The 115343-nt window shown below is 38.0% G+C and carries 103 protein-coding genes and 4 tRNA genes (2 of these 107 cut by a window edge); 43 read left to right on the forward strand and 64 right to left on the reverse strand.

Features of this window, described 5'->3' with window-relative positions; genetic code table 11:
• The 3 genes from IW16_RS03765 to IW16_RS03775 form a co-directional block, all read left to right on the forward strand.
• On the forward strand, positions 1-202 hold the 3' end of the coding sequence (locus tag IW16_RS03765; RefSeq protein WP_034740553.1) for a Crp/Fnr family transcriptional regulator. 383 nt of this gene lie to the left of the window's left edge; the window shows 202 of its 585 coding nt (coding positions 384-585); its start codon lies off the left edge, out of view; it ends in the stop codon at positions 200-202.
• 69 nt (positions 203-271) lie between these two features.
• Entirely contained in the window at positions 272-1243 is a 972-nt protein-coding gene (locus IW16_RS03770; RefSeq protein WP_034739823.1) for a quinone oxidoreductase family protein, read from the forward strand.
• Positions 1244-1451: 208 nt separating this feature from the next.
• Positions 1452-2834: a tetratricopeptide repeat protein gene (locus IW16_RS03775; RefSeq protein ID WP_034739825.1), complete on the forward strand. Its 1383-nt coding sequence runs from the start codon at positions 1452-1454 to the stop codon at positions 2832-2834.
• A gap of 66 nt (positions 2835-2900) precedes the next feature.
• Here IW16_RS03775 and IW16_RS03780 read toward each other — a convergent pair whose 3' ends face one another.
• Genes IW16_RS03780 through IW16_RS03790 form a run of 3 tightly spaced genes read right to left on the reverse strand, consistent with a single transcriptional unit; the run spans position 2901 to position 4869 of the window.
• Positions 2901-3791 (reverse strand): DMT family transporter, encoded by an 891-nt coding sequence (locus IW16_RS03780; protein WP_034739827.1) that lies wholly within the window; start codon positions 3789-3791, stop codon positions 2901-2903.
• Positions 3778-4431: a leucyl/phenylalanyl-tRNA--protein transferase gene (gene aat, locus IW16_RS03785; RefSeq protein ID WP_034740554.1), complete on the reverse strand. Its 654-nt coding sequence runs from the start codon at positions 4429-4431 to the stop codon at positions 3778-3780. Before aat ends, IW16_RS03780 begins: the two co-directional genes overlap by 14 nt.
• 60 nt (positions 4432-4491) lie before the next feature.
• Positions 4492-4869, reverse strand: a complete 378-nt coding sequence (locus IW16_RS03790) for a DUF3127 domain-containing protein (RefSeq protein WP_034739828.1) — start codon at positions 4867-4869, stop codon at positions 4492-4494.
• Positions 4870-5040: 171 nt separating this feature from the next.
• Between IW16_RS03790 and IW16_RS03795 the strand changes: the two genes are divergently transcribed.
• The 4 genes from IW16_RS03795 (at position 5041) to IW16_RS03810 (ending at position 5554) form a co-directional block, all read left to right on the forward strand.
• Positions 5041-5122: transfer RNA gene (locus IW16_RS03795), tRNA-Leu, on the forward strand.
• A gap of 4 nt (positions 5123-5126) precedes the next feature.
• A tRNA-Gly gene (locus IW16_RS03800) sits at positions 5127-5202 on the forward strand.
• 5 nt (positions 5203-5207) lie between these two features.
• Positions 5208-5291, forward strand: a tRNA-Leu gene (locus IW16_RS03805).
• 181 nt (positions 5292-5472) lie between these two features.
• Positions 5473-5554, forward strand: a tRNA-Leu gene (locus tag IW16_RS03810).
• A gap of 139 nt (positions 5555-5693) precedes the next feature.
• On the opposite strand, the gene IW16_RS03815 is transcribed toward IW16_RS03810, so the two are convergent.
• Positions 5694-6680 carry a helix-turn-helix transcriptional regulator gene (locus tag IW16_RS03815; RefSeq protein ID WP_034739830.1) on the reverse strand — a complete coding sequence of 329 codons (987 nt, stop codon included), beginning with the start codon at positions 6678-6680 and terminating at the stop codon, positions 5694-5696.
• Between the two features lie 98 nt (positions 6681-6778).
• Here IW16_RS03815 and IW16_RS03820 point away from each other — a divergent pair, with 98 nt between their 5' ends.
• Both IW16_RS03820 and IW16_RS03825 read left to right on the forward strand, forming a co-directional pair.
• Entirely contained in the window at positions 6779-9169 is a 2391-nt protein-coding gene (locus tag IW16_RS03820) for a TonB-dependent receptor (RefSeq protein ID WP_034739832.1), read from the forward strand.
• The gene (locus tag IW16_RS03825) at positions 9170-10339 is read left to right on the forward strand and encodes a PepSY-associated TM helix domain-containing protein (RefSeq protein ID WP_034739833.1); all 1170 of its coding nucleotides are present in this window, start codon (positions 9170-9172) and stop codon (positions 10337-10339) included.
• A 19-nt stretch (positions 10340-10358) separates the two neighbouring features.
• Here IW16_RS03825 and IW16_RS25580 read toward each other — a convergent pair whose 3' ends face one another.
• Positions 10359-10979: a helix-turn-helix domain-containing protein gene (locus tag IW16_RS25580; RefSeq protein WP_051889892.1), complete on the reverse strand. Its 621-nt coding sequence runs from the start codon at positions 10977-10979 to the stop codon at positions 10359-10361.
• A 121-nt stretch (positions 10980-11100) separates the two neighbouring features.
• Here IW16_RS25580 and IW16_RS03835 point away from each other — a divergent pair, with 121 nt between their 5' ends.
• The 8 genes from IW16_RS03835 to IW16_RS03870 all read left to right on the forward strand — a co-directional run bounded on the left by IW16_RS03835 (position 11101) and on the right by IW16_RS03870 (position 22406).
• On the forward strand, positions 11101-11496 hold the full coding sequence (locus tag IW16_RS03835; RefSeq protein WP_034739836.1) for a YbjN domain-containing protein: 396 nt from the start codon (positions 11101-11103) through the stop codon (positions 11494-11496).
• A gap of 20 nt (positions 11497-11516) precedes the next feature.
• Entirely contained in the window at positions 11517-12218 is a 702-nt protein-coding gene (locus IW16_RS03840; protein ID WP_034739838.1) for a PspA/IM30 family protein, read from the forward strand.
• Positions 12219-12221: 3 nt separating this feature from the next.
• Entirely contained in the window at positions 12222-12872 is a 651-nt protein-coding gene (locus IW16_RS03845; RefSeq protein WP_034739840.1) for a hypothetical protein, read from the forward strand.
• A gap of 112 nt (positions 12873-12984) precedes the next feature.
• The gene (locus tag IW16_RS03850) at positions 12985-14994 is read left to right on the forward strand and encodes a flotillin family protein (protein ID WP_034739842.1); all 2010 of its coding nucleotides are present in this window, start codon (positions 12985-12987) and stop codon (positions 14992-14994) included.
• Positions 14995-15116: 122 nt separating this feature from the next.
• On the forward strand, positions 15117-19913 hold the full coding sequence (locus IW16_RS03855) for a DNA repair ATPase (protein WP_034739844.1): 4797 nt from the start codon (positions 15117-15119) through the stop codon (positions 19911-19913).
• A 168-nt stretch (positions 19914-20081) separates the two neighbouring features.
• A complete protein-coding gene (locus tag IW16_RS03860) occupies positions 20082-20447 on the forward strand; it encodes a hypothetical protein (RefSeq protein WP_034739845.1) in 366 nt (121 codons plus the stop codon).
• Positions 20448-20489: 42 nt separating this feature from the next.
• Positions 20490-21905 carry an aminotransferase-like domain-containing protein gene (locus IW16_RS03865; RefSeq protein WP_034739847.1) on the forward strand — a complete coding sequence of 472 codons (1416 nt, stop codon included), beginning with the start codon at positions 20490-20492 and terminating at the stop codon, positions 21903-21905.
• Between the two features lie 15 nt (positions 21906-21920).
• A complete protein-coding gene (locus IW16_RS03870; protein ID WP_034739849.1) occupies positions 21921-22406 on the forward strand; it encodes a GNAT family N-acetyltransferase in 486 nt (161 codons plus the stop codon).
• A 77-nt stretch (positions 22407-22483) separates the two neighbouring features.
• Here the strand turns inward: IW16_RS03870 and IW16_RS03875 are convergent, their stop codons facing one another.
• The 6 genes from IW16_RS03875 to IW16_RS03900 all read right to left on the reverse strand — a co-directional run bounded on the left by IW16_RS03875 (position 22484) and on the right by IW16_RS03900 (position 31490).
• Positions 22484-24337 (reverse strand): LamG-like jellyroll fold domain-containing protein, encoded by a 1854-nt coding sequence (locus IW16_RS03875; RefSeq protein WP_034739852.1) that lies wholly within the window; start codon positions 24335-24337, stop codon positions 22484-22486.
• Between the two features lie 248 nt (positions 24338-24585).
• On the reverse strand, positions 24586-25254 hold the full coding sequence (locus IW16_RS03880; protein ID WP_034739854.1) for an HAD-IA family hydrolase: 669 nt from the start codon (positions 25252-25254) through the stop codon (positions 24586-24588).
• A 6-nt stretch (positions 25255-25260) separates the two neighbouring features.
• Positions 25261-26415, reverse strand: a complete 1155-nt coding sequence (locus tag IW16_RS03885; protein WP_034739856.1) for a TIGR03364 family FAD-dependent oxidoreductase — start codon at positions 26413-26415, stop codon at positions 25261-25263.
• Between the two features lie 2 nt (positions 26416-26417).
• On the reverse strand, positions 26418-27725 hold the full coding sequence (locus IW16_RS03890) for a DUF5690 family protein (RefSeq protein WP_051889893.1): 1308 nt from the start codon (positions 27723-27725) through the stop codon (positions 26418-26420).
• A 10-nt stretch (positions 27726-27735) separates the two neighbouring features.
• Complete coding sequence (locus tag IW16_RS03895) at positions 27736-30561, reverse strand: TonB-dependent receptor (RefSeq protein WP_034739858.1); 2826 nt, start codon at positions 30559-30561, stop codon at positions 27736-27738.
• A 359-nt stretch (positions 30562-30920) separates the two neighbouring features.
• Positions 30921-31490 carry a helix-turn-helix domain-containing protein gene (locus IW16_RS03900; RefSeq protein WP_034739860.1) on the reverse strand — a complete coding sequence of 190 codons (570 nt, stop codon included), beginning with the start codon at positions 31488-31490 and terminating at the stop codon, positions 30921-30923.
• A 181-nt stretch (positions 31491-31671) separates the two neighbouring features.
• On the opposite strand from IW16_RS03900, the gene IW16_RS03905 reads away from it, so the two are divergent.
• From IW16_RS03905 to IW16_RS03950, 10 genes are all read left to right on the forward strand, one after another.
• Positions 31672-32379: a response regulator transcription factor gene (locus IW16_RS03905; RefSeq protein WP_034739863.1), complete on the forward strand. Its 708-nt coding sequence runs from the start codon at positions 31672-31674 to the stop codon at positions 32377-32379.
• Between the two features lie 3 nt (positions 32380-32382).
• The gene (locus IW16_RS03910; RefSeq protein WP_034739866.1) at positions 32383-33801 is read left to right on the forward strand and encodes a sensor histidine kinase; all 1419 of its coding nucleotides are present in this window, start codon (positions 32383-32385) and stop codon (positions 33799-33801) included.
• Between the two features lie 320 nt (positions 33802-34121).
• Positions 34122-34643 carry a hypothetical protein gene (locus IW16_RS03915; protein WP_228376901.1) on the forward strand — a complete coding sequence of 174 codons (522 nt, stop codon included), beginning with the start codon at positions 34122-34124 and terminating at the stop codon, positions 34641-34643.
• A 34-nt stretch (positions 34644-34677) separates the two neighbouring features.
• Positions 34678-35505: a YoaK family protein gene (locus IW16_RS03920; RefSeq protein ID WP_034739868.1), complete on the forward strand. Its 828-nt coding sequence runs from the start codon at positions 34678-34680 to the stop codon at positions 35503-35505.
• A gap of 458 nt (positions 35506-35963) precedes the next feature.
• Positions 35964-37760, forward strand: a complete 1797-nt coding sequence (mutL, locus tag IW16_RS03925; protein ID WP_034739870.1) for a DNA mismatch repair endonuclease MutL — start codon at positions 35964-35966, stop codon at positions 37758-37760.
• A 2-nt stretch (positions 37761-37762) separates the two neighbouring features.
• Positions 37763-38491 carry a rhomboid family intramembrane serine protease gene (locus IW16_RS03930; protein WP_034739872.1) on the forward strand — a complete coding sequence of 243 codons (729 nt, stop codon included), beginning with the start codon at positions 37763-37765 and terminating at the stop codon, positions 38489-38491.
• A gap of 233 nt (positions 38492-38724) precedes the next feature.
• Positions 38725-39483: an endonuclease/exonuclease/phosphatase family protein gene (locus IW16_RS03935; protein WP_394332443.1), complete on the forward strand. Its 759-nt coding sequence runs from the start codon at positions 38725-38727 to the stop codon at positions 39481-39483.
• An 85-nt stretch (positions 39484-39568) separates the two neighbouring features.
• The gene (locus IW16_RS03940) at positions 39569-40543 is read left to right on the forward strand and encodes an endonuclease/exonuclease/phosphatase family protein (protein WP_034739874.1); all 975 of its coding nucleotides are present in this window, start codon (positions 39569-39571) and stop codon (positions 40541-40543) included.
• 4 nt (positions 40544-40547) lie between these two features.
• Entirely contained in the window at positions 40548-40910 is a 363-nt protein-coding gene (locus IW16_RS03945; RefSeq protein WP_034739876.1) for a hypothetical protein, read from the forward strand.
• 38 nt (positions 40911-40948) lie between these two features.
• Positions 40949-41329, forward strand: a complete 381-nt coding sequence (locus IW16_RS03950; protein ID WP_034739879.1) for a hypothetical protein — start codon at positions 40949-40951, stop codon at positions 41327-41329.
• 110 nt (positions 41330-41439) lie between these two features.
• Here IW16_RS03950 and IW16_RS03955 read toward each other — a convergent pair whose 3' ends face one another.
• From IW16_RS03955 to mraZ, 16 genes are all read right to left on the reverse strand, one after another.
• Positions 41440-42954, reverse strand: a complete 1515-nt coding sequence (locus tag IW16_RS03955) for a GH3 auxin-responsive promoter family protein (protein WP_034739881.1) — start codon at positions 42952-42954, stop codon at positions 41440-41442.
• Between the two features lie 105 nt (positions 42955-43059).
• On the reverse strand, positions 43060-43470 hold the full coding sequence (locus tag IW16_RS03960; RefSeq protein ID WP_034701172.1) for a BrxA/BrxB family bacilliredoxin: 411 nt from the start codon (positions 43468-43470) through the stop codon (positions 43060-43062).
• A gap of 472 nt (positions 43471-43942) precedes the next feature.
• On the reverse strand, positions 43943-44389 hold the full coding sequence (locus tag IW16_RS03965) for a GatB/YqeY domain-containing protein (RefSeq protein ID WP_034739883.1): 447 nt from the start codon (positions 44387-44389) through the stop codon (positions 43943-43945).
• A 97-nt stretch (positions 44390-44486) separates the two neighbouring features.
• Positions 44487-46400 (reverse strand): cell division protein FtsZ, encoded by a 1914-nt coding sequence (gene ftsZ, locus IW16_RS03970; RefSeq protein ID WP_034739885.1) that lies wholly within the window; start codon positions 46398-46400, stop codon positions 44487-44489.
• A 120-nt stretch (positions 46401-46520) separates the two neighbouring features.
• Positions 46521-47906 (reverse strand): cell division protein FtsA, encoded by a 1386-nt coding sequence (gene ftsA, locus IW16_RS03975; RefSeq protein ID WP_034739888.1) that lies wholly within the window; start codon positions 47904-47906, stop codon positions 46521-46523.
• A gap of 109 nt (positions 47907-48015) precedes the next feature.
• Positions 48016-48975: a cell division protein FtsQ/DivIB gene (locus IW16_RS03980; RefSeq protein ID WP_034739891.1), complete on the reverse strand. Its 960-nt coding sequence runs from the start codon at positions 48973-48975 to the stop codon at positions 48016-48018.
• A gap of 287 nt (positions 48976-49262) precedes the next feature.
• Positions 49263-50621: a UDP-N-acetylmuramate--L-alanine ligase gene (gene murC / locus IW16_RS03985; protein ID WP_034739894.1), complete on the reverse strand. Its 1359-nt coding sequence runs from the start codon at positions 50619-50621 to the stop codon at positions 49263-49265.
• Positions 50622-50672: 51 nt separating this feature from the next.
• Positions 50673-51776 carry an undecaprenyldiphospho-muramoylpentapeptide beta-N-acetylglucosaminyltransferase gene (gene murG / locus IW16_RS03990; protein WP_083536084.1) on the reverse strand — a complete coding sequence of 368 codons (1104 nt, stop codon included), beginning with the start codon at positions 51774-51776 and terminating at the stop codon, positions 50673-50675.
• A 23-nt stretch (positions 51777-51799) separates the two neighbouring features.
• Entirely contained in the window at positions 51800-53038 is a 1239-nt protein-coding gene (locus IW16_RS03995; protein WP_034739897.1) for an FtsW/RodA/SpoVE family cell cycle protein, read from the reverse strand.
• Between the two features lie 71 nt (positions 53039-53109).
• Complete coding sequence (murD, locus tag IW16_RS04000) at positions 53110-54438, reverse strand: UDP-N-acetylmuramoyl-L-alanine--D-glutamate ligase (protein WP_034739900.1); 1329 nt, start codon at positions 54436-54438, stop codon at positions 53110-53112.
• 76 nt (positions 54439-54514) lie between these two features.
• On the reverse strand, positions 54515-55756 hold the full coding sequence (gene mraY / locus IW16_RS04005; RefSeq protein WP_034739902.1) for a phospho-N-acetylmuramoyl-pentapeptide-transferase: 1242 nt from the start codon (positions 55754-55756) through the stop codon (positions 54515-54517).
• 10 nt (positions 55757-55766) lie between these two features.
• The gene (locus IW16_RS04010) at positions 55767-57227 is read right to left on the reverse strand and encodes a UDP-N-acetylmuramoyl-L-alanyl-D-glutamate--2,6-diaminopimelate ligase (protein WP_034739904.1); all 1461 of its coding nucleotides are present in this window, start codon (positions 57225-57227) and stop codon (positions 55767-55769) included.
• Positions 57228-57290: 63 nt separating this feature from the next.
• A complete protein-coding gene (locus IW16_RS04015; protein ID WP_034739906.1) occupies positions 57291-59282 on the reverse strand; it encodes a penicillin-binding transpeptidase domain-containing protein in 1992 nt (663 codons plus the stop codon).
• Positions 59266-59631, reverse strand: a complete 366-nt coding sequence (locus IW16_RS04020; RefSeq protein WP_034701184.1) for an FtsL-like putative cell division protein — start codon at positions 59629-59631, stop codon at positions 59266-59268. The genes IW16_RS04015 and IW16_RS04020 overlap by 17 nt, the downstream gene beginning before the upstream one ends.
• 104 nt (positions 59632-59735) lie before the next feature.
• Entirely contained in the window at positions 59736-60629 is an 894-nt protein-coding gene (rsmH, locus tag IW16_RS04025) for a 16S rRNA (cytosine(1402)-N(4))-methyltransferase RsmH (RefSeq protein ID WP_034739908.1), read from the reverse strand.
• A 43-nt stretch (positions 60630-60672) separates the two neighbouring features.
• Positions 60673-61131 (reverse strand): division/cell wall cluster transcriptional repressor MraZ, encoded by a 459-nt coding sequence (gene mraZ / locus IW16_RS04030; RefSeq protein WP_034739911.1) that lies wholly within the window; start codon positions 61129-61131, stop codon positions 60673-60675.
• A 272-nt stretch (positions 61132-61403) separates the two neighbouring features.
• Between mraZ and IW16_RS04035 the strand changes: the two genes are divergently transcribed.
• From IW16_RS04035 to IW16_RS04045, 3 genes are all read left to right on the forward strand, one after another.
• Entirely contained in the window at positions 61404-62165 is a 762-nt protein-coding gene (locus IW16_RS04035; protein WP_034739913.1) for an alpha/beta fold hydrolase, read from the forward strand.
• A 65-nt stretch (positions 62166-62230) separates the two neighbouring features.
• Positions 62231-62854 carry a ribosome biogenesis GTP-binding protein YihA/YsxC gene (gene yihA, locus IW16_RS04040; RefSeq protein ID WP_034739915.1) on the forward strand — a complete coding sequence of 208 codons (624 nt, stop codon included), beginning with the start codon at positions 62231-62233 and terminating at the stop codon, positions 62852-62854.
• Positions 62847-63296, forward strand: a complete 450-nt coding sequence (locus tag IW16_RS04045; protein ID WP_034739917.1) for a GNAT family N-acetyltransferase — start codon at positions 62847-62849, stop codon at positions 63294-63296. The genes yihA and IW16_RS04045 overlap by 8 nt, the downstream gene beginning before the upstream one ends.
• Positions 63297-63348: 52 nt before the next feature.
• Here IW16_RS04045 and IW16_RS04050 read toward each other — a convergent pair whose 3' ends face one another.
• From IW16_RS04050 to IW16_RS04080, 7 genes are all read right to left on the reverse strand, one after another.
• A complete protein-coding gene (locus IW16_RS04050) occupies positions 63349-63549 on the reverse strand; it encodes a hypothetical protein (RefSeq protein ID WP_034739920.1) in 201 nt (66 codons plus the stop codon).
• 23 nt (positions 63550-63572) lie between these two features.
• On the reverse strand, positions 63573-63782 hold the full coding sequence (locus tag IW16_RS04055; RefSeq protein WP_034739921.1) for a hypothetical protein: 210 nt from the start codon (positions 63780-63782) through the stop codon (positions 63573-63575).
• Between the two features lie 93 nt (positions 63783-63875).
• A complete protein-coding gene (locus IW16_RS04060) occupies positions 63876-64184 on the reverse strand; it encodes a hypothetical protein (protein ID WP_034739923.1) in 309 nt (102 codons plus the stop codon).
• Positions 64185-64234: 50 nt separating this feature from the next.
• Positions 64235-64843, reverse strand: a complete 609-nt coding sequence (locus IW16_RS26860) for a TM2 domain-containing protein (RefSeq protein ID WP_223878102.1) — start codon at positions 64841-64843, stop codon at positions 64235-64237.
• A gap of 1 nt (position 64844) precedes the next feature.
• A complete protein-coding gene (locus IW16_RS04070; protein WP_034739926.1) occupies positions 64845-65909 on the reverse strand; it encodes a type I restriction endonuclease in 1065 nt (354 codons plus the stop codon).
• 129 nt (positions 65910-66038) lie between these two features.
• Positions 66039-66704, reverse strand: a complete 666-nt coding sequence (locus tag IW16_RS04075; RefSeq protein ID WP_034739927.1) for a response regulator — start codon at positions 66702-66704, stop codon at positions 66039-66041.
• 13 nt (positions 66705-66717) lie between these two features.
• On the reverse strand, positions 66718-68379 hold the full coding sequence (locus IW16_RS04080; protein WP_034739930.1) for a tetratricopeptide repeat-containing sensor histidine kinase: 1662 nt from the start codon (positions 68377-68379) through the stop codon (positions 66718-66720).
• A gap of 581 nt (positions 68380-68960) precedes the next feature.
• Between IW16_RS04080 and IW16_RS25585 the strand changes: the two genes are divergently transcribed.
• Positions 68961-69752 (forward strand): hypothetical protein, encoded by a 792-nt coding sequence (locus tag IW16_RS25585; RefSeq protein WP_051889895.1) that lies wholly within the window; start codon positions 68961-68963, stop codon positions 69750-69752.
• Between the two features lie 47 nt (positions 69753-69799).
• Here the strand turns inward: IW16_RS25585 and IW16_RS26420 are convergent, their stop codons facing one another.
• From IW16_RS26420 to IW16_RS04140, 13 genes are all read right to left on the reverse strand, one after another.
• Positions 69800-69988, reverse strand: coding sequence for a hypothetical protein (locus IW16_RS26420; protein ID WP_131327833.1), 189 nt, complete (start codon positions 69986-69988; stop codon positions 69800-69802).
• Positions 69989-70000: 12 nt separating this feature from the next.
• Positions 70001-70153: a hypothetical protein gene (locus IW16_RS26505; RefSeq protein WP_165571950.1), complete on the reverse strand. Its 153-nt coding sequence runs from the start codon at positions 70151-70153 to the stop codon at positions 70001-70003.
• A gap of 221 nt (positions 70154-70374) precedes the next feature.
• Positions 70375-70551: a hypothetical protein gene (locus IW16_RS26510; protein ID WP_165571951.1), complete on the reverse strand. Its 177-nt coding sequence runs from the start codon at positions 70549-70551 to the stop codon at positions 70375-70377.
• A gap of 238 nt (positions 70552-70789) precedes the next feature.
• A complete protein-coding gene (gene msrA, locus IW16_RS04095; RefSeq protein ID WP_034739933.1) occupies positions 70790-71344 on the reverse strand; it encodes a peptide-methionine (S)-S-oxide reductase MsrA in 555 nt (184 codons plus the stop codon).
• A gap of 173 nt (positions 71345-71517) precedes the next feature.
• The gene (locus tag IW16_RS04100) at positions 71518-72486 is read right to left on the reverse strand and encodes an ROK family protein (protein WP_034739934.1); all 969 of its coding nucleotides are present in this window, start codon (positions 72484-72486) and stop codon (positions 71518-71520) included.
• 84 nt (positions 72487-72570) lie between these two features.
• Positions 72571-73782, reverse strand: a complete 1212-nt coding sequence (locus IW16_RS04105) for a PepSY-associated TM helix domain-containing protein (protein WP_034739936.1) — start codon at positions 73780-73782, stop codon at positions 72571-72573.
• Positions 73783-73833: 51 nt separating this feature from the next.
• The gene (locus IW16_RS04110) at positions 73834-75948 is read right to left on the reverse strand and encodes a TonB-dependent receptor (RefSeq protein WP_034740560.1); all 2115 of its coding nucleotides are present in this window, start codon (positions 75946-75948) and stop codon (positions 73834-73836) included.
• Complete coding sequence (locus IW16_RS04115; protein ID WP_034739938.1) at positions 75948-77144, reverse strand: PepSY-associated TM helix domain-containing protein; 1197 nt, start codon at positions 77142-77144, stop codon at positions 75948-75950. Before IW16_RS04115 ends, IW16_RS04110 begins: the two co-directional genes overlap by 1 nt.
• Before the next feature lie 40 nt (positions 77145-77184).
• Positions 77185-79389, reverse strand: coding sequence for a TonB-dependent siderophore receptor (locus tag IW16_RS04120; protein ID WP_051889897.1), 2205 nt, complete (start codon positions 79387-79389; stop codon positions 77185-77187).
• Between the two features lie 32 nt (positions 79390-79421).
• On the reverse strand, positions 79422-81635 hold the full coding sequence (locus IW16_RS04125; protein ID WP_034739940.1) for a TonB-dependent siderophore receptor: 2214 nt from the start codon (positions 81633-81635) through the stop codon (positions 79422-79424).
• Between the two features lie 153 nt (positions 81636-81788).
• Positions 81789-84863 carry a preprotein translocase subunit SecA gene (gene secA / locus IW16_RS04130; RefSeq protein WP_034739941.1) on the reverse strand — a complete coding sequence of 1025 codons (3075 nt, stop codon included), beginning with the start codon at positions 84861-84863 and terminating at the stop codon, positions 81789-81791.
• A 126-nt stretch (positions 84864-84989) separates the two neighbouring features.
• Complete coding sequence (locus IW16_RS04135) at positions 84990-85211, reverse strand: DUF2795 domain-containing protein (protein ID WP_002662059.1); 222 nt, start codon at positions 85209-85211, stop codon at positions 84990-84992.
• A gap of 142 nt (positions 85212-85353) precedes the next feature.
• Positions 85354-86376, reverse strand: a complete 1023-nt coding sequence (locus IW16_RS04140; protein ID WP_034739943.1) for a GDP-mannose 4,6-dehydratase — start codon at positions 86374-86376, stop codon at positions 85354-85356.
• Positions 86377-86462: 86 nt separating this feature from the next.
• Here IW16_RS04140 and IW16_RS04145 point away from each other — a divergent pair, with 86 nt between their 5' ends.
• Together IW16_RS04145 and IW16_RS04150 are read left to right on the forward strand one after the other, a co-directional pair.
• Positions 86463-87260, forward strand: coding sequence for a DUF2797 domain-containing protein (locus tag IW16_RS04145; protein WP_034739945.1), 798 nt, complete (start codon positions 86463-86465; stop codon positions 87258-87260).
• Positions 87261-87296: 36 nt separating this feature from the next.
• Positions 87297-89951 carry a hypothetical protein gene (locus IW16_RS04150; protein WP_034739948.1) on the forward strand — a complete coding sequence of 885 codons (2655 nt, stop codon included), beginning with the start codon at positions 87297-87299 and terminating at the stop codon, positions 89949-89951.
• Positions 89952-90023: 72 nt separating this feature from the next.
• Here the strand turns inward: IW16_RS04150 and IW16_RS04155 are convergent, their stop codons facing one another.
• The gene (locus IW16_RS04155) at positions 90024-90374 is read right to left on the reverse strand and encodes a hypothetical protein (protein WP_034739950.1); all 351 of its coding nucleotides are present in this window, start codon (positions 90372-90374) and stop codon (positions 90024-90026) included.
• 173 nt (positions 90375-90547) lie between these two features.
• Here IW16_RS04155 and IW16_RS04160 point away from each other — a divergent pair, with 173 nt between their 5' ends.
• Positions 90548-90742, forward strand: coding sequence for a hypothetical protein (locus IW16_RS04160; RefSeq protein WP_034739952.1), 195 nt, complete (start codon positions 90548-90550; stop codon positions 90740-90742).
• Between the two features lie 124 nt (positions 90743-90866).
• Positions 90867-91913 carry a PA0069 family radical SAM protein gene (locus IW16_RS04165; RefSeq protein ID WP_034739955.1) on the forward strand — a complete coding sequence of 349 codons (1047 nt, stop codon included), beginning with the start codon at positions 90867-90869 and terminating at the stop codon, positions 91911-91913.
• 88 nt (positions 91914-92001) lie between these two features.
• On the opposite strand, the gene IW16_RS26515 is transcribed toward IW16_RS04165, so the two are convergent.
• Positions 92002-92172 (reverse strand): bacteriocin-like protein, encoded by a 171-nt coding sequence (locus tag IW16_RS26515; RefSeq protein ID WP_165571952.1) that lies wholly within the window; start codon positions 92170-92172, stop codon positions 92002-92004.
• Positions 92173-92291: 119 nt separating this feature from the next.
• Entirely contained in the window at positions 92292-92453 is a 162-nt protein-coding gene (locus IW16_RS26520; protein WP_165571953.1) for a bacteriocin-like protein, read from the reverse strand.
• Positions 92454-92708: 255 nt separating this feature from the next.
• Here IW16_RS26520 and IW16_RS04175 point away from each other — a divergent pair, with 255 nt between their 5' ends.
• Together IW16_RS04175 and IW16_RS26425 are read left to right on the forward strand one after the other, a co-directional pair.
• A complete protein-coding gene (locus tag IW16_RS04175; protein ID WP_034739960.1) occupies positions 92709-92981 on the forward strand; it encodes a hypothetical protein in 273 nt (90 codons plus the stop codon).
• A gap of 23 nt (positions 92982-93004) precedes the next feature.
• Positions 93005-93193 (forward strand): hypothetical protein, encoded by a 189-nt coding sequence (locus tag IW16_RS26425; RefSeq protein WP_131327834.1) that lies wholly within the window; start codon positions 93005-93007, stop codon positions 93191-93193.
• Between the two features lie 97 nt (positions 93194-93290).
• Here the strand turns inward: IW16_RS26425 and IW16_RS04180 are convergent, their stop codons facing one another.
• Complete coding sequence (locus tag IW16_RS04180; protein ID WP_034739962.1) at positions 93291-94241, reverse strand: isopenicillin N synthase family dioxygenase; 951 nt, start codon at positions 94239-94241, stop codon at positions 93291-93293.
• 84 nt (positions 94242-94325) lie between these two features.
• On the opposite strand from IW16_RS04180, the gene menD reads away from it, so the two are divergent.
• Positions 94326-96002: a 2-succinyl-5-enolpyruvyl-6-hydroxy-3-cyclohexene-1-carboxylic-acid synthase gene (gene menD, locus IW16_RS04185; protein ID WP_034739964.1), complete on the forward strand. Its 1677-nt coding sequence runs from the start codon at positions 94326-94328 to the stop codon at positions 96000-96002.
• Here the strand turns inward: menD and IW16_RS04190 are convergent.
• Together IW16_RS04190 and IW16_RS04195 are read right to left on the reverse strand one after the other, a co-directional pair.
• A complete protein-coding gene (locus tag IW16_RS04190; RefSeq protein WP_034739967.1) occupies positions 95999-96625 on the reverse strand; it encodes an aminotransferase class IV in 627 nt (208 codons plus the stop codon). The two genes, menD and IW16_RS04190, sit on opposite strands and share 4 nt — an antisense overlap.
• A complete protein-coding gene (locus IW16_RS04195) occupies positions 96609-97586 on the reverse strand; it encodes an aminodeoxychorismate synthase component I (RefSeq protein ID WP_034739970.1) in 978 nt (325 codons plus the stop codon). Before IW16_RS04195 ends, IW16_RS04190 begins: the two co-directional genes overlap by 17 nt.
• 47 nt (positions 97587-97633) lie before the next feature.
• Between IW16_RS04195 and IW16_RS04200 the strand changes: the two genes are divergently transcribed.
• The 4 genes from IW16_RS04200 to IW16_RS04215 all read left to right on the forward strand — a co-directional run bounded on the left by IW16_RS04200 (position 97634) and on the right by IW16_RS04215 (position 100504).
• Positions 97634-98356, forward strand: coding sequence for a hypothetical protein (locus tag IW16_RS04200; protein ID WP_034739972.1), 723 nt, complete (start codon positions 97634-97636; stop codon positions 98354-98356).
• 72 nt (positions 98357-98428) lie between these two features.
• On the forward strand, positions 98429-99166 hold the full coding sequence (locus IW16_RS04205; RefSeq protein ID WP_034739973.1) for a hypothetical protein: 738 nt from the start codon (positions 98429-98431) through the stop codon (positions 99164-99166).
• Positions 99167-99177: 11 nt separating this feature from the next.
• Positions 99178-100269, forward strand: coding sequence for an AI-2E family transporter (locus IW16_RS04210; RefSeq protein ID WP_034739975.1), 1092 nt, complete (start codon positions 99178-99180; stop codon positions 100267-100269).
• Positions 100270-100276: 7 nt separating this feature from the next.
• Entirely contained in the window at positions 100277-100504 is a 228-nt protein-coding gene (locus tag IW16_RS04215) for a DUF3820 family protein (protein ID WP_034739977.1), read from the forward strand.
• An 88-nt stretch (positions 100505-100592) separates the two neighbouring features.
• Here IW16_RS04215 and uvrB read toward each other — a convergent pair whose 3' ends face one another.
• From uvrB to IW16_RS04230, 3 genes are all read right to left on the reverse strand, one after another.
• A complete protein-coding gene (uvrB, locus tag IW16_RS04220; protein ID WP_034739979.1) occupies positions 100593-102581 on the reverse strand; it encodes an excinuclease ABC subunit UvrB in 1989 nt (662 codons plus the stop codon).
• 151 nt (positions 102582-102732) lie between these two features.
• Positions 102733-104160: a M56 family metallopeptidase gene (locus tag IW16_RS25590; protein ID WP_084694489.1), complete on the reverse strand. Its 1428-nt coding sequence runs from the start codon at positions 104158-104160 to the stop codon at positions 102733-102735.
• Positions 104161-104162: 2 nt separating this feature from the next.
• The gene (locus IW16_RS04230; protein ID WP_034739981.1) at positions 104163-104534 is read right to left on the reverse strand and encodes a BlaI/MecI/CopY family transcriptional regulator; all 372 of its coding nucleotides are present in this window, start codon (positions 104532-104534) and stop codon (positions 104163-104165) included.
• Positions 104535-104641: 107 nt separating this feature from the next.
• Between IW16_RS04230 and IW16_RS04235 the strand changes: the two genes are divergently transcribed.
• Positions 104642-105859, forward strand: a complete 1218-nt coding sequence (locus IW16_RS04235) for a PQQ-dependent sugar dehydrogenase (protein ID WP_034739983.1) — start codon at positions 104642-104644, stop codon at positions 105857-105859.
• A gap of 46 nt (positions 105860-105905) precedes the next feature.
• On the opposite strand, the gene IW16_RS04240 is transcribed toward IW16_RS04235, so the two are convergent.
• From IW16_RS04240 to IW16_RS04275, 8 genes are all read right to left on the reverse strand, one after another.
• On the reverse strand, positions 105906-108350 hold the full coding sequence (locus IW16_RS04240) for a TonB-dependent receptor plug domain-containing protein (protein ID WP_034739986.1): 2445 nt from the start codon (positions 108348-108350) through the stop codon (positions 105906-105908).
• Positions 108351-108512: 162 nt separating this feature from the next.
• Positions 108513-109670 carry a pyridoxal phosphate-dependent aminotransferase gene (locus IW16_RS04245; RefSeq protein WP_034739989.1) on the reverse strand — a complete coding sequence of 386 codons (1158 nt, stop codon included), beginning with the start codon at positions 109668-109670 and terminating at the stop codon, positions 108513-108515.
• 6 nt (positions 109671-109676) lie between these two features.
• On the reverse strand, positions 109677-110756 hold the full coding sequence (locus IW16_RS04250) for an FAD-dependent monooxygenase (protein ID WP_034739991.1): 1080 nt from the start codon (positions 110754-110756) through the stop codon (positions 109677-109679).
• A gap of 241 nt (positions 110757-110997) precedes the next feature.
• Positions 110998-112374 (reverse strand): tryptophanase, encoded by a 1377-nt coding sequence (locus IW16_RS04255; protein ID WP_034739993.1) that lies wholly within the window; start codon positions 112372-112374, stop codon positions 110998-111000.
• A gap of 94 nt (positions 112375-112468) precedes the next feature.
• Entirely contained in the window at positions 112469-113086 is a 618-nt protein-coding gene (locus IW16_RS04260; protein ID WP_034726837.1) for a DUF502 domain-containing protein, read from the reverse strand.
• 23 nt (positions 113087-113109) lie between these two features.
• A complete protein-coding gene (gene miaE / locus IW16_RS04265) occupies positions 113110-113688 on the reverse strand; it encodes a tRNA-(ms[2]io[6]A)-hydroxylase (RefSeq protein WP_034739995.1) in 579 nt (192 codons plus the stop codon).
• A 75-nt stretch (positions 113689-113763) separates the two neighbouring features.
• Positions 113764-114852, reverse strand: a complete 1089-nt coding sequence (locus IW16_RS04270; RefSeq protein ID WP_034739997.1) for an acyltransferase family protein — start codon at positions 114850-114852, stop codon at positions 113764-113766.
• A gap of 114 nt (positions 114853-114966) precedes the next feature.
• Positions 114967-115343, reverse strand: the 3' end of a protein-coding gene (locus IW16_RS04275; RefSeq protein ID WP_034739999.1) for a neutral zinc metallopeptidase. It continues 511 nt past the right edge of the window; the window shows 377 of its 888 coding nt (coding positions 512-888); its start codon lies beyond the right edge, outside the window; the stop codon is at positions 114967-114969.

Below are 115343 nucleotides of genomic sequence, written 5' to 3' on the forward strand. Positions count from 1 at the left end.
TGAAAGGATATTTGATTATATGAAACATTTTTTTTCGTTTATAAAGGACACTCCTAAACAGCGGTACATCAGTCTTGCCAAAGAACGGCCGGAAATCATCAGAAGAATTCCCCAGCATTATATAGCTTCTTACCTCGGAATTACAACCGTACATCTCAGTAGAATCAAAAGCAGTATTCTAAAAGATGATTCTTTAAAATAATTAAAATGATAACAAATGTTATCGCTTCACAGGCAGCTGTCATCCTAATTTTGTGTAAAATCTAAAATAATGAAAGCAGCAGTAGTATTTGAAAAAGGAAGTATTCCTCAATACGCAGATTTCCCCGATCCACAAGCTCCCAAAGAAAATGAAATGCAGGTATCTGTCAAAGCAGCATCGATTAAAAATCTTGACAGAGCCATCGCCGGTGGGAGCCATTATTCCGTAAGCAATGATACCCATCAGCCAAAAATTATAGGAACGGACGGTGCCGGATATCTTGAAAACGGTAAAAAAGTTTATTTTTTCAGTAAAAAAGGAACCGCTGCAGAGAAAGTCAATGCTGAAAAACGATTTATTATTCCTGTGTCAGATGAATTGGACTTTGCCACAGCTTCTGCGTTGCCGAATGCCGTAATGGGATCTGCGATGGGTTTGAAGTTCAAGGCCGGAATGAAACCTGGAGATACTGTTTTGATCAACGGAGCCACCGGAATCACAGGAAGAATAGCGGTTCAGGTCGCAAAATTATATGGGGCGAAGAAGATCATTGCTACAGGCAGGAATGAAGAATCTTTACAGACTCTTCTTACACTGGGGGCAGATGAAATAGTTTCACTGAAACAGCAGGATGAAGATTTTAAAAGTAAAATAATCGATATTCACAGTGAAACACCTGTTGATATTATTTTAGATTATCTCTGGGGACATTCCGTGGAAATGCTGTTATCTGCTCTTAAAGGAAACGGAACTTTTTCCCACAAAACAAAACTGGTTTCAGTAGGAGGTATGAGTGGTGATGCCATCCAGCTGTCTTCACAGATTCTCAGGGGAACGGATATTCAGATCTCCGGATCCGGATTGGGAAGCTGGACAAAAGAAGAGACTCATCTGCTGTTTACGGAAATCATTCCCGAAATGTTTCAGGCGGCTGTAGAAAAGAGAATGATAATAGATGCACAAATTGCCTCGATAAAAGATATAGAATCGTTTTGGAATGCAGAAATTCCGGCTGGAAAAAGACTCGTTATAACTATTTAACCACAATTTGCGTTATTTATCCACAATCCTTTTATCTGTTTTCTTTTTTTACTATCTTTATTATAGAAATTTATGAAAAATTAATTCAAAAAAAAGTTGCAACTTTGCATAAACATTTGAATGTCAGTTTCAGAAGTTATTATTAATTAATAAAGTTTGCCGAGGTTTGTAAGTATATTCAGACATCGGGCCGACAAAGACGACACTATTGGAAGAGTATTTTGGAAATGAACTTGTAAAAAAGTTCGAGGAAATGATGGAAAATAATGATGAATTCTACTTCGATACCGAAGAGTTGGAAGACATTATTGTTTATTATTTGGAGCTGGGAGATTTTAACTACGCAGACAATGCTGTTAATTATGGACTTAAGCTTCACCCGAATTCATTAGATATCAAGATCAAAAGACTTGAGATTCTTTTGGAATGGGAAGAGTATAATACAGCGAAAGAACTTATTGACGAACTTAAAGGTGCATCAATGGAGAACACGGACTTTTTAGTCTGCTACGCAAAGTATTATTCGAGCCTGGGAAACCCTAGAAAATCCATTGATATCTGTAAAAAAGCTTTAGAACTGAAAGAAGAAGAGAACTTCCTTCACAACTTTATTGCAGACGAATATGTGAATTTGGGAGATCCCTTTAACGCTCTTAAACACTACAGAAAAGCTCTGAAAGAAGATCCTACAGATGAGTATTCACTGGAAAACTGTATGATCTGCTTCAGTGACCTGAATAAGAGCGAGGAGGCTATTGCCTTTCTTAATGAATATTTAGATGAATTTGCTTATTCTGAAACCGCATGGTTTGAATATGGGCAGTTTTATTTCAACAGAAAGAATTTTGAAGAAGCCATCAAGGGGTATGATTACCTCCTGGCAATCAATTCCAGTTCGGTGGGAGTATATGCTAACAAAGCAGCCTGCTACGAAGCTTTAGGGCAGTATCAGAAAGCCGTGTCAGTATATGAGGAAATGCTTGAACTTGAATATACCAAAGCATTTACTTTCTATAAGATTGGATTATGCTATAAGGCTCAAAAGCAGTCTATTATGGCGCTTAATGCATTCCAGAAATCATTGAGAGAAGATCCTCAGTTTTATCTGGCAATGATGGAGCAGTCTTATCTTTATGAAGAAATGGGTGGTATGAAAGAAGCACTTCATTTTGCTAAAGAAGCAACCCATCTCAATGACAGCAATCTCGACTATCAGAAAAGACTGGCATTTCTGTTCATTGATTCAGGGAAATTTGAAGAAAGTCTTGCCTGCCTGAAAAAGCTGGTAGAGGCGGAGCCTTCAAGATTCTATAACTGGTATGCCTATTCAGAAGTTTTGATGCTTCTTGGAGAATATGAAGAAGCGGTAACGATTCTGGACAAAGCAATAAAGGTACACGACAGAGCAGAGCTTTATTATCAGCTCAGCAATTGTTATTTCAACCTTAAAAGGCCGGAAAACGGAGCAGAATCTCTTCAGAAAGCCCTAAGCATTGATCCATCACTGGCTACGGATATGCAGAAAAAATATCCATTCATCAAAGATGAGGTTAAGAAAGTCAAAGCAAAAGTGAAAAAGAAGAATTCTTAAAGAGTTAAATTAAAATAATTAAATCCTGCAGCAATGCAGGATTTTTAGTTGATATCAGTAAAACGTTTACTTTTTTATAGCGACAGATTTAGATCTTAAAAAGATCAGTCCGCCAATAATGACTCCTGCTCCCACAAATTGTAAAATACTGAGTTTCTCACCATCCAAAAAGCCCCAGATAATAGCAACGATCGGCATTAGCAATGTTACTGTTGAGGCAAAAAGAGGAGTGGATACTTTCAGAAGGCGGTAATTCAGTGTCATGGCTAGCCCGGTTCCAAACACAGATAACAGGCCTACAAACATCAGTCCCAGCATATTATCTTCGTTAAAACTGAAGGTCGAAAAGAATCCCGTACCTGTTAAAGCAATAAGAGAAGGGAAAAACAGGACAAATGAGAAAACAAATGCTGATAAAATGGTTGAAGAAACATCCATAAGTTTAGATTTCACGGTGGTCGTACTTACAGCATAACATAATGTAGCCAGTAATAAAAGCAATATTGGGATCAGCTTAAAATTCCCACCTTCTCCATCTCCGCCGAAAGCCAGTAAACAGACTCCGGCAAAACTAATCATCGTTCCCACGATCTGCCTTTTGGTCGTTTCAAATTTCCAGATCAGCGCTCCTACAATGATGACAAATATGGGCATCATAGAATTGATAATCCCCGCAATACTGCTGCTCACTTCCGTTTCTGCGATTGGAAAAAGGAACATAGGAATAAAGTTTCCTGTGAATGCTGCCAGAATAAGCCATTTTAAATGTTTTTTTGGAAACAGTTTGTACTTCGAAACAGCAACGGGCATTAAAATAATCCCTGCGATCAAAACTCTGAGGGCTCCAACCTGGTATGGACTGAAATGCTCAAGAGACTTTTTGATCAGAATAAAAGATGATCCCCAGATAACAGTTAATACAATCAGAAGGATCCATTTTTCTTTATCTGCGTTCATTGTTTTTGTGTAATATTTTTAAAAACTCTTTTTTAGGAATCATTTTAGCTCCCAAACTTTCCAGATGCTCAGTATGGGATTGGCAGTCAACAAGATCGATGCTCCCTTTATGGGTTTCTACAAAGTGTATAAAACCTGCTTTGGAGGCATTGCTTACTTTGGCAAACATGCTTTCTCCGCAGAAAACATTGCCAATCTGAAGTCCGTAAAATCCTCCTACCAGTTCTCCGTCCTGCCATACTTCAATGCTTTTGGCCAGTCCGTAATCATGCAGTTTAATAAAAGAGTCCATCAGTTCGTCCGAAAGCCAGGTTCCGGTCTGTCCTTTTCTGTTGGTCTGCTGGCAGTTTTTGATCACGTCCCTGAAATTTTTGTTCTCCGAAAATGTAAAAATACCTCTGTTGAGTATTTTCCGCATTGATTTGGAGACTTTCAGTTCATCAGGAAACAGGACGAATCTCGGATCAGGGCTCCACCAAAGTATTTCCTCGTCGGGATTATACCATGGAAAAATTCCCAGCTGATAAGCAAACCAGATACGTTCTACAGACAGGTCACCACCAAAAGCAATCAGACCTTCATGACCGTCATAAAGTTCAGGATCTGGGAATGAAATCTCGTTTTCGTCTAGTCGGACCATTTTTTTGGAAAAAAAATCCCACTTGAGCAAGCAGGATTTATATTTGGTTTTATTCTTTAATTAAAAAGGTAAATCATCGTCATCGTCACCAGCGAAAGGGTTTTCGTTGGAAACTGGAGATGCAGATTGAGAAGGAGAGGCCTGAGTAGGTTCAGATCCGTTATCCATTACTTTTTCAATTTTCCATCCTGTGATAGAATTGAAGTATTTAGTTTCACCTTGTGGAGAAACCCATTCTCTTCCTCTGATATTGATTCCCACCTTTACATTTTCACCTTCTTTAAGATTATCTAATAAACTAATCTTATCAGACAAAAATTCTATGTTTATCGGCTGTGGATACTGTTCCTGGGTTAAAATAACCATTTCTCTCTTTTGAAAACCGCTTGCAAATGTCTGAGCGTCAAAAAGTTTCTTTACCGTTCCTTGTAATTCCATATTGTAATTATTAACGTTGTAAAAGTAAGAAAATGAAATTTAATAATAGGGCGCACAGAAAAAAAATCTAAGAATTTTAATTTTTTTTTCTGAAAAGTTTGGAGGTAAAGGAAAATGTCCTATATTTGCACTCACAAAAACGAAGCAAGCTCTTTAAAAATAAACAAACCAGCGGATGTGGTGTAATTGGTAGCCACGCCAGACTTAGGATCTGGTGCCGTGAGGCGTGGGGGTTCGAGTCCCTTCATCCGCACTATGCGAAAATAGCTCAGCTGGTAGAGCACAACCTTGCCAAGGTTGGGGTCGCGGGTTCGAATCCCGTTTTTCGCTCCACACCTGCCCTGGTGGTGGAACTGGTAGACACGCAGGACTTAAAATCCTGTGTTCGTAAGAACGTGCGGGTTCAAGTCCCGCCCGGGGTACTAAAACTCTCTGTAGAATTTTTCGACAGAGAGTTTTTTAGTTTTAAGACGGTTTGTGATAAGTAGGCTTACTTATGCAGTGTTTGTGAGGATTTATTTTTTTTAATTCTTATTTTAAGACAAAATGTTTTATATTTGTACTCTCAAAAGAAAACAAGTTCTTTAAACAAAGAAACAATCAGCGGATGTGGTGTAATTGGTAGCCACGCCAGACTTAGGATCTGGTGCTGTGAGGCGTGGGGGTTCGAGTCCCTTCATCCGCACTACACACAAAAACTCTCTGTAATATACTTACAGAGAGTTTTTTGTTTTTATACAGAATATGATGAAGATCTTTCCATTAGAAGGCAAGAAGTGATGGAAACGTTATACTGCATTTAGCGTGGTAAGAAAGTTTTCAAATCAGTTCTTTCTGTAATAGCTGGGCCCAACCCCAACTTCATTCTTAAAAGCCACACTAAAAGATGATGGTGACGCATAGCCCAGATGATACGCAATTTCTTTTATAGAAAAATCCGAGTTTTTAAGCAGATAAAGAGCTTCTTTCATTCTAAGCTTGGAAGCGTAGTGAAATAGACCGTCTCCAAAAAGCTCTTTAAACCCCTTTTTTAATTTAAATTCATTGATTCCAAATTGTAAAGAAAGCTGTTCTATGGTATAAAATGATTTCAGATTCCCCTCGATAAATTCTTTAACCTCCATCAGTTTGTGAATTTCTGGAGTACTTATAGAGGTTTTATTTTTAACCGGTGATTCTTCTTCCTGGCCTTTTGCAAACTCAAAAATAAGCAGAAGCAGGCTTAAGATTTTACTTTTTATAAAATAGTCTCTGTAGAATCCATCCAGCGTACATTTTTTGATCTCCAGCAAGATGCTCATCATCTGTGGGGTGATCGGAAGGCCATGCGGAAACAGGCTTGCCGGTTTTTGCTGATCTACCTTATTGATAAAATTCTGAAGGATGGGACTGTCTTTTGCCAGTTGATGAAAATAATCTTTGGAAACGTAAATATCAAGATTCTTATACCAGATCTCTTTCTGGAAATAAATTTCAATATCAGCATTTTCCGGAGTGAAATAAATATAGTGATGCAGCAGCTTATAGGATCCTGTTTTTCCGTTTACTGAATCCTGAATGACATCCGTTCCACCGAGAAAAAAGGCAAGTTCTATATATTTTACATCCTCCGTACGGAATTTCATGATGTAATCTTCTTTATAAGAATATCTGTATTCTTTTACTAAAAATTCATCTCCATGATAGAGATTCAGAGTTTCAAAGTGTCCCAGATCATTGGTATAAACTTCACATACTCCATGGCCGTTATCTTCACCGAAGAAATCTAAAATCTGTTTCGTTATGGTGCTATCCGGTACTCGTTCTCCCAAAATCTAAAGTATTTATCCCAACCTCAAAAGTTATTACTGCCAGCAAAAACTAATTTTGCCCCTGTAAATTTAATTAAACTAATTCTAAATAACAATGTATGAATAAGAACAAACTCCTTTTTTCAGCATTACTTTTTCCTGCATTGGTTTGGGCGCAGAATACGTCGCAGATTACAGGGAAAGTAGTGAACTCTAAAAACAAACCGGTAGCTACCGCGAAAGTAATCCTGAATAATGGAGAATCAGAAACTTATACCGATGAAAACGGGATTTATCGTTTCAATAATATATCCGCAGGAAGCTATGTGCTAAGAGTTGACGATCCGGAAGTTTCAAAAACCTATTCTTTTACGCTGAAAGAGAATGAAATCCTTTCCTATGATTTTATGCAGTCACTGTCTTCGGATGCCTATCAGATTATGGAAGTCAACGTTACCGCCAGCCGGAAGACTATGCCTTCTTCTACTTTAAGGCTGGGAGAGAACCTTCTTGTGACACCTCAGAATATTCAGGTAATTGACCAGCGTCTTTTAAATGACCAGCAGATTTTGACTACAGCGGAAGGGCTCAGCAGAAATGTAAGTGGAGTACGTACTATCACCCATCAGGAAGAAGGAAGTGTCGGAATAGCTGTTCGTGGTTTCCAGGCTTCCAACCTGCGAAACGGAATGGATGTAAGCGGAAGTTTTGGACCGCTTCGTGAAGATATGGCCTTTGTAGACCGTGTAGAGTTTGTAAAAGGTCCTGCAGGATTTATGATGGGAAATACACAGCCGGGTGGATTTTATAATATTGTAACGAAAAAACCTGTAGGAAGAGAAAAAGGAAATGTTCAGCTTACTTTGGGAAGTTTTAATCTGTACCGTGCAGCAGCCGATGTAGAAAGAAAACTAAGCAAAGACGGTAAATTCTGGGGAAGACTGAATGTAATGGGAACCAAAAAAGGTTCATTTCAGCAGTATGTAGAGCATGAGCAATATGTCATTAATCCGTCTTTCAAATACATTGCATCCGAGAATACGAATGTAACCCTTGAATATATTCTTTCTCAAAATAATTTTCAGGGAGGATTTGCTAAATATGCCTATGGAATTGACGGTTTTAAAGATGTTAAAAGATCCTTCAGTTTCTCCGACCCTATTATGGATCCTACAAGATCATGGGAACATAATGTCTATGGAACGATTAACCATAACTTTAATGAAAACTGGCTTATCACGGGGCAGTTTGGATATGTACGATCTGAGATGCAGGGAGAATCACTCTATGCCAAATACAATAGCATTGCGCTGGCAGATGATCCTGTTAATAAAAGAATCAAAGGAGACGTAAACCGAGGGATAAGTATTAATGACGCATTGAATACATCCACCATCGGGCAGGTATTTACAAGGGGAAAATTTACCACAGGAAATATTAACCATAATATTCTTGCAGGTCTTGATATGGGAAAAAAATTCTATGTCGCAGACTGGTCCGTCTTGCCACAGAATGTAGGTCCGGTATTCAATATCTACAATCCGGTATATGGTAACCTTAAAAAAGCAGACATTCCGCAGTACGACCGCTCACAGTCTCTTCGTGAGCGTGGTGCAAATTATATAACAAATTATTCTTACACTTCTTTTCACCTTCAGGATGAAGCGCGATTTCTTGAGGATAAATTGAGAATAGCGGCTGGATTCCGTTATACATCTACGGTAAAGACCAGTGCTGCAGATAAAGGAGCGGAGGTGAAGAATACGGCGGTAACCCCACGTTTCAGCATCACAGGTTTAGTCTCTCCGACTTTAACGGTATACGGACTGTATGATGAAACTTTTCAGGAGCAGACAGGAAGGCTTTTGAATGGAAGTACTGCCGATCCTTCTTACGGAAAGAATAAAGAGATAGGAGTCAAGAAAACCTGGTTCGGTGGTCAGTTAATGACTAATATTACTTTTTATCACCTGACGAAAACCAATATGTTAACAGCTGCAGGAGTGGATAACCCAGGGCTTTTTGAACAGACGGGAGAAGCTACTTCCAAAGGGATAGAGTTCGATTTAAACGGAAATATCAGCAAAAACTGGAGTATACTTCTCAACTATGCCTATACAGATGCTAAGGTAAGCAAAGATAATAATCCTAAAAATATTGGAGGAATGCTGTATGGAACAGCCAGGCATATCACCAATGGCTGGATTAAATATACAATTGCTCAGGGGGATCTTGAAGGACTTGGGTTCTCATTCGGCTATGAATATCAGGCAAAAAGAGCAGCCTGGCCCGTGGTAACGGGATATCCATATCTTCCGGATGATTATTTTACGCTTGATCTGGGAGTTTCCTATAAAAGAGACAGTTATCAGATTTCTTTCCTGGTGAATAACCTGACAGACCGATATAACTATGTTGGTTTTTACCCGGGGGCATGGAGCTACAGCCACTATGGATGGAGGGCTACAAACCCGATCAATTTCAGAATGAATCTTTCATATAATTTTTAAATGAATACCGGAAAAGCAAAGTCTAAGAAAAAAAACAACAGAAGCTTATTCTATCGGATTTCGGCCTGGCTGCACTTGTGGCTGGGCCTTGCTTCAGGAATCATTATCGTCATCATATGCATTACCGGTATCACATGGTCTTTCCGTGATGAAATCAAAGACTGGCTCAACCCCGAATTAAAGGTTGACTATATTCCCGGAAAAGCAATGCTTAATCCTGCGGACCTATACGGAAAGGCAAAAAAACTGTATCCGGATCAGGAAATATCGTTTGTCTGGCGTCCCACCGGGAAAGCAGCAATGGTAGGCTTTGGAAAAAGAAATCCAGGTTTTGTTCTGCATCTGCACCCATATACAGGTGAAATTCTTCGTAAGCCAAGTTTTCAAAAGGAATTCGATTTCTTTGAATGGACCTTAAAAGGGCACCGTTTTCTATGGCTTCCTTCCGGGTTCGGACGTCCCGTGATCAATTATTCTACCTTTATATTTTTTATTACGCTGCTCAGCGGGCTGGTTTTGTGGTGGCCGAAGAAATGGACTAAAGCCATGAGAAAACAAAGCTTTTCGGTGAAATGGGATGCCAAAACGAAAAGACTGAACTACGATCTTCATAATGTTTTCGGGTTTTATTCTATGATCATTCTGATGGTTATCTCGATGACCGGGATGTATTACGGGCTTCCGTGGTTTAATAAATTCCTGTATTTCACAACGTCTCTTGGAAAAAGTCCTCAAAAGGAGCGGCAGGAGCTTAAAAATGAAACACCTTACAAGCCGGAAAACTTACAGGGATCGATGTATATCGCCTGGGAAGATGCAGTGAATAAAGTTGATGCCAAAGGATATTACCTGTCGGTTCCTAAAGATTCTACAGAAACCGTAAGTCTTTACCTGTATCCTTCACACCGGCGGTTTTATGATTTGCAGAGTTTCAGTTATGACCGTAATTCAGGCCGGTTGCTGGCCAATACTTCTGCCTATGCAGGCTCTTTTGAGCACGCTGATTTCCCTGTAAAAGTGCAGAAACTTAACTATGACCTGCATGTAGGTTCAGCCCTTGGAGGAGTATGGGGAAGAATTCTGTATTTCTTTATAACTCTTGTGGGAGCATCACTTCCTGTTACCGGTTTTCTGGTATGGTGGTTTAAGAAAAAGAAAAAAACAGGCTGATATCCGCTGAAGGGATCATCTACTTATTGTTGATTGTTCTTTCCAGGTTTTCCAGTCTTTCAAAAATTTGTGTGAAAATGTTTTTATCTGAAGTGGAAACGGATCCTACGATCTTATAAAGATTTTGATCCGGCTTTGAAACTTCTGAAGCGTACTCTAAATGACCGTTATGATGAATAATCAGGCCATTGGGTGCGCTTTTTTTATGCTCTGCCTTATTCAGAAACAGAATGTCACCATATTGATAGGGAGAAAGCAGCTGGTGCTGAGGTGTAAATTCATAAATAAGATCTACCGATGCTAATATTTTTTGCAATACGGCTGCGTTGGTAGAATTTTCTTCACTTAATACGGTCGGATCACTCTTCTTTTGGTCCCCATAATCTGGAAAAAACATCAGCTGGTCTATGTCCGATCCGCTGGCTAACTGATTTACCTGTAGGGTTTCGGTAAGAAACTTGTCCAGATTCAGATGAAAATGATTGGCCACTTTAATGATCGTTTCGATCTTCGGCTCAGCGCGTCCTTCTTCATAAGAGCTGATTACCCCTCTGTTTAAATCAAATAAATCAGCAAAAGCCTTTTGGCTCAGTCCTTTAACCTGTCTTATTTTTTTGATATTGATTCCGAAGAAGCTCATGTGTCTAATCCTTTTTGCAAATATAGACAATCTAAAATAAACAATTGCTAATATTATTTGCATTTTGGAAATTTTATTTTTATATTTGTGTGAAACAATTTTGAACATTAAACCAGCCATCATGAAAAATCAAATATTTAGAACGGTCAAAGAGTGGTTGTTAGATTATGAGTTTAATATCACGTTGGAAGATGAAGCTCAGAGAATTCTAATCATTGAAAAAGAATCAAACGGAATCAAGAATATGATCCTTATTATATCAGATTCGATTCTGATTATGGAACAGTTTCTTTTTGAAATAAAAAATCCAACCGAAAAAACATACAGACACCTCCTTCAGAAAAACAGAGATATTGTGCACGGAGCATTTGTTCTGGATAATACCGGAAAGCGGGTGATCTTCAGAGATACCCTCCCTACAGATAATATGGCACAGAATGAAGTGATGGCTTCTATCAATTCGCTGGGAATACTGGTTGGGGAATTTACCAACGAAATGCTTGAAATGAGTAAGTAACTGAACAAAAGATATTTGAAATGAACATTTTTAAAAGATTATTCAGAATAGGAAAAGCAGAGATCCATTCGGTGATTGACGGCTTTGAAGATCCGATCAACTTAACAGAACAGGGGATCAGAGATATGAAGGAACAGCTGGGTAAAAGCATCGAAGCCCTGGCTCAGCTTAAAGCGCTTGCCATTCGTAAAAAGAACGAGGCTGAGAGCGAAGAACAGACTGCCAAAGATTACTACAATAAAGCAATAGCTATTGTTCAGAAGGCAGAAAAAGGGGAGGTAGAAACAGTGGAAGCGGATCGCCTTGCTAAAGAAGCATTGAAAAGACAAACCTCCGCTCAGGAAAACAGTCTGGTTTTGCAGAAGGAACATGAGAAGCTGTATACTGAATGTGAAAAAATGCAGGGAAATATCAGTCATCTCAAGTCCAGCATTGCCAAATGGGAAAATGAATTGAAAACCCTTAAAGCAAGAGTTCAGGTAAGCGAGGCGACAAAAGATATCAATCAGAAAATGACCCAGATGGATACCGGAAGCACGGTAAGCATGCTGGAAAAACTGAAAGAGAGAGTGGTACAGCAGGAGGCTTTAGCAGAAGCCTATTCCGATATTTCGAAAGCAGGAAAAACGATAGATGAAGAAATAGATGCCATGGTGAAAAATAATGATACAGAAGCTGAGGAAGCTTTGAACAGATTAAAAGAAACACTTAAAAAAGGCTAATATATGACCTTTCAGGAATTTTTAAATGTAGCATTTTCTCCGGTAAACACTGTATTGAGTGTCTTACTTGTCCTTTCGGTGATCTACTGGTTCTTTACGATTCTTACCGGTTTGGATATTGATGTAGGCATTAATCATGACTTGGATGGCGGAGCAGATTCTCCGGACGGACATGTACATATAACGGATCATGATCCCTCTGCCTGGATGCAGTTCCTGAAGTTTCTTAATCTGGACATTGTTCCGATGACCTATTTCCTCACACTGGCACTTTTGATCACGTGGCTGGGTTCTTTTTATCTGAACTATTTTGTTCCGATGCCGGTATGGGTAGGGATTACAGCTTTGCTTCCATTAATGGCTGGAGGAATCCTTCTGACGAAAATAATTCTGAAACCACTGAATCCCTTTTTTAGAGAAATCAATCACAAAGGAGAAAGGGCTCACGATTTCCTCGGGAGAGAAGGAAGGTTGAAATCCGGAATTCAGGGAGATAAAATAGGGATGATGGAAGTATTTATTGGGAGTGATCCCATGACGCTGATGGTTAAAAGTAAAGACGGCGAAAAGCTGGAGCACGGAATCCGTGTCATGATTGTAGATGAAGAGCCTGATAAAAGACTCTATTACGTACAGAAATCCATGTGGTCCTAAAAGTTAACCCTATGTTTTCCCTTTTTATCATCATCCTCAATTTTATACTGGAAGTCCTTGGACGATATTTTTAAAACAAAAACACATTTACATATAATAAACTTATAAAACTATGAATTTACCTTTAATTGCTGGAATTATTGTTGCTGTGGTAGCAACGATCGGGTTGATTTTCTGGATCTTATCCATGTATAAGAAAACTGTTCAGGGGATCGTTATTTTGAGAACGGGTTATGGAGGAACAAAAGTATTCTTTAATGCCGGCATTGTAATTCCTATTATTCACCGTATGGAATCTATGGATATCTCGGTGAAAAAACTGGAAATAGCAAGAGAAGGAAGAGCGGGGCTGATCTGTAAAGATAATATGAGAGCCGATATTCAGGTGGCTTTCTTTATCCGTGTCAACAAATCGGTGGATGATATCATCAACGTAGCACAGACTATCGGATGTCAGAGAGCTTCCGATGCCCACACTTTAAGAGAACTTTTTGAAGCTAAATTTTCAGAAGCCCTTAAAACTGTAGGAAAGAAATTTGACTTTACCGAGCTCTATGAAGCCAGAAGCGAATTTCGTCAGGAAATTCTTGATATCATCGGAACAGACCTTAACGGATATGTACTGGACGACTGCGCCATCGACTACCTGGAACAGACGTCTATAGATAAACTGGACAAAGACAATATCCTCGATTCAGAAGGGATCAAAAAAATTACAGAACTTACCGCCACACAGAATATTAAAGCCAATCAGGTTCGGAGAGACGAAGAGAAAACAATTACGAAACAGAATGTAGAGGCACGTGAAGCAATTCTGGAACTGGAAAAACAGCTGGCAGAAAAAGAAGAATCTCAAAAAAGAGAAGTCTCGAATATCAAAGCTCGTGAAAATGCTGAAATCTTAAAAGTTCAGGAAGAAGAAAGGTTAAGACATGAAACCGTCCGTATTGCGACCGAAGAAAAACTTCAGATCGCAGAAGAAAATAAGCAGCGCCAGGTAGTTATTGCGGCTAAAAATAAAGAGCGGGCAGATCTTGTAGAAACAGAGAGAGTGCTGAAAGACACTGCGCTGGAAGCAACAGAAAGAGAAAGAGTGGTTTCTCTGGCACAGATAGAAAAAGAGAAGTCGATAGAACTTGAAAAGAAAAACATTCAGGATGCGATTCGGGAGCGTCTGACGATGGAAAAGACGGTGGTGGAAGAGCAGCAGGGAATCAAAGACCTGGAAGCCTTTAAAACAGCAGACAGAAACAAACAGGTTGAAATCACACTGGCGACTCAGGAAGCAGAAAAAATGCTGATCGGAGAAACCAGAGCGGCAGAAGCAAGAAAACTAGCAGCAGAAAAAGATGCTCAGAAATATGTGATCGAAGCACAGGCTAAAAGAGACGCCGCAGAAAAAGAAGCGGAAGCACGTAAAATTATTGCAGATGCCAAAGCCAAAGAAGAAGCAACAGTTGGTTTATCTGAAGCTCAGGTAATGCATGCGAAAGCAGAAGCTGCCGAAAGACAGGGAATCGCTGAAGCAGTCGTTATTGAGAAAAAAGCAGATGCGGTGAAAAAAGAAGGTATTGCACAGGCAGAAGTGATCAAAGAAAAAGCTTTTGCGGAAGCAGCAGGTATTACAGAAAAAGCAGAAGCCATGAAGAAGCTGAATGAGGCAGGAAAAGACCATGAGGAGTTCCGTCTGACCTTAACGAAGGAAAAAGAAGTGGAACTTGCGGAGATTGCCATCCAGAAAGATATTGCGGAAGCGCAGTCCTTGGTATTGGCAGAAGCATTTAAATCTGCTAAGATTGATATCGTAGGAGGAGACAATACATTCTTTGACAATGTTATCCGTCAGGTTTCAGCGGGTAAAGGGCTGGATAAATTCATCAGCCATAGCGAGAACGCTCAGATCGTAAAAGAGCAGCTTTTGGGAGAGGGTGAAAATATTATAGGAAGAGTGATGGGCATGGTAGATAAATACAATATCTCCTCCGAAGACATCAAAAATATGAGCATTGCCTCACTGATTTTCAAACTGAATGGGGTAGCCAGCCAGCAGGAAAAAGGAATTCTGGAAAGAGCCCTTGATATGGCTAGGCACCTGGGAGTGGAAAATAAACCGGTGAAATAATAATCAAAGCACAATTGCTGCAATTCATAAAACTCTCATTGGTGCAGGCATTGAGAGTTTTTTTTAAACTTCACAAAAGTAGCTGCTGTCTTATAGCAGCAGTGACCAATTAACTCAAAACTATGTCAGAAAAACTTAATTCCGGAACATACGAAATTATTCAGAACCGTCTGAACGAGCAGAAGAATGACCTTATTCACAGACTTCAGAAGCTTAATGAAAGCCGTAAAAATATCTTCGGTGGAATCGATTTTTCTCTTATTGCCAACGAAAGAATCTCTACAGACCACAGCTGTATTGCCAAAGATATATTTTCCCTGAACGATCAACTGATATTCGGGTCGAATGCACATTTGGGACTTCAGACAGAGGTGAATATTTCTGATGTTTTTTCAATATATACCATTAACAAAGACCGTTTTGAACCTCAGGACTATACGCTGATTAATGATGAGATTTTCATCGAAGAGTTCAAAAACCTTTATAAATATTATAGAAATACATTTTTTGCCAGATTCAGTTTTACAGAAAACTATCTGTATATGGTTTTCCAGTTGTCAGAAAGCACTTCCGACATCAAAGCATTTAAATGGCTTATCAGGGACAACCAGCTGATTTATGTAGACTCAAGAAGTGCTTCCGAAACTTCATACCCGCCGCAATACAGTTTTGTATGGACAAAAGCCACCAGGGATATGCAGCGAAATGGGAAGCATCCTCACGTCTCTCTTGCGGATAAGGTATTTGTAGAAAGTATCGGTGGCGATATCACCATAAAAGTAGAAGACAATACAGATACCGGCAAAGGGATTTATTCTGAAGATGTGATCCATAAAGACCAGAACCTGGATGATGCTGAGATCCACTTCTGTGATCTGGACAATCTTGTTCTGTTTAAAATAAAACCTTATCAGGAAGCAGAACGGTATTTCATTTACAATCACAAAGAAAAAACGGTTTCCAGAGCAGATGCGCTCAAATATTCAGGATTGCTGCTGCCAGAGCATCAGGGAGTATTGTTTTCCAATGGATATGCTCTCCAGACAGGAGGATTAAAAGTAATTTCCCAGGACCTGAACAGATTATACTATCTTAAAACATTAACAGAGCCAAACGGTGAGAATTTTTTATATGTATTTTACGATGATAAAACCAATAACTATCAGCTAATCTCTTATAATATCATCTCCCAGACCATAGAAACACCGATTCGATGCAGTGGATTTACGTTTTTAAGCACCGGTAAACTCATCTATCTGAGAGAAAGTACAGAAACCACCAAACACCATCTGGCTCAAATCTGGCAGACTCCTTACTCTAAGGAACTACAGCCTAATCTAGAAAAGGCAGACAGCCTGCTCTATAAAATCGGGAATAAGGATATTGTGAGGGTTATGGCAGAAAGTCAGGAGCTGATCACCCTTTTGAATAAAAAAGATTCCTACAGCGGACTCTATGACGACATTGTTAAGCTTTCTACCGCTATTCTGGATGTGTATTACTTTTTAGGTGAAGATGAGGTTCAAAAGCTTGATCAGCCGCTCAAAGAGATCAGGACCATCGCCCATTCCGCCATTAATGAATATGAAAAGGTAATTGAGCAGAGAAAAAATACGGAAGAAGCTTTAGAGAAAATTAAAGATTCATGTGATAAAATCCTTGATGATACCAAAAGGCTTCATTACTCACAGCTTACAGAATATATTGATGCCCTTTCACAGATCAGGGTTTTAAGAGGAGAAGTCACAGGAGCCAGAGAGCTGAAATATGCAGATCCGCAGCTTTTGAATACTTTAGAAAAGTCTTTATCAGAACGTTATCATGAACTCTCCAATGCCTGTGTGGATTTTCTGCTTCAGGAGGGGGCCTTATCGCCTTATGAAGAAAAGGCTCAAGGTATTTCGGAAGAAATCATTAACCTTCAGAAAGCGGTGGATGCTAAAATTATTGAAGAGAATATCAATACCCTGTCCGGTCAGCTGGAACTTCTTGTAGATATTGTCAATAATCTTAAAATAGAAGATACTTCCCAGTCTACCCAAATCATTGAAAATATATCCCTGATTTTTGCCCGTCTGAATCAGGAACGGCTTGAACTTGGAAAAAGGAAAAGAGAAATTTCAGGAAAAGAACGGGCATCAGATTTTCAGGCGCAGATCACCTTGTTTGATCAGTCAGTAATCAATTTCCTGGAACTGTCCCAGACACCTGAAAAGTGTGATGAATATTTGACCAAACTTTCCATTCAGCTGGAAGAAATGGAAACGAGATTCATCGATTTTGAGGAATTTATTGAAAGAATTTCCACTAAAAGAGAAGAGGTTTACGGGCATTTTCAGAACAAAAGAGTGCAGCTGACAGAATCCAGGAATAAAAGAACACAAAATCTTTTTGATGCCGCTCAGAGGATTCTGAAATCAGTTCACACCAAAGCAGAATCTTTCAGTTCTGAAAATGAGATCAATGGATATTTTGCCTCAGATCTCATGGTGGAAAAGGTAAGGGATACGGCAAAACAGCTTGCTGAACTGGAAGATTCAGCAAAGTCGGAAGAAATACAGACTCTTCTGAAAACCTCACAGCAGGAAGCCCTGCGAAAATTGAAAGACAAAAATGAGATCTATGCAGATGGTGAGAATATCATTGCTCTGGGCGATTATAAATTTACAGTAAACCGCCAGAAACTGGATCTTACACTTGTTCTTCGGAACGCTCAGTATTATTATCATCTAACCGGAACATCGTTTTATGAACCATTGCATTTCGATGATGTTGAAAATTTCAGAGAAGTCTGGAATCAGGAATTCGTTTCGGAAAATGCCCATATAAAAAGGTTTGAATATCTAGCCTGGAATGTGTTTTGTGAAAATAAAAAACTGACGACAGATCAGGAGGTGCAGAATGCCGTTCAGATCTTTACCTCAAAACATTTCGGAGAAGGCTTGGTGAAGGGAATCCATGACGTAGATGCTCAGAAAATTGTCATCAGACTTCAGCAGATGCACAACGAACTTGGACTGATGAGGTTTACTTCAATGGAAAGAGCAGCAGCACAGCTTTTCTGGTTTTTTCTGAACAATGAGCAAAAAGAATATTATTCTAAACAGTTTGAGACAGCAGCAATCATTTCTCAGTCATTTGCGTCTCCTCAGGGATTTGAATTTTTAAATAAAGGACTTTCAGAAGAAATCAGAGCTTTTGCATCAGCGAACCGTATTTTTGAAGAGACAGATTATTACAGTGCAGCTCTTTACCTGAGCAATGAAGACCGCGAAAACTTTCTGATCTCAGAGAAAGCGGCAAGCCTGTATGAAAACCTGATGAAGGAATTAAAAGAGAAAGGAAAAGATCTGGAACTTATCTCCCAAATGAAAGCGATGTATGAATATCCTTCTGCATGTTATCATATGGCTATAAGCGCATTGAAAGCCTTTGATCCGGAAATGGACCCGGACTGTATCACAGAAGCTGCCGGTTTCCTGATTACTCAGCAGTTTGATCCGAAAAATATCAGATATATTGCCTTCGAAAGCATCATTCAGGAACTTAGATCTCTTGAAAAAGATACAGAATACCATCTCAATTACTTTGAGTTTACAGCAAGGTTAAGTCATTTTAATAATACAACCGTTCCAAAATACAAACAGCTGCAGGAATTAAAGTATTCATGGGTAGGCGACAAGAAAAAATCGCTGAAACTGGATACTTTCCAACCTCAGGTGTTGAGCTCATTTGTCAGAAATAAACTGATCAACGATGTATACTTTCCTCTGATAGGAGCTAATCTAGCCAAGCAGTTGGGAACAGCCGGTTCAGATAAAAGAACCGACAGGATGGGAATGCTGCTTTTGGTATCGCCGCCGGGTTATGGCAAAACCACGTTGATGGAATATATGGCGGAAAGAATGGGGCTTGTTTTTATGAAGATCAACGGACCTTCTTTGGGGTATGATATCGTATCAACAGATCCTTCAGAGGCCAGGAATGCAGGAGCGAGACAGGAGCTTGAAAAACTGAATCTCGCACTGGAGATGGGAGATAATGTGATGTTGTATCTGGACGATATTCAGCATTGTAATCCTGAATTTCTGCAAAAATTTATTTCACTTGCAGACGGACAGAGAAAGATAGAAGGAATTTATAACGGTGAAAGCAAGACATATGATCTGAGGTCAAAACGGTTCTGCCTGGTCATGGCCGGAAATCCATACACGGAGAACGGAGAAAAATTCAAAATTCCTGATATGCTGGCTAACCGTTCAGATACCTATAATCTGGGTGAAATCTCAGGCTTGAAAACAGAGCTTTTTGATTTGAGTCTTATTGAAAACGCGCTGATGTCTAATGAATACCTGACCAGACTCACTCAGTCCGGGATGGAAAACCTGTATGAATTATACGACTGTGTTTTAACGGAAAATCCTGCGGATAACCTCAAAGGAAATTTTACGTCCAATGAAATATCCGACTTCAGGGCTGTACTGAAAAATACCATCAGTGTAAGAGATATAATCCTGAAGGTCAATAAAGAGTATATCTCGTCAGCAGCTATGTCCGATGATTACAGAAACGAACCGGCATTCAAGCTTCAGGGATCATATCGTAATATGAATAAACTTATTGCTCAGATCCAGCCGATTCTTAAAGAAGACGAGGTCATACAAATTGTTTTGAACCATTACCAAAACGAATCTCAAACCCTTACAACCGGTGCAGAAGCCAATATGCTCAAACTCAGAGAACTTACGGGCCTTCTGTCAGAAGAAGAAACCGAACGCTGGAATGAGATCAAAAAAACTTTTGTAAAAAATAAAACCCTGAAAGGATTGGGTGAAAACGATAGAATGTCTCAGATAGTTGCTCTGTTATCACAGTTTGGCGAAGGTCTGGAAGGGATCAAAGAAGCTTTGAGGCAATAAAAAACCGGTCCCGGAACATTATTATAACCAAAACTGTGTCAGCCACGACACAGTTTTTTTGCTTTTAACAGGGGAAATAGACCAATCTGTACCCAAGATAATACTAAGTTCTGTATCTGTATCCTGATGTAAATACTCCATAATTTTGCTTCAGTAAACCAGAACACTATGGAAACCTTATTGCAAACCAACAGTCAGCTTCAATATGCTGAAGTATATATATCAGATATGATATCCCTGAAAAATATTTTTCTCCAGACACAGACACTTAAAAAGCTGAATCAGAATTTTGGTGTTCCTTTTCTTTTGGTGAAAAAGAAAAGTGAAGTCGTGGCATTTGCTACTCTGGTTATCAGTGAAAAAGAAGAAATTGTATTTAAAATCTATGAAACCGGTCTTTCAGCATCGGAAAAAAGTAATTTTACCCTTCGTGCAGAACGTTACTTTAAGAAAAGTACAATGGCTAATTTCCGTGATCCGGAACAGCTTAAAAGCAGTATCAGCAGGATGGTAAGCTGGCTGAACGTTGATTAATGAACGACGGAAAGTTGTACATTTACTTAAAACCAGATCTTTATGTCAAAAGACGTTCTCTACCTTAAAATAGCAAAATCTGTCACAGAGCAGATCAAAAGTGATACCCTGCAGTTTGGAGACCGGCTGCCTTCCCTGAGAAGTGCCCAGAAGCTCTATAACGTCAGCCTCAATACCGTAAAGCAGGCTTATATGGAACTGGAAAGCCGTTCTTTGGTAGAGTCCCGGCCGAAATATGGCTATTTTGTGAGCCAGAGTTCTCAAAGAAAACTGGCGCTGCCGTCTGTTGCCCCTATGAAAATAGAAGAGCGGGAGAATACCGCTGAGGTTCTTATTGATAAAGTGTTCGGAACCATTGACGGGACCGATGTTACTCAATTTGCTTTGGGGATTCCCGGGAAAAGTTTTCTTCCTTTGGCTAAGCTGAAGAAATCTATGATTAATGTTATTAACAGAAAGACGGACAGCGGAACAGATTACGAACCGGTACAGGGAAATGAATACCTGCGAAGGGAATCGGCCAAATGGGCTTTGGTGTTGGAAGGGAAGATCTCCGAAGATGACCTGGTGATTACCTCGGGAGCGATGAACGCAGTCTATACCTGTCTGATGGCCGTGACAAAGCCCGGGGATTCTGTAGCGGTAGAAAGCCCTGTTTATTTCGGAGTTCTTCAGGCGATTCAGCAATTGGGACTGAAGGTGGTGGAAATTCCCACCCATCCCATTTATGGTGTCGATCTGGATGCTTTGAAAAAAGTGCTTCCTACACTTTCGGCCTGCTGTTTTGTAACCAACTTTAATAATCCGTTAGGTTTCCAGATGCCCGATGACAACAAAAAAGAGCTGGTACGGATGATCACGGAATATAATGTTCCCCTTATTGAGGACGATATATATGGGAACCTATATTTTGGAGCAGAAAGACCCAAACCGTGTAAATTCTATGATGAGGCAGGCCTTGTGATGTGGATAGGATCGGTTTCCAAAACGCTTGCTCCGGGCTATCGTGTGGGATGGGTGGCTCCGGGGAAATTTAAAGAGCAGGTGATCCGTCAGAAACTGGTGCAGACAGTATGCAGCCCTTCTATATATCCTGATGTAATTGCAGATTTCCTGGAACACGGACGGTATGATCATCATTTGAGAACATTCAGAAAAAAATTATACGCCAACTATCTTCAGATTCAGAAGTCGGTGACAGAATATTTTCCCGACAATACCAAAATTTCAGAACCGAAAGGAGGATTTATGCTGTGGCTGGAACTGGATAAAAAGATTTGTACAGAAGATTTATTTGATGAAGCGATGAGTCAGAAAATTAATTTTGCTCCGGGAAGAATGTTTTCACAATACAATCAATACCAGAACTGTATGCGCCTGAATTATGCCCTGGAATGGACGGACAGAGTGGAAAGTGATCTGGAAAAGTTAGCAAAAATGGTAAAAAAAAGAATATAGTTAAATCCGTTAGTAATGAACAGTATGAATAATGAAGTGCAAATTATCAGTTACCAATTAAAATACAAAGAAGCTTTCAAGGCTTTAAATGAAGAATGGATCAAAACATTCTTTACGATGGAGGCGGGAGATTATAAATTGCTGGACAATCCTGAAGAACACATTATTGGGAAAGGAGGCTATATTGTTGTAGCCCTGCTGGATGGTGAAGCTGTTGGAACATGTGCTTTGGTAAAAACGACCGATGAACCGCTTACTTTTGAACTGTCAAAAATGGCCGTGAGTCCGAAAGCACAGGGAAAGAAAATAGGATATCTGGTAGGACAGGCTTTAGTAGAAAAGGCTAAGGAATTAAAGGCAGAAAGTATTTTCCTGGAAACGAATTCCGTATTGGTTCCTGCAATAAAACTGTATGAAAAACTGGGCTTTAAACACCTGCCTGTTTCAGATTCAGTCTATGACCGGTGTGATACTCAAATGTTATTGGAAATCAGGTGTTAAACAAAAAAAGATATTAGAACTTGGATACGAATATCTTTGTTCTAATATCAAAAAATTAAATCTAATGTTTTACTGTTCTATTTCTTAATGAAAGTTTTCGTCAGTGACTTTTTGCTTCCGTTGATTTTAATGAAATATGCTCCTGCAGGAAGACTTTGAACGTTTATCGTTTCGTTAAACAAACCATTGTAAGATTTTAAATTTCTTACTGATATCAATGATCCTTTAGCATCAATAATTTCCATTTTAATCTCCTTATCATCAGATTGATACTGAATACTGATGCTTTCTGAAGCCGGATTAGGATAAAGTTTAAAATCATGAGCTACAGTTTTTGCATCTTCCACAGCAAGTGATCCATTGGCACATACCGGAATCCTGTTGATGCCATCAATTCCCCATGACGCCTGTACCGGAATACACATCCAGTTCAGAACGGTTGGAAAATGATCCGTCTCCCTCATGGTTGAGGTATAGTCATAAATCTTGAAGGTATTTGTTGTACCCGCAGCATAAGCAGGAGATCCTGTTACCGCCAGATTGTAGGCATTCGGACTGGAATCTGTAAGTGTATTTCCTGAAGTTTCACCACACTTCCAGTCTGCCAGTAACTGAGCATAATAAGGATGTGAAGAAGTAATATCCTGATTCGCCCAATTGACAATTACATTAGCAGGAAGAGCAGATTTCCATATTCTGATATCCTTGTACGACGCGGCAAGATTGAGTCCGTATACATTGGTTCCGTCCTGATTGATAGTTAACGGTAAGCCGGAATCTATATTTCCGATGGTATTCATTTTGGCAAAAGTCACAGGAACTCCATCTTCATAAAGGGTTACCAAACCATCTCTGTCGAAACTTACCGCAATATGTTTCCATTTTCCTGTTTCTGCTTTTCCACCAGTCAGGTCAATTCTGTTGGTTCCATCGCCGATATTCATTTTGAAGTTCTGTCCTGAACTTCCGGCTATGACAAAACCTTTATTGCTTCCGCTTGCCCAGTTTTTATTACTGATCATCACGGGATCACTGGAATAAGCTGCATTAGGTTTTACCCAAAATTCAATCGTGAAATCCTGAGTTGCCCCGAAATTAAAGGGAGTCTGATTAGCTGGTTTTGCATACGTTCCTGCCGGAAAGCTAAGCTGGTTGAAGGTTTTATTGGATTCAAGCACTGTTTTACTGACTTGCTGAGGGGTAAATCCTGGGTTGGAATAGATGTTAAAGATATTTCGTTCAGAAAGGTTTCCACCGCCATGAGAACTTTGGACAGCCCCGTGGTCTGTTGTTAAAACGACCAGCCAGTCTTCACTGTTGTAGGTTGGTCTGCTTTTCATGGCATTAACGATCTCTCCGATATAGGTATCCGTAGTTTGAATTGAAGAAACATACTGAGGAACCGTGCCTGCGAATCCATACGAATGTCCTGCATGGTCTACATCGTCAAAATCAACGAAAAGAATATCAGGATTATCATTCTGCAAGGCAGTTACTGCTGCATTTTTTACAGCCAGATCCGATCCTAGATTACTTTGTACATCCGCGGTCTGTACAATCTTATCATTAAGCGGAGCCCAATTTACCAGAGACATCGTTCTTAAGTTTGGATTATAGGTTTCAGCTCTTGTTAAGAAGTCAGGATAGTTGATGTAGTTCGGGTTAGTAAAGTTGTTGTCCTGAACATTATGTTTCGTATGCCACACACCCGTAAGCATCGTACTCCAACCGTTTCCGCTCCATGTAGTGGCAGCGCATAAACCGTCTAGGGAGTAAATAGATTGATTGACAAGATTTTGGATGTTCGGAATGTTGCTGGACATCATCACGTCTGCACGGCATCCGTCAATACCGATAAAAAGGACTTTTTTGGTCTGAGCTCCAAGTAAGCAGCTCAATAGAACAGTCATTGATAATAGTTTTGTTTTCATAGGATAAAAGATTTTGAGAAGAAAATGTTTACAAATAGTAATTATTATTTTATTAATTGTAAAATTAATTTACTATTTGTAAACATAAGTGAACTTAAAGTTAATAAATTGGTAACTAAATGTTTAGGGTTTTTACAAATTCTGTGATCAAATGAGTCCCCAACATATTATTTTTTTTTTACCTGCTAAAACTTCCCTAAGTTTAAAAAAATGAGGCTGAAAAAAGTAAGTATAATTTGAAAGAAGAGTTAAAGTATATCTTCAGCCTCGGAAATTGTATTAAAAATATAATCAGGATGTGCGGTTTCCAGTTCTGCTCTGTTCTGAGCGCCGGAAAGTACAGCAATAGTGATTCCGCAACCGGCATTTTTACCCTCCTCAATATCAATCACTGAATCGCCTGCTTTTAAAACCTTTTCAGGTTCGCTGATATTAAATTTTTTCATCGCAAGATTGATCATATCCGGGCTTGGACGGCTTTCTGATACATCATCTGCTGTGATCAGCGCATCAAAGTGAACATGTTCTTTCCACTGTAATTTATCCAAAAGCTGATGGGCAATCTCAGAACTGTAACCGGTATTCAGGACTACCTTTTTATTTTTAGCCTTCATCTTTAAAAGAAAGTTTTCAGTACCGTTGATCGGTTTCACTTCCAGATTGCGGTAAGCTTCTTTTAAATGTTTTGAAAAGTTTTCGAAAATAACAGGAGCATCTTCTTCATTTCCATGGATCTCCTTTAGTAAGCTTGTGATAGCGTCCAGCTTTTCCATTCCGGCACAGCTTGAAAGCACCTTATCTAAAGTTACCTGATAACCGTGATTATTCACAGCCTGCGTTAAAGTTTTGTACACTACATTGTCTTCGTCAATCGTTGTTCCGGCCATATCCAGAACCAGTAATTCTATATTCTTCATTGAAATTTATGCGTAAATTTTTTCTATGTTAAATTTCGAAAAGCCTCCGCTTCCCGTCATTCCCTTTCCTCCAATCCCTGTTACGATGTGGATATTGGGGGAAGGATTGTGTTCAAAAATATCTTTTGTTTTACATTGGGAATAGATCCCAAACCACCTCCTTTGAATCTCATAGGTGGGAAGGTCAATAATTTTCTTTGCTTCATTGATCATAAACTCGTCGATTTCCATATTCAGGTCATATCCGAGATCATCTGCATTTTTGGCATCAGCATATTCATGAGAGTCGCCCAGAATAATAGATCCGTCAAGTGCCTGTTTGAATAAAATATGAACACCGTATTTTTTTTCAAAAGATTTTGGATCTTCTGATGCCTTGATTGTCTCAAAAGAAGCACATTCACTGAAAGATTCATATCTTCTGATGGAAAGTCCGGTTAGTATGTTTCCCGGAAGCGAATAAATTCCCTGAGGCTTGGTCTGCAGCATCTGCAGCTTGCTTACTTCTAGGTCGCTTTCGTCGAATACTTTAGGGTATAATGTCTTAAACTCGTGGCCACCACAGATCATGATCTTTGATGCTGTGAATTCTGTTCCTTCTGCGCTTATGGCCGAGCAGTTCTGCCCATTTTCACCCGTTTCAATAATCGTGGTGTTATAGAAGATCTGAAGTTCCATTTTTTCCTTTAAAAGCTTGTGAAGTTTGACGATCATATCAGCAGAATCTACAGAAAGTTCCTGTGGGAAAAAAAGTCCGCCCTTACAGTAATCAGAACGCAGGCCGTCAAATTTCTTGATGCAGTCATTTTTTGACAACAGGACAGATTCGTAATCATTGTTTCTGTTGATCTCATAAAGTTCTTCAATCAGCTGAATTTCTTCATCATTCGAAGCGATATATACAGAACCGTTTTTTCTGATGGTAAGATCTGCCTGTGCATGAAGTTCATGATAGATAGCCAGACTTTCTCTTCCGTAGTTTTGCCATGTAAGGTCCATTCCGGAAGGAACTACCTGTCCGAAATTTCTTACCGTTGCGCCTTGAGGGACAGAGTTTCTTTCCAGTAAAGCTACTTTAAGGCCTTTCTTTAGAGCATGATAAGCGTGGAATGTTCCCAGAATTCCGCCTCCCACAACGATTAAATCAAATTTTGCTGTCATTGTTATTTTAATTTATAAAACTTCGACGGATCGAAATTGATGAATTGATTAGAATTTGAATTAGGTTTTGCCTTTTTCCTGAAGGCTAAAAAAGCAATCACCGAAAGAATAAAAACGGCTGCCGTAATAATATAATTCAGATGAATATAAAAATTGAGCCACGAAGTCTGTGCCGAACCGAAGTTCTTATACAACAGGATCAGGACACTTCCCAGATATCCGAAAGAGTCAACAGTATAGATCAGAAACCCTACATTTCCCTTGATGTCAAACGCAGCGATCATACGGTCGAAATAAATTCCGTTAAAAGGAATATAGCAGATGTACATTCCAAAACCTGAGATAACCATCCAGAGAAAAGGAGATAAGGAAGCATTCTGAAATAAATAAGTAGATAATCCTACCGTCAGAATACCTGCGAAAAGAATATAATGATAATAGGCAAAAGCCTTTTTATTGTTTTTTACCTTCACCATAAAGCTTAAGATCAGAAGCACCATTATCGCAATGGGAATTTCTGTAAGGGTGAAAATAGAACTGTCAAAACTAAAATGCATGCCGTCCCAGATCTCACGGTTGAAATTATCTCTGAAATCCCTTAAAACCGTTAAACAGATATACAGAAAAATAATGCATACGATGGGAATGAAGAACTGGCGGATCAGTTCTTTTCTTTCTGCATGGAGCAAAGGCTGTCGTTTGTTTTTAAGGAGAATATCCTCTTCCGTAGGCTTGGGAATTCTTTCCAGAAGCAGGGCAAAAATAATCAGCGGAATAACGAAAACCAATCCGGTACAGAATGGCATCCAGAATTCTGAAACAGGAAAAGTATCCATGATGGATTTCCCAACCGATTTCGTAAAACCTGAAGAAACAACAAAGCTTGTACACAGGAAAAGACCAATGATCTCTGTCGTTTTACGTCCTTCTATATAAGAAAATACAATGCCCCAGATCATTCCCAAGGGGATGCCGTTGAGGAACATAAAAACAATATTGTAAGGAGCGGGAACCGCAGCAAATCCTAATAATGCAAGTTCTGCCCATCCAATGAATGCCAGTAAGTAAACAATTCTTTTTTCTGGCTTCAGCTCCGAGATAAATTTGATCCCAATGAATTTTGAAATAAAATATCCTACCGCCTGAGCAATGATGATCAGAATTTTATAATCAACTCCGAAGTAGGAGAGTCCTTCAAAAGAGGCAACGGTAAAAGGTTTTCTGAAACCGTACATGCAGAAGTAGACACCGAAAGCGGCCAGGGCAGCCTTCAGTGTTACTAATGTTTTTTTGTTGATACTTTGAGCCATTGATGATGGTTTAGAAGTTCAGTTTTATTCCCAGATTACATCGTACTCCATAATATTCCACCTGTTCAGGACGGTCTTCATTCTTTCCAAAGTGGTAGATCAGCGGTTTGTTCAGGATGTTGTTGACGTCTGCATAAAACATCAGGTGCTTGGTAAACTGATAAGATCCTCCGAAATCCAGGCTGCTGTATTTTCCGTAGTAGGAATCATTGATGTCGTCTTCAGCATATTCTACCGCATATTTTCCTTTGTAGTTATAGGCCAGTCTTGCATTGAATCCTTTTTGCTCAAAGAAAACCTGTACGTTATACAGTTGTTTGGCCTGATAAGGAAGTGCGACCTTTCTTCCGCTTGGTTTTTCCATTTCTGAAGTCATAAACGTAGCATTGAGCTGAGTTCCGAAATACTGAAGAAAGCCCGGTAAAAAGTCAAATCTTTTAGTGATTCCCAGTTCAGCGCCACCCAGCCAAGCTGCTTTTCCGTTGTTCGGAGCGGTAAACTGTACGCCATTCATTCCGTTGTAGTTTCCGATAAAAGAATCCTGGAAAATAGGATCTGTGATGGATTTGTAAAAAATACCACCGCTTACAATCCCTACATTTGAGAAATAATATTCTCCCATCAGGTCGAAGTTGAGAGAATACGTTGGATTCAGATCAGGATTTCCTCCTTTGAATTCATTGTCCGCTTCGCTGTACGTTCCACCTGGAGTCAAGTCTCCGAAGTTTGGTCTTGAAAAAGTTCTTGTTGCTGCAAAACGAAGATTGGTCTTGTCATCCAGGGCATATTTGATGTGGAGCATTGGAAGAACAGCCAGATAATTATTGGTATGTTCAACAGGAGTCAGAACATCGCCAATTACATTATATCCTTTTACCTGAGTGTGTGTATTTGATAATCTGATTCCTCCTAAAACAGTAACCTTATCATTCACTTTATAAGTTCCCATTCCATATGCATCGGCATGTTTTTCAAAAACATCGAAGTTTCTTCCTAAAGCCTTGTTGTACTCCAGAGCTTCGGAATCAGTAGGATTGATCTTCAGATTTCCCTGATTCTGAATCCAGAACTGATCCATACCCGTTGTAGAAAGTACTGGTCCGAAGGTGTTTCCGATGGGAGCATTCATTTCGCTTAAATATTTCGGTCCGTTTGGCTGTGTAGTAACATAGGGAGCGTAATCTGATAAAAGAGGAGCTGTTCCTCCATTCCAGTTATAGAAAATATCAGAGAATCTGGCATTTCTTTCCTTGTCCCTGTATTTAAATCCATATTTTAATGTCAGTCGGTCCGAGGCGTTGATCTCATGATTGAATCCTGCTACAATTTTGTCTTTTTCCTCCACAAAAACTTTGTAAAATTCAAGGTCTGTAAATCTCATCTGAGCTGCATCCATTTTGAAGCCCGGATCACTGTAGAATCCAAATAAGGCATCAGGGTTTTTATAATCCAGTTTTCCTCCGTCTGCTTTCCAATATGCTCTCGGACCGCTTCCATGATTGGAAATATAATCAGGATTAATACCTACTCCGGATTGCGTGTACTTGATCACATAATAAGAATTGTTCTGCTTGTCAGGAATATTTCCGTATTTGAAACGATTGTCATAATAGGATAGATCCCAGTCGATTTTTCCTTTGTTTAAAGTATGAACCCCTCCTAAAGAAACAGAGGTAAGTTCCGTGATCAGTAAGTTATGAATATTCTGAAGTTCTACTCTCGCCGTATTATTCGTCGGGCTGAATTTGTCAAATCTGATTCTGTGCTTGTAATGGGTTTCATCATCCGAAAGAGTCCCGTACATTCCTTTTAAATACAATGTATTCTTTGGAGAAAGCACATATTCAAAAGCAGCATTCAAACCGGTTGTTTTTCTTACGCCATTATAATCGCGGAGTTCCATTCTGAAAACACCCTCGTCACCGCTTCTTCTCGCTTCAAAATTATCGGTAGACCAGTTTCTTATAAAGTGCGCTACATTAAACAGGTACCCGAATTTTTTATCTTTGGTTCTGCCTCCGTAAAGAAGCCCAAGATTGTAAACACCTTTGTCAGCTTTTGCATTGTAACCGCTTCCCAAAGTCGCTTTAAATTCGGTTTTCATCGGTGGAGTCTTCGTAATGAAGTTAACGCCACCTCCGATTCCGTCTGCTTCCATATCGGGGGTAAACGACTTGTTGACGTGTACATACGAGATCAGTTCGGTTGGAAAAAAGTCAAATGCTGTAGCTCTGGAAGTGGTTTCTTCCTCTGCGGTAGGCAATCTGTTTCCGTTGATGGTTGTCGAAGCCCAAAATGGCGGAAGTCCCCTCAATGAAACAAATCTTCCTTCACCCTGATCCCTCTCGATAGAGACACCCTGAACACGCTGAACGGTTTCTGCGGCATTTCTGTCCGGGAGCTTTCCGATTCCGTCTGATGCAATAACATTGGTAATATTCACCGCATTTTTCTGAAGGTTTAATGCTCTTGCCTCCGTATTTTTTAAGGTTCCCGTAACCACAACTTCGTCAATGGTTTTTCTCTGTTGGGATAATTTTACAGAACCTAAATCTACAGTTTCTCCTGACTTAACATCGATGCTGATATCTGTTGTTTCATATCCGATATAACTTATCTGCAGATCATAATGACCTTCTTTGATATCATTAACCGTAAATTTCCCATCAATATCAGTGGCTGTATTTTTTGATAAACCTTTTATTTTGACCGACGCGCCGGGAAGGGGTTGGCTGTCGTCCAAAACAGTTCCTATGATTAGCTGCTTCTGTGCTGACACAAAAAATATCAAACAGACAAAAGCAAGGGTAAGTAATTTCTCTAATTGGGTCCTCATTTTTACATATATTAAATTTTCACTGCAAATCAAGCTAATAATTTTAATATATATAAATATTTCGTGTTAAGTATTATTTAACAAATCAAGGCAATTTGTTACTTAAATTTTACAGGATGAGGCGATCTGAAAAAAAACGAAGAAATGACAAATACTGCGTACGGTCACTTATATTAAGGACTTTAAGATGGGACAGAGAAATACATTTTTACAGGAAATTGTATGGGTAAATATACTTACGAATTAACATTCTGTTAATTTAGACAGAGAAATGAAAAACCGAAAGTTTACTATTTGTAAACTTTTGTGAGACAATTGAAGAAAAAAAGGATTAAAATTCTGTTGGAAATTAAATAGTTCTAGGCGGTATAAAAATAGAGAACAAGCATGATACAGCTTTCATTGCTGATGCTTACGGGGACATGTGGAAATTTTCCATTAAAATAAAGAGAGTCACCTTCTTTGAGGATAATTTCTTCATTGTCGATGATGTATTTTACTTCACCCTTTAGGATATATTTAAATTCCCAGGCATCTGTAATTACTTTTTCTCTCTTAGAATTTGGTTCAATGGTCAGTAATACAGCTTCAAAACCTAAAGAATGAAGACTTTTGCTGAAAATATGCATGTACTTGAACCCTTCCGCTTCCACTTCTTTTTCAATCACCTGCTGGTTATCTTTAGGAAGGTAAATGAATTTGGCGCTGGATTTTTTTTCAACACCTTCAAAGAAATAGCTGGCATCAATTTCCAGAGACTGGATCATATCCAGCAGCACCGGAAGGGAAGGAATGGTTCGTCCGTTCTCAATCCTGGAAACAAGACCGTTGCTTACATTGGCTTTGGAAGCCAGTTCATTGATGGTTAAATTATTCTTTTTTCTGATATCCTTCAGCCTCTTTCCGATACCTATTAAAAAATCATTCATAGTGTTTGCAATTTAACCTAAATTATGTTCCGTCATTATAAAGATGAAAAGCAAAGTTAATATTATTATATATAGCTTTTATAATGTCCGGAATCAATTCATTGAAAATTGTTATTGGCAATGAAATGGTAAATTCGTCTATTCACTCTTTTTCCCTATTTTTGTGAAATTCCTTATTTCAATGAAAAAGATTATTCTCATCGAAGACGAAACCAGCGTAGTATCTTTTATAAAGAAAGGACTTCAGGAAAGCGGGTACGAAGTTTCCGTGGCTTTTGACGGACGTACAGGTGTACAATTGGTACAGGGCAACGATTTCGATTTGGTAGTTTTGGATATTATGCTGCCGGAAATGAACGGGCTGGATGTGTGTAAGGAGATCAGAAAAACCAATCAGCATGTCCCCATCCTTTTTTTAACGGCCCTGGGAACTTCGGAAAATATTGTGCTGGGACTGGAAAGCGGTGGTGATGACTATCTTGTAAAACCTTTTAAATTCATTGAACTGGTGGCAAGAGTAAAATCTCTGCTGAGAAGAAGCAATGGAGTAAGCCCCCAGGAAATTGCAGAACCGGAACCGGACAATGAACATGTGTTTCAGTTTTCCGACCTGATCGTTAATGACTATACAAAGAAAGTAACCCGTGCCGGAGATGAAATTTCGCTCACTTCCACAGAATATAAACTGTTGCTGTATTTCCTGAATAATCCCGAAAAGGTAATTTCCAGAGCCGAAATTCTGGATGCAGTTTGGGGTGTCAATTATGAACTGGGAACGAATGTGGTGGATGTTTACGTAAATTATTTAAGAAAAAAACTGGATCAGCAGGATGATAATAAACTGATTCATACTGTGATAGGGATGGGTTATGTACTGAAAAAACCGTAGAGAATGTTTAATAAAGTTGTTACAAATCAGACCAAAACGATGGTGCTCTTAATGTTGGTATTTACTGCCATCATTCTGCTTTTCAGTGGTTTGGTTTATTTTTCAATTGTCAACTTTTCGCATCAGAGGTTTTATGAGCTGCTGAAAATACGTACCACAACCATTGTTCAGATTGAGAAAAGCAAGGACCATCTGGACCTGCCGGAAAACTACATCCTTAACAGCCTGAATGATGAGGAGCTTCCCATGGAAAGAGATTATGTTTTCGCGGTTCCTGAAGATTCCAATTTCAGAAAGATCTCACAGGAAGTCCATATTCCGGATTATTTTTTCAAAAGTATTGTCAGAAAAGGCGAAGCTAATTATAATGATAAAGAATTCTATTATATCGGGCAGACCTTTAAGTATGATGATAAAGAATATATAGCCATCGCTTCTGCCAAGAATCATTATGTGATCTATTATCTTGGATTTTTAAAAAGAACGCTCATCACATGTATCGTACTTTCCCTGTTCTTCAGTATGATATTTTCTTTTTATCTGTCGAAAACGTTATTCAGACCGATATTGAAGATTACCGGAAAAGTAAAGGAAATCAGTTCCGAGAATCTTCACCTTAGACTGGAAGCGCAGCCTGACAATAAAGAACTGAATGAGCTGGTAGATACCTTCAACGGTATGCTGAACAGAATTGAAACTTCATTTGAAACCCAGAACCATCTGATCGGAAATGTGTCCCACGAATTGAGAACGCCTTTGACATCGATCATGGGTGAAGCCGATGTTGCCCTTTCGATCAACAGAACGGCAGATGAATATAAAGATACTTTGGAAATTATTCTGGATGAAGCTGAAAAGCTGGATAAAAAGATCAAAGCTTTATTGATGATTGCTCAAACCGGATTCGACGGGAAGATTCAGAAAATGGATAAAGTAAGGATCGATCAGCTGCTGTGGGACGTGATTGAAACATTAAGAAAAATTGATTCCAGAAACAATATATATCTGGATATCAGTATGCTTCCGGATAATCCTAAAAAATTAAAAGTCCAGGGTAATGAGCAGTTGCTGCATCTTGCGGTAGCTAATATCATTAATAACGGATGTAAATATTCTAATTTCCAACAGGTAAAAGTTTCGTTGGGTGCCACAGATACAGATGTTTATATTATTGTAAAAGATTTCGGGATCGGAATTCCGGAGGTGGAGATGAACAAAATCTACGATCCGTTCTTCAGAGCTTCCAATACCAAAAACTATGAAGGCTACGGAATCGGACTTCCGCTGGCCAGAAACATCATCAGAATGCACCATGGGGAACTGATTGTAAGTTCTCATGAAAACCAGGGGACCACGGTACAGATGCGTTTTCCTAATTTCTATAGCGCGAGACCGGAGAGAATAGAGAAAGTTAGGATTTAGCTTTAGACTAAACTTAAGACTTAGGTTGAGGGTCTCAAACGGGTTTGAGAGTGGGATTGTTTTAGGGTTTCTGATTATTGAGTTCCTATCTGACGTCTTGCATCCTGATTCCTGACTCCTGTTTCTTAATTTCATCATTCAAATTTTTAACCTTAACTTAAAAGCTTCCCCTCTGAAATCGGACATCTGAAGTCTTTATTTTTCCTTTATGTTAACGGGCATTAACAATATTCTAATCTCATTTTAATGTCTTTAATCACATTTTAATTCCATTCCAAAGAGCTTCTAATTTTGCCGCTTTAGTTTTGTATCATCAAAATATGACAACAAACCTAAATCTAAAAGATATGACCAAAACAATTTTAATCGCCACGGATTACTCTCTTGAGTCACTGAACATATTAAAAAAAGTACTGAAAGAGAAAGAAGCATCGGAAGATCCCAATCAGTATAATGTTCTTTTGGTTTCGGGGTATGAAGCCGGAGATTCTATCAGAGATCTTCTGTTCAATACAAAAAGTACCATTTTCAATAAAATAAGACCCCAGGAATTCTGCGATGCTTACGGGATCATCAGAAATAAATATCCTCACTTAGTCAATAAGATCATCTGCGATATTTTCACAGGAAGCTTCCAGAGAACTTTCAACAATTACGTGAAAGCAGAAAATATACAGGAAGCTTACTATTCTCCATCCATTAAAAGTAAAGGCAAAGGAAAATTTGATATTGCCCCTTATATCAAAAAATGCAAAGATCTGGAGGTACAGGAAATCAAAGTGGAAATGCCTGAAAGACTTCCGGAAAGAGGAAGACTGGCTGAGATCTTTGTAGAGGTCTAGAAATCAATAAACACCATATTAAAAGAATAAAAAAATGTTAAGAAATTATAGTAACAGCCGAACGTTGGGAGACAATATCAGATTGGGGACGCTGACTGCATTTACTGCGGGTACTATAAATATAGCGTCTCTGTTAATCTTTCTCTCTTTTACATCCAACGTAACGGGACATTACGCCATATTGGCGGCTGAAATAAGTAAAGGAAACTGGGCTCAGGTAGCGGTAGTAGGAGCATGGATCTTCCTGTTCTTCTTTGGAAGCTTTCTATCCAACTTCATTGTCATCAACTTCAATAAAAAGAGCAAGTATTTTGCGCACTCGATGCCCATTGTGCTCGAAATCATATGTTTATTGTTTGTAGGGATATATGGACAGTTTTATTATCAGAAAACACTGGAAGAAACGGAATACCTGGTGGCACTGATGCTTTTTGCAACAGGACTTCAGAACGGACTTACCGCGAGTATCTCCAACTTTTCGGTGAAAACGACCCACCTGACGGGTACAACCACGGATCTTGGTATTTTGCTTTCCATGTTTACTCAAAAGAAATATAGGAAAAGCGGGGAGCTGATTGCAAGAGCAAAACTGCTCACCAGTATTATGGGAGCTTATGTTTTGGGAGCGGTATTCTCGGGACTTACCTATTATTATCTTGAATTCAGGGTCTTTTATGTGATCAGTCTCTGTCTTTTGGTGGTGATCGGTTATGATGCCTATAAAATTCATATCAGACATTTTAACACCAAATACCGTTACAGCAGGATTTATAAAAAACCAAATCTGTTCGCTTATTTGTATGATAAAGTGCATGGAATTCCAAAAAGGAAAGAAAAAAGAAGGCTTGTCTTTGATGATTAAGCGAAGAAATAAAGTAAATATCAGTATTATTTTTGTGTAAACTAGCTGTGAGACATCCCTTTTCGATGGTAGAAAAGGGGTGTTTTTGTTGGGTGAAACAGACAATTGGAAGTAAGTTGTCATTTAACGTAAAGGTTGACATTACAACTTTTGCTTTAAGTCTGCAAAGAACGATATCGGTCTGTGATTGATTTGACTATGTTGCAGGATCGTACATGGTTTAATAATGGTCACAGTTGCAGCTCTTTAATCTGAAATAAATCTAATAAAGATCATCTTTGAGTTTTGCTTAAAAAAAGACTGCTTGCTTTTCACTGTCCTTTTCCTCTGTCAGGGATTAAAAACAAGGTGGGATAACAAAATGTGGTGAAAATGTTGATAATTAAATTTTAATTCACGGTTTTATTGTTTTAATTCCCGTTTCCATTGACTATTTTTGTAAGTTGATTACACGTTTTATGTCAGATATTATTCAGCTTTTACCGGATCATGTAGCTAACCAAATTGCAGCAGGGGAAGTGGTGCAGAGACCTGCGTCCATTGTGAAAGAACTTTTGGAAAATGCTATTGATGCGGATGCGTCCAAGATAGAATTGATTATCAGGGATGCCGGGAAAAACCTGATCCAGGTGGTGGACGACGGCAAAGGGATGTCCGAGACCGATGCCAGAATGGCCTTTGAAAGACATGCTACGTCAAAGATCAAAGGAACAGAAGATATCTTTAAGATCTCTACAAAAGGATTCAGAGGTGAGGCATTGGCTTCTATCGCTGCCGTTTCTCAGGTTGAACTGAGGACGAAGCAAAATGACGCCAAGATCGGAACCAATATCTATATTGAGGGAGGGGTATTTCAGTTTCAGGATCCCATACAAACCGTTGAAGGATCCAACTTTCTGGTGAAGAATCTTTTCTATAATGTTCCGGCCAGAAGAAAATTCCTAAAAAATAATAATGTTGAATTCAGACATGTTATCGACGAATTCCAACGTGTAGCCTTAGCTCATGAAAATCTGGAGTTTTCTCTGTTTCATGATGATGAAGCCGTTTTCAGACTGAGAAAAGGAAGTCAGATGCAGCGTATTGTGGATGTTTTCGGACGTAAACTGCAGCCACAGCTGATTCCCATTAAAGAAGATATTATCTGGTGTAAGCTTCATGGATTTGTAGCTAAACCGGAAGGGGCAAAAAAATCAAGAGGCGAACAGTTTCTTTTCGTTAACGGAAGGTATTTCAAAAGTCCTTATTTCAATAAAGCCGTTCAGGAAGCTTTTGAAGGGCTGCTTTTACCGGGGTATGTTCCTACATTTTTCCTGTATCTGGAAATGGATCCGGAAAAGATTGACGTGAATATCCATCCGCAGAAAACAGAAGTGAAGTTCGAGGACGAGCATCTGATCTTTGCACTGCTTCGCTCTACGATCAAAAGATCTTTGGGGATTTATAACGTTTCGCCAAGCCTGGATTTTGATAAAGACCCCGAAATGGATGCGATGATGAATAAACCCTTTCCAAGCAAAGGAAACGGAGGTGGCGGCATGATCAAAATGCCCGAAATTATTGTAGATAAGGATTATAACCCATTTATTGAAGAACGAAATGTACGTCCTGAAGAGATTCAGAACCTTACGGAAATGTATCATCAGAATATTACTGCAGAGCCTTCAAAAATCAATTTATTCGAAGACGAGGATTTTGATGAAGACCTGATGAGGCTGCCTAACGGGTATTGGTTATTCAATAAAGGAGATGTAACGCTGATGCTTGATTTGGGAAGAATGCACAGGCTTGTTGTCTCAGAAAACAACAAAACATCAAGGAAAAATAATATCAATATCAACCCCAACAGCCATGCACTGCTGTTCTCTTTGGAGTATCATATGAACGAAATAGAGAAGAGTAAATACAATTCTTTCAAAAAATTTCTTCCGGAACTCGGGTTTGACATGAAAATTGCACATGAAAGCGTGCTGAGAATAGATGCACTTCCCGAAGGACTGAAAGAAACACAGGCTATGAAGTTTCTGGAGAACCTTTTTGAGATCCTGGAATATAAGACTGAAGAAGAATTTATGCAGTTTTATCTCAATCAGTGGAACAAAATGCATTCGAAATCAAGGTTTGATTTTATTTATAAAAAAGATGCGGAACAGGTCATCAAAGATTTTACAGCTTTAGGCTTCCCGGAATTTTTACCGGATGGCAAAAGATGTTTTTATGAAGTTCCGTTTAATGATTTTAAAAACAAGTTTTAAAAATGTTTAACAATATACCGCCAATCACAAGGAATATTATCATTATAAATGTGATCGTATTTATTGGGACTTATTTTCTCGGAAATCAGGTAATAGGCTATCTTGCCGGGTTTTATCCTTTTTCTCCGTTTTTCCATTCATGGCAGATCATCACGCATATGTTTATGCATGGAAGTATTATGCATATTTTGTTTAATATGCTGACGCTGTACAGTTTCGGACCTATTCTGGAGCAGACGCTCGGAGAAAAAAAATATCTGATCCTTTATTTTTTAAGTGGTCTTGGAGCTTTTTTCCTTTTTAACCTATGGAATTTTGTTGAAGCACAGCAGCTGACGAATGAATTGCAGCAACTGGGATTCAATGTCAACGCTTATCTTTCCGGAGCAAGTGTAGGATTTAGCGGAGATGCCGCATCGGTTCTTAAGCAGAAAGAGCTGTTGGAGAGCTTTAAAGGGATTGTGGCTACACCAATGGTGGGTGCTTCCGGAGCTATTTTCGGAGTTGTGGCGGCCTTTGCTACCCTGTATCCCGATTCAAAGATTATGATGATGTTTATCCCGGTTCCCATAAAGGTAAAATACCTGATGCCTATCGTCATTGTCGTTTCTGTATACCTTGGAGTTTCAGGTAACGGAGGTGGTATTGCCCATCTGGCACATGTTGGGGGAGCGCTGGTTGGCTGGATTTTGGCAAGGATCTGGAAAAAGCACCTGTATAGATTCAATTAAAAAATTTCGTGAAAGTTTTCCGTCTTATCATACTAATCCTGCACATGGGCGTTTTGTTCCTGCTGCTGGGAACTTTAATGAATGCGTATGTTCCACCTAAAATATTTCCGTGGTTCAATTTGCTTTCGTTGGGATTTCCTGTTCTCATCATTACATATATGGTTTTCACGCTTTTCTGGCTTTTTAGCTGGAAAAAAAGGACATTTGTATTCATGGTGGCCGGGCTTATCTTCATGGTTCCTGTACAGAGATGGGTCAATTTTTCTTCCGGTAAAAAGGAGACTGCAGACCTTAAGGTCGTTTCTTTTAATGTGAAGGCGGGTTTACTGGGTGCTCCGGCTGTAAATGAATATCTCAACAGCTCTGATGCAGATGTTATTATGCTGCAGGAGTACAGTATTAAAATTTCGGTCAAAGGAATGACGGGGAGTGGGGAAAATGGCGTTCTTAAAGTCTTTTCAAAACATAAAATTATAGATACAAAAGAGCTTATCAAAAGCGATTTTGAAAGCAATAATGCGTACGCTTCCCAGACAGATATCGAAATTAAAGGAAAAATCTACCGTTTTATCAATGTATACCTTGAACCATTTAAATTTGAAAAAGGGATGGTCAAAATGGATGGAGATAAAGAAGAAGATAAAGAAAAGTTGAAAAGTATTGTTAAAAGACTGATTCCTGTTTTTAAAAAGCATCAGGATCAGGTAGCAGCGATCAAAGAAGGAATCGAAAACTCTCCCTACCCAGTGATTCTTGCCGGAGATTTTAATTCTGTTCCTAATTCTTACGAATATTACCACTTATCAGAAAATCTGGAAGATGCCTTTGTAAAAGTGGGGAAAGGGAGCGCAACAAGCTTTCATGACTATAAAATTCCCATAAGGATAGATTATATTTTTACCTCAAAAAGCATACAGCCGGTCTCTTATAAAGTAGATCGAACGGCCAAGCTTTCAGATCATTATCCAGTGATCGGAACTTTCACTAAATAACTAATAATCATAAAATTAGTTAAAAATTTGCTACTTGGTAGGGTTTTTGATTAAAAGAAAACTGTACCCTATAGACTGTTATTTCATGAAGCCGAGCCAGTTATTACTATTTGTTCACATTGCCGTTGCCGTATTGCTCCTATGCACATTGGGGAACGCATGGATTGCGCCTAATTTTTTTGGCTCTCTTAACTTACTTTCTTTAGGTTTCCCCTATCTCGTTATCGTCTATTTCCTTTTAACTCTGGTTTGGGTTATTAAGAGAAAGAAAATAGCCATCGCTTTTGCTTTCGGACTGCTTCTTTTTTACAATCCAATAAGAAGATGGGTCAATTTTTCTCCAAAAACAGAAAGTTTAAAGTCAATAAGAGACATCAAAGTTCTTACGTTTAATGTAAAATACGGAGATTTTGGCTGGGACAAAGTGAAAAAATATATCACAGATCAGGATGCAGACATTATTCTGGTTCAGGAAAAAGATACAAACAGAGCGATCAGAAAGGACATGATAAAATATCCATCCGTGATTCTGAAGACAAAACACAAAATTGTAAGACAGGAAAAGCTGATTGAAGAAAGTGCAAGAGGAAATTCATTCTATGCCGATGTAGATATCAATGGGCAGATTATCAGAGTGGTTAATGTATATCTGGAACCTTTCAGACTTCATAAGTCCATGCTTAAATTTGAAGGTCTTGCAAAACAGGGAGGAAAGATTGCGAATCTTATTTCCCATATGACACCTACTTTTAAAGCACATGAAGAACAGATAAGAAAGATCAGAAAAGTGATTGATTTTTCACCTTATCCTGTAATTCTGGCTGGTGATTTTAATTCAGTACCTAATTCTTACGAATATTATAACCTTGGAAAAGATCTTCAGGATGCTTTCCTTACAGTTGGAAACGGAGCTTCTACCAGTTTTCATGATTATAAAGTACCATTGAGGATTGATTATATATTTACTTCAAAGTCCATTATTCCAATAAGCTATAAAGTAGATCACTCTGTAAAATTATCGGATCACTATCCTGTAATTGCAGAATTTCAGCTAAATTAGTTCCATGAAAAATTTACTGTCTTCGGGTTTTGTTATACTGCTTTTGTTATCGGCCTGTTCAAAGAAGGAAACACCCGGTTTCGCGGCCGATCAGGAGGTGAAAATTCACTATGATACCACTGCAGTAGATTCATTTTCAACAGGAGCTACATCAGTAGATATTGTTCGCCAGATCAAAATGTCATCACAAAAATACCAGGATTCTATCAAACAGGCTGAAAAGCTCAAAAAAGAGGAAGATAAACTGAAGGCAGAACTGGAAAAAGAAAACAAAAAGAAGCTGGAAGAGGAAAAGAAAAAGGCGGATGCCGAAAAGAAACAGCCAACGTCCGATGCTTCACCTGCTGCCGGATCCAAAACACCATAATATACACCACCATTACAAACTTTTAAAAAATATACAATATGAAAAAACAAATCTTAGCAGCGGCTGCAGTAGCATTATTGGCTGTATCATGTACAAAATCAACAACTAAGACTGAGCAGGTTGAAAATCCTGACGGATCATTGACAACCACTACCACTACGGTTAAAGAATCACCTTCAGCTATGGTAGACAGTGCAAAAATCGACAAAGCTAAGGAAGATGTAAAATCCAAAGTAGATGCAGCAGGAAACAAAATCGATGATGCAGCTCAAAAAACAAAGGAAGACCTTAATAAAGCAGGCAAAGACATCAAAGCCGGAGCAAAAGAAGTAGGACAGGATGTAAAAGATGCCGCAGCAAAAGGCGCTGCCAAAGTAGAGGAGGGCGCTAAAAAATTGAAGGAGGATCTAAAGAAATAGTGAAATATTAAAATATTTAAAACGCGGTCAAATTCTGATCGCGTTTTTTTATTTATTTTGATGGAGAGAGATAGGATAGGAGAAATAATTGCGTCGGAATTTCTCTATAACTACCTGTTAAGCTCCAGTAAAGGATCTATATATTCTCTGTCATTGCTCAGTCTTGGAACTTTATTCTGACCGCCAAGCTTTCCTTTGGATTCAAGCCATTGGTAAAAAAGATCCGGTTTGGCAATATGGACGATTGGCCTTCTCAGTGTTAAGTTGTTGTATCTTTTGGCTTCATAATCCGAATTAATTGTTTTTAAATGAAGGTCAAAAGCGTCGGTAAATCGATCCAGATCATCCGGATGATGGCTGAATTCGAAGATCCACTCATGGGCACCGCCTTCGTTTTCTTTCATGAAAACAGGAGCTCCCGTAAAATCGGTGATGCTCGCGCCGGTCACTTCGCACGCTTTTGAAAGAGCAGATTCCACATTGGTGATCATAAGCTCTTCCCCGAATGCATTGATATAATGTTTGGTTCTTCCTGTAATTTTTATTCTGAAAGGATTTATAGAAGTAAATACAACCGTGTCTCCAATCAGATATCTCCAAAGTCCTCCGTTGGTCGTAATGACCATAGCGTAGTTTTTTCCTACTTCCACATCTTCCAGGCTGACCACTTTCGGGTTGGAAAAATGAAACTGGTCCATTGGAATAAACTCATAAAAAATGCCATAATCCAGCATCAGGAGCATCTCATCACTGTCCGATCTGTCCTGGATTCCAAAGAAGCCTTCAGAAGCATTGTAAATTTCGTAGTAATTGATCTTTTTACCGATGATCTGCCGGTATTGATCCTTGTATGGCTTGAAGCTTATTCCACCGTGAAAAAAGACCTCTAAATTGGGCCAGAGCTCAGAAACACTTCCACTTCCTGTTTCTTTTAAAACTCTTTGAAGAAGAACAAGCATCCAGCTTGGTACACCAAGGATACTTCCCACATCTTCGTTCTTGACTTCTGAGGTGATGGCCTTGAGCTTACTTTCCCACTCCGACATCAGCGAAACCTTTTTACTTGGTGTCGTCGTAATTTCTACCCAAAAAGGGAGGTTGTCAATTAAAATGGCAGAAAGATCTCCGAATTTGGTGTTAAAATCAGCATGAAGTTCCGAGCTGCCTCCCAAACGCAGGTTTTTATTGGTGAAAAGCTGGTTTTCGGGATGATTGTTGGCATAAATAGAAACCATATCCTTTCCTGCTTTCATGTGACAGTATTCCAGGCTTTCTGTGGAAATTGGAATAAACTTGCTCTTCGCATTGGTGGTTCCGGAAGATTTTGCAAAATGCTTAATGTATCCGGGCCAGCTTACATCTTTATGTCCCTGTCTTGCTCTTTCAATAAAAGGTTCAAAATCTTCATAAGTAACGATAGGAACCTTGTTTTTAAAGTCCTGGTAGCTTGAAATCGAATTGAATCCATATGCCTTGCCGTATTCAGTATCCTCAGCATGAAACAGCTGAGAAAAGAGTATACCTTTCTGAGTTTCAATGGGATGATCCATGAAATTCTGAATCTGATCTATCCTTTGGCGGATAAACCAGTTGACGACAGTATTAAAAAGTGCCTTTGTTGCCATTCCAACAAATATAATAATATTTGAATTTTTAGAGAATTTTTATCGTGTTAAATAAAAAAACCGTCACATATAATGTAACGGTTTGGTATTTAGATTTATTGTTTCTTAGCAATACTCGTCAAAAGCTGCCTGAAGATTTGCTGCAATAGCCCCTGCAGGGTTTCCTTCAATGTGGTGTCTTTCAAGCATATGAACCAGTTCACCATCCTTAAAAAGCGCTACACATGGAGAGCTTGGAGGGAATGGAGCAAGATGTTTTCTTGCTTCTGCTACAGCTTCTGTATCAAATCCTGCAAAAACAGTTGTTAAATGATCAGGTTTTTTATCTCCTGTCAATGAATATACAACGCCTGGTCTTGCTGCACCTGCTGCACAACCACAAACTGAATTGATGACCAATAGAGTTGTTCCCGGCTGCTTTAAAGCTTCTTCTACCTGTGCTGGAGATGTTAGATCTTCGAAACCTTTATCTGTAAGTTCTGCCTTCATAGGCATTACTAAATCTGTTGGATACATATATTTTGTTTTTTATCGGTACAAAGTTAATCATTTCTTCGCTTTCGTTCAATATATAAAAACTATCAATCGTTTAGTCAGATAAAATTAATGTAATATTAATATATCAATAATATTCAAAAAAATGTGAAATAAAATTATGAATAATGAGAAATATTTATTAAATTTGAAATGATTCTGAAAAACAAACGACCATGAAAAAAACATTTACCGCTTTCCCTCGAGCATTCAAATTATTTAACACGGCATGAGTACAGTTAAGTAAACAAACCTTTCAGCTTTGGGCAGTGCCCAACTGAATTAATAATTATGAATATCCAAAAAATGAAGCCCGGAACATTTATTGTTCCGGGCTTCTTAATCAAATCGATATGCAAAGGTTGGATATCCTGGTTGTGGTTCGGGTTATCATTATAGGATATTCGGTTTACGACATAAAGTAAAATCCGAAATCCCGAAACCCGGAACGCTGTTAAGAAAGCAACTTCTTAGCCATTTCGGAAATACTTTTTCCGTCTGACTTTCCAGCCAGTGCTTTTGAAGCAGCTCCCATCACCTTCCCTAAATCTTTCGCAGATTCAGCTCCGGTTTGTGAAATAATATTCTTGATTTCTGCTTCCAGTTCTTCCGGACTCAGTTGTTTTGGAAGGTATTGCTCAATGACTTTCATCTGGGCATCTTCTACTTCAGCAAGGTCATTTCTTCCCTGTGCTGTAAATTGTTCGAAAGAATCTTTACGCTGCTTGATCATTCTCTGAAGAATGGCAATTTCCTGCTCTGCAGAAACTTCAGCGCCTTTTGCTTCTGTTTGGATGAGTAAAATCTGAGCTTTTACGGCTCTCAGAGAGTCCAATGCAACTCTGTCTTTTGCTCTCATCGCTGTTTTAATAGCTTCGGTTATGGTATTTTCTAAACTCATTTTTTTCTTTCTTTAAGCTTTAGGCAATAAGCAGTATGCTTTCAATTGGGCCCGTAGTCGGTGAGCCTGTAGCTTACTGCTTATTGCTTATCGCAATTTAGTCAACGTCTTTATTTAAAAATCTGTTTTCTCTCACCTGCATGTTTCCGTTGTTATCAGACAGATACGTGTTGATATTCTGGTCTGATGCATTGGTTCCGTCAATAGAGATGTTCTTTCTTTTGAAAGCCGGTACAGATTCGAATTCGCTTGTGCTGTCAAAGCTTTGATAGCGTGAATTGAATTCTTTTAATTTATTTCTTCTCTCTACTATTCTCTCCTGATCAACCGCTTTATTTACAAACGTGAATTCAGATTCTGCATGTTTTGGAGTTTCAATTTCTATTTTTTCTTCATAAGCTGGTTTTATTTCAGCTTTAGGTTCTTCATATCTTGTCTGGAAAATAGCTTCAGCAGCCTGAACCGGAATTTCAGTGACGGCACTTACAGGAGCTGTAAACTCTGCCTTTGGCTGTCCGAAATCTGTTTTAGGCTCATTGGATGAAGGCTGATTGTTTACAAAGAAACTGAATTCAACAGGTTTTTCATCTGAGAAAGCACTGCTTGCAGGACTGGATGGAGTTTCATCTTTTCTGGAATCAAAATCAAATTTGAAAGATTCTGTTTCCAGATCATTTGGATCTTCTCCTTCTTCATCATAAGAGAACAGACTGTAAGACTCTTCCTCTTGCTCTTCTTCATTTCTCCAGTCACGGGCACCATGAGTATCTTCCTCTTTATCAAAGAATTTTACGTCCTTTCTGATCTCTTCCTCAATGATCATTTTCTTTTCAGAAGAAGTCATTCCGAATTGCGGGGAATCGCTGTCTTCGTCATCCAGTCTAAATGTGTGTTTTCCTCCGAAATCACGAGTTGTTTCAGAAGTTGTTTCTCTTTCCTCTCTGGTTTTAAAGGGAGAGGATTTGGGAGCTTCAAAGCTGTCATTAAGACTGATTCTAATCTTCTCAGTAGGTCCTGCAAATCTTTTGCTGTCATTTGAAAAACCTGTAGCGATAACAAGAACGCTTACAGAATCTCCTAATTCTTCATCTGCACCTACCCCAAAAATAATGTCAGCGGTATTTCCTGCTTCTTTCTGGATGTGATCCATAATTACCCCGATCTCATCCATGGTAACCTCTTCTGCACCACTTCTGATCAATAGAAGAACGTTTTTAGCACCGGTAATCTTGTTGTCGTTCAACAACGGAGAGTCCAGCGCTTTTTTAACGGCCTCTTCGGCTTTGTTTTCTCCTGAAGCAATTCCTGTAGACATTAGAGCTGTACCAGAGTTCTGAAGTACAGATTTAGCATCTCTAAAGTCAATGTTTACATCGAAGTAACCGGTAATAACCTCTGCCATTCCTTTCGCGGCATTGGTTAAAACTTCATCGGCTTTTGAGAATCCCTGCTTAAAGCCAAGGTTTCCGAACTGCTGTCTTAATTTATCATTATTGATCACAATAAGTGAGTCAACGTTATTTCTTAACTTTTCAAGACCAATCTCGGCTTGTTCAAGTCTTCTTTTACCTTCAAAGCTAAAAGGAACGGTAACGATACCTACCGTCAAAATTCCCATATCTTTAGCTACTTTAGCAATGACCGGAGCGGCTCCGGTACCTGTACCACCGCCCATTCCGGCAGTGATGAACACCATTTTGGTATTCTGGCCCATGCATGCTTTAATTTCTTCGATGCTTTCAATAGCCGATTTTTCTCCAACTTCAGGATCTGCACCTGCACCCAACCCTTCTGTAATGGTGGTACCCAGCTGTACTTTATTGGCAACGGGATTATTATCTAAAGTTTGGGCATCTGTATTACAGACCACGAAATCTACTCCGTAAATTCCTTTCTCGTACATGTGCTTCAACGCGTTGTTTCCACCGCCTCCTACACCGATTACTTTTATAATGGATGAATTTCCTTTTGGCAAATCAAATGAAAATCCTTGTGTATCTATATTTTCCATAACTATGCTTTTTATAATTGACGATTGATGAGTGATAATTGATGAGTGATAAATGGCGCCAGACTATAAGCTGTTTGCTTTTTATTTATCAATTATCAATAATCTTTAATCATTTATATTTTACTCTACTTCTTCAAAGAATTTTTTAACTTTTTCCATAAGCGACTGCCCAAAAGTGAGTTTCGCTCTTCTGTTTTCCTGTTGCTGGGTAACAACGGCCTGCTGCTCCTGAACTGTTGCTGTCGGTTGAATTTGCTGAACTGTTTCTGTCTGTACTTCAGCAGTTTCTGTTTTAGCAATTTCTTCTTCCACGGTTTCTTCTGTTTCAGCGACCTGTTTTTTGTCCCGAATCTTCAAGCTCTCCATCAGCAAGCCGATTGAAGTAGCAAATTCCGGGCCTTTCAGATACTGATTTTTATCGTTTGCAATATATTCGTTTGCAAAACCGATTCTGCTGTCAAAACCTGTTGTATAATTGGCCAGCTGGCGAAGGTGCTTTAAGTTTGAACCACCTCCTGTAAGGACAATCCCTGCAATCAGCTTTTTCTTTTGCTCAAATGCTCCGTAAGCTTTTAATTCTGTATTCACCATCTCAAGGATTTCTTCTACCCGGGCATTGATAATCTGTGCCAGCGTTTTAAGAGAAATCTCTTTGTCCGGTCTTCCATGAAGTCCGGGAATGGTAACAAATGTGCTGTCTTTTTCTAATTCAGGAACTGCAGAACCGAATTTTACTTTCAGTTGTTCTGCATGTTTCTCAATGATCGAACAGCCTTCTTTGATATCTTCCGTAATGATACCTCCTCCGTAAGGAATTACACAGGTATGACGGATGATATTATCTTTGAAGATGGCAATATCCGTAGTACCGCCTCCTATATCTACAATAGCAACACCTGCTTCTTTTTCTTCTTTAGTTAATACAGCTTCTGAAGATGCCAATGGTTCCAGGGTAAGGGCTTCCATTTCAAGGCCGGCTTCTCTTACACATCTTGCGATGTTTCTGATGCTGCCCATCTGTCCCACTACTACGTGGAAATTGGCTTCCAAGCGTTTTCCGTGCATTCCTACCGGCTCCTGAATTTCGCCTTCGGAATCCACTTTATATTCCTGGGGAAGAACATGGATAATTTCCTCTCCGGGAAGCATCACCAGCTTTTTTACCTGATCTTTCAGTGCTTCGATGTCGTCGTCTGTAATAAATTTGTCCGGATGCTCACGCATAATATAGTCGGAATGCTGCAGAGAACGGATGTGTTTTCCTGCAATACCTACCGTAACTTTACGGATAGGAACCCCTGCGCTGGATTGTGCTTCAGAAATGGCAGCCTTGATTGAATTAATGGTTTGTGAGATATTATTCACAATACCTTTATGAACTCCAAGACTTTTGGCCTTCCCAACGCCGAGAATTTCTATCTTCCCGTGTGCATTCCTCCTTCCGACTATCGCGACAATCTTCGTTGTCCCGATGTCCAGACCTACTGAATACTCTTGATTTTCCATTTTATGTCGATTTGATTTTTTTCTACTTTTTCATGTCAGGGACAGTGTCCCGTTTTTTTAATCTGGATTTTATCCAATCCTATACTCATTGTCCCTTTTGGACCCACCCTTATTCTATTTTTACTTTTGCCTTAGGCTTTGTAGCTGCGGGCTTTTTCTCTGTTTTTTTAGTTTCCTTCGGTTTGACTATCGTTTTTATTTTTTCCTTCGGCTTTGCAGAAGGGGCTTTTGTTTTTTTTGACTCTGCCGTTTTAGGCATAGCTTCCGGTTTTTTAGCAGCGGCCATTAGCGGCGCTTTTGCCAGTTCTTTATTACCTGCTTTCAGAATACTGTCGTTTTCTTTGAAATAAGGATTTAAAGTGGTTACAATCTGGTTCTGATATTTTACAGAAACCATACTGTACTTTTGGGGATCCTGAAATACAAGATATTTTTCCACAAACGTTTTTAAGCCTTTTACTTTAAACTCTATATTGTCAAGATCACCTATTTCAACCTTATAATTTCCGTCACTCGTCAGAAGATTATAATCACCTTTGCTTTTTGAAATTCCAATGAAGAATTTTTTACTGAAATCATCTTTATCAATCTTCTCAACCAACTCTGCCAGTTTCTCATATTCATCAGGTTTTACATCTCCAGTTACCAACATGCACGGATGTGAATAGGTCCTGGAAATAGGAAATTCCGTTCCTTTTTCATCAACATAAAAATCTCTTCCCTCTTTGTTCAACCTGAAAACAGGAACTCTTTGTTTGATATCCAGATAGAGCTTGCCATTCAGATTCAAATACACATTGGCACTGTCTACGGCCGGAAGTGAGTTAATTTTCTTTTCTAGCGTAGGAATATTGAGATCCCCTACTTTTCCGGAAGGATTTTCTTTTTTTACAATTTCCCGGATATCTTTTTCATCAATAAAGTATACAGGAGTTTTTTCATTCATTTTTACAGAAATCTTATCGTCCGTAATCTTCTGGCCACTGAATCTCTTTAATGAGAAACTCAGCAGTAATCCCAGGATGATCACTGTGACAACAATTTTTAATATTCTGTATTTATTTTTCATACTTTATTGTTCTATAAACGCATCGTTGTAAAGCTTTCTTTTTTAACTCGCAGAGGTGTTTCACTCAGCAGAGGCTTTGACTGTTATAGCTTGTTTATGACTCTTTTTTATTCCTTTTTTAAATAAAACTGAATGAAAGTTTAAAATCATTCCCAGTTTTATATTTGTTATTCTCAACTAATACCTGAAATTTCATTTTCTACCATACATTGTTTTTTTGCTGAGTTAAACGCCTTTGCGAATGAGTATTTTGGAACTTTAACTCTTTCGCGAACTTTGCGTTAAACTCATAGTTTTGAAATCCATTCCGTAATAGGGTCGTACAGGGTATCTATATTTCCTGCGCCTACCGTAAGGAGAATGTCAAAATCTTTTTCTTTTATTTTTTCAAATGCACCGGATAGATCCGATTTTTGTTTTTTATCTAAATTTACCTTTTCCAATAACCAGTCTGAGGTGATTCCTTCAAAATTTTCCTGAAGTTCTCTTGCAGGATAAATGTCCAGAAGGATAAGTTCATCCGATGTACTCAGGCTTTCTGCAAATCCATCAGCGAAGTCTCTAGTTCTGCTGAAAAGATGGGGCTGGAAAACCACCAATAGCTTTTTCTCAGGGTAAAATGTTCTGATTGAGCTTACTACCGCATTGATCTCTGTAGGATGGTGGGCATAATCATCAATATAAATTTTACCGTTTGGATAAATATGTTTGGTATATCTCCTTTTAATTCCTTTAAAATTGGCAATAGCCCTTTTCAGTGTTTCAAAATCTACGCCTAAATTGTGCAGGATTGCCAATGCGGCCGTTGCATTTTCAACATTGTGGATGCCCGGAATTTCCCAAACAAAATCTTTTACAGTTTCGGAAGGGGTATGAAAGTCAAAATAAATCTTATCATGATCCATACGTAGATTATCGGAATAGTAATCTGCTTTTTCATTGACGGCATAGGTTTTATGGTCTCTGCCGATATCCAGTCCTTTTCTTACAAATAACTGTCTGTCATCTGGAACAAGTGCTGCAAACTGTTTGAAGCCTTCTTCAATATGACCTTTATCACCATAAATATCCAAATGGTCTGCATCCGTAGAGGTGACTACCGCCCAGTCCGGAGAGAGGGTAAGGAAACTTCTGTCATATTCATCCGCTTCCACCACAGAATATTGTGTACCGTTATATAAGAAATTTGATTTGAAATTTTCTGAAATACCGCCAAGGAAACATGAAAACGGAAGATCAGCTTCTTTGCACAGGTGTGATACCAATGTTGAAGTGGTTGTTTTTCCATGTGTTCCTGCCACAGCAATACAGTTTGTGTTTTCAGTGATCAGACCCAAAACTTTTGCACGCTTCAAAACTTCAAACTGATTCTGGTTAAAATAATCTAATATTCCCAGTGTTTTAATGGCTGGAGTGTAGATCACCAGGGTATCTTCTTTTTGAAGAACAGATATTTTTTCGTCAATGGTATCTTCAAAAACAATATCAATTCCTTCCTTCATAAGCTGTGTCGTAAGCTTTGTGTTGGTCTTGTCATAGCCCAGCACTTTTTTGCCCGAAGCATTGAAATAACGCGCCAGGGCGCTCATCCCGATACCTCCGATACCTACGAAGTAATAATTTTGATATGTTTCAAGAACTTTCATAATTTATTAAAAAATTTAAAGATTAAATGATGGAAGAATTAACTCATCAAATTATCTCATTAACACACTAAATATCTCATCTACAATCTCTTTTGCTGCGTTAGGTTTAGCAAAATATTCGAGGTTGTGAGACATTTCATTTCTTAAACTTTCACTGCTGCAGATTTCTTCCAGTGTATCCCAGAATTTTTCCTGCATTTCCGTGTCTTTTACCATTCTTGCTGCGTTTTTTTCAACCAGATTCATGGCATTTTTCGTCTGGTGATCTTCTGCCGCAAAGGGGAAAGGTACCAGAAGAACAGGTTTCTTGGCTACTGCCAGTTCTGAAATGGCAATGGCGCCTGCTCTTGAAACAATGATATCTGCTGCAGAATAAGCCGTCTCCATGTCTTTGATGAATTCATGGATCTGAATGTTTCTGCTTTCTGAATCTTTTGTTTCTTCTGTTATATCTTTATAATCAAGCTTTCCTGTTTGCCAGATGAGCTGATAATCTTTTTTTACAAGTTCGTTTAAATGCGATCTCCATGCATTATTTAATGTTCTGGAGCCTAAAGAACCACCTACAGAAAGAATGGTAAGCTTATCTTTATGTAATCCCATTTTTTCTTTTGCCAGCTCCGTTGCTGTCATTCCTGTGATGATATTCTCACGAATAGGATTTCCCAGAAATTTTATTTTTTCAGAAGGGAAGCCTTCTACTTTTGGATAAGCCGTAAAAACTGCTTTTGCCTTCTTGCTCAAAATTTTATTGGTAACACCGGCATGGGCATTCTGTTCCTGAATAAATATGGGAATTCCCATTTTACTGGCTTCATACAAAGCGGGTCCGCTTGCAAAACCACCTGTTCCTACTGCAAAATCCGGAGCGAAATTTCTAATGATCTTTTTAGATTTAGATAGACTTTTCAAAATTTTGAAAGGCAGCCCTAAATTCGATAACATATTTCCTCTGTCGATTCCGGCAATATCAATTCCTTCAATTTTGTAGCCTGCCTGAGGAACTTTTTCCATTTCCATTTTTCCGTTGGCTCCGATGAACAAAAATTCGGTATCAGGAAATCTTTTTCTGATTTCATCTGCAATGGCGATAGCAGGGAATATGTGTCCTCCTGTTCCGCCTCCCGATAATATTACTTTTAGTTTTTTGTCCATTTTTATTCTGTTGTTGATATCGTTTATGCGATATCATTAATTTCTGCTATACTTTGTTTTTTGCCCATTCCTTCTTCATCGTAAATCTGTATTCTTGAGCTTATGTTTAAAATAATTCCAAGCTGGAGATAGGTTACCAGCATGGAGGTTCCTCCATAACTTATCAGTGGCAAAGGCTGTCCTGTTACAGGGATCAGATTGACGGCTACAGCAATATTTACTGCAAGCTGGATGAAAATCATCACCCCGAGACTGAGCACGAGCAAGGAGCCGAAAAAAGCGGGCATTTTGCTGGCAATCATTACAATCCTGATCATCATAATAAGATAGAGACATATCAGGAAAGCGGCGCCTATAAGTCCGTATTCTTCTACAATCACTGCGAAAATAAAGTCGGAGGCAGACTGGGGAAGCATTTGCTTTAAAGCGCTTTTTCCAGGTCCCATTCCGGTAATTCCCCCATGCACGATAGCAGCTTTGGCCTGCATCACCTGATAGTTTTTAGCTTTTACACTTTCATCATCTACATCTGTGGATTTTGCTTTGCTGGATGTAAATGTTTCAATACGGCTCATCCATGTATGAACACGGTTTCCACCTATTAAATTGGTATTCAATGCTACAATCAGGAAAAAAATAATAGCTACAAATGAAGAAGAGATAAACCCGGCAATGTATTTCCAGTGAAGCTGTCCTATAATCAATACAATTACAGAAACCATCAGGATCATCAATGCTGTAGAACCGTTGTCTTTGGCTACTAACACAAACACCAGCAGGATAGGCCCGAAGATGTACATGATGTTCTCAATGGGAAGCCTTTCCCTTGTTATTTTCTTGGTCAGGTATCTGCAGAGATAAATGATAAGCATTAAAAATGCAAATGACGACGGCTGAAATGAGATAGGGGTTCCGGGAATCTTCAGCCATCTGGAAGCACTGGCTCCATCAATGGTCTGACCCGTAAACATAGTCACAACGAGCAAAACAATCATTAAACCTAACAGAATACTGCTGAGCTTTCCGATGTACTCATATTTCACCATTCCAACAACCCTCATGATAACAAGGCCCAGAACCACAAAGAACATATGCTTGATAACGTGACCGGTAGTGGTCCCGTTATTAACGATGTATTCCAGATTTGAACTTGCAGAGTATACAGGGAAAATAGAGAAAATGGAGATCACAAGGATGACCATCCAAAGTACTTTATCGCCCTTTAGAAATTCAATTCTGTTTTCTGTGTTCTGTTCGTCCATGTTATTGAATGAAAAATGAAAAATTAATAATGAAAAATGTTCAAAAATTATTAACTATCCATTCTTAACTGTTAATTTTTTAATACTTGCTCTTTAAACTGTTTTCCTCTGTCTTCATAGCTTTTAAACAGGTCAAAACTTGCGCAGCACGGAGAGAGTAAAACGGTATCTCCGTTTTTGGCCAGTGATTTTGAGATCTTTACAGCCTCTTCCATACTTGAAGTATCATAGATGAATTCTTTTTTGTCTTTAAAGAAGTCTATGATCTTCGTATTGTCTATTCCTAAGCAGACAATTGCTTTTACTTTTCTTTTAACAAGTTCCTCAATTTCTGAGTAGTCGTTTCCTTTATCTAATCCTCCTACGATCCAGACCGTTGGAGTTTTCATGCTTTCTAAAGCGTAGTAGGTCGCATTGACATTCGTTGCCTTACTGTCATTGATGTATTTTACACCGTTGGCCTCTGTCACGAATTCAAGTCTGTGTTCTACGGCCTGAAAAGTCATCAGAGAATTTCTGATGCTTTCGTTGTTGATTTCCAGTATTTTACCGGCAATAGAAGCCGCTAAGCTATTGGCAACATTGTGATTTCCAAGAAGAGACAGTTTATCGATCTTCATAGTAAACTCGTCCTTTCCTGTTACTACAATCTGATCTTCATCAATGAATCCCCCTTCAGACAGTTTTTCTTTTGTAGAAAAAGGAATCATTTTGGCCTTTATTTCAAGTTTTTCGAGAATATTTTTACTCATTTCATCATCTTTGTTATAGATGAAGAAATTGTCATTTTCCTGGTTTTCGGCAATTCTGAATTTAGCTAAAGCATATTCTTCATAATTGTAGTTGTACTGATCCAAATGATCCTGAGACAGATTCAGCAACAGGGAAATATAAGGTCTGAAATTCTGAATATCATCTAATTGGAAAGAACTGACCTCCAAAACATAATATTCGTGGTTCTCGTCAGCCACCTGTTTTGCAAAGCTGTAACCGATATTGCCTCCTAATCCTACATTCAGTCCGTCATTTTTCAGGATATAGTAGATCAGTGAAGTAGTCGTTGTTTTTCCGTTGCTCCCTGTAATCGCAATGATCTTTGCATCAGTAAATTCTGAAGCGAACTCAATTTCAGAGGAAAGTCTTATTCCTTTCTCATGAATTTTATGAACGATCTCTGCCTTTTTGGGAATCCCGGGGCTTTTTACGATCCAGTCGGCTTTTAATATTCTTTCTTCGTTGTGGTTTCCTTCTTCAAATTCAATTTCATTTTCGGCTAAAAACTGCTTATAGTTATCCTTAATAGCTCCTTTGTCTGAAAGAAAAACTTCCAGACCTTGTTTTTTCGCTAAATAAGCAGCTCCGCATCCGCTCTCTCCACCTCCTAAAACAACTATTTTCATATTCTTTTTTTTGTAAAATGTAAAATGTATTAATGCAATTTGGTTTACTTTTTTAATACTCTTACTTTGATAAAACTTATCTCATTTTTAATGTGATCAGACATACAATCGCCATGATTACTCCGATGATGATCATTCTGTTCACGATTTTGCTCTCATGGAAGCCTCCTTTCTGATAGTGATGGTGTAATGGAGACATCCTAAAAAATCTGTTATTCTGAGCGTAGTCCAGCCCATATTTTCTTTTTCTGTATTTGAAGACAATAACCTGCAGCATGACAGATACGTTTTCGATCAGGAAGATTCCGCATAAAACAGGAATCAGAAGTTCTTTTCTCAGGATGATCGCTAAAACGGCGATAACACCTCCCAGCATTAGACTCCCTGTATCTCCCATAAAAACCTGAGCAGGATAGGTATTGTACCAGAAAAAACCAATCACAGCACCCACCATAGCTACTGCAAAAATGGTCGTTTCACCCATATTCGGAAGGAACATGATATTGAGGTAATCCGCAAAAATAATGTTCCCGGACAGATAGGCGAATAGCGCGAGGGTAAGCAGTATGATGGCACTGGTGCCCGCTGCGAGCCCATCTATTCCGTCAGTGATATTGGCACCATTGGATACCGCAGTGACGATAAAAATAACGATTGGGATAAAGACAATCCATGCCCACTCATGGGCATCTTTATCATTCATCCAAAACAGAATTCCACTATAGTCAAACTCATTGTTTTTGGCAAATGGAACGGTAGAAACGGTAATTTTTTCAGTAGGCATAAAGTTCTGCTCTACATTGTTCCGGTTCACTACTTTTGCATCTGCATATTTTCTTTTAACGGTAATATCAGGGTGGAAATACATTGTAACTCCGACAATTAACCCCAATCCGACCTGGCCGACAATTTTAAATTTTCCGCTCAGTCCGTCTTTATTTTTTTTAACTTTCTTTAAATAATCATCTACGAAACCTATAGCACCCATCCATAACATGGAAACCAGAAGCAGGACAATATAGACATTGGTAATTCTTGTAAAGAGCAGAACAGGAATGATTGTCGCAATGATAATGATCAATCCCCCCATTGTAGGAGTTCCTTCTTTCTGCTTTTGTCCGTCCAGCCCAAGGTCACGTACCAATTCACCCATTTGCTTTGCTCTTAAGTAATTGATAATCCTCTTTCCGTAAACCAAGGCAATAACCAGAGAAAAAAGCACAGCTATTCCGGCACGGAAAGAAATATATTTCAGCATTCCCAATCCCGGTATATGGATTCCCTGACTGGTTAGGTATTCGTATAGATAGTATAGCATGTCCTTTTTTTTATTTACTCATTAACTTCCAAAGTTCGTTGATCGTTTCTTTGTCGTCAAAATGATGTTTTACACCATTAATGTCCTGATATGTTTCGTGGCCTTTTCCGGCTACTAAAACAATATCTTTCGGTTCTGAAAATTTGATTGCCATTTTGATGGCTTCTTTTCTATCCGGAATTGAAGTGTATTTGCTGAAGTTTTGAGATTCAACGCCTGCTTCAATTTCTTTGATGATCTGTGCAGGATCTTCTGTTCTCGGATTGTCTGAAGTGATGATAGCCAGAGTTGATTTTCTGGTGGCAATATTTCCCATTTCAGGTCTTTTGGAGTGATCTCTGTCGCCTCCGCATCCGAAAACAGTAATCAGCCTTTCGTTTTTCGTTCTGATATCATTGATACTGTCCAGAATATTTTCTAAAGCATCCGGAGTGTGTGCATAATCCACGATAAAGAAAATTCCACCATCTGATTTGAACGTTTCGAATCTTCCTGAAACTCTTTTTAACATACTGATTGCCTGCAAGATTTCATCCTGCTCAAAACCCAGTTCTGTTGCAATTCCGAAAACCAGCAATAAATTATAAACATTGAATCTTCCTGTCAATGTGGTCCAGAATTCTTTTCCGTTGAAGTTCAGCAACATTCCATTGAAGTCGATCTCCAGGGATTTTCCGTGGTAATCAGCCATGGTTTTCAGAGCATAAGACTTTTTCTTTGCCTTAGTATTCTGAAGCATCACCATTCCGTTCTTGTCATCAACATTGGTGATGGCAATAGCGGTATCTTCCAGTCCGTCGAAAAATCTTTTCTTTGTCTTCAGATACTCATCGAATGTTTTATGGTAATCCAGGTGGTCGTGGGTAAGGTTGGTAAACCCTGCAATTTTAAAATGCAGACCTTCTATCCTGTTTTGTGCAATTCCATGGGAACTGACTTCCATGAAAGCAAATTCACACCCTTTTTCAACCGCTTGTGCTAATATTTTATTGATGGTGATCACATCCGGAGTCGTATGCGTTGCCGGAATAATTTCATCCGCTATTCTGATCTCCACAGTGGAAAGCAGTACAGAATCATATCCTAAATTTTTAAATACATCAAAAAGAAGGGTAGATACTGAGGTTTTACCATTGGTTCCGGTAACTCCGATTAATTTAAGTTTCTGAGAAGGATTTCCGTAGAAATTGGAAGCAAGGTGCCCCAATGTTTTAGATGAATCTTTAACCTTGATATAAGTTACATTTTCATTCAGTATGTCTGGAAATTCTTCACATACAATAGCTTTTGCACCTTTTTCAACAGATGATGCAATATATGAATGTCCGTCTGCAACGGTTCCTCTCACTGCAACATAGAGTGAGTTTTCCGTAATCTTTCTGCTGTCAAAAACCAATTCTGAAATCTCACGGGCTTCATCGCCGTGAATTTCTAAAACTGGAATCTTTTTTAATAATTCTGTTATTATCATTTTATATCTGGCAGGAATTTTTCCTTGCCTTTTTTATCGTCCTTTTGGACCGGTTTACTAATTTTAATTCTGCAGAGATAAATAAATTCTCTGATTTCTGCTGATCACTGTACCCTCCAGCGGGAACTGTTCCCTGATCCTTCCAACACCTTTAAAGTCGACACGGTATCCTAAATTTTCCAGTTGGGGAATTACATTTTTACCGATGAGTCCGACTACGTTGGGCATCTGTTTATTGTTGACGGCTACTTTGACGTTAGGTTCTACCAATTTGCTGAGATTGACCTTTCTGTCTACCAGCATTTCCTTTTCTATATTCTGAGGTGTTTTCAGGAATGTTTTTCCTGCAATCTCTTTAAACACCGGAGCTGAAACGGGACCTCCGTAAAAGCCTATTGCCGTGTTCGGCTCACTGATCATCACGTAGCAGGTGTATTTTGGATTATCAGCCGGATAAAAGCCTGCAAAAGAAGCTCTGTACTTCATTGGGCCGGGAAGCCAGTATTCAAATCTTGCTGTTCCTGTTTTTCCTGCCATTTTAAGGTTGGGAGTAAAGATGCTTCGTCCTGTTCCTTTTTCCACAGCTTTGGTCAATGCATTGGTCATCATTTTGATGGCTTTTTCGGAAGCCATTTTATTGACGATTACTTCGGGTTTAGCGCTGTACATTACTTTCCCGTCTTTCATGATCTTATCAATGAACAGAGGTTTAAGCATTTTACCACCGTTAGCAACCCCGTTATAGAAGGTTGTTAACTGCAACAAGTTGATGTTTGATGAATATCCGTAAGAAATAGAAGCTAATGTTGCGGCATTCCATCTTTTATTTTGTGGCGTAACGATCTTCGGTTTTGTAATTCCCGGAAGTTCAATATCCATTTTGTCAAATAGCTTCCATCTTTTCAGATGGTCCAGAAAAATCTGTGGTTTTTCTGCATAATACTTTGTGATCAGTTTTGCTGTTCCGACGTTGCTTGACTTGGCTAAAACATCACTGATATCATAAGTTCCTCCGCCATGGCCATCAGAGATTCTCTGTTTTGCATAGGTCCAGACTCCATTGCCAACATCTACGGTTGTGTTTTCATCAATAAAACCATCATCCATTGCTGCCAATAGTGAAATAGTCTTAAAAGTAGAACCGGGTTCGATATTATCTTTTAAGGCATAGTTATAAGAGTCTTCGTATTCGCCAGATTCTGTTCTTCTGAGATTAACAAGAGCACGTACCTTTCCGGTTTGTGTTTCCATGACAATCACGGTTCCGTGTTTAGCCTCGTAATTAATTAACTGCTTCTCTAATGCAGAGTGTGCAATATCCTGAATTCTAAGGTCTAAAGTAGTATATACATCTTCACCATCTACCGGTTCTTTTACTTTCCAGTAATCAATAGGCTTCCATTGTGATGAGTTGATTCTTTGTTCCAGTCTCTTTCCGTCGGTTCCTGTAAGATATTTTGAGAAAGCACCTTCCAGACCGGCTTTTACTTCTCCGTTATCAATTCCTATTGTTCCGGCACCAATCTCTGAGGTAGCGAGTTCTCTCTTATAATTTCTGTCTACAATAAAACCTCCTTTATTCTTCCCTTTTTTAAAGATCGGAAAGTTTCTGATCCTGTCATACTGATCGAAATCAAGCCCTTTGACTAAGGTATAGTATTGATTCTTCTTCTTTTTTTGCTCATCAAATTTCTGTCTGAATTCTCCTCTGGATTTTCCAAACATTTTACTTAAAGAATCTGTCAGTGCGCCGATATTGTTGCTGTAGATGGTATCTTTCATGGTCTTGAAATCAAGATAGATATCATAACGCATCACGGTTGTGGCGAGTATAGAGCCGTCTGATGCGAACAGGTTTCCACGGGCTGCCTTTAGTGTGGCTTCTCGGTAATTTTTATTAATGTAATCGTCTTTAATTTCCTGAACATTAGTGTTTTGCAGGATTACGATTCTTGTAAGAAACAGCACAAATACGCACAGAACTCCCACTGCGAAGAGGTAGCCCCACCTTAACGTTTTTTTACGTTTGTTATCGTATTCATTTTGTTTTTGCATCTGTACTGTCTAGTTTTATTAGCAGTTTGTGAGGATGGTTTTCCAAAGTCATCAGTGAGTCCTTTGCTACTTCCTTCCCCAGTTGCGATTCCATTTTTACTTTGATCAGCTTACTCTGGGCGTAAGCGTTTCTGGATTTATATTCTTCTGTTTCTTCTTTTAAAGCATTGACAATTTTTATTTTCTTGTTGACAAGGTGATTGCTATAAATCATCGCCATCATCAGAATGAACAACAGTAAAAAATACTTGTAATGAGTTTTGATCTCATCACGGTTCAGAAAGTTTCCTTTTATAATGTCTATAAAAGTGAGCTTCTTCTGAGGGCGGTTTGTCGTTCTTTTTGCCAAAGTTTTTTATGTCAATTTGTTTACAGTGAATGCACTTCGTTCGTCAATTGTCATTTTTTTATAAGTTGAATAAAAAATGACCCTTCACCATTGACTCTTCACCTTTACACTTTAATTCCTGTTCTCATTTTTGCACTTCTTGCTCTTGAATTTTCTTCGATCTCCTTATCATCGGGGATGATCGCTTTACTCTTAAGCAATTCAAAGACCTTTTTATAATTTCCGTAGATATCTCTTTGCTGTTCTCCTTCAAACATTCCGTTTTTAAGGAATCTTTTTACCAGACGGTCTTCTAACGAATGGTAAGAGATGACAACGAGCCTTCCTTCCGGTCTTAAGATGTTAAGAGCCTGAACAAGCATCTCTTTCAGAGCTTCAAGTTCCTGGTTGACTTCTATTCTTATCGCCTGGAAAAGCTGAGCATAAAATTTGTTCACCTTATGAGGCGGAAGATAGCTGAACAGCTTTTTCAGATCCTCGGTGGTATTGATACTTTTTGTTTTTCTGTGATGAACGATGTCTCTTGCGAGTTTTCTTGCTTCTCTCAGTTCACCGTAATAATAAAAAATATCGGCAAGTTCAGTTTCTTCATATTCATTGATCACTCTCTTGGCATCAAGACCTTGCATGACGTTCATTCTCATATCCAGCGGTGCATTGTTTCTTGTGGAGAAACCTCTTTCTGCTTCATCAAACTGGTGTGATGAAACGCCAAGATCGGCCAATATGCCGTCCACCTGAGTAATGCCATACATCAGCATTGAGTTTTCCAGAAACCTAAAATTCTGATTCACCAGCGTAAATCTGGGATCATCAATTGTATTTTTAAGGGCATCCAGATCCTGATCAAAACTGAAAAGTTTTCCTTTCTCTGAAAGTCTGCTCAGAATTTCTCTTGAGTGGCCTCCTCCTCCAAAAGTGCAGTCCACGTATATTCCGTCAGGATTCGTCACCAAATCATCAACGCTCTGCTTCAATAAAACGGGGTTGTGGTACATACTTAATTGTGTTTTTTACCTTGCCTTTTACAGCAAGCGCGGTTTATTCTTCATCGAAAGCGCCCATCACATCTTCAGCAAGGCTTGCAAAATCAGCTTCATTGGTAGAAATTACCTTTTCATAGGCTTCTTTATCCCAAATTTCAAAAAGCTCTCCTGCGCTTGTAATGACAGTGTCTTTCTGAAGGTTTGCAAAATGAACCAGATCTTTTGAGATCTGAAGTCTTCCTGCATTGTCCAATTCTACTGTTTTTACACCTGCCGTAAACATTCGAATGAAATCAGCATTCTTTTTAATGAATCTGTTTAGTTTATTAATTTTGCCCATCATTTTGTCCCATGCATTCATGGGATAAACTTCCAGGCAAGGTTGGAACACAGATCTCTTGACTACAAATGCCTTATCGTCGAAGTTTTCCATCTGTTTGATCAGGGAGGAGGGAACTTTTAACCGGCCTTTGTCGTCAATTTTACACTCATATGTTCCAATGAAACTTTTCATTTGGGACAAATTTATATAATAATTTCCAAAATTTCCCACTTTTTCCCACTTTTTGACTTAATGTTAATAAGTTTTATTAAAGATTTAATTTAATCGGGATAAGTATTTGATATTTTGAGTGTTGTGGAAACTGCTATTTAGACCATAGTAAAGAGGTTTTGAAAAAAGTAAAGAAAAAGGAGGATATTATATTATTTTTACTTTAAATTAGGGTATTCAAAAATTTTTTGAGGTTTAATTTGTATTTTTGCAGAGCTTTATTAAGGCATTTTATGATATTTAGTACAAAAAAAGAAAAGAAATATACTTTTATAGAGGCGGGAGAAGGACATCCATTGGTGCTGTTGCACGGTTTAATGGGTGGGTTGAGTAATTTCGATAAGATGGTAGATTTTTTTTCGGAGAGGGGGTTCAAGGTTTATGTTCCTCAGTTGCCTATCTACGATTTGCCGGTACTCAATACTAATCTTACCACTCTTGCAAAATATATTATCAAGTTTATAGAGAGTCATATTTCTGCACCTGTTACTATTGTAGGAAACTCAATGGGGGGACATGTGGGATTGATTATGACTTTAGCAAGACCTGATCTCGTTAAGAATCTTGTTTTAACAGGAAGCTCGGGATTGTATGAAAGAACTTTCGGGGACAGTTTCCCGAGAAAGAATGACCGTTCCTATATAAGGAAGAAAACGGAAGAGGTTTTTTATGACCCTGCTATCGCTACTGAAGATCTTGTAGACGAGGTTTTTTCTGTAGTGAACGATAGAATGAAAGGAATAAAAACAGTGATGTTGGCCAGAAGTGCTATCAAACACAATATGCTGAATGACCTTCCTAAGATTGTGACTCCAACATGTCTGATCTGGGGAAGACAGGATAATGTTACTCCTCCTGAAGTGGCTGAAGATATGCATAAGTTTATCCCAAATTCAGATCTCTTCTGGATTGAGAAATGCGGACATGCTGCGATGATGGAAAAGCCGGATGAATTTAATGAAATTCTTTACAGCTGGTTAAAAGATAAAGTTTAAAACAAATAATAATAAACCATTAAGAGCTTTTCTTAATGGTTTGTTTTTCTAAAAAATAGTCAAAAATGGTTATAAAAACGGCAGAATTTGTAAAAAGTAGTGGGAAATGGCAGGAATGCCCGGAACCTACGATGCCAGAGTACGCTTTTATCGGAAGGTCGAATGTTGGAAAATCCTCATTGATCAATGCAATGATGAATCATAAGGACCTGGCAAAAACTTCCGGAACTCCAGGGAAAACTCAGCTGATCAATCATTTTTTAGTGAATGAAAACTGGTATCTGACGGATTTACCGGGTTATGGATATGCAAAGGTTTCAAAATCGATCAGAAAAGATTTTGAGAAATTGATTACCAATTATATTTTGAACAGAAGAAATCTTGTGAATTTATTTGTCTTGGTGGATTCACGACATACTCCACAAAAAATTGATTTGGAATTTATTCAATGGTGTGGGGAAAGCGGTATTCCTTTTTCGATTGTTTTTACAAAAGCGGATAAGTTGAAACCGAATGTTGCCCTTCAAAATGTAGAAAATTATAAAAATGAGCTGCATAAAACGTGGGCTGATCTTCCTGAATTGTATGTGACTTCTGCAGAAAAGAAAACCGGTGGTGATGAGATCCTGAATTTCATTCAGACCACTAATGAATTTTTAAAAAATAATAGTGTAAGTTTTGATGAGTAATATAATCTGGAAAATTAAAACCTTTGATGAGTTTACAGTTCCTGAACTGTACGCAGTGCTGAAAGCACGTATTGATGTTTTTGTAATTGAACAGAACTGTCCTTACCCGGATCTGGATAATTATGACCAGAAAGGCATTCATATCTGGGCTGAAGAAAACGGGCAAATTCTTGCGTATTGCCGTGTCTTTGACAAAGGAATTAAGTTTGACGAAACTTCTTTCGGAAGGGTTCTTACGACAGAGCAGGCTAGAGGTAAAAATCTGGGCAGACAGCTGATCAGATATGCAGTAGAAATAATAGAAAACCGTTTTCATACTTCTGAGATTAAGATCTCAGCACAGGATTATTTATTAAGATTTTATTCCGAATTCGGATTTATAGATACCGGAAAAAAATATCTGGAAGATGATATTCCACATACGGAAATGATCAGAAAATAAAAGAAAGGCATTCCAAAACGGGATGCCTTTTTGCTTGTAATGTAATAAAAAACTATGGTGGTGTTTGTCCTGTATTTCCTCCCGTGTTTCCTCCATTACCGTGTCCGTTACCATTGCCATTACCCTCACCTGTGTCCAGACTTTCACCCGGAATTGTGCTGTTTTGGATAGTTGCCTGAGCATAAGGGCTGTGGTTGGTTTCTTTTCCGTTTGAAAATATCAGTCCAAACATCATGACAATAAATTGTATCATTTTAATTTTATTATTTGGTGTAACTAAAATGTAGAAAAGGGAGGAGGATTTTGTCCTGTATTACCTCCCGTACTTCCCCCGTTTCCAGGTCCGCCGTCATTATCTTTATCGATATCTAATCCTTGACTGGAATGTATACCGCTAAGTCCGGTTGTTTTAGAATCGTCATTTTGATTTGTTTTATTTCCACTAGGAAATATTAGTCCAAACATCAGTAAAATCAATTGAATCATGTGAGTAGATTTTGTTATAAAATACAAAAATGCGAAGAAAAAGCTTCGCATTTTTTATATATGTAGAGTGTTTTTAGTTTTTTTGAAATTTTATTATTTACAGCCTGAGCAGTATGATCTGTCTACATACTGTTTGCTGTTTCCTGAGTAGTAATAGCAGCCTCCTCTTTTACCTACATATAACTGACTTCCATTGTATGTGCATCCTTTGTTTTGTGAATAAGATTTTGATTTTGCAGAGCTTGAATTTCTTTTAGAGCCGCTTTTGCTCTTCTTCTCTTTTTTCTTTTGCTTTTTAGATGAGACTTCTGTTTTGGAAACACTGCTGTTTAGTGTAGCAGTGAAGCTTGTGGGAAGCAGTAAGCCCGTTGTCAGGAGGACTGAGAATAGTAGTTTTTTCATAGGAATAATTGTTTTTTATGGTTGATGGTTTTCGTGGTTATTAGTTTTTATCAACGGTTATATTTTAAGTCGAATTTATTCTGCGACATGAAAATGAATGCAAAAAAATCGATGAATGCAATGAATGCAGGAATAAGAGTCCAGCAGAAAATCAGATAGAATACACCCATAAGCGTCTGTCCTAAGTAAAATCGATGTATACCAAGACCCCCGACGAAGAAAGAAAGTATGGCAGCTATATTTTTTTCTTTTCTGCTTTTAATGGGAGCGGTAATATTTTGCACTTGTTGAGATTTTAGTTTAATCATCTCATCAGCAGACATTACGGTTAACTTCGCGATATAATTGACTATATTGACAATATGTTGATTGGCATGTGTGACTTCATGAGATTCATTGAATGTTCCCATTTTTCTCCTTATTTCCACGGTGATTTCAGTTTTGTTTTCTGACATGGAATTAAGGTTAATATCAATATAAACACCTAAGCTGAGAAATTCATAAGACTCATAAGTGTATTGGTTAAAGATTTCATTTGAACTGTGAATTCTGTACTTAGAATTTAGGAGAGTAATATTTTTCACGCTTTCTTTCACCCGGTCAAGAGGGAAATCGACATTCAATATTTTTTTTGGATTTGGGATTGCAAATACCGCCATGTTAATAATTTTCTAATGTTTTAATCAGTTGCCCTTTGAAATTATATATTTCATCAAGGTTGTTCAATAGGACCTTTTCACCAGCATCTTTGCCATTCTGAAAGGTCTCGATATATTTATTGGCGGTGTTGAAGTGAAACCTGCAAAGTGGCTTTCTGTTATTATCATCAAGCAACACCCCAAAGTAGGATAGGGTATCTCTGTAGGCAATTCTGTCGGAAGGAATTTTTTCTCTTAAAATAGCTTTAGCGATTTGGAAAGCCTCGAGTTCTTCTTCTGTGGTAATGATTTTAGAGTCATTATTCTCATCGATAGGAAGTGTTTTTACAGTGTCTTCCTGTTTTTCAATCTGTTCATTAATGCTTAATGCTGATTTTAATCTGAAGCTTATGGACTCATTGATAGAAAGAGTCAATGCTTTTTTGGTATACTCTTTAAAAGAAAGCATTCTGCTTGCTATCATTGGTTTCGAGAAGAACCTGCCGACTAATAGCTTTATCATTTCATCTGACGGATTTTCGATTTCCTTTTCAAATTCTTTTCTGATGGCTTTAATATATTTCAGGGCTTCTGCGGAGTCCAGAATATTTTCCAGATTGTAATCGTTTTTAGTAAAGCTTTCTAATATCTTGATAGAACTGTCTTTCAGATCTTCAATATCGATGGTGAAGAAAGGCTTTTCATCCATGATATTTGGTTTTTCCAGATCTGTATAGAAGTTGTAAACGATGCCGTTGGTCAAAATTCCAAACCTTGATTTCGAAACATGATAATAACGGTGCAGCTGGGAGTTGTGAGCGTCTGCGTTTTCTTTCCAATGCTTACATTCAATAATTAAAATCGGATCATCATTCTTCCGGATGACATAATCTACTTTTTCTCCTTTTTTTGTTCCAATATCACAGATGTGCTCAGGAATTACTTCTGTAGGATTGAAAATGTCATAGCCTAAAATTTGTATGAAAGGCATGACAAAGGCGTTTTTTGTGGCTTCTTCAGTGTTGATCTGATCTTTTAATCCAACGACTTTCTGATGCAGCTGTTCTAATTTTAGTTTGAGATCCATAGGTTTGGTTATGTTTAAATTTCTTCTTCAAAAATATCCTGATAAAAAAGGTTTTCCTTACGGGAATCCGTAAAAAGAAAAAACCTTCCAACAATTTGAAAGGTTTTAAACATATATTTAAAAACAAGATTAAATAATTCCGAGATCTTTGCAGAAAGCGACGAGTTGTTCATTACTTGTTACTTCAAGATCTTCCTTAAGGCTGTTCAGTTTTTTTTCTACACTGCTTAAGCTGTGTGGTTTAATATCTTTTTCCTGAAGATGCAAAGGAATATGTTTCTGTAAAATTCCTCGTGAAAGCAATGAAACCAAAGTGATATCATAGGCAGAGAATTCATAGCTATTCAATTTTTTGACCTCTTGTTTTAAATCAAGAGATAAGTAATTTTCATTAATAAAAACAGAAGCAATAGACTTTTTTAATTCTTTGGAGTCGTTTCTTGCTTTACGGACATAGCCGTTGATTTTAAATTTATTAAACAGGGAATCAATAATTCCTGATTTATGTTCTGCAGAAAAAACGATTACTTTTAAGGAAGGCTGCAGTTCTTTAACTTTTTGTATTAAATCTCTTCCATCTTTAAGCTTTTGTTCACGATGATCTTCTTCATAGTATAGGTCTGTGATCAGCAGGTCATACGGAGCTTCTTCCCGGATGGCTTTTTGAACTTTGGCTAATGCGTCATCACAATAATATACATAATCGACATTAGGGATATTGAGTTCTTCCAATGTTTTCTGGATAGAAATGCTGATACTTTCGTGGTCTTCGGCTATTAAAATTTTTTTGAACATTCTTTTAGGTCTTTTAAGAAACAGGAAATGAAATATTGATCTTCAGTCCTTTTTCAGATTCATTGTCAAAAATAATTGCTCCATGGATAGCTGCAATACGGGTTCCCGTATTTGTCAGTCCATTTTTGTAGATCATGTCTCCCGGAATCCCAATTCCATTGTCTGTATATTGAATTTTGACCATATTATTAAATTTTTCAAATTTGAAAACAACACGTGAGGCCTGACTGTGTTTTTTCATATTAACCAGTAGTTCACGTAGGATTTGATACACTTCATCAAAAGAAGATTGAGAAACTCCCAGCCATATTTCATTTTCGTTTCCTACCGTATAGGTTTGTATCGTATCATTTTTAAAGGAGGCAATAAGTGTGGAAATTTTTTCTTTATAATGCTTCTTATTATTTTCCAGTTCCGGCTTTTCATAGGATATATCTCTGGATTTCTCGTACACGAATTCCAGTTCATCAAGAGCGTTTTCTTTGTCAAAGTCTTCCTGATTTTCTATTTTGGTCATAACCTGGTAGATGCCGTTGGCTACTACGTCGTGGACTCTTTTTGAGATTCTCAACTGATCATTTTTCAGTTTAAGCTCATTCTCTTGTTTAAGCCTGGCCTGTCTTCTTCGGTAAAGAATAACAATGATTATAATAGCAACTATGGCTACTGCCAAAGCAGCTTGCTGACGTATCAATTGATTTTCTTTTTGAGCCTGATCAACCTTTAGCCGTTGGTTTTCTGTTTCTTTTTTCTCGCTGTCGTATTTAATATAAGCAAATTGTGTACTGTAGCTGTCTCTTTTAGCCTGAATGCTATCAGAAAGGGTTTTATATTCATTGAAGGTTTTTTTTGAATTTAAAGGAGTATCAGTAATGAGAATTTTTTCGAGAGCTTCTAATCTGTCGTCAGAACTTTTGTTTTTCTTGGCTGTGACAAGCATTTGTTTGGCATAAAATAGAGATTTTTCAGGGTTTTGATCTTTATTGATGTCAGAAAGATGTGAATAACTGGCGTTCATACCCCATTTATCGTCTTCTAAAATTCTTAATTTCAGGATGGTTTCTAATTCAGGTTCAGCATTGTAATGATTGTCAGCTGACCATAATATATATTCGATGTTGTCCCTTATAGTATTTGCCTCTTTATTATCAACAGAGTCTAAGACTATACTGTTTAAAATTTTTAAAGCATTTTTATAATCTTTTATTTTAGATAATGCGGATGCTTTATTATTTAATAACCTTGCTTTCGTTCTGTAATTTATATTTTCAGTTAAAGTTTTATTAATCCATTTGATTGATGCACTGTATTCTTTTTGGTTAGATTTTATATTAGCCATTGTTCCATACACCGAATAAAAACTGGTATCACCATCTTTCATATAGCTAAGGGCTTCTACTAAAGTTTCCTCGGCTCCTGTATAGTCTCCATTGCTGTTTTGTATATTAGCTTGATATATTAATACTTTTGAAATATTTGAGGAATCATGAGATAACTTGTATAAAGAAATTGCTTTCTGAAAATTTTCATATGCTAGTACATCATTTTTTTGAAACAACTCCATACCTCTGTCATAAAAAGCATCACCTTTAGCAGTGTCTTTATCTAAAACAACATTTTTCTGACAAGAGGTTGTAATAATGAAAATTGAAAAAAATAGAAATAATCTTATCATAAGTCTAAAATAAAAAAAACCACTCAAATGAAGAGTGGTTATTTTTATTTATTTTTTGGGAGGTAAAATTGGAAGTGTTTCTCCTCCCGTGTCTCCCGGTACTGTCGGCACTGTCATTGTTGACTGAACCTGGTTATGATCACTGTTATTATCTGATGTCGTGTTTGCGTTGTTATTTGAAAATGCTAATCCCAGTAGCATCAATATTAATTCTAACATTGTTGTAAAAATTTAAAAATTTGGCATTAGTGTTCTTCCTTGCGAAACAGATCGCAAGCAGTGTTACACGTTTAAAAATTTCGAAGCGCTTCTTAAATTTTTGGGAAGTAAACCTTCAAAAACGGAGGAGAAACATCTGCTTCCCAACCCGGAGTTTTCCTCCGTTTTATCTGGTGATTTTGAAATCAGTTTCGTATTTTTGTTTTTCTAATGTTTTGTTTGTCACTGATTTCTATGGCAAAGTAACGGCGAAAGGGAAAGTAGGGGTTAGAAAGTTTTTGGAAAGTTTTTGGAAAGTTTTGTACGGAAAACCGTAATGTTTTTAGTGTCAGACAGAGTATTTTCGACCTAATTTATTTAGTATGTCAAAATTTTTACCCCAGAAAAGGAAATTGCTGGAAGATGTCTATGAAAAGGCGTCGAACGCAACACCTGAAACAGCATTTAGTGCAATTTTAAAATCTTTGGAGAAAGATTTATTAGATGACTTTAAAATATTTCTCAGCTATAAAACTTTTGAAACATATTATAAAACAATTGTTGAAAAAGATGAGGACTATAATATTAAGCTAACTATTCTAAATGATTTAAGCTGTTATGTTGGATATGATAGTTTTAGAGATTATTGTTTAGATTGGAAGACTATAGAGTATACGGTAAGTCAGACTCTATCTAAAATAGTGATAAACATTACAAATAAACCCATTTTCACTATGCCTGAATTTATGAAACAGAATGGCTTAGGGGTATTTGGATTTATTTTTATTGCATTACTGGTAACTGGGGGAATCGTATTTTCAGGAGATAAAAAAAGAGTACACGAAAATTCAGGCCTTTCCTTTTTTATGAATACAGAAACCTCAAAAGAATGTATGTATTGGAATAAGAGAGAGTATAAACTGATAGAATGCACAGATAAAAATCCGCACAGAAATTTGGTTCCTGCAGACAGTATCAGATTAAAGCATTTCAAAAAGATTACAAGAAAAGACACATTGACGGTCGACAATGCGTTAGGTGTTACCTGGTATTCAAAGTTCTACGGAAATGTTGAGTTTTTTACAATGGATGGGAAAGATCCGGACAACGGACGCGAGCTGCGGGCATCTACACCTTATATTATTGAAAAATATGCAGGGATTTCTAAGGAATAAAATGAAAAAGGGCAAATAATTAGAAGTTTATTTGTCCTTTTTCATTTTTACGGTTGCGAGAAAGGTGGTTTTTGACCAGTATTTCCGCCTGTATCATTTCCATTTTCAGCTCCAGAATCAATACCGGTTGAATTATGGAAGACCTTTACTGTTGAGGGGCTTTGAATGGTAGGTAACATACCTAAACTGTTGCTGGTAGATGTAAATCCTAAGAGGATGAATATAAGCTGTATCATATTATTTGGGTATTAAGGAGGTGGCAGTTGTCCTGAATTTCCCCCAACAGGTCCACCATTATTATCTTCAAGGCTACTACCTGTATTGATATTTTGCTGTATGTGAGAAGATGTATTATTTTGCTCCGTATTGGTGCTGTTAGGAGATAAAAATCCTATTAGCATTACGATAAAATTGATCATTATATTTTATTTGGAATTAAATTATTTTTTTGGGGGAAGAATCGGACCGGTATCTCCACCCGTATCTATCGTTTCTGATGTTTTTGAAATAACGACACTGGAGTTTTGAGGCATTTCTGATGCTGTCTCTTTATTATTAGAAGAAATAAGTCCTAAAAGGACGAGTAAGAAATTAATAATAATATTAATTGTATATGGTTTTGTTATCCAAGTGGAGGAGGAATTTGTCCAGTATTTCCTCCAACAGGTCCACCATTATTATCTTCAAGGCTACTACCTGTATTGATATTTTGCTGTATTTGAGGATATGTATTATTTTGTTCTGAATTGATATTGTTGGGAGAAATAAATCCAATCAGTATTAAGATGAAATTGATCATAGATGAAAATTTAGTTTTTATTTTTTTGGAGGAACTTGTATAGTATTACCGCCCGTATCCATAGACTCTGGCTGAATGTTTTCTGAAATAGAAGTTTTATTGTTATGAACAGCAGTTGTATGATCAAAATGAGTGGAGAGAGATATCCCAAACATCAGAAAAATTAATTGTATCATTTTTTTAATAATAATAGTCATTAAATAAAAAAGAAAGTCCTGAACTATTTCAGGACATTCGTTTAGTCTTCAGTCAACATTCCTAATTCCCCAAAGTATTTTTTGAACTTCTGAATTTTAGGACCAACTACAGCGCTGCAATAAGGCTGTGTTGGATTAACGTTATAGTATCCCTGGTGGTATTGTTCTGCAGGCCAGAATTTCTCGAATTTTGACACTTCCGTAACGTAGGTGCCAGGCCATCTGCCTGAAGCTTCAGAGGTTTTGAGAGCTTCTTCTGCTTTAGCTTTTTCAGCGTCGTCTTTGTAGTATATAACAGATCGGTACTGGGTGCCGATATCGTTCCCCTGTCTGTTCAGCTGCGTAGGATCATGAAGAAAAAAGAATACATCCATTAGCTGTTCGTAAGAAATGATCTTAGGATCAAAAGTGATCTGTACAACCTCAGCATGCCCGGTTTCGCCTGTACAGACTTCTTCATAGGTTGGATTGGCTTTGTGACCTCCCGAATATCCTGAGATCGCAGACTGTACACCTTTAAGCATATTGAAACAGCTTTCTACACACCAGAAGCATCCGCCTCCGAAAGTGATCTGTTCTAAATTATTGTTATCCATTTTATTGATTATTTTATTTGAGGTTTTACCGATTCAGTTCTTGGATAAAAAGGGGAAAAACCTATCAAAAATAAGAAAAACTTTCTCATTTTGGATGAGAAACATGATGATTTAAAACAAAAAAAGCACCCTTAAAGGATGCTTTAATTATTATTTTAATGTCGTTTTTCAGTTTATTTTTCCCAAACCAAAGCACTTGCTCCAAGAATGGCAGCGTCTGCTTCATCGAGTTCACTGAAAACCAACTTTACTTTATTTCTAAAGATGGGCAGAAGGTTTCTTTCCATATGAAGCTTTGCAGGCTTCAAAATAAAATCTCCGGCCTTGATCACACCACCGAATAAAAGAATGGCTTCAGGTGAAGAAAACATTACGAAATTAGCCAGGGCTTCTCCCAGTTTTTGCCCTGTATATCTGAATACTTCAGTAGCGATAACATCACCTTTCAGTGCACATTCATGTACAGTTTTCGAGTTGATGGTTTCTTCCGGATACTGGTTCAGCATCGATTCTGGGAACTCGGCTCTCATCTTTTTGGCGGTGATCGCAATTCCTGTTGCTGAGGCATAGGCTTCAAGACTTCCCTCGGATCCTGTACTCCAGTGCTTTCTTCCACCTGGTTTTACAATAGTATGACCCAGCTCGCCGGCAAAACCGTCGTGTCCGTAAATCAAACTTCCATTAGAAATGATTCCGCTGCCTACTCCTGTACCTAAAGTGATCATGATAAAGTCCTTCATTCCTCGGGCTGCGCCAAAAAGCATTTCGCCCAAAGCTGCCGCATTGGCATCATTGGTGATGGTGCATGGCAGATCGAATTTGGCTTTCATCAAGTCACTGAAAGGAACTAATCCCTTCCAGGGTAGATTGGGAGCCTGCTCTATGGTTCCTTTATAATAGTTGGCATTAGGAGCGCCTACTCCGATTCCGTCAAAGTTTTTTTCTGTACCGTACTTATCGATCAGGGGTTTCACCTGCTCGTGTAAAGCATCGATAAAGTCTTCCACTTTCTCATACTCATCAGTTCTCAGATTTCCTTTTTCCAGAACTTCACCGCGGTGGTTCACTACTCCGAATTTTGTATTAGTTCCACCAATATCAATTCCGAGAGCAACTTGTTTTGATAAATCTATTAATGACATTTCTATTTATAAATTCTAAAGGGTTAAAATTATAAAAAAGATTGTATTAATAGATTATTAACAAAACTTTTATTTAAAAAACTTTTACGCTGTTTTAGCGGGTTTCTTTTTTCTTCTTCCCCACCATACCAGAAATCCGGTTACAGGCAATGATGCACAGATCAGACTGACAATAAATGCAATGATCTTTGTCGGAAGTCCTAAAATGGACCCTACGTGAATATCATAGTTGGCACCTACAGCTTTTTCACCAAAGTTTTTGTCCTTAGGATCATGGGTATGAAGCAGTTCTCCTGAGTTCTCATCAAAAATTAAGCTACTGCTCTTGTGATAAGAATAAGAAAGGTGTTTTACATAAACTTCAAAATTCGGATGTTCATGATCATCCATATGCTCATGGCCCAGGTCGATGGCAAAACCGAAGGCATCCGGGTATTTTTTAATCACCGTACTAATGACTTTGTCCAGGGTTCCTTCCGTTCTTAATTCTATAGGAGCTTTGGTTTTAATGTGTGAGAAGTCCGGATATTTTGTTTCTCCCCCGGAGAATATTACATAGATCATTGCCTGTACTACAAAGTAGGCATAAAACAATCCTGTAATAGTGAAGATTAAAGCAAAGATGGAAGAATAAAAACCAAGGATATTGTGTAGATCATAATTCTTTCTTTTCCAGCTTTTAATATTTTTCCATTTGAAAGAAAAGCGTTGCTTTCTTGCGGCTTTGTTTCTAGGCCACCAAAGTACGATTCCTGTGATGAGCATGATCAGGAAAATGATGACAGGAATTCCTACCACATAAGGCCCCCAATCCTGTTTCAGGAGGAAGCTCCAGTGAATCATTTTTACAATATTGAAGAATCCGTTCTTTTCATCATAAACCCTGAGAACTTTTCCGGTGTAAGGATTCACATAAGCTGCTTTATAAACCGGAAGCTCTTCAAAATAATTCCAGGCTTTGGTGTTGTGTTCATACCAGTAAAAAATGTAGGACATTTTTTTATCGATTGGAACATTTACCCAATGGACAGGATATTTTTCTTTTACCTGTTCCACCACAGATTTCTCCATTACTCTGATAGGAAGAACCTGTTTCTGCGCTATATTCTGCTCGTTGTGATAGATTACATCTTCTCTGGTAAAGTTTTCCAGTTCGTCTTTAAAAACATAAAGTGCTCCCGTAATGGAGATGATAAAGATCAGAAAGCCGATGCCGAGGCCAAACCACAGATGCAGTTTCGCAGACCATTTTTTAAAAAAGCCTGGTTTATTTTTATGATGATGTTTTTTCTTCATATGGCAGTTCAAAGTATCGCAAAGATATGTTTTACTTTTTATTTAGTTTAATTAAAATTTATACTCAAGCATTAAAGTACCTCTTGCTCCCGGCGCATTTACGAATTCGCTGTCACGGGAAGACCACCACGCGATGGCAGGCTGATAGATTTTGTTGAAAACGTTTTCAACCCCTACAGATACTCTCCAGTTTTTATTGACTTCATAACTTGATTTAAAATTAAAAATGGTGTATTCGGGAACGTTTCCTTCCCCGTAACCCAGTACTCCTGCAGCATTAGGCTGGAATCTGTCCTGCTCAAAGGCGTGTAACATGTCCAGTCCAATGGATAAAGCAGGTATTGGTCTTGCCTGAACATACGCAAGTACTTTTGGTGCAGAAATTCTGCTGTTATTGATTTTTGCTGAATAATCTCCATCGTCTTTTATGGATGTGATTCCTTCTATCCAGCTGTAGCTTCCTCCGAAATTAATCCATTTTGCAGGGGTAAAATGTAAGAATCCTTCCACACCATATACAATTTCCGGTGAACGCTGTATGGTTAATGACCTGTCTGCACTCTGTACAAAAGAAGCCCCAAGTTTTGAGGTACTTACGTATGAAGTGATTTCATAATTGATCCATTTTGAAATCTGCCCTGTCGCACCGAGCTCATAGTTGTTGACGATAATAGGTTTGGTTTCAAGATTTTGGATGGTTCCTTGGGTAGATGTTCTCAGAATTCTTCCTAATTCGTTGATAGAGTAGGACTGTGAAAAGCTTCCGAAAAGATTAATGAAAGGTTCAATATTGTATCGTACTCCTAAATTGGCTACCAGGGCATTATATTTTAATTTTCCACCGGTAACGAAGATACTTTTTGTGAAGGTTCCGTCAAGTTTCACTGAAGAAAGGGTATTGAAATCTCCTACTTTTACACTCATGTTTTCGTAGCGAAGTCCTCCTTTGATCGTTAGTTTTTTTAATAAATCAATTTTAACCAGAACGAAAGGAGCCAGGTTGGTCATATTCATGTCCGGTGTCCAGTAACGGCCGTCTTCCAGTTTCTGAACGGTTTGGTCATTAAGAAGGTCCATTCCATACATGATTTCTCCCTGGGAATTCTGAGCATTCCAAAGCCTGGTATCAAAATTTATTCTGGCACCGTACTTTTTGGAGATTACATTAGACTGTCCTCCGCCGAAGAAGGTGTCACTGTATCCGTATACCGTTCTGAAATCCTGCATATAAGCATTGAAGTTCAGTGAAGTGGTTCCCCAGAAAAGATTTTGATTGTCATAGTTGATCCTGAAATTATGGTTTCTGGGTGTTCCCTGAGGTGTCGTTTCAAGACCTTTGCCAACTCCTTCTCCAACAGTTGGTTTGATCCCGTATTTTCCGATGACCATTCCTAAATTAAGATCTGATTTTGAGGCATATCCGATATATGAGGCTTCAACTCTCTGATCTTTATTGATGGTATATCCTACTTTAAGCATTCCGTTATAGTTATCCATCTTTGCGGTACTGTAGGTAGGGGAAAGGCTTACTCCGTCTGCATCTTTCATATATCCCGTTCTTTCGTAGGCAAGAGAGAAAACGTAATCAAATTTAATCACCTTTCCGGATAAAAGCTGGCTGGCACGTACTCCCAGAGTTCCACCATAAGGTTGTGCTGTAAAACCGATCTGACTAAGTCCTGAAATATTTTTATCAGATTTGCTTTTTCGGGTGATATAATTGATAATCCCTCCATCTGCACCGTTTCCGTAAATGGATGAGGCCCCTTTAATAACTTCAATTCTTTCTATCACGGAAGGATCAATACTCCTGATGTCTCTTGCTCCATTCCTCAAAGGGGTAGACTGAGGAATACCGTCAATAAGCACAAGAACCTGTCTTCCTCTTAAAGTTTGTCCGGAGTTGGAAGTTTGTCCGGAGTTGGTCCCTAAACTGGGAACCGTATATTGAAGAATGCTGGTGATATCCGAATTGACCGTCAGCTGAGACTGAATCTGTTTTTCTCCAACAATTGTAATTGAGCTTGGTACCTCTTTAATATTTTCTTTTTTTCGTGAGGCAGTCATTACGACTTCATCTACGCTGTTGGTCTGCAGGCTGTCTGTTACCTGAGAAAAAACAGCAGCCGAGCCTAAGCATGCAGCTGATATAAGCACTTTTTTCATTATATTTTCTTTCCTTGTTTTTTTTGTTTTCCCCACCATACTAAAAATCCTGTAACAGGAAGTGAAGTGCAGATGAGTCCGGTAATGAACCAGAGAATTTTTCCAAAGAGCCCAAAATAGGAACCTGTATGGATATCATAGTTGGCATTGGCATATTTTTCGGCATTGCTCAACTTCTGATGAGCTTTCTCTGCGAGAAGTTTCCCTGAGTACTTATCAAAGACCAATGAATTTCTTTCACTGAAACGTCCTTCTTCACCATAAATAGTCACAGGAATATTCTTTAACTCCTTTCCTTTCTTATTTTTTCCGTTTAAAGGAATTCTGAAACTGGAAGATGTAGGATAGAGTTTTCTGGTTTTCTGTGCGGTAAGGTCATAAACTGAGGCGTTTTTTACCATTAAAGAATCCGGAGACTTAATCTCCTTGTCTTTTGGCATTTCTGTAGATCCCGATAAGGCAAGATTAAAAGTATTTTTCACATACGGATAGGCAAAATAAATTCCTGTAATACTGATTAAAAGAGCAAAGAATGACGCGTAAAAACCTAATACATTATGAAGATCATAGTTTTTGCGTTTCCAGGTTTTTACATTTTCCCAGCTGAACCAAAAGCGACCTTTTCTTGCTTTTTTATTCTTGGGCCACCATAAAACAATTCCGGTAATCAGCATGAAGATAAACAGCACAGTAGGAATTCCGACCACATATTTTCCCCATTCGGAGTTTAGAAGAAGGCTCCAGTGAATGTATTTCAGGATGTTGAAAAAATTATATTTCTCATCATAAACAGCTAGAATCTTTCCGTTATACTGATCTACATAAACGAGTTTATTGATTTTAACTTCTTCAAAATAATTCCAGCCTTTTTTGTTTTTTTCGTAGTATGAAAAACGGTAAGATTTATTTTTGTCCAAAGAAATTTCAACCGCGTTAATGGGGAATTTTTCATTCAGTTCCAAACTTACTTTTTCCTTAAGTACTGCAATCGAAAGCGGTGTTGATGAAGATTCTTTCACATACATGGCTTCTTTTCGCAGGCTGTTCTGTATCTCGTCTTTAAATACATACAGGGTTCCGGTCAGCGAAACGATAAAGACAATAATACCAACGGACAAACCAAACCACAAATGCAGTTTGGCAGACCATTTCTTTGTAAAAGAAACTTTCTTTTTATGGGGGTGTTTTTTCTTCATAGCAAAAAGTTAACCTCCGTAGAGGCTAACTTTTGATTATTTAAAATTTATATCCTATTGACAGTCTGAAGTTTCTCGGTGCTTCCGCTTGATAATAGTAGTAATTTCCATACGGTGAGCCGGAATATAAGTATCTGTTAAATACATTAAATACATTCAGCCCCACTCTGAATTTAGAATTTTCCCAAGAAGCACCAGCATCGAATTTTACATAGTCGCCCATTTGCTGGGTATTTGTACCACCCCAGTCCCAACTGCTTCTGTCTCCCAGGTAAGTTCCACCGAAACTTAATCCAAATCCTTCTAGAAGTCCGTCAGTGAATGTGTAATTTAACCATCCATTGGCTGTATGTTTTGCATAGCCAGGAACTCTTTTTCCTTCAGGATTGTTTTTAGGATCGTTAGATTCTGTAATTTTATTTTCTGTAAATGCATAGTTGAAGATTGCATTGAATCCTCTTGTAATCTCTCCCTTAAGATCAAACTCTACTCCCTGAACTCTTGTTTTACCAAGTAAAATTGAGTACTGTTCAGATGGGCTATTGGCAGGATCATTTATAGTAGCATTATTTTTTATGATATTATAGGCTGAGATTGTCGTATTCCATTTTCCACCAAACCAGTCTTTCTTTACACCAACTTCCATATTGTTTCCAGTGATTGGCTTTACGGTGCTGCCGTCTCTGAAAATAGCTGCTTGCGGAACAAATGCCTGGTCATATAAACCGTATACAGACATACTTTCATCGATAGAATAGCTGATACCTATACGAGGGGTTATTTTGTCTGCTTCAGATTTTGTTCCATAATTATTCTCTTTTACGTTTGTGTATCGTGCAGCAAGGGTAAGTCTCAATTTGTCATCCAAAAAGCCTAACTCATCCTGTAGGTATAATCCGGTATAGTTTTGCTCAATTGTACTTCCTGCTCCTGCTCTTACAGAAAGAGGTTTGCTGGTACCATCAAAAGCAAGGTAACCGGGAGTATTGTTATTGTTTGGTCCGGAATATGGATTGGTACCATTGATGTCATAATTACCGGTATTTAGATTATACCAGTAGTTATGATCTGCAGGCTTTGTATAATCATCGGTTTCATTATAACGATCAAGGTTATACCCCTGAGACCAGTCTGCCATATATTTTTTACTACCTAAGTCAAGACCTGCTAAAATTTTATGTGAAACAGCACCTGTTTTTACGTATCCATTTAAGAAAACCTGCCCGAACTTCATGGTATTATCAGCTTCCCAATAATTGAGACGGCGGATCATGTAGTTTCCTTCAAAATTACTTGGCCAGATATCGCTTCCCATGGTATATTCATTAACGTACGTTAACTGGGATGTCAATTTCCAGTTTTCGTTGAATTTATGCTGTAAATTGATATTAACTGTATTGTTATCAACTTTTGTCGGATCAATACCCGGGTCAGTATGAGTGTAGCTTGCAGGTCTTGTTGCATAACCATCAAAACTGAAAACATAGGCAGAACCTACTTCAGACATTTTTGCTTTTTGGTAGATATATTCTGCCGTTAAGGTTGTTTTCTCTGAAAGCTTTACTTTTAATGAAGGGTTGATGATGTATCTGTCATTGAATTCATAGTCTCTGAAACTGTTTTTGTTCTGAGCCATTAAATTCAATCTGAAAGCTACTTTTTCCGTAATCTTAGTGTCAATATCTGCTTCTCCTCTGTACATATTGAAGCTTCCAAGGGTAACTCTTGCGGTTCCGTTTAGTGCATTTCCCGTCGGTTTCTTAGTGACGATATTATAAATACCGCTTGGCTCACCATTTGACATTAAGAAACCTGAAGGTCCTTTGATAAATTCGATATGGTCTACAAAACTCATATCTTCACTTAGCGGTCCCCAGTTAGAAGTGACATTCACTCCATTCATAAATGCTGCTGCTCTGGAACCTCTCATATTCACTCTGGTGTACATATCACCCCAGTGCTCCAGTCTCTGCGCTCCGGCAACGTTTCTCAATACACCGTCGCTTAAAGTGGTTACCTGCTGGTCTTCCAATGCTCGTCCGGTAATAATGGAAATGTTTTGTGGAATCTTGATAAGATCTTCGTCCAGACGAAGAGAAGACGATCCCTGCTTTTCTACGTATTTTTTGTAATATTTTCCATTGACAATCACTTCTTCGATGTCATTAGATTTAATCGTATCTTTTTCTTGGGCCAGAGCGAGCATAGATGTTAATAATGCAGCTCCTATCGTTATCTTTTTCATTGTCTATAAGTAGTGTCTAAATAAGTAATAGATTAAAATTTATAAGTAAGCGTTCCCATTGCATTAATGAGTTTCTGCGGATTGGCAGTCGTATATCCGATCCAGTAATGTTCATTGGTGAAATTGTCTACTTTTACGCCTATTCTGAATTTTTTGGCATCATAGTAAGCACTGGCGTTCAGTACGAAATAGGAAGGCAAAGAAAATACGTTGTTGGTAGTGACGTGAGTTTCAGAATCAGTCTCAAGATTGTTAACGATCTTATTTTCGCTGGCGTAATTAGCTCCCACTCCAAAGCCTAAACCTTTTAATTTACCGTCTAAAAACTGATAACTTGCATAAAGGTTTGCCAGATAAGGAGATCCTGATGTATTAGGTCTTCTATTTATAACAGAGGTATCAGCTTGTGTATATTTTGAATCATTGTACGTAAAACCGGCAATCATTGTAAACCCTTTTACCAGATAAGCATTCACTTCAAGTTCAACTCCTCTGCTTACAATAGTTCCATCCTGTATCTGTGCCTGAGGAGCCTCTGTAGTAGGAACACTTCTTAAAACATCTTTTACTTTGATATTGTAGTAACTGAAAGTAGAAGATACCTTTCCATTAAAAAGGCTTGTTTTGATCCCTCCTTCCATTTGATTGGCCTGTTCTGGTGTTGGTGTTCTTACAACTTTGTCAGTGCCAGCATAGAAGGCTAGGTTTTTAAAGCTGTTCTGATAATTTCCAAAAATAGAAACTTTATCTTTTATCACTTCGTAAACGATTCCAAGCTTTGGGGAAAAAAAAGTCTGTTTGAATTGTTTGGACTCTTCCTGGTCTGCAGGACCTAGAATACCAGGATGATTGTTAAAGCTATCAACACGCAATGCCATCAATACATTTAAAGTACTGGTGATATTCAGTACATTGGAAATATACATTGCATAATTTTCCTGTATTCCTCTGTTAATGTATGGCTTTTCATTTCCAGCCATAGTATTATACATGGCCTGAAGTGCCGTTCCATTGAAGTTAGCATAGTTAAAACCAGCCTGATGTAATGGTACGGGTACAGACTTATCTTCATCGTTTTTATCAAAGCCGTTCACATCATAGAAATTCTGATTATTGTTGATCCTTAAGTAATCAAATCCTAAAACAACACGGTTTCTTAAGTTTCCAATTTTAAAATCGCCGTTGAAGTTCTGCTGGAAATTAATTGATTTTTTTCTGCTGTCTCTGGTCGACTGATCACTTCTGAACATACTGGAAGCCTCATCACCAGAAAAATACAGATAAGGCATAAATCCGTCAGAATAACTCGAAGAACTGCTGAAATTAGTGGTAGACGTAATTGAATTGGAGATTTTATATTGTACCTGCCCAAAGAAATTGATGCTTCTTCCTGTATTGGTAAGGTCTTTTCCTAAATATGAATTTTTGTAATCCAGGTTAAGGTCTTTGATATTATTAACCTGCTGTAAATATTTTCCTGAATAAAAGAAAAAAGTCTGATCGCTCATACTTTTCATTTGGAATAATTCCATATCCAGATTAATACTTAATCGGTCTGTAGGCTTATAGCTTAAGCTTGGAGCAATAGCCAGATTTCTTCTGAAACCCTCCGTCTGGAATGTGCCCTCATTGGTATAGGCTGAGTTTAAACGGAATAAAAGTGTCTTATCATTGGTAAGGGGAGTGTTGATATCAACAGCAGCTCTGTAAGTATCGTAGCTTCCGCCAGCTAAACTTACACTGCCTCCAAATGTTTCAAAAGGTTTTTTCGTTACACGGTTGATAACACCTCCATAACTGGTCAGTAAACTTCCGAATAATGTTCCTGATGGACCTTTTAGAACTTCAAGCTTTTCAAGGTTGACAGCGTCTATCGTACTTGTTACAGCTCCCAAAACTCCATTTCTCAATGAGTTGGCAGATACAAATCCTCTTAAACTTACATAAGCACCCCCGTCACCAGCTCTTCCGTTGGAAGTCCACATAGTCTGCAGACCTGTAATGTTCTTGAAAGCATCATCAACAGTAAAAATTCCCTGATTTTCTAAAATTACTTTATCTACGCTCGAGTAAACTTGTGGATTTTCGATCGCCTTCAAAGGCATCTTATTGGAATACTCACTGTCTTTTTTGACATAGGTATTGATGATCACTTCATCAATGCTTTTTAAGGCTGTTGAATCCTTTTCCTGAGATAAAACCAGTATAGAACCCAACAATGAGGCACAGATCAGTACATTTTTCATGAAAGCCAAATTTTTTGCAAATATATTGTTTTTAATTGTTCTAAATAAATAACGGAATTGATATTTATCATGAAATTGCTAAGTACTGAATAACAAAACCCCGCTTCAGCTAGTGCTAAAGCGGGGTTTTTATGAGATTTTATTATTAATTTCTTAAGCTGGAATTTCTCCTTTGTATAAGAAAGAAATAATTTCTTTGTTCATTTTGTCAACCATTTCACTGAATAAGTGGAACGATTCCTGTTTGTAAATCACCAATGGATCTTTCTGTTCGTAAACGGCACCTTGAGAAGATCTTCTCAGGTCATCCATTTCACGAAGGTGAAGTTTCCAGTTTTCGTCGATAATCGATAACGTGATATTCTTTTCAAAATCATTGATCAGACTTTCACACTGAGTATCAAAAGCTTCTTTAAGGTCAGCTACAATAGTCATTGTTTTGTGTCCGTCTGTGAAAGGCACCTGGATCATTTTGAACATTGAACCCTGATTCTGATATACATTCTCAATGATAGGGAATGATTTCTCTTTCAGTAGGTTCAGTTTCATTCTGTAATCTTCCTGAGCTGCTTTGAAAACAAGATCTGTCAATTCCGGAACCTGCTTAGTCTTGAAATCATTTTCAGAGACAGGAGATTCCATTGTGAAGAATTTAATAATATCAAATTCAAAATCTTTATAGTTTCCTGTAGCTTTTCCTTTTGTTACAATTGAATTGGAAACGTCGAAGATCATGTTCGTAATGTCATACTTCAGGTGATCACCAAAAAGAGCATTCTTTCTTCTCTTATAGATCACATCACGCTGCTTGTTCATTACATCATCATACTCAAGAAGTCTCTTTCTGATCCCGAAGTTATTTTCCTCTACTTTTTTCTGAGCTCTTTCAATAGACTTGCTGATCATAGAATGCTGAATGACTTCACCTTCTTTATGACCCATTTTGTCCATCATTTTTGCAATTCTCTCAGAACCGAACAGACGCATTAGATTATCTTCAAGCGATACGTAGAACTGAGAACTTCCTGGATCTCCCTGACGTCCTGCTCTACCTCTAAGCTGTCTGTCAACACGTCTTGAATCGTGTCTTTCTGTACCGATAATGGCTAAACCTCCCGCTTCTTTTACTTCTTTAGAAAGTTTAATATCGGTACCACGACCCGCCATGTTGGTAGCAATCGTTACAGCACCTGGCTGTCCTGCTCCAGCTACAATTTCTGCTTCCTTCTTGTGAAGTTTCGCATTCAATACCTGATGAGGAATTTTTCTTAACTGAAGTGCTTTTGAAAGTAACTGAGAAATTTCAACAGACGTAGTACCTACAAGTACCGGTCTTTTTGCTGCTGTTAATTTTTCAATTTCTTCAATTACAGCATTATATTTTTCTCTGTTAGTTTTGAAAACTAAATCCTGTTTGTCATGTCTTATGATAGGACGGTTGGTAGGAATAACTACAACATCTAATTTGTAGATTTCCCAAAGTTCTCCAGCCTCTGTTTCAGCAGTACCCGTCATCCCCGCAAGCTTATTGTACATACGGAAATAATTCTGAAGTGTCACTGTTGCAAAAGTTTGGGTTGCCGCCTCAATTTTTACGTTTTCTTTCGCTTCGATCGCCTGGTGAAGTCCGTCTGAATAACGTCTTCCTTCCATGATACGTCCTGTCTGCTCATCAACGATTTTTACCTCGCCGTCAATCACTACATACTCATCATCTTTCTCAAATAATGTATAGGCTTTCAGTAACTGGCTCATCGTATGAACTCGCTCAGATTTTTCAGCAAAATCACTGAAAAGTTTTTCCTTAGCCTCGAATTCTTCTTCTTTAGTTAAATTTTTAGCTTCAACTTCAGCAATCTCAGTTCCGATATCAGGAAGAACGAAAAAGTTTTGATCAGAGTTTCCTTGAGACATGTATTCAACACCTTTGTCTGTAAGATCCACCTGATTGTTCTTTTCTTCGATGACAAAGTAAAGGTCTTTATCTACAATAGGCATATCACGGTTGTTATCCTGCATATACTGACCCTCAACTTTTTGAAGTAAGGCTCTGTTTCCGCTTTCTGATAAGAACTTGATTAACTGTCTGTTTTTTGGTAAACCTCTGTAGGCCTGAAGTAGTTTGAATCCTCCTTCTTTGGTGTTTCCTGCAGAAATTAATTTTTTAGCTTCATTGAAAATGGCAGAAACCGTTTTCTTTTGAACCTCGACGATTCTGTCAATAGATGGCTTCAACAAATCGAATTCCTGTCTGTCACCCTGAGGTACAGGACCGGAAATGATCAATGGTGTTCTTGCATCATCTACCAATACAGAGTCAACCTCATCCACAATGGCAAAGTTCAATTCTCTCTGTACCAATTCTGAAGGTGAAGTTACCATGTTATCTCTCAGGTAATCGAAGCCAAATTCGTTATTTGTTCCGTAAGTAATATCTGAGTTGTATGCTTTTCTTCTTCCGTCTGAGTTAGGTTGGTGGTTATCGATACAGTCGATAGACATTCCATGGAACTGGTACAATGGTCCCATCCATGCGGAGTCTCTTTTCGCAAGATAATCATTTACCGTTACTACGTGGACCCCTCTTTCCGGAAGAGCATTTAAATATATAGGTAATGTTCCTACTAAGGTTTTACCTTCACCGGTAGCCATTTCTGTGATCTTACCGCTGTGAAGAATAACCCCTCCGATAAACTGAACATCATAATGAACCATATCCCAGTTAACAGGTGTTCCGGCAGCATCCCATGAGTTTTTCCAAACAGCCTGATCTCCCTGGATTTCTACGAAATCTTTACCTGCAGCAGCCAATTGTCTGTCCCAGTCAGTAGCTTTAGTACGGATTTCTCCATTCTGAGCCCATCTTCTCGCTGTTTCTTTTACCAATGCAAAAGCTTCAGGAAGGATTTGGCCAAGAACTTTCTCTTCAATATCGTATGATTCTTTCTTAAGAGCCTCAATTTTTGTGAAAAGGGCTTCTTTTTCATCTACGTTAGCTGAATTTTTTACCTGCTCTTTTATCTGATCTATCTGAGCTGTTATTTTGCTGGTTGCAGATTTAATATTTTCTTTAAACTCAGCAGTTTTTTCTCTCAAACCATCATCAGACAATTGCTGGATGTTTGGCTCAACAGCTTTGATTTTTGTTACAACTTTTTTTACTTCTTTTAGGTCCTGCGCTTTTTTGTCTCCCAAAAACCCTTTAAGAACTTTGTTTAAAAAACTCATAAATTTTTTGCTTTATGCTTAAAGTAAATGCCTTAAGCGTTTTACTGACACGCTTATCGTGTGAATTTTATATATAAAAAAGGGCAAATAAGCTCTAAGCACACTGCTTAAAGCTTATTGCTTTAATTAATATTCGTCTTCGTTCCAAAGGAAATCCTCGTCGGTAGGATAGTCACTCCATACCTCTTCGATAGATTCATAGATCTCACCTTCGTCTTCAATAGCCTGAAGGTTTTCTACTACTTCCATTGGTGCACCAGTTCTGATTGCATAGTCAATAAGTTCTGCTTTTGTCATTGGCCAAGGTGCGTCACTTAAATAGGAGGCTAGTTCTAATGTCCAGTACATAATTTCTGATTTTTTTTGCAAAAGTATAAAATTAGCTTATATTAAACGCTTTTTTACACTTGATTTTCAATTCTTTTTGATTAATTTTTGTTCATTGCCCGTCGTAGACCGCATTACGGCTGTACTGACAACTTATATGATGTCATTTTCTCAAAAACCATTCCACAAATTTTTTTATGCCATTTTGGAAGTCTGTGTCTGGTTTGTAACCTATTAATGTCCTAGCTTTTGCTATATCTGCATTGGTTTTCAGGACATCTCCAGGCTGCATTGGCAGAATTTTCTTTGTGGCAGAAATTCCCAGAGCTTTTTCTATGGCAGCAACCATTTCTGATAAAGCGACCACTTCACTTCCTCCAAGGTTAATGATTTCATAGATCCCGGAATGAGTCTCCAGATAATGAATAGATTTCGTAATCCCCTCAGTGATATCATCAATATAAGTATAATCTCTTGCCGTGTTTCCGTCACCGTAAAACGGGATTTCGTGACCATCTGAGATGAGTTGTGTGAATTTGTGAATAGCAAGATCTGGTCTCTGTCTTGGGCCATAAACCGTAAAAAACCGAAGTTGGATCATGTCTATGTCGTATAAATTATGGTAAACATGTCCTATGATTTCGCCACTCTTTTTTGTTGCAGCATAAGGTGAAATAGGATGGTCTACATTGTCGGTTTCTGCAAAAGGTATTTTCTCATTGTTGCCATAAACGCTTGATGAAGATGCACATATGAACTTGTTGATTTTGAATTCCCTGCAGAGTTCCCAAAGATTCATGCTGCCCCGCACATTCACTTCTTCATATTCCAGTGGTCTTTCAATGGAAGGGCGTACGCCAGCCAGTGCAGCAAGATGAATAACAAGGTCGATCCTGTGATTTTTAAAAATGTTCTCAAGTCCCTCTTTATCACGGATATCCTGATAATACATCTGATATGCAGCTGACTTGGAAAGGAGGATTAAATTTTTGATATCGGTCTCTTTGTCCGAAAAATCAAAATCAGAATTTTTATCAATAGACTCTAAAGTGTTTTTAATTTTTATCTGATAATTATAGAAATCATCAAAATTGTCAACGTTTATGACAGAATGTCCATTTCTTAATAATTTTTCTATTAAATGAGAACCGATAAATCCGCTTCCCCCTGTTACAAGATAAGTCATTTGTGATTTTTTAGTGGCACAAAAATATAAATTTACTTTTTGAAAATATAATCATTAAATTTACTTAAAAAAGTAATATAAACAGTATGCAGTTTCAAGGGCAAATTTTAAAAATGACGAGCTATGATGCACAGCCGATCCAGTATTATCTAAATCTTTCAGGAGATCTTATCCATATGAATGAGCTGTTCGGAAAAGAACTTCGTATAAAACATATTGGATTTCAGTGTGTCAACTGCGGCGAAAACAAAGCTATTTATAGAATGGGGTTCTGTAAAAGCTGTTTCTTTGAAAGTCCATATGCGAGTGATACAATCATTCGTCCTGAGCTTTCTACTGCCCATTTAGGAGTTGCCGAACGTGATCTGGAAGTAGAAAAACAAATCCAGCTGCAGCCTCATACTGTATATCTTGCATACACAGGCGACGTAAAAGTTGGGGTAACAAGGAATACCCAAATCCCAACCAGATGGATTGATCAGGGAGCTACCTTTGCACTGCCAATTGCCAGAACAGAGAACCGTTATGAGGCAGGAATGATAGAAGTAGCCTTAAAAGAACATCTTCCCGACAAAACCAATTGGAGAAAAATGCTTCAGGATGATTTTGAAGGAGAAATGGATTTGGCTGACTTTCAACAAAAGATCAGGCAGTATTTCCCCGAAGATTTTCAGAAATTTTACAGTGAAGGTGAAGATTTGTGGAGGTTTGACTATCCTTTTGAAAAGCCTGCTAAGGTGACCTCATTTACATTGGACAAAAAACCGGAATTTACAGGAAAGCTTACAGGAATTAAAGGACAGTACCTTAGTTTTGACGGAGCAGATTTTATGAATGTGAGAGGGCACGAAGGTTATGTAATTGAACTGGAGATTAAAAATTAATCTTATATTTAAGATAACAACCACCAAATCCAAAATATGAAAAAATGGGTCAAAAAGTTATTAATAAGTCTGGGAATTTTGCTGCTCATTCTTCTTGCCGCGAATTTCGGACTGAATATATGGCTTAAAACCCAACTTCCGGATTATATTAAGAAGAATACAGATTATAAGGTTTCCTATAAAACGCTGGATGTAGACTTGGGTTCGGGAAATATTTTTGCAGCAGGAATTACAGTAAACAGTAAAGATCCTCAAAACATCAATGTTATCGGTCTTCAGGGAACGATTGATACTTTGAAAATCAGTCGTTTTGGGATCTATGATGCTATCTTTAATAAGAGAATCAGCTCATCGGATCTTCTTTTGGCTAATCCTAACCTGAATATCAGTCTCGCAAAACCAAGAGACCGTAAAACCGGAAAGAAAAAAAATCCGGTTCTCTTTGAAAACATACGCATTCACAGAGGAACAATCAATATTTTCAAGCATACAAAACAAAAGTTTTTATCTGTTCAGGAACTTGATCTTTTTGTAGAAAACCTGCAGATGACAGAAGAATCTGTAGAAGACAGGCTTCCCATTGTTTTTGACCGCTATGATATCAAAGGGAAGAGTTTTTTCTTCCGCCCTGACAATGTTTATGCCATTACAATCAATACGATTACAACGTCAGATGGGCAAATGTCAGTTGGGAATTTCAGACTGACACCACTTTTGTCTTTTGATCAGTTTAAAAGGTTTTATCCTCAAAAATCGAAACTGTTTGAATTTTCAATTCCTAAAATGGACTTTAAAGACATTGTTTTAGCAAAAAATAAAATTTCACTTACCAATGCTGATTTTCAAAACCCAGTATTTAAGGTGTATAATGCTGGAGTAAAACCAAAAAAAACAGATAAAAAGCTAAATTTTGAGCTTAATCTGGAAAATATAAAGTTTAACAATGCTGCTGTTTTAGTAACTCAGCCTAACGGGAGCAGGTTGATTTCTGCAAACACCCTGAATTTAAAAATCAATCAGTTAAAATTTGATAAGGTAACGGCAGAGGAAGTGATCCCTGTCGGGTATAAAGATTTTCAATTTTCAGCAAGAGATATCCACTATTCAAATCATCAGGACTTTATGGCTGAAAGCATTGCGGTCAATCCTAAAAGCGGTGAAATCAGAAATGTGACAGTATCTCCGGGAGCTCCTGAAAGTGGAAAAGGTTCAATGGATTTAAAAACAGGACATATTGCTTTTAATATCAACAAACTTGAATTTTTTAAAAAGAAACTTAATCTGGACCTTAAAGATGTTTTGGTTGAAAATGTAAGCGGAACTATTAAAGCAGGTGTAAACAAACCTAAAAAGAATCCTGGACCTGGACTTATCAACTCGGTCATAGTTCGGAAAATGTCCCTTAAAAATTCCAATATCATTTATGATAAGGGAAAACAGCCGCTCGCATTTCATGATCTGAACGCAACTGTAAATACTTTAGAAATAGGACCGAATTCCAATAATCAGGGGCTTTCTTTCAAGGTGAAAGATTATTTTCTTACAACGCGTAATTTTGCTTACAGAACACCATTTTATAATTTAAGTGCCGGTCTTTTAAAATTAAATAAAAATAAAATTCAGGTTAATAATTTTGTAATGAAGCCTCTCGTTTCAAGAGCGCAGTTTATCAAAATGATTCCGGTTGAACGGGACCTGTATGATATTAAAGTGTCGCAAATCAATGCAGATGGAACATGGGATCTGTTTTCGAATAATAAATCCATTCACGCTTCTCATGTAACCGTTCTTGCCGCTGATGCTAATATTTTCAGAAGTAAAATCCCGAATGACGATCCGAAAGTGAAACCACTTTATTCTAAGCTGCTCCGCTCCATCAAAATTCCAATGACGGTCAACAATCTTGATCTCAAAAATTCTGTTTTGGTTTATGAGGAAGATACCCCGGAAAGTGCTGGGCCCGGAAAGCTAACTTTTGGCAACTTTAATATGAATGTTAAAAATCTTAATTCTGCCAAAGCGAAAGGAAAGTCTACAAAAGTTGATATTAAGATAAACTGTTCATTTATGAATCAGGCACCGCTTTCAGTGAACTGGAGTTTTGATGTGGCTGATCACAATGATAATTTCGCTATTTCAGGAAAAACAGCCAATCTTCCGGCAAGCGGGATTAATCCGTTTATCAGACCTTATCTTCATGTAACGGCAACTGCCGGGACTATTCAGGAAATGCTGTTTAATTTCAAAGGAAATCCTGCAGGGCTTCATGGAACATTCAACCTGAAACATAAAGATCTTAAAATTGCGGTTTTAAATAAGAATAATCATGAGAAAAAAGGGGTGCTGACGGCCGTTGCGAATCTTTTTATAAGATCTGATTCCGGAAAGTTTCCTGAAGCTGTGGCTGTAGAAAATGTTGAACGTGATCCTACAAAATCATTTTTCAATCTTTTTTGGAAAGGAATTGAGCAGGGATTGAAGAAGACTCTGATTGGAAAGAATGTAGAGAAAACTGAAAAAACAGTAAAAAAGGCGGTTTCTTCTGTCAAGGAAGTCAAGCAGACCGTTAAAGAAATCAAGCAGGACATAAAATCAAAAAAACAGGAGCCTAAGCCGGAAGAAGAGAAAAAAGAAAAGAAAGGATTTCTGAAAAATGTTTTCGGTAAAAAAGAAAAACCCGAAACTGAATAGTTTCGGGCTATATTTTAATGCCTGTTTATGGTAAAATAAGACAGGGTTTGCTTTGTTTTACCTTGATGGAATTTAGAAATTAAATTCATCGCTTTCCTGAACGGGAATATCGCGTAGAAATTCATCAAATTTTTCACCGGGATAGTTGCTGTCTGCTCCGTAAGAATCAATGATCATTCCCCGGTTTCCTGCATTATCTTTTACTACATATAATACCGCGCTGTCATCGGGATTGCTGTCGCCTTCAAAACGGTATGTTTTTAAAATGGTAAGCTCAGAAGGCTGATATACTTTTTCTGAGTTTTCAAACTTCATTTCGCAGTCTTTATTCATTCTGAACTCTCTATGTATTCCCCTTTCCGAAAGGGTTTTCATAACCTGGCTTAAAGTGGTCATTCTATCGGTATATTCTGAATTATCCATAATATTATTTTTTAAGTTTACTACAATAATTAAACCATTAATCTGCTGAATTTAATAAAAAAATCAATTACAGTATCCATTGAGATAATGTTCAATGTTAACAAAATTTATAATTTAAAAGAATAAAATAGGTATACTTTTTGCAGTAGCTACACTAATAAATCGGACAAAATATGAAAAAAGAAGTTGGCGTTTTACTGGCAGGAGGAGTTGGTCTTTTGGCAGTATTAGGTTTTATTGGATTAAAAAAGATATTGACTAAAAAAGATAAAAAATATAGTGATACCTATTCGGATTATCACAGACATTTTGATGAAAAAAACCATGAAGATGAATATCATGGAGTGGAATTTTATGCACTGAAGTAGTAAAAGAATATATTTAATTATGTTGAAATCCGGCTCCTTTTTAAGAGGCCGGATTTTTTATGTTGATAACTTTAGTGTTAAAAATCATTATTTTGTAAAAATTCCATTATAATTTTACATTCTGATGCAGAACGAAAATTTCATAAAAGGGCAAGGAGCGCAGCGGAACGTTAATAATCGTTTCGACCGGTATACCTATGAGCCGGAAGATGAAGATTTCGAAACGGTAAAAACCTCTTTTACAGAAGTTTTTCCAAAAAGCATTGTCAATCAGGTAAAAAGCGGGGACCTTCCAATGGAATATTCTATGAATCCTTATCAGGGATGTGAACACGGATGTTCCTATTGCTTTGCAAGACCTACACACGAATATTGGGGATATAGTGCAGGAATCGATTTTGAAAGAAAGATCATGGTAAAGAAAAATGCTCCCGAACTTTTGGAGAAATTTTTTCAGAAAAGGGGCTATAAGCCAGCTCCAATTCTTCTATCTGGAAACACTGACTGTTATCAGCCTGCAGAAAGGCAGTTTGAAATTACCCGAAAACTGCTTCAGGTCTGTCTGGATTATAGACATCCTGTCAATATTCTGACAAAAAACGCACTTGTTCTCAGGGATCTGGATATTTTAAAACCTTTGGCGGAGCAGAATTTGGTTTCCGTTTCTTTAAGTATTCCAACTATTAATGAGGATCTTAGACGGAAGATGGAACCGCGTACAAGCTCAGCGCCAAATAAATTAAAGGCAATAGAAGTTCTCACCGAAAATCAAATTCCGGTTCATGTTATGGTGGCTCCCATTATTCCCGGCTTGAATAGTGATGAGCCTCTAAATATTTTGAAAGCTGTTTCGGATGCAGGAGCACTAAGTTTTGGATATACCCTTGTCCGATTGAATGATACAGTAGAGCCTGTTTTTGTCAATTGGATACAGTCTCATTTCCCGGACAGAGCTGAAAAAGTTCTGAATCTGATCCGTTCTATGCGTGGTGGAAAGCTTGGTGACAAAAGATATTTTGAAAGGCAGAGAGGAGAGGGTAATATTGCTGAAATGATTCATACGACCTTTAAGATCGGCAGAAAGAGGTTTTTTGAAGGCAGAGAATTTCCTAAACTTTTAAGTAAAAATTTCACTGGAGCTAAAGATCAACAGTTAAAACTTTTCGATTAGTTAAAGATTTTACGGAATTATATTTTTGTCTGTAAATAACAGATACCGCCCTCTTGGGGAAGTATCTGTTATATTATTAATAATGTTTTTAATAAATTACAGGTTGCTCTCCATCAGGGCAAATGAATTCACTGCGGCACAAGGCCCGGTAATTAATTCCATCAGCACAGACATAAAAGCACTCTCCCTGAAAAGGATAACTTATTGCTCCTGAAATAGTTTTTAATTTGTTTTTACTCAGTTTTTTTAAATTTTTCATATGACTTTTGTTATTGGTTATTAAAAAATGGTGTTCAGTGAACAGTGTTTGGTTCATTTCAATAAGATAAAACCGCTTCCAAAAGAAACGGTTTCATTATTCTTTTTAACTTTTCAATACTACATCGTATTGTCAGGACATTTAAAATCGTCACTACATGTTGCGCACACTACGGTGCCATTGCAGTAATACATACAGAAATCAGGTTCCGGAAGTTTTATTGCACCTGCTCCGGAGATGCTTTTTAACTGTCCTTTGTCTAGTTTTTTTAGATTTTTCATATTGTTTTAATTAAAAATTTGATAGTGGAATAAAGATAATTATTTTTTCTTAACTAAAATAAAATGTGGTAGATTTTATGGTATTAGGAATATGAACCACTCAGAAAAGGATTAAAAAGTATCATTATAATTTCATTATGTGGTGAATAAATTTACTTAAAACTTTGGTTATTAGTGAAAAATAATTAATTTTAAATTAAACAAAGCGGTATCCGAAAAGCTGATAGAGTAGGAAACATCGAAAAACAAAAAACTATGAAAAATTTAAAAAGACTTTCCCGGGGAGACCAAAAGAGAATTTCTGCCGGAGATTTGACACCAGCCTTCTGTTTTGAAGGCGAAGGACCTGGAGCAGGAGGTTGTCGGCCAGGGCAAATCTGTTCTGGAGGTAAATGCGTTCCTTATGTAGATCCGGGAACCGGCGGTGGCGGTGGCAATGATGGAGGTGATACCTATACATGTATATGCCCATGGGGAACCTTTACTCAGACTACTCCGTGTCCGGAATTTTACTGTATAACAGGATAAATTAATTAAAACGGACGATAACTATGAGAAATTTAAAGAAAATTGGGCGAAGTGCCATGAAAAAACTCAGTGGAGGATCAAGAAACTGCTTTGAAATAAGAGATACCTTCGAAGATCCGTGTGCAGAACTGAATAATATGGGGACAGGATGTTACCGGTTTAACAGTTGTGGCATGTCATGTGAACGGATGCCGTGCGGACTGGGATTCTAAGTCGTCACTGAGATAAAATTAAAGTCAATAATTGATCTGATGGCTGCAACGAAACGTTGAAAACCAGAGTACAGACCAATTATTGACTTTTTTTATATTATTTTTTGATAAGTCCTAATTCTATAAGTCTTTCATGTAAAAACTCTCCGGCTGTAGTATCTTCATACAGCTTAGGGTTGTTTTCGTCAATACAGTTTTCAAGAGCATTTAAAGACATTCCGCTTACCGGATGCATAAAGAAAGGAATGGAATATCTTGAAGTTCCCCATAATTCTCTTGGAGGATTGACTACTCGGTGGATCGTTGATTTCAACTTGTTGTTGGTATGTCTTGACAGCATATCTCCAACGTTGATCACCAATTCATCCGGTTCTGCAATAGCATCTATCCATTCGCCATTATGGTTTTGAACCTGTAGGCCTTTTCCCTGAGATCCCATCAGAAGAGTAATCAGGTTGATGTCTCCGTGAGCCGCTGCTCTTACCGCATCATCAGGCTCCTGAGTAATTGGCGGATAGTGAATGGGTCTTAAGATAGAGTTTCCTTCTGCGATTTTATCATCAAAATAAAACTCATCCAAGCCAAGATACAAAGCCAAAGCTCTTAAAACAGACTTCCCTGTTTTTTCAAGCATCTGGTAGGTTTCTTTACCTACTTCATTAAATTTTGGAAGCTCGTCAACGATGACGTTGTCAGGATATTCCTGTTTGTATTTTGAATCATCAGACACATATTGTCCAAAATGCCAAAATTCTTTGAGGTCTCCTTTTTTGAAGCCTTTTGCAGTTTCTTTACCGAATCCTACATAACCTCTCTGGCCTCCAATTCCTGGAATCTCATACTTCTGTTTGGTTTCCGTTGGAAGTTCAAAAAAGTTTTTCACTTCTCCATACAAACCTTCTACCAATTGGTCATCTAGAAAATGGCCTTTTAAGGCCACAAAACCAATTTCTTCATAAGCTTTTCCGATTTCATTTACAAATTTCTGTTTGCGTTCCGGGTTGTCCGAAAGGAAATCACGCAGGTCTACACTAGGTATTTTATCCATTTTTAGAAATTTACGAAGTACAAAATTACATTTTTTTTGAATGAAATGATTTTAAAATAAGTATTTATCAGTTAAATTTGCTGTATGAAAAAATATTCTTCAAAGAGAAGTATTCAGATACTTGCCCATCTTCTTCAGCAGTACGGAATTTCAGATGTCATCATTTCTCCGGGATCCAGAAATGCACCTCTGGCGATTCATTTTTCAGAAATTGATGCCTTCAACTGTTACAGTATTGTGGATGAGAGAAGCGCCGCTTTTGTAGGAATAGGAATGGCGAAAAGTGAGAAGAAACCTGTGGCGATAACCTGTACCAGTGGTTCTGCAGTGGCCAATTATTACCCGGCTGTTACAGAAGCTTTTTACCAGAATGTCCCTCTTTTGATTCTGACTGCAGACAGGCCTACAGACTTTGTAGATATTTTTGACGGGCAGACCATCCGACAGAAGGATATTTTTCATCAGCATTCTTATGGTGATTTCCAGCTTCTGGAAGATGGCAAAGAGAATGCAGAAGATATTAATTTTGACATTATTAAAAAAGCAATTGAGCTTTGTTTTGAAAAACAGGGACCTGTACATATCAATATTCCCCTGGAAGAGCCCTTGTATGAGTTGGTTTCCGAACTGCCTTCTTTCCCGACCGTTGAAAAAACAATCAGGCATAAAGAGTATGAGGTTCCTTCCAACTTAATTGCTGACTGGTATACCTCTCAAAGAATTATGCTTTTGGTGGGTACAAGAGATTACAGCCCGGAGCTGGAAAATCAATTGACACAGCTTGTGAAAAATCATTCTGTTGTTGTTTTGAGCGAAGCCAACTCTAATCTGTACCATGAAAAGTTTTTCAGGCATATTGACCGCTACATCTTTAATTTCACGGAGGAAGACTATAAAAAGTATGCACCGGACCTGCTGATTACAATAGGACAAAACGTAGTGTCTAAGAAAGTAAAGCAGTTCCTTAGAAAAGCACGTCCAAAACAACACTGGCACCTTGATGAAGTTTGGCAGCCGGATACTTATTTCTCTCTGACAGAAAAAATAGAGGTAAAACCGGAGGTCTTCTTTTCCAAACTGTTGAAATTTATTAATCTTGAACCAAGGCCTTATTTTAACCTTTGGGATGTTTTAAGAGATAAAAAGGATGCAAAGCATGAGCTGTTCCTGAACAAAGCTGAATTTTCGGATTTTTATTTCTTTAATAAAGCTTCGCAAACGATCCCTGAAAATTATAATATCCATTTCAGTAATTCTTCAGCGATACGATATGCTCAGCTGTTTGATTTTGGAAAGAGAAAAATGTACTGTAACAGGGGAACCAGCGGTATAGACGGTTCTACTTCTACAGCGATGGGGTTTGCCATAAAAAATTCGAATCCAACGCTGCTTATTACAGGTGATTTAGCGTTCTTTTATGATATCAACGGGCTTTGGAATCAGTATATTCCCCCATTTGTAAGAATTATTATATTCAATAATGGGGAAGGAAATATCTTTAAGATCATTCCTGGACCCGGAAATGCCAATCCAAATACTTTGGATGAATTTATAGCGACCAAGCATCGTAAGCATGCTGAGCACCTTGCAAAACATTTCGGGTTTTCTTATATTAAAGTTGAAGATGAGCCTACCTTAGACAGAGTTCTGGAGAATTTCTTCAAACCTGACCTGCAGCCGAAGATCCTGGAAGTGAATACTTACGGAAAAAACAGTGCAGATGTTCAGAAGGCCTACTTCGAATTTATGAAAGAAAACTAAAAGTCCAGATATTCTTCGTTCCCAGGAAGATTGTTAATCTTGTCAATAGGATAAATAAACATATCATCAAAGTCATTCAGGGCATTAATCAGTTGGAAATGAGAAAACTGCTTAATGTTCTGAAGAGTGACTTCAGCTTCTTTTATTTTCTTCTGCTTGAGGAGATTCTGTCTCTGTACCCCATTAAGAAGATAGGTGGCCGGTGTAAACCAGTCTTTACCTTTAAGGAAAAGAATATTGGAAAAAGAAGTATCCGTGATATGATTGTTTTTGACAATAATGATCTCTTCTGCTTTGGATTTCATTTTCATTTTCTCCAGTTCCTTTCGGTCCTCAAATTTGAAAGAATAGTCGAAGATGTTATTTTCAACCAGCTGGAAGCTTTGTATCTCCGGGATTGCGTACGGGATCATTTGTGTCCGGATTCTTTTGTCAAGATCATAGGAGAGTCTCAGCTTGAAAAGACCGTCTTCGTCATGCTCAAGGTTTTTGAAGATCTTACCCAGATCAATAGAGCCCTCTTTTCCGAAATGGGCAAATGTCTGGTTAACGCGTTTCTGATGTAGTTCCAAAAGGAAAATATCCTGATCTTCTACCTTTATGCTTTCAATGAATTGGGACATAGATTTTATTTTTCATTTCCTGATATTCGTCTTCTAACTTGCTCATGTGTGTGATACCGCCACCGCTTTTGAAATAAAGTCTGTCTTCCTCTTTTTCAATAAATCTTATCATCACGCAGCTGTCCAGGTTTTCACCATCAAACCAGCCACATACTCCGGTATAATATCCTCTGTCGTATCCTTCTGCCTCTAAAATTATTTCCAGCGTTTTGGGTTTGGGAGCTCCAAGAATTGATCCGGCAGGAAGCAGTCTTTTCATGATGCTCCCCACTTTTCCTGCAAATTCAGGTTTTAATATTCCTGAAATTTCAGAACTCATGGCATACAAATCCTTTTGTTGTGTTCTGATGAGCTCTATATGTTGGAACTGGTCAACTTTTACATGATCTGCTACCATACTGAGATCGTTCCGAAGAAGATCCACTACAGTATAATGCTCTGCTTTTTCTTTTTTATCATTTTTCAATACTTCTGCTGCATTTTCCAGGGATGCATCAATAGTACCTTTCATGGGATAGGTTAAGATTTTACCGTCTATAATTTTCACAAAAGTTTCAGGAGAAAAAAATACAAAAAAATCTTTACAAAACACTTTGTACTTCGCAATTGAATGATAAAAAATTTCTTCAAGGCTTAAATTCGTCTTAACTTCAGTCTTTCTGGTATAATTTGTAAGATAAGAATTTCCCAGATGAATATTTTTCTGAACTTTGTCAAATCCTGCTTTAAAGCTTTCCAGCGTCTCCGGAAAAGCCTCCCATTCAATATTTTTATTAAGATTGTGTTTCTGTTCTGCGTTTGAAAAGCTTTGAAAATCAATTAATAAACCTGATTTTTCAATTTCATTTTCTCGGTACACCTGTACATTCTCCGAAAGGAAGTCGATCATGAAAAAGAACGGGACCTTCTGGAGAGAAAGCTCGTCCATTTCCATAAATTTTTGATGATTCATTGAAAACATCCTGCAAAAATAACTAATGATGATTACTTTTGTGTAAAATTTTTTTGATGCAGAGCAGATATCCTCAGAAACCGGGAATAGATTTTATATTGAAGCAGGCTTTTTTCTACTGGAATAAGACCCTTTTATACCAGTTAATATTTTCAATTTTTTATTTTGGAATATTTTTCACCGTGTTTTTCTTCTTTGATGGAAAGTATGGAATTTTAGCACAGTATGCTGAAGCGGCCCAATATGCAAAAGATGGAATGGAAGCATATTCTGCTCAGATTGTAAAAATGCAGTCTAGTCCGGGATTTCAATATTTTTCCTGGGCGATTATAGGGACTTCTATTTTTCTCTATCCCCTCAACATAGGATTTTATCAGATTTACAGAAAAATTGATACCAATGAAAAATTAGAACTGGGTGATCTGCTTGTAGGATATAATGGTTTTAACTTTTTTAAATACATCGGTTTTTATATTTTCTGGTCATTCGTCTATATTTACACCCTTCAAACCATTATTTTAGCGGTCATCTGGGTATTTGTTACCATCTTTGTAGCCCCTTTGATGTTTTTCGCAAATAAGAGGATTTTTGAGGCCATCCCATTGAGTATACAGGCGTTGAGAAAATATTTTCTGGAAATACTGGTATGCGTCATTGTAGCAGTCTTCTTTAAATACATTGGCTTTATGCTGTTTTTTATTGGAGGTCTGTTTACTTTTCCTTTTTGGAATGCCATGATTTACTCATTGTACAAAACAGCTTTCTCCGAAAAAAGTTAAATTTTAAGCATGTTTAATATGTTTTTCTGCCAAAAAAAGTTAATTTTGGTGAAAATCATTAAATATTAAACTATGTCAGAATTTAACGAATTTGACCAGCAGGGGTCCGTTCCAAACAAAGATACGGGATCTATTATTTCGCATTCTTTTGAAATGTATAAAGGAGTTTTCCTTTACGGAATTGCAGCGATGGTAATTTACATTATTGCAAGTTTCATCATTCAGGCGGTCAGTGGATTCAATTCCGCTTCTATGATGGAAGAAATGAATGAAACGGGTGGAGATTATTCAAACTTTAGCTACTGGAATATTCCGGGATTTTCGCTCTATCTTTCACTGTCAGGTCTTTTAGGGATCTTGTTGGCCCCATTGTATGTAGGATTGATCTACATTGTGAATAAGTATAATACGAAAAGTCAGATCGATTTTGCGGATCTGTTTATCGGATACAAGCAGAATTTTGTGAATATACTTATTTACAGTATTATCTCAGGGATTATATCAAGTGTTGCGATGACATTGTGTTTCTTCCCTTTCATCTTTATTTACCCTTTCCTTTTGTTGGGTTATCCGATCTTATTATTTGAAAATGCATCAGCTACTGAAGCTCTAGGAAAGTCTTTCAATATTGCAAAAGAAAATTATGGAACGTTTCTTGGAATAACTGTCGTGGGCGGATTAATCTCTATTGCCGGAATTATACTGTGCGGTATTGGTATTATTGCCACAGCACCATTCATGATGATTGTGATGTATTCTGCTTATTGCGCCTTTTTAGGAAAGCCGAGACAAATCGAATTTAAAAAATAAAAAAATAACAGATGATGAATAAGGATAAACAGATAAGCAGTGTTGCAATCAAACAGGTTGCTCTGCTGGCGATAATTCTAGTACTGACTGGCTTGATCTGCTTTAACCTATCACTGTTTATACCTTCAGTGCTCGGAGCAATCACCATCTATGTTGTTTGCCGAAGGTACAATTTCTATCTTCAGGAAGAAAAAAAATGGAAACCATGGCTTGCGGCGCTTGTGCTGATGCTGGCAAGTCTTATCATTCTTATTCTTCCGATTTATTTTATAGCAGATTTACTGATCGAGAAATTAGGCAATGCTCAGGCTTATATGACTAAATTCAATGTGTTTCTGGATAAAATCCATGACTATATCTACACGAAAACCAATTTTAATATTCTCAGCAAAGAAAATATTGATAAAGTAAAGAGTTCTGCCGGGAAGGTTTCCACTTCGGCGTTAAGCGGAACTTTTAATACCCTGACTGTGGTGATGTCCATGTATTTTATTCTTTATTTCATGTTGGCAAGTCCAAGGTTGTTTGAAAGGATCCTGAGTTCTTCTGCGCCATTGAAAAGAGCTAATATTTCTTTGATTGGCGAAAAACTGAGAAAACTGATTATGGCCAATGCGATCGGAATTCCGGTTGTGGCGTTAGGGCAGGGAATTGTAGGACTTATAGGATACTTTATCTTTGGAGCACCAAGTCCTGTCCTTCTTTTTGCGCTTACGGCTGCGGCTTCTATGATTCCCGTTGTAGGTGCGGCTATTGTCTATGTTCCGGTGTGTATCTTTATGATCGCTGAAGGAAATACCGGTCAGGGACTTGGACTCGCTGCCTATTGTTTAGTTGTTGTAGGTCTTACTGATAATCTGCTCCGTTTTACGCTGTTAAAAAAATTGGAAAATATTCATCCGCTGAATACCGTATTCGGAATTATTATGGGGATGAATCTATTTGGTTTTATGGGGCTTATTTTCGGTCCAATCCTTATCTCGTTTACCTTATTGCTTATTCAGATTTACAGGAATGAATTTTCTGATGAAGATACCCCACCTGAACTACAGTTACCGGATAATGATAACGATGAGAGAAGTAGAGCTAATTTAATTATATAGAGATAAAGTGGAAGGAGTCAATTCAGAAATATTAAAAGAAATCTGCATCGCCAAGATGCCTTTTGGAAAATATCAGGGAACCGTGCTTGCTGATCTTCCGATAAGTTACCTGGAATGGTTTAACAGGAAGGGAATGCCTGCTGGAAAATTAGGAATGCAGCTTGCAACAGTTTATGAGATTAAGCTGAATGGGCTAATGGAGCTTTTGATCCCGATCAGGGCTTCTTTACGATAGGAGATTATATTTTTTTATAAGAAATAGTATAATTTAGGGCGGCATCGAAGATGCCGCCCTAATTATTTAATTATATCAATTAACATTATTATTTCAAGGCTGCGATCTCATCCCTAAGCTTGGCAGCTTTAATAAAGTCAAGATTTTTAGCTGCTGCTTCCATTTCTTTTTGTTTCTGACCAATTATTTTTTCAATGTCTTCATCTCCATAACTGGCTTTTGTTTCCGCTGCTTTCTGAAGAATCTCTTTCTGAGTATATTTTGGATCCGGGAAGTCTTTGCTTCTTCCGACCAGATTTTCAGATATCTTTTTATTTAAAGCGGTTGGAACTTTATTATGTTCTTTGTTGTATTTGATCTGCTTTTCGCGACGATAACTTGTTTCATCTATCGTTGCCTGCATGGATTTTGTCATTTTATCAGCATACAAAATAGCTTTCCCGTTAAGATTTCTTGCCGCACGACCGACCGTCTGAATCATTGATCTTCTGCTTCTTAGCATTCCTTCTTTGTCGGCATCAAGGATGGCAACCAAGGAAACTTCAGGTAAGTCCAAGCCTTCCCTCAATAGATTTACTCCAATCAAGACATCAAAAAGTCCTACGCGGAGATCATGCATGATTTGAATACGCTCCAGTGTCTCTACATCAGAGTGAATATAACGGGTCCTGATCCCAAACTTTGTAAAATATTTTGTAAGCTCCTCGGCCATTTTTTTTGTTAAAGTCGTAACAAGAACTCTTTCGTCTATATCAGCTCTTTTTCGGATCTCTTCCATGAGATCATCGATTTGGTTTATGCTGGGTCTTATCTCGATTACAGGATCCAGAAGGCCTGTAGGACGAATGATCTGTTCTATATATTCTCCACCTGTTTTCTCAAGCTCATAATCAGCTGGTGTTGCGGAAACATAAATTACCTGGTTTTGAATAGATTCATACTCCTCAAATTTCAAGGGTCTGTTGTCCATTGCAGCAGGAAGTCGGAATCCATATTCTACCAAAGCCTCTTTTCTGCTTCTGTCACCACCGTACATGGCATGTACCTGAGGTACTGTAACGTGGCTTTCATCGATAACCATCAGGTAATCCTTCGGAAAGTAATCCAGCAGGCAGAAAGGTCTTGAACCGGGAAGTCTGCCATCCAGATAGCGGGAATAGTTTTCAATCCCGGAGCAATATCCAAGTTCTTTGATCATTTCCAGATCGAGCTCGGTTCGTTCCTGTAGTCGTTTGGCTTCCAGTGGCTTTCCTATTTCGCTAAAGAAATCCACCTGCTTCACCATATCATCCTGAATATTTTTAATGGCCCCGTTCAGTGTTTCTTTTGAAGTAACAAAAAGGTTTGCAGGATAGATCTGAATTTGGTCAAAGCTGGCTGTAACATTGCCTGAAACAGGATCAAAACTCTGAATCTTTTCAATCTCATCACCGTAAAACTGAATTCTCACAGCATTATCTGCATAGGCAGGAAATACATCTATGACATCTCCCTTTACTCTGAATGTACCCCGTTGAAAGTCGCTTAATGTTCTGGAATACAAAGCATTAACTAGAGAGTGTAGAAAAGCGGTTCTTGTTACCTTTTCACCAGTAGCAATTGATATCAATGACTTGTGAAACTCTGCGGGATTCCCAACACCATAGATGCAGGATACTGAAGCGACAATTAAAACATCTCGTCTTCCGGATAGTAAACTTGCAATAGCTGAAAGACGAAGTTTTTCAACTTCTTCATTGATACTCAGGTCTTTTTCGATATAGGTTCCGGTTGTTGCAATGTATGCTTCCGGTTGGTAATAGTCGTAATAACTTACAAAATATTCTACAGCATTTTCAGGGAAGAATTCTTTAAATTCCATGAAAAGCTGTGCTGCCAGTGTTTTGTTGTGAGCCATGACAATAGTAGGTCTTTGCACATTTTGTACAAGGTTGGCAACTGTAAAGGTTTTCCCGGATCCTGTCACACCCAGCAGGGTTTGGTACTTCTCCCCAATTTCTATTCCTTTGGTAAGTTTTTCAATGGCTTGCGGCTGGTCGCCTGTCGGTTTATATTCTGATTGAAGATTAAAGTTCATAGGACATGATGTATACAACAAAAATACGAAAGAAATTTTTAGCCTTCATAAAGTATTTGAAGATGACAGCTTTAATAGGAAATTTTTCATCTATTTGGAATGTATACAAAATAAAAAAGCGCTAAACTTATAGCGCTCTTATTAATCTATCTTACTGAAAAGTCATTGTTGCCGGCAGTTTATATATGGAGGCTATTGCTTTTCCGTCTTTAGTAGCGGGTTTCCATGTTATTTCATTACTTATTAATGTAGCTGTTCTGATAAACTCTTTGGTAAAGATTTCGTCATCACCTGTGGCTGTTACATTTGTTGCTTTTCCTGTCTCGTCAATATGGATATATGCGGTTGAACTGATAGTTCCTTTCTTGGATTGTATAGAGCTTGTATCGAATGTGAGACCTATTTTTTTTCTTAAAGCCGCTTTTCCACCCGGATATTCTGCTTCAGTAGAGTTTTGATTCGTGTTGTTACTGATATTTGTGTTTTTACCTTCATTATTATCTGCCTGTGTTGGTTTGCTAAGTGGGATGTATTCCTTTTTAATTCCCACAGTACCTGGGTTTTCCTCTGTTGTTTTTTCGAAATAATTGTATGGAACAACACTGGTATTGTTGGGTTGTGAGGTTTTTACTGATTCTGTATTCCGGTCAATCGCAGCATTTGAAAAATCAGAAGATTTGTAATTTTTCATGCCGCTGTCTGCTTTTTCTGTTGTGAGCGCAGGGCTTGTAGCGTATGTTCTTTCTGCAAATAGTGCCGTTGCAGCAATGAAGGCTGTTATGCCGACTGTTTTTTTCACTAGAATAAATTTAGATTTTTTTGCTGTCATCATAATAAATCGTTTTTTGGTATTGTTAAAATTAAGTGAATGGGTAAGTGCCATATTCTGGCTGATTATAATCTCGTCAAGGATTAAATTCTGATAATCCTTAATGTTGTATCTTTTCTCCAGAACAGCTTCATCTGCCAGGAATTCATGATTGGTAATGATTGATTTTTTATAAAGAAATAAAGCAGGATTAAACCATGTAAACACTTTTAAAATATCCATTAGAATAAGATCGAAACTGTGCTTCTGATCAAGATGGCTTTTCTCATGAAGGAAAATTCTCGGATCAATGACGTTATTTTTGATATACTCTTCCCCTAAATAAATGGTATTCCAAAAGCTGAAAGGTGCCAGATTTTCTTTTGTTATGATGACCTTTTGGTTTTGGTAAATCTGCTTTTTTCCCTGTAGTTTTTTTAGTGCCCGGATAGACAGGACACTTTTTATCAGAAAGAATAAAGTAACTGTTATGTACATTATCCACATCATATTCATCCAGTCAAAACTTTCCTGAACAGGCTGTGTGTATATGATCTGCTGTGCTGCCTCTTCAAAAATGATTTCAGACTTATTTTCTGGTTTTGGTAACTGTACCGTGATCGATATAAATGGTATCACATAAGAAAGAATAAGGGAAGACAATAAGTAAAACCGATTGAACTTATACATTTTTTCTCTTTCCAAAAACAGATAGTATACAGCAATGAATATTGAAGAACACAGGATTATTTTTAGAATAATAGTAAGCATTGTTATTCTTTTATCTGTTGGTCTATTATATCTCGGAGTTCTTTCAGCTGCTTTTGACTGAATTTTGCGTTAGAGGTGAAAAAAGAAGCAAACTGATTCACTGAGCTGTTGAAAAAACGGTCAATCATAGAGGTCATTTCCTCGTTGAAATATTCCCCCTTTTCTACTTTTGGATAGTATTCACGGGAATTTCCATACAATGTATAGCCTACCAGATCTTTGTTCTGCATCCTTTTCAGGAGCGTGGCTATCGTCGTTGCTGCTGGTTTGGGTTCCGGATAAGAATCAAGGATATCTTTCATGAAAATACGTTTTCTTTCCCAAAGGATTTCCATAAGATTCTTCTCGGAATCGGTTAATTTTATTTCTTTCATTCTACAATGTTGTAATTTGTTCTACAAATGTAGAATAAAAATTTATACCTGCAAATTTTTATAACATTATTTTTCTATTTATCTTTTTACCACCTAATTACAACATTATGAAATTCAATCATCTTTACGTACCATTGCTCAGTGTGTTCTTTCTTTTATCCTCTTGTAATAAGAACAGTGCAAATGCCCAGCAGGCGGGAAATGACGCAAGCGTAGAAACCGAAAAACCTAATACAAACTATAAACCTGCCTTTAAAGGGCAGACAAGGATTAAAGCGGTGAAAACTACGACGGCTTATCAGGTGGAAGTTCTGAATAAAGATCTTGGAAGACCTTGGGGAATGATCAATCTACCGGATGGAAGATTTCTCATTACTGACAAGAACGGTCATATGAACGTAGTTTCTACCGATGGGAAAAACGTTTCTAAGATTGAGGGTTTTCCAAAAGTTGACTCAAAAGGGCAGGGAGGAATGCTGGATGTGGCACTCGACCCGGATTTTAAATCCAATAATATCATCTATTTCAGTTTCTCTGAACCTTTTGGAGAAGGAAATCTGACTTCCGTAGCGAAAGGAAAACTCTCAGCAGATCTGAAAAACATTTCGGCTGTCAAAGTTATTTTCCGTGCAGAACCGTCCTATGACGGAGATAAGCACTATGGAAGCAGGCTGGCGTTTGATAAAGACGGAAATTTATTTGTAAGTACCGGCGAAAGGTCTGATAAAGAAACCAGAGTCTATGCTCAGAAGACGGATAATTATTTAGGGAAAATATTAAAAATAACTAAAGAGGGAAAACCGGCTCCCGGAAATCCATTCATCGGTAAAAAGGGATATAAACCTGAAATTTATGCCTACGGTGTGAGAAATCCACAGGGAATGGCTATTGATCCAAATGGAGCGCTTTGGGATGTTGAAATGGGGCCGAGAGGAGGCGATGAAATTAACCTGATACAACCCGGGAAAAATTACGGTTGGGGAGATGTAACTTATGGAATTGAATATTCCGGAGCAAAAGTAGGAAGTGGAATTACACAAAAAGAAGGTACAGAGCAGCCTGTTTACTATTGGGATCCTGTAATCTCTCCAAGTGGTGTTACTTTTTATACCGGAAATATTGAAGAATGGAAAGGAAATCTTATTATTGGGTGTCTTAGTGGCGAGCATATTAACAGGATCGTTATGAAAGACAATAAAGTGATAGGGGAGGAACGTCTGCTTGCTGATCAGAAAGAACGTTTCAGAGATGTTCTCGATGGTATGGATGGGAACCTTTATGCTGTCACAGATAGCGGAAAGCTTTATAAGATCTCGGAAAAATAAAAAAAGCTCCAGAAATTTCCTGGAGCTTTTCTATGATGAATCACTTTTAAAACTTAAAATTAAGTCTTGCAAAAGCCTGTCTTCCTGCAAATCCCATTTGTACCGGATCAAAAATTCCACCGGATTCTGTATTTCCATCTACATGTGCTGTCTGAAGAGTAGGATAACGGTTGAACAAGTTCTTGCTTCCTATAGTAAAGTTGAGGTTCTTGGAGAACTCATAGCCAAAAGAAATATCAGTAGTTACTTTTGCTCCATAAAGCTGGTAATCATCTGCTCCATTATAGCCTATTAGTTTTACTTTATCGAATCTTACCAACTGTACATTGGCATTGAATTTACTGATCTTATAATTTAAATTAAGATTCACCTTTGTCTTTGGAGCAGAGGCCAGGATGAAGGCACGCTCTCTTGGACTTAAATAGACATTTTCCTTTCCCTGCAGTTTTTCTGAAGTGTTTATTTTGGTAATTTCCATTTCATTGTAATTCCCGGCTAGGGTGGCAGAAAGCTTTCCGTTGCCAAGATTTTCAGTGTAGCTTACAATAATATCCACTCCTTTTGTTCTGGTATCCATCGCATTGGTAAAAAACTGAGCCTGGTCAATGTGATTTTCTGCGAGAATTGGGCCTATTGCGTCGTCGTTCTGATTAAAGTTACCGGTCAGTACAATTCTGTCTTTGACTTTAATATAATATCCATCTACAGTGGCCGTAAATTTTCCTGTATTAAAAGTAAACCCTGCACTTCCGTTGACTGAGGTTTCCTGTTTTAGCTGTGGGATTCCTACTGCCTTTGCAAGATCACTGTCATTGGAGGCAAGTTGGATGGTGACAAGATCTCCGCCCTGGAAATTTGTAAACTGAAGACTGTAATATTTTTGTGCCAGGGAAGGAGCTCTGAAACCTGTAGACACAGAGCCTCTGAACGCAAATTGAGGAGTAAAAGCATAGCGCGTTGCGAATTTACCATTTAAAGTACTTCCGAAATCACTGTAATTTTCAAATCTTCCTGCAACGCTGATCATCCAGTTTTTAGTAATATCAAGTTCGGTATCTACATAAGCTGCAAAATTATTTCTGTTTTTATTGATTTCCTGTGAGTATCCCGGAAAACCTTGTGAACCTCCTGGTCTGATACTGAGTGGAGTTGTACCTGAAAGAGGGTTGGTTACCAATAATGCCTGAGGAGTATTGGGGGTAACAATATTTCCGTTGATGTCGTACATCGCATAAGAAGCTTCTTCCCCTTTAATGATTTCAAACTGTTCATACCTGAATTCAGATCCGAAAGCGATATTAAGACCGTGAAGCACACCAAACTGTTTAGCAGCATTAAACCCAGTCGTATTCTGCAGAAGAGAGTGTCCTCCGGCATTAAAGCTTGTGGGTGATTTTATTCCTAATGTCGCATTAATGGTATTGTCTATCTGGTAGGTAAATCTATTGCTTCCAAATGCATTATAAAAATCGACATCCCAGTCCGCAACTTTAAATTTAAGTCCATTGTCAAAAGTGAAATCTGTGATGCTTGTATCCTCGATAGGGTTAAATCCGTTAGGATATACTTCGGGAATGTTTCCGTCTGCATCTGCTGTTCTTGTCCAGGCATAAGCATTGGTCTTTCTCTGAGAAAACCCCTGACGGGAATAGAACTTCAAACCATAAGATAAGGGGAGCTCTATATTCCCGAAGAAATAGAAATTCTGGGATTTTGCATCTCCGAATTTTTCCCGGGAAGTGGTGTATCTGTCCGGATTGGCATTTCGTATCGTACGTTCTTTATTGATAAATTCAACAGTGAAATTTCCAAAACCTCCGTTATTGCCTATTTTAGTTCCCAGGTTTCCGCTGAAATCGAAAGTGGTTCCGTCTATTTTATGTTCTGATACTACATCTTTGTTTCCCGGACTTTTAAAAAGATTCATTCCGTAAAAGGCATTCCCCTCAAACCCCTGGTTCCGGTCATTGAGAATAACATTGATAACCCCCGCGATAGCATCTGAACCATATTGAGCTGAAGCCCCGTCGCGGAGAACTTCAATTCTTTTGATAGCCCCGATCGGGATCGTGTTCATATCAGATCCCGTGTTTCCTCTCCCTTTTGTCCCGAAAAGATTGATCAGTGAGGACTGATGATATCTCTTTCCATTTAATAAAAGGAGAGTCTGATCCGGTCCAAGTCCACGAAGTGTAGCAGGATCTACTGCGTCAGCTCCATCTGAACCCGACTGTTTGTTGGAATTAAACGAAGGCGCGCTGAACTGAAGAAGCTGGTTGACTTCTACCTGTCCCGTCGACTGACTTACCTGTTTAATATCAATGATATCAACGGGAACAGGGGTATTGGTCACAGTTCTTTTTTTGTTCCGGCTTCCGGTAACAGATACCTCTTCTATTTTTGATTCTTTGGAAATCGTATCATTTGTATTTTGTGAATAAAACATCGATACCGTCCCTAAAAAAAGAACACTTGTGTATATTATTTTCATATTCCATATTGGATTTGGTGATTGTTTCAAAAATATTGAATTTTATCATCAAATCAATGTGAAAATATACTATTGTGTGTGAATTCTTTAAATAAACTTTGTTTCTCTCTAATTTTAGAATAATATTAATGGTTTGGCTAAAAACAATGAATTTTTTTAACCCTAAAAACTTTTAATGATTCGATCTAGACCTTCCTCTAAAATTTCCTGAGAGGTAGAAAAACAAATTCTGATATGGCCTTCTGCACCCTTTCCAAACCATCGTTCAGAACCGGGAACAACAGCCACTTTACCATGCTTCAATACGTGTTGGGTAAATTCATCACTGGTCAAACCATTTTTGATTTTAGGAAATAATACAAAGGTTGCTTCAGGTAAATTAGGACTTAAAATTTCCGAACGACTCAGAATATTAAAAGCGAAATCTCTGTTACTCTGTAAATGGTTCAGAAATTCTTTATACCATGGCTTTGCTCTTTCCAAAGCTACACTTCCGGCAATCTGTGACAAAGTGGAGACTCCTTCAATAGTTGAATTAAAGTTTGATTTTTCGATAAAGTCGTCAAGGACGTCCTGATCATTGCATAATACAGCTCCGATTCTTAAGCCTGCAATTCCAAAGGATTTTGAAAACCCATACACCGTAAAGCTTTTTTTCTTTGCCTCCTCGGAAACAGATGAGTAGGTGTGGAACTCTTTGTTGTCATAAATGATATCACTCCATATTTCATCACTCATCACCCACAGGTCTTGAGCGGAAGCAATTTCGGCGATCTTTTTCAGCACTTCTTTGGAATATACTTTTCCAAGTGGGTTGTGGGGATTACAGATGCTGATCAGTTTGGTTTTCGGATTGATAAGCTGTACCAGTTTTTCAAAATCAATGTCACCTGTTGTATGGTCTACGGGGCATAATCTGACGGTTCCACCTACAGCTTCTACAGACCTTTTGAATAGAAAATCCACTGGATCCAGAATAATGGCCTCGTCTCCTGGTTTTAAAACATAGGAGGCGATCAGGAACATTCCCTGGGCAGCACTGTTGATCGCTAGGATATTGTCAGGCGTAAAGCTGCCATGCTTGTCAGTGTTAAAATGTTCTGCAACATTTTTCTTGAACTCAGGAAGCCCGGAGAAAGGACCATAGCTGAGGTAGCCGTCTTTGATGTATTCAATAATTCCCTGTTCGATTTCCGGTGCTGTTCTAAAGTCAGGGTCGGCTGCGGTAAGGGGAATAATTCCTTCTTCTATGGCTGCCCATCTTCCATTATAGGCTTTTCTTTTTAAGGCTTCAAAATTGATGTCGTTATTGCTGAACATTGTCTTTTATTTATATGATATGGGTAAAATATTTTCTGACTGCTGATCAAGAGGTTTAAGAAATTCATCCAGCAGGATCCTTCCGTTTCTGATATGGGTTTCTATTTCCGGTTTTCTTTCAGTTTCGTATTTTCTGAAAGCATCAGAAATGTTTTTTTCTGATGTTAAATACTTGGTAAGGGTAAAGGAATCCTTTAATGCAGAGGTTACCCCCTGGCTTGTAAAAGGAATGAGAGGATGGGCTGCATCTCCTATGAAAACAATATTGTCTTTGTGAAAAGGATTGAGTTTTTCCAGCTCATACACTTTCCATAGATGGACGTGATCATAATTTGATCCCTTGACGATGGAAGAAACCATAGGGTCCCAATCACTAAAGATATCAAACATATACTTTTTCAACCCGTCTACGGAATATTCATCGCTGATGTTGTATTTTTTGTTGTCCAGCTGGGAATACCACAAAACCGTCTCTTCAGAAAGTTTAAGGATTCCAAACGTCAGACCGCCATCTTCATGATGATACTTCATGAAATTATTTTCCAAACTAGCTGCAATATCTTTACATTTGATGATGTTGACGATTTCATTTTCCTGTACGGTTCTCATATTCTCGTCCTTAAAAATTTCTCTTCTGATACGGCTTTTAGAGCCGTCTGAAACAATGGCTAAGTTAGAATTTATATAGGTTCCGTCCTTCTTTCTCAGTTTTCCTTTTTGAACTGTACAGGGAGTAACTGTTTCTTCATATGAAATCTTTTCAGATGGAATATTCCGAGCCAGAATATTGATCAAAGAACTTCTCGAAATGACAAAAACATCATTAAGGTCTTTTTCTGCGAGCCTTTCACCCCTGTGCGAATACCGGATGTATTTTTTTAAAAAGTTACCGTGTTTGAAAAGCACAGACGGATCAACGATTTGCGAAAGATATTCAATTCCTTCTTTTGGAAGGAGAAAACCATGGCCTGTAAGATCATCCTTTTTTCTTCTCTCGTAAATGTGGTAATCCAATTGGTGTTTTTCTAAGTAATTCGCTATGCTTAAGCCGGAGATGCCGGCGCCCACGACAGCAATGTTGTTCATTCGGAATAATGGATTTTTTCAGTTAGTGTTTAGGTTTACGTCTTGTAAACTGTTTTTTAAGATAAATGCAAATGTAAATTAAAAACAGTCATAATTAAAAAAAAATAGACGATTCTGAGTTATAATTGTTTATGCATGACATATAGGGTCTCTGGGGTGATATATTTTCAATAAACCGGATGAGTCTGTTTTGTTTTAAAAAAGAAATAAAAAAAACCGGGAAATAAATCCCGGTTTATATTTATGCTTCTTCAAGCTGTACTGTAAAGTGTCTCAGTAGATCTGGTTCCCAGGTAATTTTATATCCTGTGGAAATATCCTCGCGTCTTTCATAAACATTTTTGATTGCAGCAGCGATATAATCCATATGGTTGTTGGTATAGGTTCTTCTAGGAATAGCCAAACGTACCAGTTCCAGCTTCGGATAACGGTTTTCTCTTGTTTCAGGATCTCTGTCAGCAAGTAATGTACCGATCTCTACCGTTCTGATTCCGGCTTCCTTGTAGATCTCAAGTCCTAAAGTTTGTGCAGGATATTCTGCTCTGGAAACTTTGGGAAGGAAGTTTAGAGAATCGATGAAAACGGCATGTCCTCCAATGGGTTTCTGAACCGGAATTCCATATTCAATAAGTTTGTTTCCAAGATATTCTACCTGTGAAATTCTGCTTTCAAGATAAGCAAATTCTGTAGCCTCGTCCAGGCCTACTGCCAGAGCAGCCATATCTCTTCCGGCCATTCCTCCATACGTAATGAAACCTTCATAGATGATTGTAAAGTTGGATGCTTTCCTGAAAATGTCTTCACTGTTTAAAGCAATAAAACCTCCGATGTTTACCAAACCATCTTTCTTAGAGCTCATCGTCATTCCGTCTCCGTAGGAGAAGATTTCTTTACAGATCTCTTTAATGCTTCTGTTTTCCTGTCCTTTTTCTCTTTTTTTGATGAAATACGCATTCTCTGCAAACCTCGCTGAATCAAAGAAAACAGGAATTCCATATCGGTCAGAAAGCTCTTTTACCGCTTTCATATTCTCTAAAGAAACAGGTTGGCCCCCCGAAGAATTACAAGTGATCGTGATCAGGCAGAAAGGAATGTTTTCTTTAGGATGGCTTTTGTAGATTTCCTCAAGTTTTTCTAGATTTAGATTTCCTTTAAACGGATGCAGATCATTGATGTCAAAAGCTTCATCAATAGTACAGTCGACAGCGTGTGCTTTTCTGAATTCGATATGCCCTTTTGTAGTGTCGAAATGAGAGTTTCCGGGAACTACATTGCCTTCTTTTACCAAAACAGAGAAAAGAACGTTTTCAGCAGCTCTTCCCTGGTGGGTAGGTAATAAATATTTAAAACCGGTGATTTTTTCAACGGTATTCTGAAGCTGTTCAAAAGAGCGTGATCCTGCATAGCTTTCATCGCCTGTCATCAATGCACCCCACTGTCTGTCAGACATTGCTCCTGTTCCTGAATCGGTAAGAAGGTCAATGTAAACCTGAGATGATTTTAGATTGAAAAGGTTATAATTAGCTGCTTTAAGCCACTGCTCTCTTTCTTCTTTTGTAGACTGATGGATTTCCTCCACCATTTTGATACGGAATGGTTCCGCGTACGGTAATTTCATGCGTTAAAATATTTTATTGGATTGTTTGTAAAGAAAATTTGTTTGAAAATAATTTCAAATTCATCAATGTATATTTAAAAAGGAACAAAAGAATTTATTCCGGAGCTTTAAATATATTATCGTCAGAATGGAACCCGGCAACACCGCCGCTTACGGCAAACTTCATGGCAGAAGCCGCAGTCATTCCCACTACAGGTTTGATGTTTTTTTCTTCAGTAACAATTACCCATCCTGAAATAGCATAGGAATGGGGCAGATATACCGCAACGTAATTGTGCTTGTCAACGTCCGACATCTCTTTTTGGGTTAGAAAACCAATTCTCCAGATTTCCGGATTTTCGTTGGTCTTTACCCAGACGGGATCGTTGAATTTCTTTTTGTCTCCTACAAATGAGGACATGACATCTTTTGTAGGAGTATAGATATGTTTTACCCCCGGAGTTTTCTCCAGAAGGCTGTCCATGGTGTCAAAAAAGAACCTCCCCACTACGAATTTATTTCCCAGATATCCCAGGATCGCAGTCATCAGGATTGTTGAAACGAAAACCAGCCCCGGAATTTCCTTTGCGACGGATGGAATGATATTGTCAATGGCACTGACGATATACCAGATCACAAAAATGGTAAGTCCGATAGGACCAATAATAACCAGTCCCTGAAAGAAATTTTTCAGGAAAAAATTGGCAATATTTTCGAAGGTCGGTTTTTTCAACGTGGGTTATTTACTTTTTTATTTTAGCCGTGAATTGTTTCTTTGTTTCCGTAAGACTGAATGATTTTTGCTTCATACTCCAGCCATTCTTCCCAACGTTTGTTTACCTTTTCGATATCACCCAACTGTCGTGCGAAACCAATAAACGTCGTATAATGGTTGGCTTCCGAAATCATCAGTTCTTTATAAAAAGTTTTAAGCTCTTCATCTTTAATGTTTTCGGTAAGAACTTTGAATCTTTCACAGCTTCTTGCTTCAATCATGGCAGCGAAAAGTAATTTATCAACAATCAAATCCTCTCTGCTTCCCTGAACAACAAATTTAGCTAATTCGTTTACGTAATCATCTTTTCTGGCTTTCCCGAAAACAAATCCTCTTTTTTTGATAATTTCATGAACCTGGCTAAAATGATCGAGCTCTTCCTGCGCAATGGCAATAAGTTCTGTTACAATTTCCGGATGTTCTGGGAGCATATTGATTAAACTGATGGCATTTGTTGTGGCCTTCTGCTCGCACCACGCATGATCCGTTAAAATTTCTCCTATGTTTCCTTCTGCAATATTTGCCCACCTTGGATCGGTAGGAAGTTTCAACTTAAACATGTTTTGAATTTTTTGTAAAATTAAAATAAATTGCGGGAATAAAAATTATTTTATTCCAAATTGACTGCTAAAGTGTTAAGATGCCGTTTTTTGTCTTAAAAGTTCCAGAATTTTCCAACCTAAGTCGTCCACTTTTTTTAATCCTGCGGAAATAATGAAAGCAAGAATGATATTAAGGATATAAATTATAATCATCAGTATCCACCACGGTATATTTTCCTTTAAAGCAACGACAATAAAATAAACCAGCGAAGAACTTATTCCCTGCGCAAAATAAAAAAAGATGGCATTCTTTCCGATGTGGGTCACGAAATTTTCTTTTGTGATCTTTAACCTGTTGTAAAGGACGAATAACGTGGTGAGGGAGAACAGGGACCAAATGATGTAGGGAACTTTTGGTGGGAATTTGTTTTTATTGATCTTATAAAATATCTCATTTCCATAATACCAGAACATCCAGATCAAGGCTGCTGCAACGATTGCGTATAAGACAGGAATCATTTTGGCAGAAATCTTTTTGCCACGCATTCTGTTGGCTATTAAAAAGATGGCGAGATAAAAAGCAACATAACCAACCTGACCTGCAGGATAGTACTCCGGGAAAATATTGAATAATAATGTCAAAACGAGACAGATCCCGATGAACCAGTTGACATGTTTTGGGAAAAATCTTAAGATTAATACTCCGAAAACGGCAAGAATGAAATATACTTTCAGATACCAGAAACTTCCCATAACTACAGGGAAAGTATCCGCATTGGTATATTGGTGAAGATACCAGTTTCCAAGATTCTGCCATTGTGGAATATCCGATACGCTGGTCGCTGCATATTTTGACCCAAAAGTTGAATAGAAACTCTGAAGCCATTCCAGGGAGAAGAATGTTAATCCAAACACCTTGAAAAAGTAATCCATAAAGAACAGGAAAGTCACAAAGATCATGTAGGTGATCTGAAGTTTTAGTAATCTGTAGAATGTTTTTTCTATGTTTGATCCTGAAGTAATTCCGCTTAAGGCATAAAAAAGGGCCACATCAAATACCAGAGAAAATACCCTGACCTCTGCGGGAATATAAAACTGTCCAGACCAGAATGCGGTATGAATGAAGATAATAGAAAGGGTTGCCATTCCCTTGGCAAAATCAATGTAGAGATCTCTGTTCATTGTTATAGGATATGGTTCAAAAGTAAATAAACTTTGGGATATTTATTCATAAAAATGAAAAGAGACAGGACATTGCTGTCCTGCCTTCTCTGTTAAATATGCTAAAATGAATGTTTACTTAAGTTGCTTAAATTCTTCAGCAGAAATTTCTCCGGTCTGGATTTTTCTAAGTTCGTCCATGTATTGGCTCATGTAAGCATCGATCTCCGGATTTGCGGAGTTTTTGCCCATTTTGTAAGTGCCGTTTAATACACCCTGATAATAATAGAAAAAATTATAGTCGAAATTGGATGCGTTAAGATCATACTGTCCCAAAAGAAATCCTAAACGCACGGCGGATCTTCTTTGTGGTGGAGTTCCGTGGTGGTTGGAGCTGTTGGTCTGGTAATCTCCGATACTCTGTGCAAACTCATAGGCGGCTGCAATTTCTGCAAAATTCGTTTTGTTGTATCCGTTCGGTCTTCTTAAATAATATCCTGCAAAGCCGTCTG

It is taken from the genome of Chryseobacterium vrystaatense, assembly GCF_000737765.1.
In the GTDB taxonomy this organism is placed as follows: domain Bacteria; phylum Bacteroidota; class Bacteroidia; order Flavobacteriales; family Weeksellaceae; genus Chryseobacterium; species Chryseobacterium vrystaatense.

Bases quoted from the DNA above. Each gene is read 5' to 3' on its own strand.
- IW16_RS04205 (WP_034739973.1), top strand. From the start codon at position 98,429: ATGTCAGAATTTAACGAATTTGACCAGCAGGGGTCCGTTCCAAACAAA.
- IW16_RS03820 (WP_034739832.1), top strand. From the start codon at position 6,779: ATGAATAAGAACAAACTCCTTTTTTCAGCATTACTTTTTCCTGCATTG.
- IW16_RS04160 (WP_034739952.1), top strand. From the start codon at position 90,548: ATGAAAAAAGAAGTTGGCGTTTTACTGGCAGGAGGAGTTGGTCTTTTG.
- murD (WP_034739900.1), bottom strand. From the start codon at position 54,438: ATGAAAATAGTTGTTTTAGGAGGTGGAGAGAGCGGATGCGGAGCTGCT.
- IW16_RS03850 (WP_034739842.1), top strand. From the start codon at position 12,985: ATGAATTTACCTTTAATTGCTGGAATTATTGTTGCTGTGGTAGCAACG.
- IW16_RS03865 (WP_034739847.1), top strand. From the start codon at position 20,490: ATGTCAAAAGACGTTCTCTACCTTAAAATAGCAAAATCTGTCACAGAG.
- IW16_RS03780 (WP_034739827.1), bottom strand. From the start codon at position 3,791: ATGAACGCAGATAAAGAAAAATGGATCCTTCTGATTGTATTAACTGTT.
- IW16_RS03890 (WP_051889893.1), bottom strand. From the start codon at position 27,725: ATGGCTCAAAGTATCAACAAAAAAACATTAGTAACACTGAAGGCTGCC.
- IW16_RS26515 (WP_165571952.1), bottom strand. From the start codon at position 92,172: ATGAAAAATTTAAAAAAACTGAGTAAAAACAAATTAAAAACTATTTCA.
- rsmH (WP_034739908.1), bottom strand. From the start codon at position 60,629: ATGTACCACAACCCCGTTTTATTGAAGCAGAGCGTTGATGATTTGGTG.
- IW16_RS03905 (WP_034739863.1), top strand. From the start codon at position 31,672: ATGAAAAAGATTATTCTCATCGAAGACGAAACCAGCGTAGTATCTTTT.
- IW16_RS03920 (WP_034739868.1), top strand. From the start codon at position 34,678: ATGTTAAGAAATTATAGTAACAGCCGAACGTTGGGAGACAATATCAGA.
- msrA (WP_034739933.1), bottom strand. From the start codon at position 71,344: ATGGATAACAATAATTTAGAACAGATCACTTTCGGAGGCGGATGCTTC.
- IW16_RS03960 (WP_034701172.1), bottom strand. From the start codon at position 43,470: ATGTATCCAACAGATTTAGTAATGCCTATGAAGGCAGAACTTACAGAT.
- IW16_RS04050 (WP_034739920.1), bottom strand. From the start codon at position 63,549: ATGATACAATTTATTGTCATGATGTTTGGACTGATATTTTCAAACGGA.
- IW16_RS04060 (WP_034739923.1), bottom strand. From the start codon at position 64,184: ATGAAAAAACTACTATTCTCAGTCCTCCTGACAACGGGCTTACTGCTT.
- IW16_RS04135 (WP_002662059.1), bottom strand. From the start codon at position 85,211: ATGTACTGGACATTAGAACTAGCCTCCTATTTAAGTGACGCACCTTGG.
- IW16_RS04140 (WP_034739943.1), bottom strand. From the start codon at position 86,376: ATGACTTATCTTGTAACAGGGGGAAGCGGATTTATCGGTTCTCATTTA.
- miaE (WP_034739995.1), bottom strand. From the start codon at position 113,688: ATGTTTAAGTTGAAACTTCCTACCGATCCAAGGTGGGCAAATATTGCA.
- aat (WP_034740554.1), bottom strand. From the start codon at position 4,431: ATGGTCCGACTAGACGAAAACGAGATTTCATTCCCAGATCCTGAACTT.
- IW16_RS04165 (WP_034739955.1), top strand. From the start codon at position 90,867: ATGCAGAACGAAAATTTCATAAAAGGGCAAGGAGCGCAGCGGAACGTT.
- IW16_RS04210 (WP_034739975.1), top strand. From the start codon at position 99,178: ATGATGAATAAGGATAAACAGATAAGCAGTGTTGCAATCAAACAGGTT.
- IW16_RS03940 (WP_034739874.1), top strand. From the start codon at position 39,569: ATGAAGCCGAGCCAGTTATTACTATTTGTTCACATTGCCGTTGCCGTA.
- IW16_RS04175 (WP_034739960.1), top strand. From the start codon at position 92,709: ATGAAAAATTTAAAAAGACTTTCCCGGGGAGACCAAAAGAGAATTTCT.
- IW16_RS03885 (WP_034739856.1), bottom strand. From the start codon at position 26,415: ATGACAGCAAAATTTGATTTAATCGTTGTGGGAGGCGGAATTCTGGGA.
- IW16_RS03895 (WP_034739858.1), bottom strand. From the start codon at position 30,561: ATGAGGACCCAATTAGAGAAATTACTTACCCTTGCTTTTGTCTGTTTG.
- IW16_RS04055 (WP_034739921.1), bottom strand. From the start codon at position 63,782: ATGATTCAATTGATTTTACTGATGTTTGGACTAATATTTCCTAGTGGA.
- IW16_RS04080 (WP_034739930.1), bottom strand. From the start codon at position 68,379: ATGATAAGATTATTTCTATTTTTTTCAATTTTCATTATTACAACCTCT.
- IW16_RS03945 (WP_034739876.1), top strand. From the start codon at position 40,548: ATGAAAAATTTACTGTCTTCGGGTTTTGTTATACTGCTTTTGTTATCG.
- IW16_RS04190 (WP_034739967.1), bottom strand. From the start codon at position 96,625: ATGTCCCAATTCATTGAAAGCATAAAGGTAGAAGATCAGGATATTTTC.
- IW16_RS03875 (WP_034739852.1), bottom strand. From the start codon at position 24,337: ATGAAAACAAAACTATTATCAATGACTGTTCTATTGAGCTGCTTACTT.
- IW16_RS04075 (WP_034739927.1), bottom strand. From the start codon at position 66,704: ATGTTCAAAAAAATTTTAATAGCCGAAGACCACGAAAGTATCAGCATT.
- mraZ (WP_034739911.1), bottom strand. From the start codon at position 61,131: ATGAAAAGTTTCATTGGAACATATGAGTGTAAAATTGACGACAAAGGC.
- IW16_RS03870 (WP_034739849.1), top strand. From the start codon at position 21,921: ATGAACAGTATGAATAATGAAGTGCAAATTATCAGTTACCAATTAAAA.
- IW16_RS04035 (WP_034739913.1), top strand. From the start codon at position 61,404: ATGATATTTAGTACAAAAAAAGAAAAGAAATATACTTTTATAGAGGCG.
- IW16_RS03980 (WP_034739891.1), bottom strand. From the start codon at position 48,975: ATGAAAAATAAATACAGAATATTAAAAATTGTTGTCACAGTGATCATC.
- IW16_RS03995 (WP_034739897.1), bottom strand. From the start codon at position 53,038: ATGGACGAACAGAACACAGAAAACAGAATTGAATTTCTAAAGGGCGAT.
- ftsZ (WP_034739885.1), bottom strand. From the start codon at position 46,400: ATGGAAAATATAGATACACAAGGATTTTCATTTGATTTGCCAAAAGGA.
- IW16_RS26505 (WP_165571950.1), bottom strand. From the start codon at position 70,153: ATGCTAATAGGATTTTTATCTCCTAACAGCACCAATACGGAGCAAAAT.
- IW16_RS03860 (WP_034739845.1), top strand. From the start codon at position 20,082: ATGGAAACCTTATTGCAAACCAACAGTCAGCTTCAATATGCTGAAGTA.
- IW16_RS26860 (WP_223878102.1), bottom strand. From the start codon at position 64,843: ATGGCGGTATTTGCAATCCCAAATCCAAAAAAAATATTGAATGTCGAT.
- IW16_RS03825 (WP_034739833.1), top strand. From the start codon at position 9,170: ATGAATACCGGAAAAGCAAAGTCTAAGAAAAAAAACAACAGAAGCTTA.
- IW16_RS03910 (WP_034739866.1), top strand. From the start codon at position 32,383: ATGTTTAATAAAGTTGTTACAAATCAGACCAAAACGATGGTGCTCTTA.
- IW16_RS04240 (WP_034739986.1), bottom strand. From the start codon at position 108,350: ATGAAAATAATATACACAAGTGTTCTTTTTTTAGGGACGGTATCGATG.
- IW16_RS03965 (WP_034739883.1), bottom strand. From the start codon at position 44,389: ATGAGTTTAGAAAATACCATAACCGAAGCTATTAAAACAGCGATGAGA.
- IW16_RS04120 (WP_051889897.1), bottom strand. From the start codon at position 79,389: ATGAAAAAGATAACGATAGGAGCTGCATTATTAACATCTATGCTCGCT.
- menD (WP_034739964.1), top strand. From the start codon at position 94,326: ATGAAAAAATATTCTTCAAAGAGAAGTATTCAGATACTTGCCCATCTT.
- IW16_RS04155 (WP_034739950.1), bottom strand. From the start codon at position 90,374: ATGGATAATTCAGAATATACCGATAGAATGACCACTTTAAGCCAGGTT.
- IW16_RS04200 (WP_034739972.1), top strand. From the start codon at position 97,634: ATGCAGAGCAGATATCCTCAGAAACCGGGAATAGATTTTATATTGAAG.
- IW16_RS04145 (WP_034739945.1), top strand. From the start codon at position 86,463: ATGCAGTTTCAAGGGCAAATTTTAAAAATGACGAGCTATGATGCACAG.
- IW16_RS04125 (WP_034739940.1), bottom strand. From the start codon at position 81,635: ATGAAAAATGTACTGATCTGTGCCTCATTGTTGGGTTCTATACTGGTT.
- mraY (WP_034739902.1), bottom strand. From the start codon at position 55,756: ATGCTATACTATCTATACGAATACCTAACCAGTCAGGGAATCCATATA.
- IW16_RS04255 (WP_034739993.1), bottom strand. From the start codon at position 112,374: ATGAAATTACCGTACGCGGAACCATTCCGTATCAAAATGGTGGAGGAA.
- IW16_RS04115 (WP_034739938.1), bottom strand. From the start codon at position 77,144: ATGAAGAAAAAACACCCCCATAAAAAGAAAGTTTCTTTTACAAAGAAA.
- mutL (WP_034739870.1), top strand. From the start codon at position 35,964: ATGTCAGATATTATTCAGCTTTTACCGGATCATGTAGCTAACCAAATT.
- IW16_RS04195 (WP_034739970.1), bottom strand. From the start codon at position 97,586: ATGTTTTCAATGAATCATCAAAAATTTATGGAAATGGACGAGCTTTCT.
- IW16_RS04110 (WP_034740560.1), bottom strand. From the start codon at position 75,948: ATGAAAAAAGTGCTTATATCAGCTGCATGCTTAGGCTCGGCTGCTGTT.
- IW16_RS03790 (WP_034739828.1), bottom strand. From the start codon at position 4,869: ATGGAATTACAAGGAACGGTAAAGAAACTTTTTGACGCTCAGACATTT.
- IW16_RS03930 (WP_034739872.1), top strand. From the start codon at position 37,763: ATGTTTAACAATATACCGCCAATCACAAGGAATATTATCATTATAAAT.
- IW16_RS04070 (WP_034739926.1), bottom strand. From the start codon at position 65,909: ATGGATCTCAAACTAAAATTAGAACAGCTGCATCAGAAAGTCGTTGGA.
- uvrB (WP_034739979.1), bottom strand. From the start codon at position 102,581: ATGAACTTTAATCTTCAATCAGAATATAAACCGACAGGCGACCAGCCG.
- IW16_RS26425 (WP_131327834.1), top strand. From the start codon at position 93,005: ATGAGAAATTTAAAGAAAATTGGGCGAAGTGCCATGAAAAAACTCAGT.
- IW16_RS03840 (WP_034739838.1), top strand. From the start codon at position 11,517: ATGAACATTTTTAAAAGATTATTCAGAATAGGAAAAGCAGAGATCCAT.
- IW16_RS04015 (WP_034739906.1), bottom strand. From the start codon at position 59,282: ATGCAAAAACAAAATGAATACGATAACAAACGTAAAAAAACGTTAAGG.
- IW16_RS04105 (WP_034739936.1), bottom strand. From the start codon at position 73,782: ATGAAGAAAAAACATCATCATAAAAATAAACCAGGCTTTTTTAAAAAA.
- IW16_RS04250 (WP_034739991.1), bottom strand. From the start codon at position 110,756: ATGAACAACATTGCTGTCGTGGGCGCCGGCATCTCCGGCTTAAGCATA.
- secA (WP_034739941.1), bottom strand. From the start codon at position 84,863: ATGAGTTTTTTAAACAAAGTTCTTAAAGGGTTTTTGGGAGACAAAAAA.
- IW16_RS04270 (WP_034739997.1), bottom strand. From the start codon at position 114,852: ATGAACAGAGATCTCTACATTGATTTTGCCAAGGGAATGGCAACCCTT.
- IW16_RS03950 (WP_034739879.1), top strand. From the start codon at position 40,949: ATGAAAAAACAAATCTTAGCAGCGGCTGCAGTAGCATTATTGGCTGTA.
- IW16_RS03955 (WP_034739881.1), bottom strand. From the start codon at position 42,954: ATGGCAACAAAGGCACTTTTTAATACTGTCGTCAACTGGTTTATCCGC.
- IW16_RS26420 (WP_131327833.1), bottom strand. From the start codon at position 69,988: ATGATACAGCTTATATTCATCCTCTTAGGATTTACATCTACCAGCAAC.
- yihA (WP_034739915.1), top strand. From the start codon at position 62,231: ATGGTTATAAAAACGGCAGAATTTGTAAAAAGTAGTGGGAAATGGCAG.
- IW16_RS25590 (WP_084694489.1), bottom strand. From the start codon at position 104,160: ATGCTTACTATTATTCTAAAAATAATCCTGTGTTCTTCAATATTCATT.
- IW16_RS25580 (WP_051889892.1), bottom strand. From the start codon at position 10,979: ATGAGCTTCTTCGGAATCAATATCAAAAAAATAAGACAGGTTAAAGGA.
- IW16_RS04150 (WP_034739948.1), top strand. From the start codon at position 87,297: ATGAAAAAATGGGTCAAAAAGTTATTAATAAGTCTGGGAATTTTGCTG.
- murG (WP_083536084.1), bottom strand. From the start codon at position 51,776: ATGGACAAAAAACTAAAAGTAATATTATCGGGAGGCGGAACAGGAGGA.
- IW16_RS04230 (WP_034739981.1), bottom strand. From the start codon at position 104,534: ATGAAAGAAATAAAATTAACCGATTCCGAGAAGAATCTTATGGAAATC.
- IW16_RS03900 (WP_034739860.1), bottom strand. From the start codon at position 31,490: ATGAATGATTTTTTAATAGGTATCGGAAAGAGGCTGAAGGATATCAGA.
- IW16_RS26510 (WP_165571951.1), bottom strand. From the start codon at position 70,551: ATGATCAATTTCATCTTAATACTGATTGGATTTATTTCTCCCAACAAT.
- IW16_RS03935 (WP_394332443.1), top strand. From the start codon at position 38,725: ATGGTTCCTGTACAGAGATGGGTCAATTTTTCTTCCGGTAAAAAGGAG.
- IW16_RS03770 (WP_034739823.1), top strand. From the start codon at position 272: ATGAAAGCAGCAGTAGTATTTGAAAAAGGAAGTATTCCTCAATACGCA.
- IW16_RS04100 (WP_034739934.1), bottom strand. From the start codon at position 72,486: ATGTCATTAATAGATTTATCAAAACAAGTTGCTCTCGGAATTGATATT.
- IW16_RS26520 (WP_165571953.1), bottom strand. From the start codon at position 92,453: ATGAAAAATCTAAAAAAACTAGACAAAGGACAGTTAAAAAGCATCTCC.
- IW16_RS04045 (WP_034739917.1), top strand. From the start codon at position 62,847: ATGAGTAATATAATCTGGAAAATTAAAACCTTTGATGAGTTTACAGTT.
- ftsA (WP_034739888.1), bottom strand. From the start codon at position 47,906: ATGGAAAATCAAGAGTATTCAGTAGGTCTGGACATCGGGACAACGAAG.
- IW16_RS25585 (WP_051889895.1), top strand. From the start codon at position 68,961: ATGTCAAAATTTTTACCCCAGAAAAGGAAATTGCTGGAAGATGTCTAT.
- IW16_RS03845 (WP_034739840.1), top strand. From the start codon at position 12,222: ATGACCTTTCAGGAATTTTTAAATGTAGCATTTTCTCCGGTAAACACT.
- IW16_RS04235 (WP_034739983.1), top strand. From the start codon at position 104,642: ATGAAATTCAATCATCTTTACGTACCATTGCTCAGTGTGTTCTTTCTT.
- IW16_RS04180 (WP_034739962.1), bottom strand. From the start codon at position 94,241: ATGGATAAAATACCTAGTGTAGACCTGCGTGATTTCCTTTCGGACAAC.
- IW16_RS03855 (WP_034739844.1), top strand. From the start codon at position 15,117: ATGTCAGAAAAACTTAATTCCGGAACATACGAAATTATTCAGAACCGT.
- murC (WP_034739894.1), bottom strand. From the start codon at position 50,621: ATGAAAGTTCTTGAAACATATCAAAATTATTACTTCGTAGGTATCGGA.
- IW16_RS03915 (WP_228376901.1), top strand. From the start codon at position 34,122: ATGACAACAAACCTAAATCTAAAAGATATGACCAAAACAATTTTAATC.
- IW16_RS03880 (WP_034739854.1), bottom strand. From the start codon at position 25,254: ATGAAGAATATAGAATTACTGGTTCTGGATATGGCCGGAACAACGATT.
- IW16_RS04010 (WP_034739904.1), bottom strand. From the start codon at position 57,227: ATGATAATAACAGAATTATTAAAAAAGATTCCAGTTTTAGAAATTCAC.
- IW16_RS03835 (WP_034739836.1), top strand. From the start codon at position 11,101: ATGAAAAATCAAATATTTAGAACGGTCAAAGAGTGGTTGTTAGATTAT.
- IW16_RS04245 (WP_034739989.1), bottom strand. From the start codon at position 109,670: ATGTTCAGCAATAACGACATCAATTTTGAAGCCTTAAAAAGAAAAGCC.